Below are 113,420 nucleotides of genomic sequence, written 5' to 3' on the forward strand. Positions count from 1 at the left end.
AGAACCGATGCAGGTAATCCATGCCCAAAAGCGACTGGTGCAGCTCGCCCTCATTGATCCAGGCCGAGACGTTCCGGTCGGTGATCGGCCCCAGGGTCAGCGTATCCAACCGTACCGGCGCGGTTCGAACCTCACCATTGGCCGTCGCTGCGCGGCCGAAGAAGTTCAGTTGGTTCGGATCAATCCCCAGCCGCTCGGCGTCAGGCGAACTCAGGACAATCTGACTGGCTCCGGTATCGACCATGAAAGAGATCGGCTCGCCGTTCACCACGACAGGCAGGTAGTAGTGCCCGTCATATGACCGCGGCACTTCGATGGTCTCACCGGTGACGGTCATTTGCGGCGCAGGGCTGACCGTGGTGCGAATGTCCTCCCACAGGCCGACGACGGCGATGACCCCAACGAAGATAAACACCCAGGCCAGGGCCTGTTGCAGCGTTTTGTTCAGCGTTTCGCGGTTCTGCGACACAAACCACGCCACCACTGCGGCGCCAAGCAGCCCCAGATAGGTCAGTCGTGCAATGCTGTCGCCGTCCATGTCATTACCCTTACCAGAACATCTCTATGCTATATGGGTATTTATGCCGCAAAACCAAAGGCCTTGAGGCCGTCCAGAATGAACTGAACCGACAGCGCGGCCAACAGCATCCCCAACAGACGCGTCAGCACGTTCAGCCCGGTCTTGCCCAGCACACGCGCCACCGCGCCCGAGGTCAGATACATCACGAACACCATGGCCAGAACAACCAGCATGACGCCGATGACAACCGCCAGACCCTGAATGCCGGGTTGCTGACCGGCCAGCAGGATCATCGTGGCAATCGCCCCCGGACCTGCAATCAGCGGGATGCCAAGCGGAAACACAGACGGGTCTGCATGTTCCTCTTCTTCGGCGCTGCTTTCGCGCCGTTTGGTGCGGCGTTCAAACAGCATGTCGAGCGCAGTCAGGAACAACAGGACGCCGCCCGCGACCCGGAATGCCTCCATCGAGATGCCGATGAAGCCCAGAACCGCCTCGCCGAAGGCCGCGAACATCGCAAGTATCCCGCCTGCTGTCAGGCAGGCCCGGATCGCGATGGATCGCCGGGTGTTCCAGTCCATCCCCTGGGTCAGGGCCACAAAGATCGGCGTCTGGGCCGGTGGGTCGAGGACCACGAAAAGCGTCGTGAACGCGGTGATCAGGAATGCGCTGTCCATCACTCTTTGCTACTTTGTTGCAGGTGTTGCTGAATTTTCACGGCATCTTCAGCCAGTTCCGAAGGAACATATACATGATCGTGATAATAACCCGCGACCATGTTGGCTGGTATACCGGCCCGTGCCAATGCGCCCGAGACCGCAGCGGTCAGCCCCACGCCTTCCAGTGAAGAGTGAACTTGCAGCGTTATGCAGCGCATGGCGACCGCCTCTTGCGGCGCGTTTTCAATTGGAACGATCAGGGACAAACCCTCGGCCTCAATACAACTGGCGCGCGTTCCTTGGGGCCATGGCTCGTTTTCCGGCCAGACCGCAAAAGCGAATTCACCGGGCTGAACAACAGGGCACATGCCGGCAATCATCGCGTTGGTGTCCTTGACGGGTGCGCTCATGCCGTTTCCGCCTGTTCCAGCCGTTCAGCTGCAGCGACCCAAAGCGCCTCGGCCTTCTGCATGGCCTCGACCACCTCGGCAAACTTTCGGTTCCAGGTTTCCAGATCGTTGATCCTGTCGTCCTCGTAAAGCGCCGGGTCCGCCAGCTTGGCCGAGAGCTTTTCGTGCATGTCCGACAGTTTTTCGATCCGGTCCTCGCATTTGCGCAGGTCTGCGCGCAGGGCCAGCATAGTATCGCGCGAGGGGCGTCTGGGCTTGGCCGCAGGCTTTTCCCTGATCGGCTTGTCGCGAGCCAGCAGAAGGGCACGATAGGCCTCCAGATCACCCTCAAAGGGTTTCACGGTGCCGTCCGAAACCAGCCACAGCCGATCCGCCACCAGCGACAGCAGGTGCATGTCGTGGCTGACCAGAACGACCGCGCCGGAATAGGCTGTCAGCGCTTCGACCAGCGCCTCGCGGCTTTCGATATCCAGATGGTTGGTCGGCTCATCAAGAATCAGCATATGCGGCGCGTCTATGGTGGCGATCAGCAGCGACAGGCGCGCTTTCTGACCTCCGGACAAACGACCAACCAGCGTTTCCGCCTGATCCGCATTCATTCCGAACCCTGCCAGACGCGACCGCCACTTGCCCGGAGCCTCGTCCGGGCGCAGGCGGCGCAGATGATCCAGCGGCGTCTCGTCCACATGCAGCTCATCCACCTGATGCTGCGCGAAATATCCGATGCGCAGTTTGGAACTGCGGGTCATCTTGCCCGCCATCAGCGGCAGGCGGTCGGACAGAAGTTTGGACAGGGTCGATTTGCCCTGACCGTTCTTACCCAGCAGCGCGATGCGGTCGTCCTGATCGATACGCAGGTTCAAACGGCGCAGCACCTCGGTTTCACCATAGCCGGTCACACCACCTTCGATCTGGATGATCGGCGGCGACAGTTCCTCGGGCTTCGGGAAAGAGAAGGCGCGCAGGGCGGCCTCTTGCGGGGTTGAGACAAGCTGGATGCGTTCAATCATCTTCAGGCGGGACTGAGCCTGCACAGCCTTGGACGCCTTATAGCGGAACCGGTCCACAAAGCTTTGCAGATGTGCGATGCGGGCCTTGGCCCTGGCGTTTTCGGATTCCGCCTGCGCCAGCCGCTCGGCGCGGCGTTCTGCGAATTTGTCGTAAGGCACCGCGTAATAGGTCAGCTTGCGGTCTTCCAGATGCAGAATCGACCCAACGGCCCGGTTCAGCAGGCCCCGGTCGTGACTGATGATTATGACCGTGTGCGGGTATTTGGCCAGATAGCTTTCCAGCCACAGCGCGCCTTCCAGATCCAGATAGTTGGTCGGCTCATCCAGCAGCAGCAGATCAGGTTGCGAGAACAGCACCGCCGCCAGCGCAACGCGCATTCGCCAGCCGCCCGAGAAGTCCGAGCAGGGCTTCACCTGATCCTCATCGTCAAAGCCCAGACCTTTGAGGATCGAAGCCGCGCGCGCCTCGGCCGACCAGGCGTCGATATCGGCGAGACGGGTCTGAATCTCGGCGATCCGAGCGGGATCTGTGGCGCTGTCGGCCTCGGCCATCAGCGCGCTGCGCTCGGTATCGGCGGCCAGAACCGTATTGATCAGCGACACGTCGGACGAGGGCACCTCTTGCGCCACGCCCCCGATCCGCGCGCGTTTCGGCAGCACGATATTGCCAGATTCCAACGCCAGCTCGCCCCGGATCAGGCGGAACAAGGTGGTTTTGCCCGTGCCGTTGCGGCCCACCAGCCCAACCTTGTGCCCGTCGGGAATGGTTGCACTGGCCCCATCGAAAAGGGGGCGGCCTTCGACGGCATAAGTGATGTCTTCGATCCGTAGCATGCGCCGCTCTTAGCAGAGCGTGACAGGGGCCGCCAGCAGCTTGGCGTGTTCAATTGTTCGGGGATGTGCTAGCGCTGGTCCGGTTGGAATTCAGACGGTTTTCATTATGCGCGCGGCCCGAACGCCTCCTTCTTTGGTAACCCTGATATTTGCGACGGCGTTGTCTGTGCTGTCGCTGAATATGTTTCTGCCGTCTTTGGCGCGGATGGGGGCAGATTTTCAGGTCGACTATGCGTTGGTGAACCTTTCGGTGGCTGGATACCTGGCTGTTTCAGCGGTCCTGCAACTGATCATGGGGCCGCTGTCGGACCGCTATGGCCGCAGGCCCATCCTGCTGATCTGTATGGCGATTTTCGCCGTTGCGTCGCTGGGGTGCGTTCTGGCCGGATCAATCTGGGTCTTCCTTGGCTTCCGCCTGTTGCAGGCAGCAGTGGTGGCGGGGCCTGTGCTGTCCAGCGCGTCGATCCGGGACCGGTATCCGCCGAACGAGGCGGCCAGCAAGCTGGGCTATGTGGCGATGGCGATGGCGCTGGCCCCGATGCTGGGGCCGATGCTGGGCGGAGCGTTGGACATGTTGTTCGGCTGGCGCGCGGGGTTTGTCTTGTACGCTGCGTTGGGGGCAGGGATGCTGATGCTCTTGTGGGTGGATATGGGCGAGACAAACACCGAGCGGTCGTCGACCTTCGCTGCCCAGCTTCAGGAATACCCGCACCTGTTTCGGGCGCGACGGTTCTGGGGCTATGCCCTGTGTGCCGCATTCTCGATCGGCGGGTTCTTCAGCTTTATCACCGGTGCGCCGCTGGTTGCCGCAGCTTGGTTTGACCTGAGCCCGGCCACGCTGGGCCTGGGGATCGGGATCATCACGGGCGGGTTCATGGTGGGCAATTTCATCACCGGTCGCATAGCCGCTCGCACACGCCTGACGACGATGATCCTGAGCGGTCGTGTGATTGCCTCGATCGGTCCATTCATCGGCCTGCTGCTGTTTATGGCGGATCAGGGTTCCGTCTGGGTCTTTTTCGGCTCGGCCGTGGCCGTGGGCTTTGGTAATGGCCTGACAAACGCCAATGCCTCGGCCGGGCTGATGTCGGTGCGTCCAAAGCTGGCCGGCAGCGCCGCCGGATTGTCCGGTGCGATGGTCGTCGGGCTTGGCGCAGTTCTGACGTCGATGACGGGGGCTCTGGTCAGTCCGGAAAATGGCCCGTTCCTTGTACTTGGAATGATGTGCGCCAGCAGTTTCGCAGGCTTGCTGGCCATTCTCTACGTCCGTTGGGTTGACCGGCAAGAGCCGCTGCCTGACACAATCTGATCGGCAATTCTGCGCGGCGCCATCATTACGCTTTTCATGAGCCACAGACCATGTTAGGCGGCGCGCGATGGATTTCGGCGCAGGCTCTGCGCCCTATAGTAAGGAGAGGCCGACATGGCACTGGAACGCACATTTTCGATCATCAAACCCGATGCAACCCGCCGCAACCTGACTGGCAAGATCAACGCCAAGTTCGAAGAAGCCGGCTTGCGCATCGTTGCGCAAAAGCGCATCCACATGACCAAGGAACAAGCCGGCAAGTTCTACGAAGTACATGCCGAGCGTCCGTTCTATGACGAACTGTGCGAATTCATGTCGTCGGCTCCGGTCGTCGTTCAGGTTTTGGAAGGCGAAGGCGCCATTGCCAAGAACCGCGAAGTCATGGGCGCAACCAACCCCGCAGACGCAGCGCCCGGCACTATCCGCGCCGAGTTCGCTGAATCGGTTGGTGAAAACTCGGTCCACGGTTCGGACGCGCCGGAAACCGCTGCGGTTGAGATCGCATACTTCTTCTCGGGTATCGAACTGGTCGGATAAACCGTCGCCCAATCGACAAGATCAAACCGCATCCGGTTTCGGGTGCGGTTTTTTTGGTTCAGACCGGTTTCAGGTCTTTTGCGGAAACGCGCACGCCGATTGCATCCAGATCCGATACGATCTGTGTTTCAGGTGCGGCCGTAACGCCGGATTTAATCGCGTCAAACCTTTGACGCAGGGCCTTTTTCTCTTCACCCTTGCAGTCGTTCCAGGGCCGGCCCTGCAAACCCATGACCAGCACATAGTAGCCGATGAAATGCGGGCGCGTACCGGCCTTCAGCAAACGGGTATAAGCCGCATCGGCACCCATTTCGCGCAGTTGCTGCGCCGAGTGAATCCCTGCGCGCGCGCAGGCCTGTTCGTAGGCCGGGCCAAGATTGCGGATGGAAGAAACCGGATCGGACATGTCCGGGTTGTAGCCGGGTGTTTTGGCGCTGTCACCCGGTTGTTACAGTTCGGGCGGTAACGTAAGCAATCCGATTGTCATCCTCGTCTGATGAACTTGATCGCGATTTCATGACGTCATGCTGTCACAGGGACGCCGATGCCCAAAAGTATGGAATCCGGGGCGAAGTCCGGTAAGAGTAGGAAAAACACGTCGCTCAGATTGGACGGCAAAACTCTGAAGGCGCTGAAGATCAGAGCGATTGAAGAGGGGACCAGTGTGCAGAAAATCATCGAAAAGCTGGTAAACGAATACCTTGAAGCGCCGGGAAAAGGGCGCTCATGATGGCGCAGAACAGCAGCCTTTTCGTGATTTCAGGCGCATTCGATCTGGCGGCGTTTGCCAAGTCCCTGAAAGGGCTGACCCCGGTTTTCGATTTTCCCAAGGCGGCGCGGCCCTTTGATTTGTTGGATTGCCATGACCAGTCGCTCAGGGCGGGCGGGCAGCTATTGATCGAAACCGGCGGCGCGATGCGGTTGTTGCAGGGCGATGGCGGCACACGGGTTCAGAGGACGAGCGGCAAAGGCAGGTTCGTGCAGGATCTGCCGGACGGGGCTGTTCGCACGGCACTGGCCGGATTTCCCAAGCTGCGCGCATTGATGAGTATTCTGTCCGGCACGGCAGAAATCGGCGAGTTTGCTGTACTGGATGAACTGCAGAAAACGCAGGTTCGCGGCAGCGTTCTGAAACTGTCCTCGGCAAGCGGGCAGGCGACAATTCTGACGGTTCGGCCCCTGCGTGGATACGACCGCGCGTTTGAGGCCGTATGCGCCGCGCTGAACAAGACGGCAGATGTACCAAGCGGGTTTGACCCGGTGTACAACGCACTGGCCCCCGGGCATGTCCCATACAAGGCCAAACCCGATGTCGAACTTGGTACCAACGAGCCATCGATTGAAGTTGCCGCTGACATCATCCGTACATACCTGACCGTTGCCCGAAAGAACGAGGCGGGCGTGATCGCGGATATCGATACCGAGTTTCTGCACGACTATCGCGTTTCACTGCGGCGCATCCGATCCGTTCTTAGCCTGTTCAAGGGCGTCTTCGCGCCCGAGCAAACTGCCACGCTCAAACGTGTATTTTCCGAGTTGATGGAACCGACGGGGCGGGTTCGGGACTTGGATGCCTACCTTCTGGAAAAAGATATATACTTCAATCTAATACCAGAAAATCTTCATTCCGGTGTCGAGGCCATGTTCGCGCAGTTCGCGAAAGAACGCGCGCAGGCTTTGGCCGCGTTGTCTCGTCGATTCAAGGGCGCGGCATATGATCGGCACACGACTGAACTTGCGGTGTTGTTTGCGGATACCAAGGCGCTGGATCCCGGGCCGAATGCGGAACGCGGTGCCTATGATTACGCCTGCACACTGATCTGGAAGCGATACCGAAAGGTCTGCAAGCTGGCCCGGCGCATTACCCCTGACACCCCGGACGAAGCCGTTCATGAACTGCGGATTGACTGCAAGAAGCTGCGGTATCTTATGGAGTTCTTCGCCCCTCTGTTCGACAAGAACGCTTTCAGGACGGTTATCAAGCCCTTGAAAAGGCTACAGGACAATCTGGGTCTTTTTAACGACTATTCGGTTCAGCAAGAGGCATTGCAGAGCTTTGTGACCCAGCAAAGCAACTCCCAGGGTCGCGCCAATGCGCAGCTTGCCATGGCGGCGGGCGGGCTGATCGCGGTACTCAGCCAGCGGCAAAAGGCAGAACGCGATCGGGTGATCGCCAATTTCCGACATTTTGACAGCCCGGACATCCAACACCTGTTCCGCAGCTTGTTTCACGATACGGAGGACTGAGGATTGAAGATCATTGCCTGTTACAGCAACAAGGGCGGTGTCGGGAAAACTGCAACCTCGGTGAATCTGGCCTATGCCTATGCGCGGGCAGGGTATGCGGTGCTGCTCTGCGATCTCGATCCGCAGGGCGCGTCGGGGTTCTATTTCCGGGTGAAGCCGTCCAAAAAGCTGACAGACGCGCGGTTTTTCGAAGATGTGGAGCGGTTCACCAGATCGATCCGGGCAAGTGACTTTGACGGGCTGGACGTATTGCCCGCCAACCTGACCTTTCGCGATTTTGACGTGTTCCTGTCCCGAATGCGGAACAAACGGTCGCGGTTGAAAAAGGCACTGGCCACGGCAGGCAGTGATTACGACGTTATTATTCTGGATTGTCCGCCAAACTTTTCGACCCTGTCCGAAAATATCTTCAAGGCTGCGGATCAGATTGTCGTGCCTGTCATCCCGACCACCCTGTCCGAACGGACATTCGACCAGCTTGTCGGATTTTTTGAAAAACAGGGGCTGCCCAAGAAGAAGCTCAAGGCATTCTTTTCAATGGTGCAGCGGCGAAAAATTCTGCATCAGGACACGATGGAGAAAATGCGCAAACTGTACAAAAAGCGGTTCTTGCAGACGGAAATCCCCTTTGCCGCTGATATTGAGCGTATGGGGCAATATCGCGCCCCGGTCAGTATCTATGCCGGCCGCAGCGCCGCCAGCGCCGCTTACAGCGCGCTGTTTAACGAACTGGAACACGGAGTGGCTTCAACCAAATGAGCACCGAAATCGAACGCAAGTTTCTAGTCGCCGATCTGCCGGACCTGAGCGGCGCAGAAAAAGCCGTCGTGCGTCAGGGGTATCTGACCGCACCCGACGATTCCACTGAACTGCGCCTGCGGCAAAAGAACGACAGATATTTCCTGACCCTCAAGGGCAGCGGATCAATGGTGCGGGTCGAGCGCGAGGCCGAAATCTCGGCCGAGCAGTTCGAAACCTTCTGGCCGGAAACGGATGGGCGCCGGGTCGAAAAGGAACGCTTTACCGGCCAGTTGCCGGATGGGCGGGTCTTTGAACTGGATGTATTCCAGGGGGATCTTGCCCCGTTGCAACTGGTCGAAGTTGAATTTCAGACCGAAGCTGAGGCGCAGGGATATGTGCCGCCCGATTGGTTCGGGACGGACGTGACCGCAGATAAACGATATAAAAACAAGACGATGGCGATCAATGGCGTCCCGGGTTAGGGCTTGCGCGACAATCTGATCATCGCTTCCAGCCCGGGGTCGCAGTTGCGCGCCTTAAACGCACCGCCATGCATATGTGAGATGGCCGCAACAAGGGCCAGCCCCAGCCCGGCGTTGCGTTCTGTCCGCGCAGGATCAAGCGTGACAAACGGCATCTGCAGACGCGACAGGTCTTCTTGCGGCACGCCCGGACCCCGATCCCTGACACTCAGGCAGGTATGGGGGCCGTCTTCTCCAAGATGGATTGTAACGGCTGTGCCCTGCGGCGCATATCGCATCGCGTTTTCCAAGAGGTTTGACAATGCCTGAGAGAGCAGCGGGCGGTGTCCAAGAATAGGGTCCGCCGTGCCGGTAATTTCCAATCGGATACCCTGATCGGCTGCGACCGGGTCATAAAGCTCAGCCACATCCGCCACCAGCTGTTGCAGGTCTACTGGCTCGAACTGTTCGCGGCCAACCCCCGCTTCGGCGCGGGAAATCTCGGTCAACTGGCTCAGGACCCGCAGGACATGATCGATCTCTACCGTCGCGCGGGCGATGTCGATCTCGCGTTCCTGTTCGGTTTTTGTTGGATCGGACAATGCCTCGACCCGCTGTTTCAACCGTGACAGGGGCGAGCGCAGGTCGTGCGCGATCGAGTTTGAGGTGGTGCGCAGGTTGCTGACCAACTCTTCGATCCGGTCCAACATGGTGTTCAAAGTCCCGGCCACCTGATCGAATTCGTCACCGGTGCCCCGCATCGGCATCCGGCGGGACAGGTCCCCCGAAACGATATTCTCGGCGGTGCTGGCAATATCGGACAGGCGGGAAAAGACAAGCCGGGTAAACAGCCAGCCGGTCAGAACGCTTAGTGCCAAGGCAATCGCCAGGGCAATGCCGACGGACCGCAGCAATACCCGGTCGAATTGTTGCCGCGCCAGCGCGTCACGCCCGACCAGCAGACGCTCGCCACCGGGCAGGCGGACAGAAGCTGCGGAAATGGGGACCAACTGGTCATTGTCCGCGCGTCGCAGCTCAAGATCGACCCAGCCGCTGCCGGCGGCAATGTTCTCGGGCCATTGTTTCAGGTTCCCCGCCAGCTTGGCCCCGAACCGGTCGGTCAGAAGGTAAAGCGCATCACGCTCGGATGCGGTCGGTATGCGCCGTTCAATCGCCGTCATCAGCCCGATCAGGCCACGGCGTTCATATTCATCCGCCAGACCCGTCAACTCGGCCGATACCACAGACCGGGTTTCCCCCTCGATGCTGCGGTTGGCCGTCACATAGACCAGCGCCAGCACGGTAGCCGTCAGCAACGTGCTGAGAACCATGCTGGCCAGAACGAGACGGGTGCGCGAATTGTTGAACGATAGCCGCAGGTTATCCATCAGATATCATGTAACCGGCACCGCGAACGGTTTCAATCAACGGCGGCTCGCCGCCTTCGTCCAACTGGCGTCGCAGTTTCGAGATATGGACATCGACCACATTGGTATTCGGGTCGAAATGATAGTCCCAGACCCCTTCCAGCAACATGGTGCGCGACACCACGCGGTTTTTCCGGCGCAGGAAGAACTCAAGTATCTGGAATTCGCGCGGGGTGAGGGTGACCTCACGCCCGTTGCGGGTGACTTTTCGGGTCAGCAGGTCCATCTCAAGGTCCTTGCAGCTGAGGGTTGGGCTTTCCTCGGCTTCCTGCGGACGTCTCAGCAGCGCCTCGATCCGGGCGTGCAGTTCCTGAAACGAGAAGGGCTTGACCAGATAGTCATCGGCCCCGGCGCGCAGCCCCTTGACGCGTTCGTCAACGGCGCTCATCGCGGTCAGCATCAGAACCGGTGTTTTCAGCCCGGCGGCCCGCATGGATTTGATCAGCGACAGGCCGTCCAGCCCGGGCAGCATGCGATCGAGGACAACCGCATCAAAGCCGCCATCGGTGGCGTGATACAAACCCTCGCGGCCATCGGCGGCAAGCTCTACCACATAGCCTTCTTCACCAAATCCCTTGGCAATGAAGTCCCGGGTGTCTTCGTCATCTTCGACGATCAGCAAGCGGCGGCTCATTATCCGAGTTCCTTTCTACCGGGAGTTAAACACAAAATTCAGAAAAATCATATGGATTGAGTAGTCTACGTGCCGGGTGCGTCGCAGCGCACCCGGCAGCCCCGGCGGATTGCGGACAATTCAAAACCGCCAGGGAGGCGCCCGCCAGATTTCCCCATCATGTGGCGCGCGCAGGTGTCAGATCAGGCGATTTCCACCGCAACAAAGATCTGATTGCCACCGCGATTGATCAGCACAAGGGCCGGATCGGTCTTTTCGCTGTCAAGCGCGGCTTTCAACGCGTCCGGGGTCACGGTGTCCTGACTGCCCAGTTTGACGATCACATCGCCGCGTTGCAGGCCGGCTTTGGCCGCAGGGCTGTCGGGCTTCAGGTCTGTGACGACCACGCCGTCGATGTTCTTTCCGACACCCATTTCGGACCGGTTCAGATCGGTCAGCGGAGCGACGGTAACACCCAGAGCAGTACCGGAAACGCCTTCATCGACAGACTCGTCGATTTCCGCCGCGGCGCTTTGGTGTTGGCCGATGGTTAGCTCGATCTGTTGTTCCTTGCCGTCGCGCAGAACGGTCAGAACGCTGTCTGTGCCCACCTTGGTCGTGCCGACCAAAAGCGGCAGATCGCTACTGGAATCAACGGCTTCGTCGTTGAAGGTCAGGATGACATCGCCTTGCTGAAGCACACCTTCGGCGGGGCTGCCCTCGACAACATCCGACACCAGCGCGCCGGTCGCCGTATCGATACCCATGGCCGAGGCAAGTTCCGGGCTGACAGTCTGGATCGACACCCCAAGCCAGCCGCGGCTGACCTGGCCGTCGTCCCGCAGGTCAGCGGCGATATGGTCAACGATGTTCGATGTCACGGCAAAGCCCAGACCTACTGATCCGCCACTGGGCGAATAGATGGCCGAGTTCACGCCGACAACCTGGCCCTCCATGTTGAACAGCGGACCACCCGAGTTGCCCTTGTTGATGGCCGCGTCGGTCTGGATGAATTCAGCATACGGACCCTGCGAGATGTTGCGGCCCTTGGCCGAAACGATCCCGGTGGTCACGGTCGAATGCAGGCCGAACGGGTTGCCAATGGCCACAACGTCTTCGCCCACGCGGATCACGTCGCTATCGCCCAGTTCCACCGCCTGCAGGCTTTCACCGGCGTCGATCTTGAGAACCGCGATATCGGTCAGCGGGTCGGTGCCGATGACCTCGGCCTCAAAGCTGCGATTGTCGTTCAGGCGGACAGTGACGGTCGATGCGTTATCGACCACATGGTGATTGGTGACGATAAAGCCGTCCGCATCCAGCACGAACCCGGACCCAAGCCCCTGGGCCGGCCCGCGCTGCGGCGCGTTGAAGCCTTCGGGCGTACCAAAGCGTTTGAAGAACTCGCCAAACGGATGGTCATCGAAATTGAAATCCTGACCCTGAGCCGGAACCGGGGCGGCGTCCTGTTCAGCGATGATCGTGACCACCGAGGGCGACACACTTTCGACGAGATCGGCCAGTGCTTCGTCGGCCATCGAGGGCAGGGCGGTTGTCGCCAGCAATGCGGCGCTCAGGGCGCCAACGCCGACCCAACCGGACGTGGGGGGAAGAAGAAGAGAGGATTTGCGGATGCTCATATTTGTCTCCTGTTTATATCACGCGATTGCGGCCGCGCGTTGGATCAGGAGATGCGCCATCAGTCTGAGTGTTTCCTGATTGGCGGGTTAAGAAATCTTAATTTTGCCACAAACAGGATGTTCTGTGCCGCCAGAATACAGCCGGTGATCGGAGGATTTGTGCGAATCAGAAGTCGCGAATCGGTGGATTGTTGCCGATCTGGCGTTCAAAACAGAAAAAGAGTTGAATTGAATCGGATTCGTTAACAAATTATCGGGCGCATTTCTCTCAAAATTGTCGATCTTCTTTTGGTTGTGGCGATGCCTCAAGGCAACCTGCATTTTTTTCGACAACTGTCAGCATAACTGCCAGATTGCGAATTAGGTTTGTGCATAACGCAAAGTGACGCAACGTCCGCCAAAAATGGCACTCTCCTTAAAGTAGAATCCTCTTGTGGCTAATGTTGCGGAAAAACCATTCCGACCCCTGTAAAATTTACCGTTCTCTCCAATTTTACGTTGTTTGCAGACGTCGGATCGGTGACGATGGAGGTGCCCAAGCGAGGGGGAGCCGACGGCACTAGGGGGTGTCCAAGGCTTGTCACAGTCACTGGAAACGCTGAGCGGCATGTTAACGAGGGGGTCTTGTTTAGGTTCAGCAGCGGAATCGCCAGAATGCCAGTTAGGCAACTTTGGCCGCGTTTTCAGGATTGGTGAAAAGTGGTAGTCCTGTTTTGGGCAACCGGCCCGGTCGAAATCGACCGGGCCGCGTTCTTTTCAGCCCTTGCGTTTTGACTGCCAGTCGGCCCAGTCCCGGGGTGTGTCCAGATCCAGCAGCGCGTTTCGGCCAGGCAACGGGTGCAGGTGGACCTTGCTCGCAAACGTACGCACCACACTTTGTGCCCCTTCATCGCCTGTCAAACGCGCGAGGTGTTGAAACACGCTGCGGTCGAACACCACCGGATGACCGGGTTCGCCCGCTGCGGTTGCACCACGCCAGATCAGGTTGTCCGGATGAGTCTGGGTTGAGGCGGCGACACCCCGCAGATCCTCGGTCGTGATATCCGGCAAGTCGGCCAACAACACCATCGCGGCCGGGGCGTCTTCCGGCACATGCGCCAGGGCGCCGCGCAGGCTGGCATTCATCCCCTCGGTTGCATCCGGGATTTCTACCCTGTGCAAGTCCAGATCCTCCAATACCAAATATCGCGCATGTGGGGCTGGCGGCAGCGCCACAATGACAGGCGCCGCGTGCAGCGCGATCCGGGCAGACCGGCGCAAAAGCGGGATACCGTCGACGGGCTGCATAAGCTTGTCCGCACCGCCCATGCGACGAGACTGACCCGCGGCCAGCAGGATGATCGGTATCTGGTTCATATCGCCAACATGCCGTCGCAGGCCCGCGCTGTCATCCCCGCATCCGAGTTCCATCCGCGTCAAACAGCGGCTCAGAGATGACGCGCGCCGGGCGCATCTGGCCCAGAATTTCGATCTCGACTTGCAAACCGTCCGAAATGCGGTCCGTCGGCAGAAAGCCCATCGCGACCGACTTTTCCGCAAAATGCGAATACCCGCCCGAGGTGCAGAACCCGACGACCTGACCGTCCAGCCAGATCGGCTCATACGCGTTCACATCGGCGTCGTCGGCTTCAACCTCGAACGCGACAAGCTTGCGCGCTGTCCCGGCGGTCCGTTCAAGTTCGGCTGCGGACCGGCCGATGAAATCGACGTTCTTCGAAAACGAAATGAACCGGTCCAACCCCGTTTCGGCCGCTGTATAGTCGGGCGAGAATTCACGCATCCACGAGCCAAAGAACTTGTCCAGACGCAGGCTCATCATGGCGCGCATGCCAAAGGGAACCATGCCGTGGGGCTGTCCTGCTTGCCAAAGGGTCCACCACACCTGCCGCTGGGCCATTGGATCGCAGTAGATCTCAAACCCCAGATCGCCGGTATAGCTGACGCGCTGGACGATACAGTCTGTCATACCAATCGCCATTCGTCGCACATCGAGGAACCGAAAGTTCGAAATGTCCGCACGGGTGCAGGCGGCCAGAACTTGAGCCGCCTTTGGGCCTGCAACCTGAAATCCGTTGAGCCGGTCACTGAGGTTCTCGATCCCGACGCCATCGTCCTGATGCTGCAGGAACCAGCGCATGTGATAGGCTTGGCTGCCATAGGACGCGGTCAGGTGAAACTGCCCCTCAGCCAGACAGGAAACGGTGAAGTCACCGATCAGCTTGCCTTTGGGTGACAACATGGGTGTCAGTGAAACCCGCCCGGGCTTTGGAATGCGCCCCGCCATGATCCGGTCGAGCCAGGCGCGCGCGCCGGGTCCGGTGATGCGGTACTTGCCGAAATTATGGACTTCGTTGATGCCGACGCCGGATCGAACCGCGCGCACTTCGCGCCCGGTCGCACCAAACGCGTCAGAGCGGCGGAACGAGGGCGTCTCATAGCCCGGCTCATCGTCCTGCGCAAAATAGTTGGGAACTTCCAGCCCGAATTGCTGACCCCAGACCGCGCCCAGATCGGTGAAAATGTCGTACATCGGCGTCGTGCGGTTCGGGCGCGCGGCAGGCAATTCTTCGTTGGGGTAGGCGACGCTGAACCGTTTCTGGTAGTTCTCGATCACCTTCGGTCGGGTATAGCCGGGGCTAATCCAGTCGCCGAACCGGGCGACGTCCATGGCAAAGACGTCCCGCTCAGGTTCGCCCTCGATCATCCATTGCGCCAGCGTCAGACCAACGCCGCCGCCCTGGCTGAACCCGGCCATCACACCGCAGGCGGACCAATAGTTGCGCATCCCCGGCACCGGCCCGACCAGAGGGTTTCCGTCGGGCGCAAAGGTGAACGGCCCGTGGATCACCGATTTTACCCCGACCTCGGCCAGTGCCGGGAAGCGGCGATAGGCAAACTCGATCGAGTCGGTGATCTTGTCGTAGTCGTCGGGCAGCAATTCGTGCCCGAACTCCCACGGGGTTCCGTCCACCGCCCACGGCTTGCAGGGCTGTTCATAGAAGCCGATGCACAGACCGCGCCCTTCCTGCCGCAGATAGCTTTCACCGGCGGGGTCCATCACATGCGGATGTTCACCGCCGGCATCGATGATCGCTTCGATCTGGGGGATCGTATCGGTCACAAGATACTGGTGTTCCATCGGGTGCAGCGGGAAGTAAACGCCCGCCATCGCGCCGACTTCGCGCGCCCAGAGGCCACCGGCGTTGACCACGTGTTCGGCGTGGATAGTGCCCTTATCGGTGACCACATCCCAGGTGCCGTCCGGGCGCTGGTTGGTTTCGCGTACCATGCAATGGGTTTCGATTGTCGCGCCGCCCATCCGGGCCGCCTTGGCATAGGCGTGGGTGGTGCCCGACGGATCAAGATGCCCATCCAGCGGATCATAAAGCGCGCCGATGATTCCGTCGGTATTGGTGATCGGAGCGATCTTCTTGATCTCGTCCGGCCCGACGATCTCGGTCTCCAGCCCCATGAACCGGTGCTTGGCGCGTTCCGCCAGCAGCATGTCGAACCGGTCCTGATTGTCGGCCAGTGTCACGCCGCCCACATGGTGCAGGCCGCAGGACATGCCGGTAATCTCTTCCAGCTCTTTATAAAGGCGGATCGTATACCCTTGCAGAGCCGCCATGTTGGTGTCGCCGTTCAGCGTATGAAAGCCACCCGCCGCGTGCCATGTGGACCCGCTGGTCAACTCGGACCGTTCCAGCAGCATCACGTCCGACCAGCCCAGCTTGGTCAGGTGATAAAGAACCGAACATCCGACAACGCCCCCGCCGATCACTGCTACCTGAGTTGTGGTCTTCACGTCTCGCCTCCCTTGGGTTCAAGCCAAAACCTGCAAGCGCGGGGCAGGGTTTACTGTTCTGTTCACGACAAAACGTGTCGCTGGCCGTTGGCTATAGGGGGCGAATTTTCAATCCTGTGATCCGGTTCCCCTCACGCTCGGTGACTTCAAATCGGAATCCGTGGAAGGAAAAAACCTGCCCCACCGTTGGGATCATCTGAGCCTCGTGGATGACAAGCCCGGCCACGGTGTTGGCCTCTTCGTCAGGCAGCGACCAGTCCATCGCACGGTTTGCGTCGCGGATTGTCATGGCACCCTCGACCAGATACTGCCCGTCTTCGGTGCGGGTCACGGGCACATCTTCCTCGATGTCGAATTCGTCGGCGATCTCACCCACGATCTCTTCGAGAATATCCTCTAACGTGATCAGGCCGCGCAGCGAGCCGTATTCATCGACAACCAGCGCAAAATGGCTGTGCATGCGCAGAAATTCCCGCATCTGGTCGTCCAATGTGGTGGTTTCGGGTACAAAATAGGGGTCATTCGCCACCTTGGAGATGTCGAATTCCTTCAGACGGTTGGTGTCGCCCTCGCTGCTGCCGGCATGGGCATACATGGCGCGAAACAGGTCCTTCGCGTGAACAACGCCCACGATGTTTTCCGGCTCGTCCCGGAACACGGGCAGGCGGGTGTGCGGGCTTTTCAGACATTGCTGCAAGATCGCCTCGGGCGTGTCGTCCGCGTCGATCATTTCGATGTTCGACCGGTGCAGCATGATCTCTTCCACCGCGCGGTCCCCAAGATCCAGCGCACCCAGAATGCGGTCGCGGTCTTCCTTTTCGACCACGCCTTCGGAATGACCCAGCTGCAATGCTCCGGCGATTTCTTCGCGCACGGCCAGGATGTTGCTGTCGGGGTCGATCTGAACGCCGAACAGGCGCAGGACGCCACGAACCAGCAGGCGCACCGCTGCAACAATGGGCGAGAACACGGTGACCACCGCGCCGATGATGGGCGCCACCGCCGCAGCGGCCTTTTCAGCGTTTGTGATGGCGTAGGTTTTGGGTAGCACTTCAGCAAAGATCAGAACCAGCAGGGTCATCACCAGCGTTGCCAGCGCAACGCCGCTTTCCCCGAACAGGCGCGTGAACAGCGCGGTTGCCAGCGAGGCCGCCAGAATGTTCACGAGGTTGTTCCCCAGCAGGACGGAACCGATCAGGCGTTCGTTGTCGTCGGTGATGTCCAGCGCCTTTTGGGCCCCGCGCGAACCCTTGTCGGCCTGTGCCCGCAATTTCCCGCGCGAGGATGCCGTCAACGCGGTTTCAGAACCCGAGAAGAACCCCGAAAGGACCAGCAATAGCAAAATGGCGCCCGTGGTTATCCAGAATGCGCCGTCGATCAGAGAAGATGTGGGTTCCATCGGTCCTTGGTTGTTGGTGTTGCTGCATTTGTTATGGGCGTGCCGCCTCGGCGGATCAAGGGGTTAGCCCTTGTCGCCGGGGTCTTTCGCCAGCGGGTGATGCTCCAGCACAAGGTCCGCCAGCCGTTCGTCCAGCACATGAGTGTAAATCTCGGTGGTGGCGACATCCGCATGACCCAGCAATGTCTGGATTGACCGCAGATCAGCCCCGTTGGCCAGCAAATGCGTGGCGAAGGCGTGGCGCAAAGTGTGGGGCGTTACCTTTTCCGGCGGGACGCCGCCCTGAACGGCCAGTTCCTTGACCAGCAAAAAGAACATGTGACGAGTCAGGTGCCCCGACTTGCCACGTGACGGGAACAGGAACCGGGATCGCTGCCCGCCATCGGCCACCAGCTGGTCTTCGGCAGTGTCCCGAACCTTCAGCCATTCAGCCAGAGCGTCGCGGGCGGGCGGGGACAACGGAACCATACGTTCCTTGCCGCCTTTGCCCAGCACCAGTAGCATTCTCGGATCGCCACGGGCCGATGATACGGGCAGCGAGACCAGTTCGGTGACACGCATGCCGGTGGCGTACAGAACTTCCATCAGGCAGGTGTTGCGTATCCGGTCCGACGAGGTGCGGCCTGAATTGCGGGCTGCCTGCAACAATTTGTCAACCTCTGGAACATCAAGCGTTTTTGGCAGGCGCTTTTGCCGTCCGGGGCCCTTGATCTGAATGGCCGGGTTGCTCTCGCGCCAGCCTTCTTCAAACGCAAAGCGATAGATTTGCTTAATTGCCGACAATCGCCGTGCACGTGTGGACCGCGACAGCCCCTGTGCATCGCAAGCGATGAGATACGCCTCGATATGGTCGCGCTCCGCCGCCGCAAATCCGATTTTGCGCCGATCCAGCCAGGCGGAAAAGTCCTTCAGGTCGCGGCCATAGGCCAGCAAAGTGTTGGTGGCCGCGCCAAGCTCGGCCGCCTGCGCCTGCAGGAATGTGGAAATCCAAAGATCCTGAGTGGCGGGGGATACCATGATCAACTGTCCTGCAGGATCAGCAGGTTCAGGGCCGCGCGTCGGGCGGTGTCCTCCAGACCGACCCGGCGCAAAGTCGCAATGGCGGCCGTCAGGTCCACCAGATTGCCCCGCGCCCCATGGGCAAACCGCCCCATGGTTTCCAGTATCGCTTCGCCCAGTTGCCCGTTGGCCAGCATCGCTTCGATATCGGATGGGATTGGCGTTGCCCATGCGAAACCTTCGGCCACCGCATCCGCCAGAGGTGATGGAGAACGGGCGCGCCCCGGATCACCTTGAGCCAAAGCAGCCAGGAATTGCGTTTCCTCGGACTGATCCGGTGCGGAAAGGGCGGCGGTTTCATAAAGTTCAGACAGCAGAAGAATGCGCCAACGCAGCGCTTCGGCGGTGGGATCGGACAGGGTGACCTGCGACAACCGGCTGGCAAAAAGCTCGGCAAACGGAACTTCCAGCCCGACGCTGCTCATCTGAGTCCACACATTCGGCAGAGCCCTGGCGATGGATGCGGGGTCGCGCGATCCGAGCGCGCTTTCGAACTTTTGTATGGCCGCGACCCTGTCCCAAACCGCGCCGGACGCCGCCGGATCGCGTTCGGTGTAAAGACCCAGCAACTGGTTGGGTGTCAAAGCGCCGATCCGGGTCAGGCGTTCGGCGGCTTCAATCTGCGCTTTCCAGCCTGCCACGTCGCGCAGGTCGGCATTGGCGAAGACGCGCGGCAGAGGGGCAGAGGGCAACCGTTCGCCGATGGCTTCGAACAGGCGAAAACTCAGCGGATCGGGATCTTCCGGTTGCGGCAGGTATTCCGCGTCTTCGAAAAGCTCGGGGCTGAGAAACCGGTCCAGAACGTCAAGGTCTTCGATGGGAAGAACCTGCAGCGCGTGAGCGGCCTCCAGCGTCAGGGCGGCCGAGGCCCAGTCACCCCGGCGGGCCTTGCAGAAAATCTGTGCCGCGTAATCCCGGGACAAATGCGGCTGCGCAATCAGGGCGGTGCAGCTGCGATCTTCATCCCCGGTCAGCAGCGTGGCGTCGAACCAGCGCTGAAACCGGTCGCGGCTGTCGGTCGGGCCTGCAAGCTGCACCAGAGACTGCGCCGGGTCGGCCGCGCCCAATTGCATCAGCCGGTCGAGCCGCGCCAGAAGCAGGGTTTCCTCGGCATTTGGTCCTGACGGCGCGCGGGCCTCGGTCAGAAGCAGGGTGAACAGCAGGCGCTGCATGGCGGGGTTATACCTGACCGGGACGCGGGCGATCAGTTCGGCCAGCCGATCAGGGTCGCTGTTTTGCCATAGATCAACCGGCAGGCCAGTCACTGACGAAGACACAAGACCAAGCGGTTGCGACAACGCCTCAAGCGGTGTGACCTCGACATCCGGCTGAACGCCGCTCTGCGTGACAGGTGGTTCCAGCAGAACCGTACCCGGCAGGTTTTCGGGCGGGTTGCTCAACCATTCGATGACAGAGAGGGGTTCCTGTTGCGCCTGCGCCGATCCGGCCAGAAACAGCGCGAACACCGCGGCCTTATTCGACATTCAGGATTACCGGCTCACGAACCTCGTCCTGCGGGGCCGAGAAATCCGCACCGAAGAAGGGTCCCAGGTAGGCATATGCCACCAGCCCGATAAAACTCAGGCAAATCAGATATAACAGGAACTTGATCAGACGGCCCATTGCTCAACGCTGCCCCAATTTTCTCTTTTGTCCAAGTTATAACTGGCATTTTTCCTAAGATCACGTCATTCACGATGAAATGAGCGAAATTAAGCATAACACCCACACCTCTGACCCCGCTGCGGGCTATGCGCTGCACAAAACAGTGGTTCTTGTGGGGATGATGGGGGCGGGAAAGACCGCTGTGGGCCGGGCTTTGGCCGCCCGGCTGGGTGTTCCCTTCCTCGACAGCGATGCCGAGATCGAATCGGCGGCCAACATGACCATCCCCGAGATTTTCGAACGCGACGGTGAGCCGTTTTTTCGCGCCAAGGAAAGCCAGGTTATCGGGCGTCTGCTGGACGAGGAAAAAGGGATACTTTCGACCGGTGGCGGAGCCTTTCTGGCCGAGCAGAACCGCAAGATGATCACAGAGCGCGGCGTGTCTGTCTGGCTGCGTGCGGATCTGAACGTGTTGTGGAACCGGGTCAAACACAAGAACACGCGCCCGCTGCTTCGCACATCGGACCCCTTTGCGACTCTGCGCGCCTTGTATGAGGACCGCGTACCGGTTTATGCGCAGGCCGACCTGACGGCCAACTCCGACGGCGAAACCTCGATCGACAATATGGTGAACCGGGTACTGGCCGCTTTGGTCACGCGCCCAGATGTTTTGGAACCGAAATAATGCACCAAACCGTACATGTAGAACTGGGTGAACGATCCTACGACGTGGAAATCGGCCCCGATTTGCTGGCCCAGTCTGGTGCCCGGATTGCCCCGCTGTTGCACCGGTCCAGGGTTGCTGTTCTGACGGACGAAAACGTGGCGGATCTGCATCTGGACGCCTTGCGCGACGGGCTGGCGGCGGCCGGGATCGGGATGTCCTCGCTGGCTCTGCCCGCAGGCGAAGCCACCAAAAGCTGGCCGCAATTCGAACGCGCGGTCGAATGGCTCTTGGCTGAAAAGATCGAGCGTCGTGACGTCGTGGTGGCCCTCGGTGGCGGCGTCATCGGCGATCTGGCCGGATTCGCTGCGGCTGTGCTGCGGCGCGGGGTGCGGTTCGTTCAGATACCGACCTCGCTGCTGGCGCAGGTGGACAGTTCGGTGGGCGGCAAGACCGGGATCAATGCGCCGCAGGGCAAAAACCTGATCGGTGCCTTTCACCAGCCGTCTCTTGTTCTGGCCGATACCTCGGTTCTGGGTACGATGACCCGGCGCGACTTTCTGTCGGGCTACGGCGAGGTGGTGAAATACGGGCTGCTGGGTGATGCCGATTTCTTTGAATGGCTGGAAGCCAACGGACCGGATGTCTCGGTCGGAGATATGGCCGCGCGGGTGCGGGCTGTAACGCGTTCGGTTCAGATGAAGGCCGATATCGTCGCGCGCGACGAGACCGAGCAGGGCGACCGCGCATTGCTGAACCTTGGCCACACGTTCTGCCACGCGCTGGAAGCGGCAACCGGTTATTCCGACCGGCTGTTGCATGGTGAAGGCGTCGCCATTGGCTGCGCTCTGGCGTTCGAGTTGTCGTCGCGTCTGGGCCTGTGTTCGCAGGAAGACCCAAGCCGCGTGCGGGCGCATCTGCGCGCGATGGGGATGAAAACCGATCTGGCCGACATTCCCGGAGACCTGCCGGGTGCCGAGGCGCTGGTCGATCTCATGGCGCAGGACAAAAAAGTCATCGACGGCCAGTTGCGGTTCATTCTGGCCCGCGGAATCGGGCAGGCTTTTGTCACTTCAGACGTCCCGCGCGAGGCTGTTTTGTCGGTGCTCGAAGATGCGCTGGCAACGGTCTGATCACCGCCCGCGGATGACCATCAGTTCGCCGATATTTTCACGGGTGATATAGCCCACCATATGCCCGGCCCGCGTGCATACGGCAATGGCGGGGGCACCTTTGTGCAACCCGTCCAGCACTTTTTCCAACCCGCTGGTCAACGGTACTTGCGGGATATCGGTGACCATGATCGACGTTGCGGGGTCTGACCTCGGGTTCTCACCGGCCAGCGCCGCGAACAGCCGGTCGCGGGTGACGAAGCCCAGCAGTGCCCCGTCTGGACGCAACACCGGAAATTCGTGCTGCGTTGTATGAATGACGGCCTGAGCCGCGGTGGCGAGTGTGTCGTCGGGGGTCAGGGCGTGGAACTCGGTGATCATCGCGTCCCGCGCCAGAACGCGGCGGGCGACCGAACGCATGGCAACATCCTGACTTTCGGAACTGGCGGCAACAAAGACGAAAACGGCGATCAGAACCAGAATGGCATTACCGGTGCTCAATCCCCAGAAGCCGAAAGCCACGGCAACAGCCTGGCCGCTCATCGCAGCGACGCGTGTCGCCTTGACCCGATCCATTTTCAGGCAAAGCAGCGCGCGGAATACACGTCCGCCGTCCATGGGAAAGGCCGGGATCATATTGAAGGCGGCCAGCAACAGGTTCACATAGGCCAGGCGATTCAACAGGCTCGGTCCGGTGGAGTCGATCTGCGCCATCGTTTCCAGGGGCATCCCGGCCCCGAAGGCGACCAGAATGACCCAGATGACGATGTTGACGGCCGGTCCGGCCAGTGCCACCCAAACCTCCTGCATTGGTTTTTCCGGCATCCGTTCCAGCCGCGCCAGCCCGCCGATGGGTAAAAGGGTGATGTCGGGGGTTTTGATCCCGTAACGCCGCGCCATCAGCGCATGGCCGAACTCATGCGCGACAACGCAGGCGAACAGGGCCAGAACGAAGATCAGATTCTCGATCGCGGCGGGCAGCCCGCCACTGGAATAGGCGGCGAACCCGACCCAGGCCAGTAGCAGGAAAAAGGTGACATGGACCCTCAGTTCCGACCCCAATAGCCGGCCGAGTGAGAAGGACCATGTCATCATAAGTCTCCGTCTGGGTTAGAACGGAATCTCGTCGTCGTCGATTCCGCCGGATGCCGGGGCAGGGGCGCTGGACGAGCCGCCATAGGGGTCGCCGTAACCACCGCCGGCCTGACCGCCGCTGTAACCGCCCGACTGGCCGCCGCCATATCCGCCACCGCCGCCCTCGCCGCGGCTGTCCAGAAGCGTCAGCTCGCCCCGGTAGGGGCGTAGAACAACCTCGGTGGAGTACCGGTCTTGGCCGGACTGGTCCTGCCACTTGCGTGTCTCCAGCTGACCTTCGATGTAAACCTTGCTGCCCTTGCGCAGATATTGCTCGGCGATCCGCGCCAAAGGCTCCGAGAAGATCGCGACCGAGTGCCACTCGGTCCGCTCGCGACGCTCGCCGGTGTTGCGGTCTTTCCATGTCTCGGACGTGGCGATGCGCAGATTGCAAACCTTACCGCCGTTCTGGAACGACCGGACCTCGGGATCGCGGCCTAGATTTCCGACCAGAATGACCTTGTTGACTGAACCCGCCATGAATTTCCCCGTTATTGACTGACTTGAGTGCGCCCGAATCTGACGCTGTGTATCCATGCGACCCTATACGGCCTGCGTCATGGTTAAAACACAGTTGATGAATGCAACAGTGGGCAAGAAATCTCTCAGGTTCCGTTTACCAAGCTTTCATTATTAACTGAAATATTTATACTAAATCGGGTTCCTGAACGAGCGGGATTGGCATTAATGCGTTTTCTGGTTTGTTGTTTTTCTGTTCTGTGCTTTGTGCTGGTTTCGGTTCCCGTAACCGCCGACACGCTGTCCACAAAAAGCCGCAGGGACATTTTCCTCAAACAATCCAAGGTTTTGGATACGCGTGCAGCCACGCAGTATCGGGATTCCGAGCGGTTAAAACCCAAAACCTCTCAGCCCCAGTTCAGCAAACGCTATACCGGAAAGTACCGCGGGGAATATATGACACTGGCCCGTCAGGCGGCGCGCAAGCACAATGTGCCGGAGGAGTTGTTTCTGCGTCTGGTGCAACAGGAAAGCGGCTGGAATCCGCGCGCAAGGTCGCACAAAGGCGCCTTGGGACTGGCGCAGCTGATGCCCGGCACCGCCAGGCTATTGGGCGTGAACCCACATGACCCGAAGCAGAATCTGGAAGGCGGGGCCCGTTACCTGTCGTGGCAATACCGCAAGTTCAAATCCTGGCGTCTGGCACTAGCGGCCTACAACGCCGGACCGAAGGCGGTTGAAGAACATGGCGGCATCCCGCCTTACAAGGAAACTCAGAACTACGTCAAAGTGATCTGGGGCGGGTGAACCAGCGAGAGATCGAAAATAGAACCGGCGCTGAGGCCGGTTCTTTCTGACTGGATTTTACTCTGCCGCGATTTTGATCACCGGCTCCATCCGGGCCAGAATGTCCTCTGACAGATGGCACTTGATCTGATGCCCGTCCGCCAGCGTTTTCACTGGCGGAACGTCACGTTCACACAGCCCGCCGGGAACTTCGGATTTCCAGCGGCACCGCGTCTGGAACGGGCAGCCGGGCGGCGGGCTCATTGCGGACGGGATATCGCCTTCCAGAACAATGTGCTGCTTTTCGATGGACGTATCCGCGATGGGCACGGCGCTCAGCAAAGCTTCGGTATAGGGGTGATAGGGCGGCGCGAACACCTGATCCGTCGTCCCCAACTCGACCACGTGACCCAGATACATGACCATCACACGGTCGCTGAGATAGCGTACGATGGACAGGTCGTGGCTGATGAACAGCAGCGTCGTCTTATGTTCGCGCTGAATCTCCATCAGCAGATCAGTCACCGCCGCCTGCACCGACACGTCCAGCGCCGAGACCGGTTCATCCGCAACAACGATCCGCGCATCGCCGGCAAAGGCGCGCGCAATGCCGACACGCTGTTTCTGGCCCCCCGACAGTTGGCGCGGCATCCGCTCGGCAAAGGCGCGGGGCAGTTTCACCAGATCCAGCAGTTCCAGCATCCGCTTCTTGCGCTCGGCCTCGGAATTGCCGACGCCGAATATCTCAAGCGCCCGGATGATCTGGCGCCCCACGGTCATCGACGGATTCAGCGTGTCGAAGGGGTTCTGGAACACCATCTGAACCTCGCCAACCGTTTTGGCGTCGCGTTCTTCGATCGGCACCTGCTCGATATTCCGGTTGTCCAGAAGGATCTGCCCGTCAGTGGCCGTCTCCAGCCCCATCAAGACCTTGGCAAAGGTTGACTTGCCACAGCCGGATTCGCCCACAATGGCCAGCGTCTCGGATTCATGCGCCTCGAAACTTAGCGTTTCATTGGCTTTTACAACTTTCTTTTCGCCACCACCGAACAGGGCGTTCGCGGCCACTTCGTAATACTTCTTGAGGTTGTCCATCTTCAGAACGGTTCGTCCGATCTCGGCCTTGCCTTTCTGCTCGCCAACGGTGATCGGCGCGTTCCAGTCGATCTCCTTGAACTTCAGACAGCGCGTATGGTGCCGGTCATTGCCGGGGACGGCTTCCATCAGAATGTTCTGGGCATCACAGCGGCCTTCTTCGAAATAATCGCAGCGCGGGCCAAAATTACAGCCCGGTGGGCGCTCATGCGGCAAGGGGAAGTTGCCGGGAATGGCCACCAGCGGGCGCGCGTTCTTATCCGCACCAGGCAGGGGGATCGACCTGAACAAAGCCTGTGTATAGGGGTGCTGCATCTCGTCGAAGACATCATGGATCGAGCCGCGCTCGACCGCTTCGCCCGAATACATCACGCACAGCCGGTCGCATGTCTCAAGGACCAGACCCAGGTTATGCGAAATGAACAGCATCGAGGTGCCATACTTCTTGCCCAGATCCTTGACCAGTTCGACCACGGCGGCCTCAACCGTCACGTCCAGCGCGGTGGTCGGTTCATCCAGGATCAGCAAGGATGGCTTGGACATCAGCGCCATGGCAATCACGATGCGCTGCTGCTGGCCGCCCGACAATTGGTGCGGGAACGAATTCAGCATCCGCTCCGGGTCGGGCAGGCGTACATCGGTCACCACTTCCAGCGCGCGGGCATAGGCTTCTTCTGCGCCGACGCCTTCGTGGATCATCGGCACTTCCATCAGCTGTTTGCCGATCTTCATCGCCGGGTTCAGTGAGGCCATCGGCTCTTGATAGATCATCGCAATTTCGTTGCCGCGGATGTCGCGCAGCTCGTCCGAACTCATTTCGGACAGGTCGCGCCCCTTGAACTTGATGGTGCCGCCGACAATGCGGCCGTTCTTGCCAAGGTCCTGCATGACGCCAAGTGCAACGGTGGATTTGCCACACCCGGATTCACCCACCAGGCCGACCGCTTCGCCCGGCTGCACGCTGACCGAGAAATCCATCACGGCGGGAATTTCCCGCAGGCGGGTAAAGAATGAAATTGACAGCTTGTCGATCTCCAGGATCGGGCCATCATAATCCGCCAGTTTGTTCATCTTGCTTACTCCTCGCGAGAGTCAGGGGATCCCCTTCATCTGGCTAAAAATACCTCGGGGGTCCGGGGGCAGAGCCCCCGGCCTTGATCACATCAGTCCTTCAGACTTTCTTCGCGCAGACCATCCGCCAGCAGGTTCAGACCAAGAACCAGCGACAGCAGCGCCAGCGCGGGCGGAAGGGCGGGGTGCAGATAGATCGACAGCAGCTTGCGCCCCTCGTTGATCGTGGACCCCCAGTCCGGGCTTTCCGGCGGCAGGCCCAGCCCGAAGAAACCCAGGGTTCCCAGCAGGATCGTGGTATAGCCGATGCGCAGACAGAAATCGACGATCAGCGGACCGCGCGCATTGGGCAGAATCTCCCACAGCATGATATACCAGGGACCTTCGCCGCGGGTCTGCGCCGCCGCCACATAGTCGCGTGTTTTGATGTCCAGCGCCAGCCCCCGCACGATACGGAACACGGTGGGAGAGTTCACGAAGACCACCGAGACGAACACCACAAGGATACCGCCGGGAATATCGAACAGGTCCAGAAACGTGGGCAGACCCCAGATCCGGTAGGTATCGGTTTCGATGATGTAACCTCCGGTCGAGATCAGCGACAGATACAGCCACAGCGCGATGCCCAGAACCCCGATCAGCAGCGGTGTGCGGAAGCTCGGCCTTGTGTAAAAACGCGAGTTCAGCAGGACGCCCAGAAACAGGATCGGGAACACGAACAATACCGCCGCCATATAGTTCGGCACTCCGGTCGCCACGATTTCCGGCGTGACCAGCAGGTAGAACAGCAGGATCACGGGGAAGGCCAGGATCAGGTTCGCAAGGAAGGACAGGAACGTATCCAGGCGACCACCGTAATACCCGGCAGGCAGGCCCAGCGTAATGCCGACCATAAAGGCGAACATGGTTGCCAGCGGGGCGATCTGCACCACGATCCACGCGCCCTTGACCATCCGGCTGAACACGTCGCGGGCCAGGTTGTCGCCGCCCAGCAGGTACCAGGCATATTCGCCTTCTTCGATATTGGGAACGGGGGTTCCCGGCACCTTGTTCTTCATGCCCGAAATCTGGGACAGAGGATCATGGGTCACGATCAGGTCCAGTGCGCCAAAGATACCGGTGAACACCCAGAACATAACAAGGCCAAATCCGATCATGCCGATGGGGCTGTCGAAGAGTTTCCCGTACAGCCCCAGCTTGCGTTTGAACGCAATCGACATGGCGAACAGGATGATCAGCGACAGCCAGACAGGTAGGAACTGCTGCGCAACCGCGCCGATGATGCCGGCGCTGGTTCCAAGAAGGATGCCAAGCACCAGATAGGCCAACACAAGAGCGACACAGGCGAAAAAACTGTAGCGCAATGCCGTTTGCGTCAAACCGCGCAAGCCCGAGCCTGAGCTTATGGTGCCGTCCAGATTGACGCTCACCGGGGTTTCAGGCAGCAGGATGCTGCCAAGGATCCACACGATGATCGAAATTACCAGCGCCGCCAGCGCGATCATCAGCAGGGGGTTCAGTAAGGCGATAGAGCCGGTCCAGCTAAGAGGTTCCATGATCTATCTCCCTTACGAAATGCGGATGCGCGGGTTGAGGTAGACATAGCCGATATCCGAGATCAGCTGCGTCACCAGCACGACAAAGACCGACACGACCGAGATCGCCAGCAGCAGCTGGATGTCGTTGTTGCCCGCCGCCTGTACCAGCGCCCAGCCAAAGCCCTTGTAGTTGAACAGGGTCTCGACGATCACAACGCCGTTCAACAACCACGGGAATTGCAGCATGATGACGGTGAACGGTGCGATCAGCGCATTGCGCAGCGCGTGTTTCATCACAATGTTCGGGAACGAGACACCTTTCAGGCGCGCGGTTCGGATATATTGCGCGGTCATCACCTCGGTCATCGACGCGCGGGTCATGCGGGCGATATAGCCCATGCCATAAAGCGCGATGGTCAGGACCGGCAGAAAGAAGTTCTCGAATGTCGGGTTCTCCATCGCCTGGGTCGCGGTTCCCTTGAACCATTTGAGGCCCACGGCTGACGAGGTGAAGATGGCGATGAATATAACGCCCGACACATATTCCGGTGTCGCCGTCGTGGTGATTGCGAAGGTCGACAGGGTTCGGTCGGTGGCCGATCCCTCTTTCATGCCCGCCAGAATTCCAAGGATCAATGCCGAAGGGACCATCAGCAACATCACCCAGAACATCAGCCGCCCGGTCAGAGACAGCCGGTTGCCGACAACGGTCGAGACTTCTTCCTTGAAGACGGTGGAATAGCCCCAATAGCCCTGGAGAATGCCACAGAATCTGGGCGATTCCTCGGCTGTTTTGCCCGGCAGAATGCATCTGCCCTGAACAGTGCCGTCCTCGTTGGTATGCCGATAGGACGGCAGAACGCCCAGCCACTCGCCGTATTTGACCGGCGTCGGCTGCAGGTAACCGCCTTTTGCAAGGAAGCTTTCGACCTGCTCATCCGACATGCGGAAGTTGCCCTGCGTTTTGGCAAGCTTTTCGAGGTTTGGATAAAGATTGGTGAGGAAAAAGACCAAGAATGTCAGACACAATGCTGTCACGAGCATGATGCCGACACGCTTTAGTATGAATAGTCCCATGTTAGCCCCTGTTGGTAGGCTAGCGCGATTTCCATTCCGGTCCGCGCCTCGCTGTTTTTTGAATCGTCACGCATCGGACGAAAAAGCCGCACCCGGGGGCGCGGCTCTTGTTGGTTCAATTCAGGACAGGACGCCGAATTTGTAGATTTGCGGCAGGTCCGCGATGTGCTTTTCGACCCCCACCAGATTGTCGCGGTGGTGGCGCATGGCCGTACGCCAATACGGCTGAATGGTCACACCTTCGTCGATCATGATGGCCTGAAGCTTGGCCATCACTTCGCGACGCTTGTCGACATCCGCGATCGAGTTCGCTTCGGCCAGCAGAGCATCGAATTCGTCGTTGGCGAAACCGGACTCGTTCCATGCGACGCCCGACTTGTAGGCCAGTGCCAGAACCTGCGTACCCAGCGGCCGGTGGTTCCAGTTGGTCGACGAGAAGGCGTATTTGGTCCAGTCGTTCCAGAATGTCGATCCCGGCAGAACCGTGTGGCGGGCCTTGATGCCAGCGTCGTTCAGCTGGGCGACAACCGCCGCAGTGGTGTTCCGGCGCCAGTCATCGTCAATCGACTGAACTTCGTGCTCAAAATCACCCATTCCGGCCTCGTCCATCAGGGCTTTTGCGCCTGCCGGGTCATACGGAATGCGCGTCACGGCCGAGTCGAACTCGGGGTGCATCGGGCCGACATGGCAGTTTTCGGCAGGAATACCGTAACCGGACATGCCCAGCTCCAGGCAGACTTCGTTGTCGACGGCCATGGCAAGGGCCTGACGGACCTTCTTGTCGCCATAGATCTTGTTGCCGTCGGCATCTTCGGCCAGCTGGTTCGGGCGGATCACGATGGTGAACCCGGACGGGATTTCCGAACGGGTCAGGCCGATACCGTCGAAGATATCGACGAATTCGCCAACCGACTCCCAGTTCATGTCGATTTCTTCGGCCTCATACGCGGCCAGGAACGCCGCAGGATCGGTGCCGTAGTCAATGAATTCGATCCGGTCGACATAGCCGCCCTTGCCAGCGGCATAGCCCCACCACTCGTGGCCTTCGTTGCGCACCAGCACACCTTTGACGCCGACCTCGTGGCTTTCGGGCAGCATAAAGCCCGTGCCGATCGGATTGGCCAGCATATTGGCGGGGTCGTGGCTGCTGTGGACAATCGCGGCCGGATAGTCGGCCATGCCGGGGATGATGGTGATGTCCGGCGACTGGCATTTCAGCTTGACGGTGTGCGGGTCCACGACAGTGATCGCGCCATCAGCGGCTTTCTGGGTGTCGGCATCAACCAGCGACGTCATACGGGACGCCATCGAGTTGCCTTCGACCGTTGCATCACACCACATGGTGATGTTGCGCGCGACGTCCTCGGCGGTGAAATCGTCACCGTTGTTCCACTTGACCCCCTTGCGGACGTTCAGCGTGTGCTCGGTCGCGTCGGCGTTCGATTCCCAGCCTTCCAGCAGCATGGGCTTGAACGTACCGTCGTTGTTATATTCGACCAGATATTCCAGCCAGCCCGCGGTGAAGGTCGCGATCTGGGTCCAGTCATAGGTGCGTGGATCTTTCAGGGCGCGCACTTCCATCTGGTAACGGATGGTGCCGCCACGCGGTACTTCGTCGGCCTTTGCAGGTGACTGAAGACCGATCATTCCGTAGGCCGCGGGAACGGCCACGCCCAATGCGGTAGCGCGGGCAAGAAACTCGCGCCGGCTCAGTTTACCGTCCCGATACTCCTGAGCGTGCATCTCGGCAGCCCAGTGGATCGGTTTTCCGGTCATGGTTTGATTTTTCATTAATGTCTCTCCCTGTGACACAGTATTTTTTTGAAGAAGTTCTGAACTGCTCAGGCCGGCAGCGGCCCGGTTTGCAGGTTCACGGGTTTTCTTGTTTTGGATTCTGACATCCCCATGGGTTCATTCCGCCCCAGAAATCTGGTCAGGTCAATGTTCGAAATCGTCATTCATGATACAAAAACGACATATGCGGGCGGCGGCGCCCGATATCAGCCGGACAGATGAGGGGCGAGTTCCGTCTGTTACCACGCTTCCCGGTCCTGGATTCGCACCCCCGTGACCGGCTTGCGTAGCTGTGGGCACATTACTTGAGAAGCTTCAGGTATCATTTTGAGAAATCTATCCGAATCCAATTTTTCATCCGGGCGCGGAACCATGTGCGCTGTCGCTTGGCGAACTGGCGCGTTGCAATTGTCGCGCGCTCGGTGGCCTCGGCCAGCGTCATGCGCCCGTCGAGATAGGCCATCAATTCGGGAACACCGATGGCCTTGAAGGCCGGAAGCGACGGATCGAACAGATGGCACATGGCCTCGACCTCGTGCAATGCGCCGGTGTCCAACATCTGATCGAACCGCCGCGAGATACGATCCAGAAGCCACTGTTTATCCACGTCAAAGACAATCGGCACGGTGTCCGCCAGATCCAGAACCGGAGGAGGGGTCTCGGCCTGCCATTCGGTCAGGCTGCGCCCTGTGGCCACCTGAACCTCCCACGCGCGCTGAACGCGGGCACGGTTGTCGGTGTCGATCCGCTCAAGCGTGGCGGCATCCACCCCGTTAATCAGCGTGGGCAGGTCCAGCCGGTCGGCATCAGCACGGACATCGGGCGGCGTGGCGGGAATATCCGCCATCCCCTCGGTCAGGGCGGAAAAATACAGCCCCGTGCCACCGACGATGATCGGGCGCTGCCCGCCGGACAGCAGCGGCTTGACCTCGCGCAGCCAGTGACCGGTGGAAAAATCCTGATCAAAGGCAATGTGCCCATACAGAAGATGCGGCGCGCGGGCTTCTTCCTCGACCGACGGGCGGGCCGATATCACCCGCCAGCAATCGTAAACCTGGCTGGCATCCGCGTTGACGATGACACCGCCGAAACGTTCAGCGATCTCAAGGGCAAGCGCCGATTTGCCCGAGGCTGTCGGCCCGGCAATCAGAACGGGTTTGTTTTCGGGGATAGGGGGCAGTTGATCCCAGATTTGCGGTGATTTTGCGTTGGCCATCCAGGCGTGCCTTATTCCTTAGCATCCGCATTGAACCTGCGGAGTTTTTGCTTCATTTTGCGCCGGAAAATAAACCCGTGCCAGCCCGGAGCGCAACATGAGCCTTTCCCCGACAACAGACACCGCAGAAACCCCCAAGACCAAGTATAACCGCGTGATGCTGAAAATCTCAGGCGAGGCGCTGATGGGGGATCAGGGGTTCGGCCTGCACCCGCCCACCGTTCAGCGCATCGCGCAAGAGGTCAAGTCGGTGCACGATCTGGGCGTCGAGATCTGTATGGTCATCGGCGGCGGCAACATCTTTCGCGGCCTAAGCGGTTCGGCGCAGGGGATGGAGCGGACGACGGCAGACTATATGGGCATGCTGGCCACGGTCATGAACGCGCTGGGGATGCAGTCCGCCTTGGAAGAAATCGGGGTGTTCACCCGTGTGATTTCAGCCATTCGGATGGATGAGGTCTGCGAGCCCTATATCCGCCGCCGTGCGGTGCGCCACCTTGAAAAGAAACGGGTTTGCATCTTTGCCGCCGGAACCGGCAACCCGTATTTCACCACCGATACTGCCGCGACCCTGCGCGCCAACGAAATGGCCTGCGAAGCGATTTTCATGGGCAAGAACGGTGTGGACGGCGTTTATGACAAAGACCCGCAGGTCCATGCGGATGCGGTCCGCTACGACTCGGTCAGCTATGACGACGTGCTGGCCAAGCGCCTGCGGGTCATGGATGCGTCGGCCATTGCCCTGGCGCGCGACAACAATCTGCCCCTGATCGTGTTTGGACTGGACGAACCCGGCGGCTTCCGCGGTATTCTGGCGGGTGAGGGCACCTATACCAAGGTTCAGGGATAGGCGACCGAAACAAGGCGTCAAAAGCCGGGCCGCTGCGACCGGCTTTTTCATGTCTGGCCCGCTGCGATGCGCTTGACGCAGGCGCATGTGCTGGGCACTTTGGCCGGGTTCCTGCGCAGGCGCTGCGCAAGGGGCTGCGGGATTCGCCGAATACCCGCTGGGCTGGAAGACCTGCCATGGTTTCAGAGGGTTCCGAAATCATGCTCGGGCACCTCTTGGATTGACGAGCATGACGAAGGAGGCATATGCCATGAGCGCTCTGGATCTGAACTACGTACGGTCGCAATTTCCGGCCTTTGCCGAGCCCAGCCTGCAAGGTCAGGCATTTTTCGAAAACGCTGGCGGTTCATACACCTGCAAGCCCGTTCTGGATCGCCTGACGCGGTTCTACACCCAGCGCAAGGTTCAGCCCTATGGCCCCTATGACGCCAGCCGTCTGGGTGGTGAAGAGATGGACGAAGCGCGCGCCCGGATGGCCGGAATACTGGGCGTGGACGCCGATGAGTTGAGCTTTGGGCCATCGACCACGCAAAACACATATGTTTTGGCGCAGGCTTTTCGTCAGTGGATGAAGCCGGGCGAAGCGATTGTGGTCACCAATCAGGATCACGAGGCCAATTCCGGGCCCTGGCGGCGTCTGGCGGCGGACGGTATCGAAATCCGGGATTGGCAGATCGACCCGGAAACAGGTTCGCTGAACCCAATGGATCTGGAAAACATGTTGGACGAGAAGGTGCGTCTGGTTTGTTTTCCGCATTGCTCGAATGTGATCGGTGAAATCAACCCGGTGACCGAAATAACCGCGATTGCCCATGCAGCCGGGGCGTTTGTCTGTGTAGACGGCGTTTCCTATGCCCCGCACGGGTTTCCGAATGTGGGGCACCTGGGGCCGGATATCTATTTGTTTTCCGCATATAAGACCTATGGCCCGCATCAGGGCTGCATGGTGATCCGTCGGTCGCTTGGGGATTTGCTGCCGAACCAGGCGCATTATTTCAATGCCGAGTCTCTGTACAAGCGGTTCACCCCAGCCGGGCCGGACCACGCGCAGATCGCAGCCAGCGCCGGAATGGCAGACTATGTCGATGCGCTGTGCGATCATCACGGCGGGCCACAGACGGGCACGACAGAGCGCGGGGCGTTTGTTCATGATCTGATGCGCGGGCATGAGGTATCCTTGCTGCAGCCCGTGCTGGACGCGGTAAAGGATCGCAACGCGGTTCGTCTGATCGGCACGTCCGAGGCCGAGCGCCGCGCGCCAACCGTGGCTCTGGCTCTGAACAGGAATGCCGAAGCGGTCGCGGCTGAACTCGCCCCACATGGGATCATGGCGGGTGGCGGTGACTTTTACGCCGTTCGCCCATTACAGGCGATGGGCGTGGATCCGGAACATGGTGTATTGCGGGTCAGCTTCACGCATTACACATCGCAGCAGGAAATTGATCAGCTTTTGAACGCATTAGACGCCGTTTTGTGATCCGGTTTCCGCCCTGCTTCGTAAACCGAAGAAAACAGCAGGGCGATCATGGACAGCGAGCGGTCTCCAATCATTATGTGGTTCCGGCGGGATTTGCGCCTGTCGGACCACCCGGCCTTGTGCGCGGCGGCCGCAACTGGCCGGCCGGTTATTCCGGTCTTTATTCTGGATGACATTGCAGAGTCACTTGGTGCCGCACCAAAATGGCGTCTTGGACTTGGGATTGAGACATTTGCCAGTCAGCTGCGCCAGTCCGGCAGTCGCCTGACCCTGCGGCGCGGGAATGCATTGTCCGTGCTTCGGTCCCTGATCGCCGAAACCGGTGCAACCGCCGTTTACTGGTCTCGCGCTTATGATCCGGGGTCAATCGCCCGGGACACGCTGATCAAATCGGAACTGTCCCGTCAGGGCGTTCAGGTGCAGTCATATCCGGGTCATCTGCTGTTCGAACCCTGGACCGTCGCCACCAAATCGGATCAGCCCTTTCGCGTTTTCACGCCGATGTGGCGGGCTGTACAGGGCCGGGACGTTGGCACGCCTTTGGCCGATCCTCCGCGTATTGCGGCACCGGCTCAGTGGCCGCAGTCCGATGATCCTGACACATGGAAACTGGGGGCCGCGATGAACCGTGGTGCCGCCGTCGTTTCCCGCTATGTACGCCCGGGCGAGCCTGCGGCCTTTGACGCTCTGTATCAGTTTCTGGATCGCATCGACGACTACGCGGCCGACAAGGACCGGCTGGATCTGGATGGAACGTCGGAGCTTTCGGACTATCTGTCGTTGGGAGAGATCAGCCCGCGCAGCATTTGGCACGCGGTTCAGCGGGCGGCAATGAACGGATCCGAGGGGACCGGGGTGTATCTGCGTCAACTCGTCTGGCGCGAGTTTGCCTATCACCTCATGTACCACACGCCGCACCTGCTGAACGGCAACTGGAAGCCGGAATGGGATGCATTTCCGTGGAACGGGAACGCGGATCATCCGAATGTCCTTGCGTGGAAGCAGGCCAGAACCGGGGTTCCCGCAGTCGATGCCGGGCTGCGGCAGATGTATGTGACCGGGCGGATGCATAACCGGGCGCGCATGATTGTCGCGAGCTATCTGACCAAACACCTAGTGACCCACTGGAAAATCGGCATGGACTGGTTTGCCGATTGCCTGATTGATTGGGACCCTGCCGCAAACGCGATGGGCTGGCAGTGGGTCGCGGGGTCGGGGCCTGATGCCGCACCGTTCTTTCGCATTTTCAACCCGCAGACCCAGCAGGAGAAGTTCGATCCAAACTCGGATTACCTGAACCGATGGATCGCCGAAGGCCAGGCCGACCCAGCGCCGACGGCGCGGGCCTATTTCGACGCCGTACCGCGTTCATGGGGCCTGAACCGCCACGCGCCATACCCTGCGCCCGTGGTCGGCCTGGCCGCAGGAAGGGCGCGCGCACTGGCGGCTTATGAAAGCCGAAAAACCCAGTAAGGAACTGAAAACTTGCCAGAAACACAAACTCGTCCTAGCCTTAACCAACAGCCGCATAGGGGAGAGCGGATGATCCTGACGACGACAGAAGGGCAAAAAGACCTGCCCAGATACTTTGTTCAAGTCTTCAAGATGCTGAACCGGATGCAATCCGGCCGATTGGACATCGCACTGCCGGATGGCCGGGTGTTCCGGTCCGAAGGCGCCAGGCCGGGTCCAGTCGCCCGGGTCGATATTCACGACCCTGATGTCTTTGCGCGTCTGGTACGGGAAGGTGAATTGGGCTTCTCGGATGCTTATCTGGAAGGGGATTGGAGCACACCGGACCTGCGTTCCTTCATGGATCTGGTGCATTTGGGTACGGAAACCGTTTACGACGATTTCACCGGAAAGTTTCTGGTCCAGGCCTATGAAAGACTGCGGTTCTGGCTGCATCGCAACAACCGAAGGCAAGCCAAGAAAAACATCTCGTACCATTACGATTTAGGTAATGATTTCTATAGCTTGTGGCTGGACGATACGATGACCTACTCCAGCGCTTTGTTTAAAACCGGGCAGGAAAGTCTGGAAAAGGCGCAAACGGCGAAATATGCCAGCCTTGTCGACGAAATGGGTGCCAGACCGGGCGACCACATATTGGAGATCGGCTGTGGCTGGGGTGGTTTCGCAGAATATGCCGCGAAAGAGCGTGGCCTTCGGGTCACAGGTCTGACCATCAGTCGGGAGCAGTTGAACTTTGCCCGGCAGAGAATTGAAAAGGCAGGGCTTTCCGAAATGGTTGAGCTGAAGTTGCAGGATTACCGGGACGAGCAGGGACAGTATGACGGCATCGCCTCGATCGAGATGTTCGAGGCCGTCGGTCAGAAATACTGGCCGATCTATTTCGATACGGTCCGGGACCGCCTGAAACCCGGTGCGCAAGCCACGCTGCAAATCATCACCGTTGCCGACCACAGGTGGGACATTTACAAGAACGGCGTTGATTTCATTCAGAAATATATCTTCCCGGGCGGGATGTTACCTGCACCGTCGATCCTGAAACAGCAGGTCACGCAGGCGGGCTTGAAGGTTGTGAAATCAAGGGAATTCGGCAAAAGCTATGATCTGACGCTGCGCCGTTGGTACGAGACCTTCAACGACAAGTGGGACGAAATTTCCGAATTGGGCTTTGACGAGCGTTTCCGCCGCATGTGGAATTATTATTTGACCGCCTGCGGCGCAGCCTTTGACACCGGCAACTGCGATGTGACACAGATCACTGTAGCAAAACCCAGTTAACAAACGGAAATTTCGAATGCCCAGTGCCTCGCGTCTCGTTGCTGCTCTTTGTCTGGCGGTGGTGGCCTTTCTGGTCTCGAGCATGATCATCAACAACGGGGAAGAGGGCAAGGATTACGGCTGGTTCACCTATGTGAACATGTTGATTGCGGTTGCCTGCGGCTGGAAAATCATGGGCAAACGGGCTGGCCGCGGCTGGACCGCGGCCGTCAATAACGGTCTGACCGGTATCGCGTCGCTGGTGTTCTGGGCGCTGTTCGTGCAGGGCTGCTATGAGATGTTTCGTCTCGCCATGCGTCACCGCTATGACGGACCGTTCGAGGCGTTGCTGGCTATTTTTCAGATCAGCGTCGATTACGGCAGGCTGCTTCTGGTGCCGGAAATCCTGTGGACATTGGCAATCGGAGCACTTATCGCGGGCCTAGCCACTGAAGAAGCCAGTCGCCGCTGGCGGTAAACCCGGAAATCAATACGAGACCTCATTCCGTGTCCGATCTCTTTTTTTACGGCACGCTCAGGCATCAGCCGTTGCTGGAACTGGTGCTGGGCCGACCGTTTTCCCAACTGTCCGTTTCGCAGGCGTCTTTGCCGGATCATGCCGTCTATGGGGTAAAGGGGCAGGCCTTTCCCATGATTGTACAACAACCTGGGGGTTTGGCCGACGGATTGTTGGTGCGCTACCTTAGCGCGGAAGACCTTGAACGGCTGACCTATTATGAAGGTGGGTTCGATTATGACCTCAGCCCGCAATTGGTGGATCTGGCCGACGGTTCAAGGGCCAACGCGCGGGTGTTTTACCCCGAGCCGGGCTTGTGGACACCGGGCGCGCCCTGGTCGTTGCAGGAATGGGCCGACGCGTGGGGCGAATTGACGTTGCTGGCCGCGCAAGAAGTGATGGCCTATTTCGGCAAGGTTGATGTAGCGACGATCGCCCGCAGTTTTCCGTCGATCCGCACCCGGGCCTGGGCCAAGATTGCCGCGCGTCAACGCAGAACGGCGGAAGGCCGCGACGCAACCGGTGACGTCATCGTTCATCGTCACACACGCGCCTATATCGACTATTTCGGTATGGAAGAAATAGAATTGCAGCACCGTCGAAATGACGGTTCGATGGGGCCGGTTCTGAACCGCAACGGGTTGCTTCAGGGCAGCGCCGTGGTTGTCCTGCTTTATGATCCGGCACGCGATACGGTGTTGCTGGTCGAACAGTTCCGCCCGCCGGTGTTTCTGATCGAAGACCCCGAGCCCTGGATGTGGGAACCCGTGGCCGGCATGATCGACCCCGGTGAAACGCCGGAACAGGCCGCACGCCGCGAAACGCAGGAAGAGGCGCAGGTGGTGCTGGACGGGCTGGAATATGCGGGTGGCGCATATTCGTCCAGCGGGTCTTCGACCGAGTATGTTCACCTCTATGTCGGGCTGGCCGACCTGACCCACACCATCGACAATGGCGGGCTGGCGTCGGAGGGCGAGGACATCCGCACCCGCATTCTGCCCTTTCCGGAATTTATGGACAGGGTCGACAACCACCAGTTCAAGGATTTGCCGCTGTTGTCTCTGGCCCATTGGCTGGCCCGTCACCGCGAGCGACTGCGCGCATAGCTATCGCCGCTTGTGGTTGTCGCACGGCAACTGTAAATCTTCGTTGATATGTAATGAAATGAGGGCGCCATGCGCATTGCACGAGACCTTGCCGACGCAGTAGGAAAAACCCCGTTGATCCGGTTGCGCCGCATCAGTGAAGAGACCGGGTGCGAAATACTCGGCAAGGCCGAATTCATGAATCCGGGCCAGTCGGTCAAGGATCGCGCGGCGCTGTATATCATCCGTGACGCGGTCGCGCGCGGCGACCTCAAACCGGGCGGGACGATTGTCGAAGGCACTGCGGGCAACACCGGCATCGGTCTGGCGCTTGTGGGCGCGTCGATGGGGTTCAAGACGGTGATTGTGATCCCCGAAACCCAGTCCGAAGAGAAAAAGGACATGCTGCGTCTGGCAGGCGCGCAATTGGTGCAGGTTCCGGCCGCGCCGTACCGCAACCCCAACAATTTTGTGCATTATTCCCGCCGTCTGGCCGAGGAACTGGCGCAAACCGAACCAAATGGCGCGATCTGGGCCAACCAGTTCGACAATGTCGCCAACCGGCAGGCCCATGTCGAAACCACCGGTCCAGAGATCTGGGAACAGACCGGCGGCAAGGTCGACGGGTTCGTCAGCGCCGTAGGCTCGGGCGGCACACTGGCCGGTGTGGCCGATGCGCTGCAGCCCAAGGGCGTCAAGATCGCTCTGGTCGATCCGATGGGAGCGGGGCTTTATTCCTACTACACCACCGGCGAGATCGCGATGGAGGGCAGCTCGATCGCCGAAGGTATCGGGCAGGTGCGCATCACCAAGAACCTGGAAGGGTTCACGCCGGACTTTTCCTACCAGATGACCGATAACGAGGCGCTGCCCTATATCTTTGACCTGCTGCGCGACGAGGGGCTGGTGATGGGCGGTTCGACCGCGATCAACATGGCGGGCGCGGTGCGACTGGCCAAGGATTTGGGGCCGGGTCATACCATCGTGACGATCCTGTGCGACTATGGCACGCGCTATCAGTCCAAGCTGTTCAACCCGGAATTCCTGCGCGAAAAAGAATTGCCGGTGCCGGATTGGATGACCGAAGCCCCACGCAGCATTCCCGGCGTATTCGAGGACGTGTGATGCTGCGGCAGGTCCGCCTGTTCCTTGCCCTTGTCTCGGTTTGCCTCGCCATACTGGGCGGCCCCGCCGTTGCCCAGCTGACGGATCGGCAAAGCGAGTATTACCAGGGCTGGATCAAAACGGCGGACCGGGCCGAACAAGAGATTGAGGCCGACCGGACCTCGAACGCGGCCCTCGAAAACCTGCGATCCGAAATCCATAAGTACCGCGAAGATTTCAACAGGGCACGCTCGGCGAATACCGACCGTATCCAGACGCTAGATGCGCAGATCAAGGCATTGGGTCCGCCACCCGAAGGCGACGCGACCGAACCTGAAGAAATCGCGGATTTGCGTACGCATCTGGAGAAACAGCTCAACAGTCTGCAGGTTCCGCAAATTATCTCGGAAGAAGCCTTCAGCCGTGCCAACGGGCTGATCAGTGAGATTGACCAACTCCTGCGCGACCGGCAAACGAAAGAGCTGCTGGAGCGCGGACCTTCGCCGCTGAACCCGGTTTACTGGGGGCCTGCCTGGATCGACCTTGTCGATGCCGTGCGCGGGCTGTTCAGCGAAGCGTCGCAGAATCTGAAAGCAAACGTGGTTCAGACCCGCCTGCGCGATCGTGGTCTGGGTATCCTCTTTCTGACCTTCGCCGCGGGTGTGTTGCTGTTTTACGGGCGTTATTGGTCCGAAACAGCTGGCAATTACCTGCGAAATCTGGGCGGGCGGGGCAGCGGCGTATGGACGTTCCTTGTGTCGCTGCTGCGGATTCTTTTGCCATGGCTTGGCGTTTGGGCGCTGGTTCAGGCTATTGTCATGACCGGTCTTTTGGGCCTGCGCGGAACCTTGTTGATCCAGAACGTTCCCTACTGGGCCGCGCTGGTCCTGTATTACGACTGGATCGGGCGTCAAATTCAGGTCTCGCAGGCGGCGCAGGGCTATAACCGTATATCGCGCAAGAACATCACCAAGTTGCGGGTTTATCTCGATATCCTGGCGGCCTTCCTGATCGTGTACGAATTCGGTCTTCTGTTCGATCAGATTGAAAATCTTTCCGATGCCACCCGGGCCGTGATCAGCTTTCCGGTGGTCGTCGGGACTGCGTTTCTGTTGCTGCGCATCCGCAGGATAAGAGCCAATGAACCGGCGGCTGATGACGCGGAAGCAAACGGAACGCCGCGTGTTTCCGGCCTGACGCAAATTGTCGAATTCCTGCGCAAGGCGTTGTTCCTTTTGGGGATGATCAGCCCGGTTCTGGCGGCGGTCGGATTCACCAACGCGGCCGAGGCGATCGTATTTCCCGCCGTGAAAACGCTGGTCCTGTTTGCCGCTCTGGCAATCTTCCATCGCTTCATCACCTCGGTTTACGGCTGGATCAGCGGGCAGGGCGAAGCTGCACGGGATTCTCTGTTTTCCGTTCTGGCCGGGTTCGCCATTGCCATCCTGATGCTGCCGGTGCTGGCGCTGTACTGGGGCGCGCGCGAAACGGATTTGATGGAAGCCTGGTCGCGTCTGCTGCTGGGTTTCGATATTGGCGGAGTCACGATCTCGCCCAGCAATTTCATCACCTTCCTGATCGTGTTCGTGATCGGCTATGGCTTGACACGATTGCTGCAAAGTGGGTTGAGAAGTTCACTGTTGCCCAAGACCAGCATCGATCCCGGTGGGCAGAACGCCATCGTATCCGGGACCGGCTATGTCGGCATTTTCCTGGCCGCGCTGGTCGCGATCATGATCGCAGGTTTTGACCTGTCCTCGCTGGCGATTGTCGCGGGGGCACTGTCGGTCGGGATCGGGTTTGGCTTGCAGACAATCGTTTCGAATTTCGTTTCGGGGATCATCCTGCTGGTCGAACGTCCGATCTCAAAAGGGGACTGGATCGATGTGAACGGGATGATGGGCTATGTCCGCGACATCTCGGTCCGCTCGACGCGGATCGAGACTTTTGACCGGACCGACGTGATCGTTCCCAATTCGGACCTGATCAGCGGAGTGGTCACGAACTATACCCGCGGCAACACAATCGGGCGGGTCATCGTACCGGTGGGTGTGGCCTATGGAACCGACACCCGTGTGGTGGAGAAGATACTCGGCGAAGTCGCCAATGCGCACCCGATGGTTCTGGCAAATCCGGCGCCCAGCGTTGTGTTTCAGGGGTTCGGAGCGGATTCTCTGGATTTCGAGATTCGCGCCATCCTGCGCGATGTGAACTGGGCCCTGTCGGTCAAGTCCGACATGAATCACGAGATCAACCGCCGCTTTACCGAAGAGGGTATCGAAATCCCCTTCGCGCAGCGCGATATCTGGCTGCGTAACCCCGAAACCCTTCGGGGATCGCCCCCTGTGCCACCGTCGCCACCAAAGGCGGAAACTGAAACGCCTCCTGCAAAACGGTCAGAAACCAAGCCGGTCGACATGACCGAGGCGGACCTGTCCGATGGCGAAGCGGATGATATCTAGCCGCCCCTGCATCGCGGTGGCAGAAGGTTGAATTTTCGCCTTATTCGCCCCTTGCAAATCCTCCGGCGATGGTCCAAATATCGCCGGCACGGAGAGGTGGCCGAGTGGTCGAAGGCGCACGCCTGGAAAGTGTGTAGGCGGGAAACCGTCTCCAGGGTTCGAATCCCTGTCTCTCCGCCATCCATTCCCGGTTTCAGCAAGATGTTTGTTCGGGCACTGAGCCAGCCCGGCGCGGTCAAGTGTCGCGCGGGATTGTGACAGCCAAAGTGATGGCGTCCTTGCGGGCAATGCTCTGACCATCTGATCAATGCCGCAGGAAGGGCCAATTGCTGCCATATCCGGGGTGCAAAACTCTGGCCCAACGAAGTCGATCGGAACAAAGACCAGCTGTGGTGCCAATTGATGTGTCGCATGGGTAACTACCCCTCGAAAACTGGCGTTTGCCAATTAGCGAACACTGATTGTTGGGATATCAAGTTCTGCAACCAGACGTTAAACGAAAAACAACAGAAGCGTGTCCGCAAGGCCAGAACCCGGAGCGCTGAAAAATGAGCAGAAAAATCGCGTTCGGAGGTTCAATGTTACTGTCTGTGGTCGTCCCGTGCATGAACGAGGAGGAATCTATTCCTCTTCTTGTCGGGCGTCTGATTGCGGCGACCGAGGCCTGGCGCGACCAGTCCGAGATTATTCTGGTCGATGACGGCTCGACGGATGGAACGTGGGACGCGATCTGCAAGCAGTGCAACGAACATCCCGCGCTGCGTGGGTTGAAACTGTCGATGAACCGCGGCCATCAGGTGGCTCTGACAGCAGGGCTGATGGCGGCCAAAGGCAACCGCATTTTCATGCTGGACGCGGATTTGCAGGACCCGCCCGAACTGTTGTCGGACATGATGGCGATGATGGATCGTGGCTATGACGTGGTTTATGGGCGCCGCAGCGAACGGAAAGGTGAAAGCTGGTTCAAGAAGGTGACGGCGCATGGATTTTATCGCGTACTGAATCGCCTGTCCGATGTGCCCATCCCGAACGATACCGGCGACTTCCGTCTGGTCAGCCGGCGTGCGCTGGACGCGGTGCTGCAAATGCCAGAACGGGCGCGGTTTATCCGTGGCATGTTCGCCTGGGCGGGGTTCCGGCAGATTGGCATCGAATATATCCGGGATCCGCGCGTGGCGGGGGAAACGAAATACCCGCTGTCCAAAATGGTCCGGTTTGCGTTTGACGCGCTGGCCAGTTTTTCGATCAAACCGTTGCAGGTCGCCACGCGGCTGGCCTTTCTGACCCTGATCGTCGCGGCGCTGATGGCGGTTTATGTGTTCGGGTCGCTTATCCTTTACAACGCCGTGGCTGGTTGGGCGTCGACCGTCCTGATCATCAGCTTCTTTTCCGGAATACAGTTGCTGACGCTTGGCATCATTGGCGAATATCTCGGCCGGCTTTATGTCGAGGCCAAGGGCCGTCCGCTGTTCTATATCGACGAACAGGCCGGTCAGACGGTTGAAACAATCATAGAAGATCTGGCCGGGCAGCGATGAGCGAACGCCACCGTATATTCCGTTTTGCGGTCGTGGGCACCGGAGTGGCCGCCTATTATATGGTGGCATATCTGGGGCTGCTGCATCTGCTGTCCTCGCCCTGGATCGCCAATTTCCTGGCCTTTGGCTCGGCGATTCTGATCCAATATGTCGGCCAGACAACCTGGACCTTCGGCAAACCCCTTGTTGCGCCGGCGCAGTTCGGGCGGTTTCTTTGCATGATCGGGGTCGGGCTGGTCGTGTCGTCCATCATCACCGGGTACGCGGGGCCGAGGATGGGCTTGTCAGAGCCCCTGTCCGCCGCGCTGGTTGTTGTCGTCCTGCCCATCCTCAACTTTGTGATCCTTCGGCTTTGGGTCTATCGCGAGCGAAATTCAGTCTAGAGATCAGCCATGTCGCACATCTATTCCAACGAGTTTTTTGACTATATCGATCAGGGCGCTAGACGTTCCGCCAACAGTCTGATTCATTATGTCCAGTCCTGGATTCAACCCGAAAGCGTGGTGGATTTCGGCTGCGGTCGCGGTGTGTGGCTGTCCGAGTGGTCGGCGGCGGGCTGTACCGATATCGCGGGCGTGGACGGCGATTATGTCGATCGTGAACGGCTTGCCATACCGCGCGAAGCGTTTTTCGGCGAAAATCTCGTTCAGCCCATTGATCTGGGCCGCCGGTTTGATCTTGCCCAGTCGCTGGAGGTCGGGGAACACCTTCCGCATGAGGCTTCTGACAGTCTGGTGCAAAGTCTGACGACCCATGCCGACCTGATCCTGTTTTCGGCTGCGGTGCCTGGGCAGGGGGGTGAGTTTCACATCAACGAACAGCCGCTGTCCTTCTGGCAGGATCTGTTCGATCAGCGCGGCTATGCGGCTTATGACTGCCTGCGGCCGACCATGTTCGGCAATTCCATGATCGAACCCTGGTATCGCTACAACACCGTTCTTTACGCCAATGACGAAGGCGCGAAAAAGCTGCCGCCCGAGGTTCTGAAAACCAGAGTAGAAAGCGGCGCGCTGAAAGAGGTCGGAACCCTGGGTTGGAACCTGCGCAAAATGATTGTGCGCAGGTTGCCGCGAAAGACGGTCACGGCAATTGCACAGGCCCGCGCCTCGATGATCGCGCGTGCGCACAGGGGCAAGGAATGACCCCAAGACCTTTGGGGCACGAACTCGCCCGGTTGTCTTTGCTGTGCTTCGCTGCGCTGTTGTTGGTCTATCTTCCGCAGCTCATGGATCCGTTTGTTCGTCACGATGATTTGCCGACGCTGGTTGGCAGTTTTGACATGGCTTATGAAAAGGCTCTGGATGAAGGGCGATGGCTTAACTACTGGTGGCAGTTCCGACCAGTCCTGCTGCCGGCGCCGGTGCATTTCCTGATATACCTTGCGGGATGGTCGGTGTTTTCCGCATCAACCGCAGTGATCCTTTTGGGTCGCGAGGTCGGGGGCTGGTACAAGGGCTATTTCGCGCTTTTTGTTGCCCTGTCGATTCCCGCGTTCTTCATTTCATTCTGGTTCAACACGCTGGTTCCGGGCATGTTCGTTATCACTCTGTTTGCAGTGGCGACCGTGTTTTTGCCCCATTGGGTCGCCCGTGCTTTGTTGCTGGTGGCAGTGCCCTTGTCGTTCATGGCTTATACCACCTTCCCGTTCCTGCTGCTCACCCTTGTTCTGCTGTCCTGGAAAGCGCCCAAAACTTTCAAGAGCCTTGTGGTGACGCTGGGCTTCTTCTTCGTCAGCCTCGTTCTGGCTGTTCTGGTCGTCTATTCGCTCAACTACATCCATCACGGCATTTTTGGAATTCCTGTGGCCCAGTGGCGCAACCCCAACGAAGTCGAGACCGTGGCCGACCTGTGGGCAAATCTGGAAACGCAAAAGATCTACCTTCAGACCGCGCTTACGCAATTGGGCGGCGGGGTGGCCAATAACGGTGTGGGCCTGCTTGTGGTGTTCGCGGCCGCCTATGTCGCATTGTTCGTCCGGCAAAAATACCTAGCGTTTGTCATTCTGGTCGCAGCCGGGGCGGGGCTGGCGCCGCTTTTTGCCAAAGCGCTGATGTCCGGTGTGAACGTCCCTGTCCGTTCGCTGGGGTGGATATGGATTTTGATCGGCCTGACCCTGACATCGGTGGCAATCCAGCTGTCTGAATCATCGGCCAGATGGGGCAACATAGCCCGGATTACGCTGATGTGTGTGCTGCTGGTCAAGGTGCTGATGTTCGGCAAAACCACCTATCGGTTCTTCCCGCCGTGGCAGCAATCCACGCGCGAGATGACCGAGGCGATCCCGGAAGGTACAGAAACCATTTACGTCTACGGCAACTATTGGGGGCTGGAAGGCGCGCGCAGGGCGCATGTTCAGGCGTCGCGGGGACTACGGCTCAGGCTGAACTACCTGACCGGGGCCGAGGTGTTGATCTGTGATGAAACACCCGCAGAGTGCAAGACCGCCGCGCCCTCGTTCGATCCCGGAGACTGGGCCCACGTTCCGGTGATCGAGACAGCAGGTCAAAGTGCCTTTGTGTTGCTGCCCAACCCGGACATAGGTCCGTGACAAAGGGGCGGTTGCCCGTCGGCATCGCATGACCTTTGACACGTTCCTGTGAGCGTCGGCGATTTGCGTTATTCTTGGCGTAATGGTCGATTGTAACGGGTTTAAGAACGTTTTATGAAGGGTTCTCATTTTGAAACCCGTGCCCGGTTATGTGCACGCTGCCCGACAACTGGATCAAGCTGTCATGATTGACCTGAGCGATTTCAGCCCCTTGCGCGAAAGCCGCAATTACAAGATTTTCCAGCACCCTGAACTTGAGGGCGCGCTGCTGAAGGTGCGGGTGGACGAACCCGCCCGCAGCCATTTCATTCCGCGATATGCGGAATGGCGTTATGGCAATCTGCGGCAATGGAACCGTGAAGCCAACGAATACCTGGCCGCCCTGAACCGCGGTTGTCCCGAAATTGAGCGCCTGGCTCATTTCATGGGATACGCTCCGACCTCGCTGGGTCCCGCCATTGTGGTGGAAAAGCTGACGGGGCCGGATGGTGACCTTGCGCCGACCCTGCATTCGGAACGCGTGGCACTTGCCAAGGACCGGGACGGTCGAAAGCGGCTGCACGATGAGTTCATGGAGCTTCTGGACGACCTCGAAAAGGGACAAATCGTCGTGGGCGATCTGAGCTTTGAAAACATTGTCCGCGCGCAGGAGCGTGACGGCAAACTGGTGATCATTGACGGGTTGGGTGAGCGGGTGATGTTCCCACTGGCACTGTTCAGCAAATGGGCTTTCCACAAGTCGATCGAGCGTCGCCGGACACGTATGTCCAAAGGTTTTAGGCTGGGGGCGGGCTGACGCATTTGCGCCTATCCGGCGACCTTTAAGGGAATGGCGTTTCGGACTTCTTTGCCGATCTCCTCAATCAGCGCCATCGCCGCCGGATTGCGGCGTTTCAGATGCGTGCGGGCGACGTAGGCAATGCCGGGTGGCGTGGGAAACACGTCCTCGATCACTGCCATGTCCGGGGTGACGTGCAAGCCGTTCAACAGCGCAACGCCCAGACCGGACCGCACCGCAGACTGGATGCCCGCCGCGCTGGGGCATTCCAGAACGTTTTCGAACCGGTGTTCCGCGGTTCCTTGCCCCCATTTTCTGTAGAAGCACTGATTGTCAAAAGACAAAAACGGGACAGGCAGGGATGTATCGACCCGAAAATCCGGCGATTTGACCCAATGCAACGAATCCTCAAACAGGATCAGATCGTCCGGCTGCATATCGTCGCGAAAAACCTGCATGACAGCTACGTCCAGCTCGCCAGCTTTTAGCCAGGCTTGAACGTTGAGGCTCTGGCTGGTGCGCGTGCGCACTTGCACGCCGGGGTAAAGCCGGGTGAACCGCCCCAAAATCCGCGCGATACCGCTGGTTGTGGTGTCTTCGGTCATGCCCAGCCGCAATGTGCCGGACAGGGGCTTCCTACCCAAAGCTGCCAGAGCTTCGTCATGTAAGTCGGTGATACGTCTGGCATAATCACACAGGCGCTGGCCGGCATCGGTGAACAACGGGCCACCCGGGCGGCGGGCCAGTAAATCGCAATCCAGCGCCTGCTCCAGCCGCCGGATTTTGTGACTGACCGCCGATTGCGACAGCGCAAGATGTTCCGCCGCGCGGGTCACGCCGCCATGAGCTGCTATAGCCAGCAAAGCGCGCAGAGCATCAATTTCCAACCGTTCGTTCATTTGCTCGCCCATGACAAAAACAGATCGCCAGATGACAATCATTCATTTGTGTCACAACCTAGCGCCGGTCTACTTACAGGGAAAGAGATATTTTCGGAGCCCTCATGTCACATCTCGTCACCGATCATGCCGTGATCAATGGTACCCGCATTGCACACGGGACATATGGCACAGGCGAACCCGTGGTTCTGATCCACGGCACGCCGTCTTCTTCCTTTATCTGGCGCAACGTGCTGCCCCAACTGGTCGGGGCCGGTTACAAGGTCCATGTCTACGATCTGTTGGGGTTTGGACTGTCAGAGAGACCTTGGGACCCGGCCATCGACACGTCGGTCACGGGTCAGGTTCCGATATTCGAGGCTTTGCTGGAACGCTGGGGGCTGGAGGACCTGCACATCATTGCCCATGACATCGGCGGCGGTATCGCGCAGCGCTTTGCGATCCAGTCGCCGCAGCGGGTCCGCTCACTGACGATGATCGACGTGGTCAGCTTTGACAGCTGGCCGTCCCGGCGGACCCGGGAACAGATGCAGGCAGGGTTGGAGCAGTTGATCAGTGCCCCTGACGCGGATCACCGTGCCCATTTCCAGGAATGGTTGCTGTCAACCGTCCAAAACAAAGAGCGTCTGGCTGAAACTGCGCTGAACACATATCTGGATTTCATCAGCGGTCCAATCGGGCAGGGCAGCCTGTTTCAGCATCAGGTCCGGCACTACGCCGCGGAATACACAAACGATCTGGCCCCCCGGTATCATGAGCTCGGCGCGCTGCCACTGCAGTTGATCTGGGGCGCCGACGATGCGTGGCAGGTCGTGGATTGGGCGCACAAACTGCAGGCTGCCATTCCAGGTGCTGAACTGCATGTTCTGGAAGACTGCGGTCACTTTGCGATGGAGGATCAACCCGAGCGCGTCGCAGCCCTTTTGATTGATTTTCTGAAGCGGAAGGGGTGAGGCATGGCTAAGATGGACACCACGCGCCAGCGCGGTTTGACAACTGTCTTCGAAATCACCGGATCGGTGCTGGCCATGGCTTATGCCCTGCTGATTGCGTCGAATATCGGGGCCGAACTTTTGGGGTTCACCCTGTTGCTGCTGTCGGCGGGCCTGTTCGCTGCATGGGCCGTAATCGATCGTCGATGGACCTTTCTGCTGTTGCAGGTGTTCTATGCATCTTCGGCGGTGATCGGGCTGTTCCGCTGGGCGTAAACACCCCATAGGGGCAGCGCGGATTTCCTGCTAGGACAGGGCCATGCTGAAGGAAAACAGAATCGAGATCGGCTTTCTGCTGTTTGACGGGTTTCCCATGGCCTGCCTGACCTTGGTCATCGAACCGTTGCGGGCAGCCAATGAAATCGCCGGGCAACAGGCGTTCTGCTGGTCGTTGATTTCGGAACACGGGCAGAAGGTTCAATCCAGTGCCGGCGTCGGGTTCGAGGCAGAGCGATCCCTGGCCGAATGCAGGGATACGGACATCCTGTTTCTGCTCAGCAGCCCTACATCCGGGTTCGACAACCCAAAGACCGGCAACGGGGCGCTGCGTGGTCTTGCCCGACACGGAGTGGTTCTGGGCGGGATCAGCGGCGGTATCTTCCCGCTGGTTCGATCCGGGGTCATGAGCGGTCATCCCGTCTCGGTCCATTGGTGCTATGAAGCCGCGTTCGAGGCTGAATTTCCGGATTTGGACGCCCGCAGCGAAGTGATCGTCAGAACGGCAAGCCGGTACACTGCCGCCGGCGCGGCGGCGGGGTTTGATCTTGCCCTGCACCTGATACAGGACCGGCTGGGCGGCGACGTCGCGCATGAGGTCGCATGCTGGTTCCAGCACCCGATGATGCGGGGTGCAGGGGTGCGGCAACAGGTTCCCGACGCCGCAGTACCAGACACAGGCGACGGACTGCCGGCGCTGGTGTCGCGCTGTGTGGAGCTGTTCGCCGGTCATATGAGCCAGCCGATCTCAATTGCCGATGTCGCCGGTCGCACCGGCGTCACCCCGCGGCAGATCGAACGGGCGTTCAAACAGGCAACAGGTCAGAGCCCCAGCCACTACTATCGCGCCATGCGCATGAAGGCCGCGCGGCAAATGGTGGTGTATACCAAGGATCCGATCCCCGAGATTGCCGCCGCAATCGGCTATGGCTCGGTCGCGCCTCTGGTGACGCATTACCGGGCGGCCTTCGGGCTTAGCCCGAGCGAGGACAGGCGCCGTATCAACCGATTTCGGGTCGAGGACAACGCGCCCTTGCCGTCGGTCTGACCGTCGCTTTACAGCGCTGACCGCATGGCCGTGACAATGGCGTGGTGCAGCGACCCGGCCGAGGAACGCGGTCCATAGACGCTGAACGATCCGGGTGCCCGGCAGATCAGGAAACAGCCGATGTGATGTATGGCGCAGCGCGCGGCTGCGCCTTCGTCGATGCGGCGCAAATCAAGCTGGCACAACAATTCCAGTACCGCAGGAATACCTTCGCCGCTCAGGTCAAATCGCGTCCAGGCGTCGGTTTGTTCCGTCACCGAGGCGGTTGTGCCCATCGCTGACTTCACCTGACGAGCAATGTCCTCATATGTCTCAATCGGTGCTTCGATCATCCATTGTTCGGGGCCGGCCCAAAATGCGCTGACAGCCGTGCCCGCACATCTTCCGATGTCCGGGGTCGGCGCGTCGATCAGCGATGACAGGGCTTTCGCCGCCGGTCCTTCCTGACCCAGACGCGCCGCGACCGACGCCAGCGCGACACCTGGAACTTCGGTGCATGTGACCCCTCCGACAATGTCCACCAAAGGTTCGGTATGGCCCAGCGCGGTTATAGCAACAAGATCATGCACGAAGACGCTCTCCTTCGGGGTCAACGAAATGGGCCGAGACGATTTCAACCTCGACGGTCAGGTCGGTCAGGGGGGAAACTAGGCGCATTTTCTCGCCCTGTCTTTCTGAACCGTTCTTCAACAGACCCAGCCCGATATTTCTGTTGAGCATGGGGGAATAGGCGGCCGAGGTGACATAGCCCTGATCGTGGGCTGCATCGACCGGGCCCGTGGCCGCCATCAGATGTCCGCCAGCGATGACTTTATCGTCGGCATTCAGTGGCCTAATACCCACCAGCCTCAGCACGTCCGGCGCGTTCAGTGCCTCACGTTCCGACAGGGTCGAGCCGATGCTGTCCTTCTTCTTTGAAACCACTTTGCCCATGCCAAGGTTCAGCGCCGTGGTGGTGCCGTTCAATTCGTTCCCGGCGGCATGCCCTTTTTCGATCCGCATCACGCCCAGCGCCTCGGTGCCATAGGGTACGACATCAAACTCTTCGCCCTCGGCCATCAAGCGCCGCATCAACGCGTCGCCATAGCGGGACGGGACCGCGATCTCAAAGGCCAGCTCGCCTGAAAACGAAATCCGGAACAGCCGCGCCCGCAGCCCGCCGCAAACGGTGATGTTGCCGCAGGCCATGAACGGGAATGCCTCGTTCGAGATGTCGAATTCCGGGTCCACGATCTTTTGCAGCAGCATACGCGAATTGGGTCCGGCAACCGCAAACTGCGCCCAGGCTTCGGTGGTCGAGATCAGTTGGACATCCATATCCGGGTACAGGCACTGACGCACGAATTCCATGTGGCGAAAGACGCCGACGGCATTGGCCGTGGTTGTGGTGACGACGAAGTGATCTTCGGCCAGCCGCGCTGCTGTTCCGTCGTCCATTACCATGCCATCCTCGCGCAGCATCAGGCCATAGCGGGTTTTTCCGACGGCCAGCTTTGAAAACCCGTTGGCATAAACGCGGTTCAGAAACTCAGCCGCGTCGGTGCCCTGAACGTCGATTTTGCCCAGAGTCGTGCAGTCGCACACCCCGACCGAGGCGCGGGTCTGGCGCACTTCGCGGTCCACGGACTCGCGCCAGTGTGTTTCGCCCGGCAGGGGGAACCATTGCGCGCGCAGCCAGTTGCCGGCTTCGACAAACACCGCGCCGCGTTCCTTGGCCCAGAAATGCGATGGCGTCAGGCGGGTCGGATGAAAATCCTGCCCCTTCATCCGGCCCGCAAATGTAGCGATCGGAACGGGCGTGTAAGGCGGGCGAAAGATGGTTGTGCCGGTCTCGGGAATGGATTTTCCGGCCACTTCGGCCATGATCGCCAGCCCGCCGATGTTCGAGGTTTTGCCCTGGTCCGTAGCCATGCCCAGCGTGGTATAGCGTTTCAGGTGCTCGACCGAGCGGAACCCTTCCTGATAGCTCAGCTTGACGTCCTTGACGGTCACGTCGTTCTGCTGATCCAGCCAGGCGCGCTTGCAGCCCTGGACGTACCAGAACGGTTTCAGTGCAACCGGCGCATCCTCGGCCTCTGGCAGATCCGGCAGCGAACCGGTCAGATCCAGTGCGGTCGTAGCGCCTTCAGCGCCGGATCGCAGCGCGCCATGTGTCGACATCTCTCCATTTGCCGCACCCGCGACAGACAGGCCTACGGGCAGGTCAGGGCCGGGGACAAAGGCCGCCAAGGCCTCATTCCATTTGGGGCGACCGCGCTGATGGCAGGTCAGGTGCACATTCGGATTCCACCCGCCCGACACGCCCAGCGCGCCGCAATCCAGCGTGCGGGTCTCGCCATTCGGCAGGGCGACCTCGACAAAGCTCAACCCGCGGCGACCCTTGGTATCAACCACTTTGGCGCCCTTCAGAACCTCATAGTCATAGCTGGTGGGCGCATCTTCGCGCACATCGATAACAGCGGCAATCTTGACGCCCTTGGCATGCAAATCGGCGGCGGTGCGGTGGCCATCGTCATTGTTGGTAAAGATCGCAGCGCGCTGCGACGCCGTGACCGCGAAACGGTTGGCATAGGTTCGCAGGGCGCCAGCCATCATGATGCCCGGCCGGTCGTTGTTTTCGAAGGCAATCGGACGCTCGGTCGCCCCGGCGCAAAGCAGCGCCTTTTGCGTGTAGATGCGCCAGAGGATTTGGCGGGGTTTTCCGGCCGGCAAGGTCGGCAGGTGGTCTCCGGTCCGTTCGACAGCACCGTAGATGCCGTGGTCAAACGCGCCGATTACGGTTGTGCGCGGCATCAGGCGCACATTGGGCAAGGACGAAAGTTCGGCCACGGCCTGCGCCGCCCAATCACTGGCGCTTTGATCGCCCAGCGTGAACGTCTCGCTGTTCAGGCGGCCGCCTAGGGTGAAATCCTCGTCCGCCAGAATGACGTCCGCTCCGGCACGCCCGGCGGTCAGCGCGGCCATCAGACCGGCGGGACCCGCGCCGATGATCAACAGGTCACAATGTCGGAAACCCTTGTCATATTCATCGGGATCAGCCTCTGTCGACAGCGATCCCAGCCCGGCGGCGCGGCGGATCATCGGCTCGTATAGTTTTTCCCAGAACGCAGCGGGCCACATGAACGTTTTGTAGTAGAATCCAGCTGACAGGAAGTTCGAGAACAGATCATTCACCGCAAGCGCGTCGAATTTCAGGCTGGGCCAGCGGTTTTGCGATTGCGCTTCAAGCCCGTCGAACACCTCGATTGTTGTGGCGCGGGTGTTAGGCTCCTTACGGGCGCCCGCGCGCAATTCGATGATACCGTTGGGTTCTTCGGACCCGGCGGTCAGCAAGCCGCGCGGGCGGTGGTATTTGAACGACCTTCCGACCAACCGGACACCATTGGCCAGCAGCGCCGAGGCCAGCGTATCGCCGGGATGCGCAGTATAGCTGCGGTTGTCAAAGCGGAAGTTCAGGGTCGTGTTGCGGTCGATCTGACCGCCGTTCAGCCGGTTTTCCTGCGTCATTTGGATCGCCCCCTGGCGCGGGCCACGTCACGGGCCAGTTCCACCTTTGAAACCTCATGCGTCAGCGTGTTGCGTGTCACGACCAGCCACGACCGGTCGCCCGCCTCGTGAAACCACAACTCGCGATGTTCACCGGCAGGGTTGTCGCGCAGATAGGCGTATTCATAGAAAGCGTCGGCCGCGTTCTCGGCCTGCCAATCAGGCCGGTCGATCAATGAGGCATCGCCCAGATAGACGAATTCTGCCGCGTCGCGGGGGCCCAGCAAAGGGTGGTTGATGATCATATCCTTGGTCCCCTCAGTGCAGGTTGGGCTGGTTGCCCGCGCCTTTTTCGTCGATCATCCTGCCGGTGCGGAACCGGTCGAGGCGATAGGCGGTTGCGACCGGGTGTGGCTCGTCCTTCGCCAGCATATGTGCAAAGCAATAACCCGATGCCGGGGTCGCCTTGAACCCGCCGTAGCACCAGCCACCGTTAAAATAGAGCCCCTGAACCGGCGTGCGGTCGATGATGGGCGAGCCGTCCATCGACATGTCCATGACGCCGCCCCACATCCGCAACAAACGGGCGCGGCCGATCATCGGCATCAGGGCCATTCCGCCCTCGCAGACGTCCTCGACCACCGGCAGATTGCCGCGTTGGGCATAAGTGTTATAGCCGTCGATATCGCCGCCAAAAACCAGACCGCCCTTGTCGGACTGGCTGACATAGAAATGCCCTGCGCCAAAGGTGATGACGCTGGGCAGGACCGGCTTCAACCCCTCAGAGACAAAAGCCTGCAAGACGTGGCTTTCAATGGGCAGCCGCATCCCGGCCATCCCCATCACGCGGCCCGAATTCCCGGCCACTGCGCAGCCGACCTTGCCCGCCCCGATAAAACCTTTTGAGGTCTCGACGCCTAGGCACTTCCCGTCCTCAATCCGCAGGCCGGTGACTTCGCAGTTCTGGATGATGTCGACGCCGTGGCTGTCCGCCGAACGGGCATACCCCCAGGCCACGGCATCGTGCCGCACGGTACCGCCGCGCCGCTGAACAAGGCCGCCCTTGATCGGAAACCGGGCGTCGTCGAAATTCAGATAGGGGTGTTCCCGGCGCACCTGATCCGCATCCAGCAATTCGGCATCCGCACCGTTCAGGATCATCGCATTGCCGCGCCGTGTGTAAGCATCGCGCTGCGCGTCCGAATGGAACAGGTTGATGATCCCGCGCTGGCTGACCATCGCATTGTAATTCAGGTCCTGTTCCAGCCCTTCCCACAGTTTCAGCGAGAACTCGTAGAACGGCTCATTCCCGTCCAGCAGATAGTTCGAGCGGATGATCGTCGTGTTCCGCCCGACATTGCCGCCTCCGATCCAGCCCTTTTCGACCACGGCCACATTGCGCTGACCATAGACCTTGGACAGGTAATGCGCCGTGGCCAGCCCGTGACCACCGCCGCCGATTATGACGATGTCATAATGCGCCTTGGGTTCGGGATCGCGCCACACCGGTTTCCACCCCTTGTGGCCGGTAAGTGCCTCTTTGAAGACTCGGAAGCCTGAATATCGCATGAATCGGACCTTTTTTGCCAGAATTCACCATTATGCGGTGTTTGGATATCCTCAGATGCGACATCGACATGTCTGAATCAGACCCTATCGGATTGCGCGGTCGGCCAATGTCTGGGAAAACCAGTCCACAAACGCATCAACCTCGGGCGAGCTGCGCTGTACTGCCAGAAAATACCCCTCGCTTGCAGGGGCCGAGGCGTCTGCGGCAGGAATCACAAGGCCGGCTTTCAGCGCGTGATCCGCGACCAGAGCATTCACCAAGGCCACGCCGTTGCCCGTTGTGGCAAGTTGCAGGGCCAGGCCATAGGAATCCACGAAATAGGTCGGGCTGTGCACAGGGTGGCCCGTCGCCTCGGACCAGGATGCCCAGTTGTCCGAGGTGCCAACGGATTCGATCAGGGGCAAGTCCGGAAATTCCGCGCTCAGATGCGGTGACTTCACAGCTATCAGGGTGTTGGGCCGCAGCGGCGTGGCGTTCTTGCCGACCTGCTTTTCCGACCCGAACCGGATCTCAACATCTGCGCGCGAGGCCGCGTATTCGTCGGGCCAGATCGTGCTGACGAAGCGGACCGAAGTATCGGGGTGCTGGGCCTGAAACCGGGGCAGCGCTGGTGAAATCACCCATTCCAGAACGCTGACCGAGGCCGCGACGGTAATGTGCCTCGCGCGTTCTTCGGCGAGATAGGGCGAGGCGGCGGTTTGCAACATGTCCAGAGCGGCCTCGACCTGGGGCAACAACTTGCGCCCCTCGTCCGTCAGCGACAAGCCCCGCGCATGGCGGTGAAACAGCACCACGCCCAATCGGGTTTCCAGCGATCTGATCTGCTGGCTGATGGCGGATTGGGTCAGGCCGATTTCCTCGGCTGCGGCGGTCGAACTCAGCCGCCGGGCCGCGGCCTCGAACGATCTGAACCACGTAAGCGGCGGAAGGGATTTTGCCATCGGTAACCAACCTATTAGTGATAGTAATACCTAAGACCAAAGTTCTTTCGTTTGTCAAAGAGGGCGGCGGCCAGAGATAGTCTGCCAACCAAAAAACGGGAGACGGTCGTGGAGCCAAACATTCGGAAAATCGTGACATTCGACGAAGAAGTTCTGGTCGAGGGGTTTCGCAAGGCCGATCGCCCGTGGCGGATGTTTGCGGTTGCGGCTGTGGTGACCAACCCGTGGGCCGGGCGGTATGTCGAAGACCTGAGGCCCGAAATTCTGGCTTATGGCCCGATACTCGGAGAAGTGCTGACCAGCCGGATGATCGCGCTGGCCGGGAGCGGTGAGGCCATCGAAGCTTATGGCAAGGCGGCGGTCGTCGGGCTGGACGGAGAGGTCGAGCATGCCTCGGGGCTGATCCACACCCTGCATTTCGGCAATATCTTTCGTCAGGCCGTGGCCGCGAAATCTTATCTGTCCTTCACCAATACCCGTGGGTCGGCGAACGCGCCTATCATGGTGCCGCTGATGGACAAGAATGATGCCGGACGCCGGTCGCATTACCTGACACTGCAATTCGCGATCCCGGATGCGCCGCGCGCGGATGAAATCGTGGTCGTTCTGGGTGGGGCGACATCCGGCCGTCCGCATCACCGGATCGGAGACCGTTATCAGGACTTGAAGGATCTGGGTCATGACGTGGACAATCCGGCCTCGGTCTGATTTCGGCGGGTTGACCGCTGTTGATGAAGGCGACGGGCCCCTGATCGTCATGCTGCATGGCGTAGGTTTGCGAGCCGAGGCATGGGGCGCGCAATTTGAGCCGCTGGTCTCGGACGGATATCGTGTGGTTTGCCCGGATATGCCGGGGCATGGAGAGGCCGTGCTTTCGGCTCCGGAAGAACTGGCCAATCATGCGGAGACAGTAGCCGCCGCTTTGACCGAGCCCGCGGTGATTGTCGGGCACTCGATGGGTGCATTGCTGGCAGCGGAAATTGCGGCGGCGGATACCGGACAGGTTCGCGGCATCGCCGCGCTGAACGCGATCTATCGGCGGTCACCGCAGGCCCGGCAGGCTGTTCTGGCCAGAGCGCAAAGTTTGTCTGATCAGCAACCGAATGATCCAACGGTCACATTGCAGCGCTGGTTTGCGGACGCCGATGCCGAGGAACGCGCGGTTTGTGCGCGATGGCTGCGGGATGTCGAACCGTCCGCTTACAAGGCAGCCTATACGCTGTTTGCGGAAAGCGACGGGCCATCTGATGCGCAGCTGGCCGGCATCTCATGCCCAGCGCTGTTCCTGACGGGCGGGGATGAGCCGAACTCGACCCCCCGGATGTCGCGGGACATGGCCGGCCTGGCACCGCAGGGGCGGGCAGAGATCATACCAAACGCCGCCCATATGATGCCGATGACCCATGCGGATGAAGTCAACGGCATTCTGCTGCCCTTCATTCAGGAGTGCCTGTCATGACCGCTACGGACCCACGAGCCCTGCGCGACGCTTTTGGCAGCTTCATGACCGGCGTGACCGTGGTGACGACGCGCGACGGGTCCGGCGCGCCGGTTGGGTTCACGGCCAATTCCTTTTCCTCGGTTTCGCTGGATCCGCCGCTGCTGCTGGTTTGTCCGGGTAAGTTTCTGTCCAGCTACGATCTGTTCAGATCCTGCCGACATTTCGCAGTCAACATCCTTGCCGAAGGGCAGCAAGAGGTGTCCAACACCTTTGCAGGTTTCAAAGGCGACCGGTTTGCCAGGGTTGCGCATCGCAATGGCCCGAAGAACCTGCCGCTGATCGACGGCGCGCTGGCGCAGTTCTGCTGTGAAACCCATCAGGCTCTGCCCGCCGGGGATCACACGATTCTGATCGGGCGGGTGCTGAGCTTCTCTCATACCGGTGGCGACGGTCTGGGCTATGTCGGCGGATCGTATTTCAGTCTGGGTCTTGAGCGTGAGATCGACGCCAGGGTGCCCACCGTCTGCGGGGCAATTATCGAAGCTGGCGGTAAGGTTTTGATGGAGCGTCACAACGGCGCATTACAGCCGGTTCAGGTGGCCGGGGCCGAACCGGGCGGACAGCGGAACAGGCTGGCACAGGCGCTGTCGGCACGGGGCCTCAATGCGCGGATCGAACAGGTCTACTCCTCGTTCAGCGACGCGGATTCTGGGCAGCACTACACGTTTTTTCTGGCCTCGGCCCAGCCGGACGAACCGAAACAAGGGGCCGAATGGGTCAGGATCAATGATCTGCCGGACCAGACCTATACCACCCAAGGCATCCGCCACATGATAACCCGTTTTGCACGCGAGGCCCGGACCGGGGATTTTTCGCTGTATCTGGGCGACGCGGAACAGGGTGAGATTCACAGTTTTCACGACAGGAGCCAATGATGGATTTTTCGCTGTTTGCCCATATGGAACGTCTGACGCCCGATCAGCCTCATGACGTGCTTTACGACGAATTCGTGGGGCTTGTGAAAATGGCGGATGACGGCGGCATGCGCGCCGTCTGGACAGGTGAGCATCATGGGATGGAATTCACGATCGCGCCGAACCCGTTCCTGTCGCTGGTCGATCTGGCCCATCACACGCGCAATGTGCGGCTCGGCACTGGAACCGTTGTTGCGCCTTTCTGGCATCCGATCAAACTGGCGGGGGAGGCTGCTGCCGCAGATCAGATGACCAAGGGGCGCATCGAACTGGGGATCGCGCGGGGTGCCTATTCCTTTGAATATGAACGCCTGATGCCCGATATGGATGCGTGGGAGGCGGGGCAGAGGATGCGTGAATCCACGCCGCTGTTGCCGCAAATCTGGCAGGGGGATTGCGCGCATGAGGGCGAGTTCTACGCCTTTCCCGCAACGACATCGGCCCCGAAGCCACTGCAGGACGGCGGGCCACCGATCTGGATTGCGGCCCGGGACCCCAACAGCCATGAATTCGGCGTTCATAACGGGTTCAACATTCAGGTCACGCCGCTGTGGCAGGGGATGGAAGAGATCGAGACGCTGATGGGGCGGTTCAATGATGCCTGCGACAGTTACGCGGGGCCGCGCCCCAAGATCATGCTGCTGCACCATACCTATGTCGGCAAAGACGACGAGGACGTGGTGCAGGGTATCCGGGACCTTCGCCGCTATTACAACTATTTCGGCGCATGGTTCCTGAACAAACGTCCGATCCGCCAGGGTTTGATCGACCCGATATCCGAGGCTGAAATGGACGCGAACCCGATGTATACCTGTGAAAAGCTGGGGCGCGATCTGACCGTCGGTACCGCACAGCAGGTGATTGACCGGATCAAACGGTATGAGGATCTGGGCTATGATGAGTTTTCGTTCTGGGTCGACAGCGGCATGACCAACGAACGTAAGCGCGCCTCGCTGGCGCGGTTCATCGACGATGTTATGCCCGCCTTTCAGTGAGGATCACCATGGGAAACCTTCCGCATTTTCAGTTGTTCATCGACGGCGAATGGACCGAAGGGTCGGACGCGCAGGTGATGACCTCGCAAAACCCGGCAACCGGGCAGGGCTGGGCCACCTTTGCCTGTGCGTCAAAGGACGATGTCAACCGCGCCATATCCGCCGCCAAACGTGTGCTCGACGATCCCGTATGGCGGGATATGACACAGACCGCGCGGGGGAAGCTGCTGTACCGCCTCGCGGACCTGATTGCCGGGCACGCGCCGCGTCTGGGTGAGTTGGAGACGACGGACAGCGGCAAGCTGCTGGCAGAGACCTCGGCCCAGACCGGGTATGTCGCGGATTACTACCGTTATTACGCGGGGTTGGCCGATAAAGTTGAAGGTACGGTCCTGCCCATCGACAAGCCCGATATGCACGTTTTTACCACGCGCGAACCTATCGGTGTTGTCGCTGCGATCGTGCCGTGGAACGCGCAGATGTTCCTGACGGCCACCAAGCTTGGCCCGGCTCTGGCCGCAGGGTGTACGGTGGTTCTGAAGGCATCCGAAGTCGCCCCCGCGCCGATGCTGGAATTTGCCCGGCTGATTGAACAGGCGGGTTTTCCGCCCGGTGTCGTCTCGGTCATCACCGGGGACGCCGAAAACTGCGCCATACCGCTGACGCGCCACCCGGATGTGGACCGGATCGCCTTTACCGGCGGACCCGAAACCGCACGCCATGTGGTGCGAAATTCGGCCGAAAACTTCGCGGTCACCTCATTGGAACTGGGCGGGAAATCCCCGATCCTCGTGTTCGAGGATGCTGATCTGGACGGGGCTGCCAATGGCCTGATCGCGGGGAATTTCGGCGCGTCGGGCCAAAGCTGCGTGGCCGGGACGCGCGGCTTGGTGCACCGGTCGATCCTCAAACCTCTTATCGCGCGGATTACGGAAAAGGCCAGCGCCATCCGGTTGGGGGATCCATTGATGGCGGAAACGCATGTTGGTCCGCTTTGCACCGAAGCGCAGGTTCAAAAGATCGAGGACACTCTGGCCAAGGCACAGGGGCAGGGCGCGGTGATCCATTTCGGCGGAAAATCCGCCGACCGCCCGGGGAATTACATGAACCCAACCCTGGTCGAATGCGCATCACCGGACACCGAAACTCTGCGGATCGAGATGTTCGGCCCGGTGATGTCCCTGCTGCCCTTCGACACCGAGGAGGAAGCGATTACGTTGGCCAACAGCACGCCTTATGGGTTGGGATCGGGCGTGTTCACGCAAAACCTGGCCCGTGCGCATCGCGTTTCAAAACGGATCCGGGCTGGGATCTGCTGGGTAAACACCTATCGCGCGATTTCGCCGATTGCGCCCTTTGGCGGGTTCAACCAATCCGGCTATGGGCGCGAGGCCGGGGTCGAGGCCATCCTGGACTACACCAGAACCAAAACCACCTGGATCAGCACCGCACAAGAGCCGATGGCGAACCCGTTCGTAATGCGCTAAGCCTGTGCGTAACCAGGGATGGGAGTGCGTTCATGAAGCTTGCAAAACCGAATTTCGTGCCGCCTGCGGATGCGGATGATCGCAAGACTATCCCTCCCGTCATTTGCTATCCGCCGGATACGCTGCCGCAGCCGGACCTGACGGCTCTGACCCGTCTGCGGCAAGGCGCGACCAAGACGGCCGAGGTGACGGCCGCCCCGCGCGATGCGGCTTGTATCGACGTACCGGCAGGCGCATTTGTTCGCGTGGTATCCGTTGATGGGCCGCAGGTCGGCGACCTGAACATGTGGAACAGGCACGATCTGACCGAGCGTTTCTATTCCGGCAAAACCCGCGCTTTGCACGGCACGCACCTGTCGACCGGAGACCGCATGTGGTCGAGTTTTCCCAACATGCGCCCCATGGCGACTATCGTGGGCGATACGCTGGACTGGTACGGCTTTGATGCCTATGGTGGCTCGGTTCATGACGTGATCGGGACGCGCTGTGACCCTTATACAGGGCGGTTGTTGTCGGGGGATGATTATCATTATTGCTGTCATTCCAACCTGACCCGCGCGCTGGCCAGCCATTGCAACCTGCCGCTGCACGAGGCGGAACTGCATGTGCATGACGTGCTGAACGTCTTCATGTGCACCGGCTTCACCCGCAACACCGGCCAGTACTTTATGAAGGCCAGCCCCGTACGTCCTGGCGATTACCTGGAATTCTACGCTGAGATTGACCTGATCGTCGGCCTGTCCGCCTGTCCCGGCGGGGATTGTTCGGCCGAGCATTCGTCGGATGTGGCCGCATGTTACCCGCTGCTGATCGAGGTCTTTGACCCCGGTGAAAGCGCGCGCGCTGCACATGTCCAACCCGCGCGGTCTGCCTATGACCGCACGCACGGAACCGGTTAAGCGGTCAGACGCCGGCCCAGCCGGTCCAGCATTTTGCAACACAGGCCAAGCTGATCGATCTCAAGGTACTCGTCGGCCTTATGTGCCTGCGCAATTGAGCCCGGCCCGCAGACGATGGCATGAACGCCCAGTTGCTGAAACAGCCCTGCCTCAGTGGCGAAGGAAACCACGCCGGTACCGTTGGCCCCGGTCAGTTCCGCAACCAGATCGCGGGCCGCGTTGTGCTCCATCGGTTCCAGCCCCTCGACCTCGGCTATGGCTTGCTGGGTGATGTCAGCGCCGCTGAATACCGCCTGCATTTCGGGCAGCAGGGTATGATTGACGTAGTCGGTCATGGTTTTCTTGACCAGCTCGGCATCGCCGGATTGAACGGGGCGCATTTCCCATGCGATTTCAGCTTTGCTGGCGATGACGTTATGCGCGACGCCCCCAGAGATACGCCCGACATTCAGGGTGGTCCAGGGTGGTTCGAACCTGCTGTTGGGTGGGGCGCGGGATTTCAGGATATGGCGCAGTTCCAGCAACTTGCCGATGTAACGCGCCGCATATTCGACGGCGTTGACACCATCATCGGGGGCCGAGCTGTGACCTTCGAGCCCTGCGAACCGGGTGGTGTATTCGAAACACCCCTTGTGCCCTTCGATCACCCGCATCTCGGTCGGCTCGCCGATAATGGCGATGTCCGGAACAATGCCGCGGTCCGACAGGTCATCAACAAGGTTCTGCGCGCCAAGACAGCCAGTTTCCTCGTCATAGGTAAAGGCAAAGTGCAGCGGCTGGACCAGTTTGTCGGTGTTCAGGGTTTCCGCGAAAGCCAGCGCCGCAGCGATGAAACCCTTCATGTCGCAAGTGCCGCGACCGTAAAGCCTGCCGTCCTTTTCGGTCATCTTGAACGGGTCCGATGTCCAGTCCTGATCCGCCACCGGAACCACGTCCGTATGCCCGGACAGAAGAATGCCGCCGGGTTTGTCCGGTCCCAGCGTGGCAAAAACGTTGGCCTTGGTGCCCGTTTCATCGCGGGTTTCGATGCAGCGCGCGCCCAGAGCATTAAGCCGCTCGGTCAGATAACCGATCATATCCAGGTTCGAGTCCGCCGACACCGTTTCAAAGGTAATCAGATCGGACAAAATGTCGATGGATCTTTGCAATGTCATGGCTTTACGAACAGTTTTCTGGGCCGGTCGCAAAAGCATTCGGCCGGTCCGGTTTCGGTAATCAGGATCGACTCGGTTATTTCCAGACCCCAGTCGTCCATCCACAGGCCGGGCATGAAGTGAAAAGTCATGCCGGGTTCCAGCACAGTCTCGTCTTCGGCGCGCAGGGATATCGTGCGTTCACCCCAATCCGGCGGATAGCTGAGGCCAATCGGGTAGCCGCAGCGCGCCCCGCGCTCGATGCCGGCCCGTTCCAGCGGCGCGGCCAGCGCCAGCGCGATGTCGCGCGCCTGATTGCCGGCGCGGGCGGCATCAAGCCCGGCTTCCAGCCCCTCGACCAATGCGGCCTCGGCCCGGCGCAGATGGTCCGGCGGCTGTCCCAGAAAGACCGAGCGGCATAGCGGTGCGTGATACCGGCGATAGCAACCGGAGAGTTCGAAAAACGTGCACTCACCGGTCTTGAAGGGTTCACCATCCCAGGTCAGATGCGGGGCCGCAGCGTCAGGGCCGGATGGCAGCAGCGGCACGATGGCGGCGTAATCCCCCCAATCCCCGTCAACGCCCGATATTGCGTCATGGTAAATCTGTGCGACCAGCGCGTTCTTGTTCAGACCCGGCTCGACCCGTTCCAGTACGCCATCTATGATGTGCTCTGATATCCGCGCAGCCTTGCGCATCAGCGCAATTTCTTCGTCCGACTTCACGGCACGCTGCCAGTTCACCAGACCGTTTGCATCGGTCAGATCTGCATCGGGCAGTTCGGCCATCAAAGTCAGATGCGCCTTGGCCGAGTAGTAATAGTTGTCCAGTTCAACACCGATCCGGCCGGTTCCGAGGCTATTGTCCCTCATCAGCGCGGCGAGGTCCTGCATCGGATGCCGGACGGTCGATTGCACGTATTCGTCGGCATAGCCGAACACCCGATCATCTTGCATCCATACCGTGCGCCGCGCGCCATTGGCGTCCTGATTGCGGCCCCACCAGATCGGATCGCCGTCGTGCAGGACCAGAACGCCCTGATGCACGTAGAATGACCAGCCCTCATACCCTGTCAGCCAGGCCATGTTCGAAGGATCTTCGACAAATAGCGCGTCCAGCCCAGCCGCCGCCATGGCGGTGCGGGTTTTGGCCAGCCTGCGGTCATATTCGGCCCGGCTGAAGGCGGGGTTGGGGTGGACCATGGATTGCTCCTGCGCTGACCGAGTTTTGTTGACAGAACTTGAGGAATGGGATCACGTCAATGGGCAACTCAGGAAAGACACTCAATTGAAAATCATATCCAACCCCCATCGCGGCGGCCAGAAACTGATCGAGGCCGCGCCGTACCCGTCCACTGACGCGGGCCGTGTGGCCGATCTGCTGAGCCAATGCCCCGCCGCTGCCGAAACGCCGCTGGTCCAGGTTGACGGATTGGCGGATGTCGCGGGTCTTTGGATCAAAGATGAACGTGGGCGCATGAATCTGGGGTCGTTCAAAGCTCTTGGGGCGGCCTATGTGATTGCACGCCACGCGGCCGAGGTTGCACCGACACCTGATGCGTCAGCTTTGTCCGGGCGCACTTATGTCACCGCCAGCGCAGGCAATCACGGGATGAGTGTTGCTGCCGGTGCCCGCATCTTTGGTGCCGAGGCCGTCGTCTATATCGCCGAAACGGTACCCGAGGGTTTTGCCGACCGGTTGCGGGCCCAAAACGCGCGCGTGGTGCGGCACGGTGCGGACTACGCCGCCAGTATGGAAGGTGCCAGCCAGGCCGCGAAGGAGAACGGTTGGACCCTGCTGTCAGACAGTTCGTGGGACGGATACTATGAGTTGCCGCACATTCTGATGGAAGGTTACCTTCAGATGGCCGCCGAAGCGGCGCGGCAATGCCCGGAACCGCCGACCCACATCATGCTTCAGGCCGGAGTCGGCGGGCTGGCCGGTGCCGTGGCGGCCTCTGCGCGCAAAGTCTGGGGTGATGCGCCGCAAATCATCGTCGTTGAGCCCGACGCAGCCCCGGCGCTGCAAGCCAGTATTCAGGCGGGAACCTGCGTCTTTGCGGACGGCCCGGACAGCGTGATGGGGCGGCTGGACTGCAAAGAACCGTCGCAGATCGCCCTAAACGGGCTGGCGCGCGATGCGGACCGGTTTCTGACCCTGACGGATCAGGAGGTAACGGATCACCTGCCGGCGATGGCGACCGCGGGGGTTGAAACCACGGCATCGGGCGGGGCGGGGATTGCAGCGGCCATGAATACCGATGTGCAGGATGCACTGGGTATCGGTCGCGACGCCCGTGTCCTGTGCTTTTTGTCCGAGATCGCCGAATGACGGTCTTTGACATCTCTGAATACGAGGCGCGGACCAGCCGCGCGCAACGACGGATGGCGGAAGCGGGGATATCCGCGCTGTTGCTGACGACCGAGCCCGAAGTTCGCTATTTCACCGGTTACCTGACCCGGTTTTGGGAAAGTCCGACGCGCCCGTGGTTCCTGATCGTTCCGGCGACAAGGAAGCCGATCGCCGTCATACCTTCGATCGGTGCCGCGCTTATGGCGGGAACCTGGGTGGATGACATCCGTACCTGGAGCGCGCCGGACCTTACCGATGACGGTATCAGCCTTTTGGCCGAAGCTCTGGCCGAGGTCACGCCCGCAGATGCGCGTATCGGGCTGCCGGACGGGCATGAAACCCATATCCGCATGCCCTGGGCCGATCTTCAACGTCTGCAAATCCTGATTGGCGGTCGGGAATTGGGCGGTGATGGCGGAATTCTGCGGGCATTGCGGATGGTCAAATCCAACGCCGAAATTTCCCGGATCGAAACCGCCTGCGGCATTGCCGGGCGTGCCTTTCATCGGGTTCCCGAGATTGCCCGCGCGGGCGTTGCGCTGGACGAGGTGTTTCGACGATTCCAGATGCTGTGTCTGGAAGAGGGTGCCGACTGGGTTCCCTACCTTGCCGGCGGCGCTGAGCAGGGCGGTTATGCCGACGTAATCTCACCGGCTGAGCCTACGGCTTTGCGGCCGGGTGATGTCTTGATGCTGGATACCGGGCTGGTTCGGGACGGCTATTTCTGCGATTTCGACCGGAACTGGTCGGTTGGCCCGGCAACGCCAGAGGTGAAGGATGCCTATACTACGCTGATCGAAGCTTCGGATGCCGCGTTCGATATCGCGCGCCCCGGGGTCACAGCGGCCGATCTTTACCATGCCATGAACCGGGTCCTGTCCCGTTCCAGTGGGGAAACCGGGGCAGGGCGCTTGGGGCACGGTTTGGGTATGTCCCTGACCGAATGGCCGTCGCTTATCCCAACGGATAACACTGTGCTGGAGCCGGGCATGGTCCTGACGCTTGAACCGGGCATCGCCGTGGGCGACAAAATACTGGTTCACGAAGAAAACATCGTCATCACCGAAGGGGCTCCACGCTTTATCAGCCCTCGGGCCGGCGCGGAGTTGCCAGAGATATGAGCTATCTGCCCTACACCCTGGACAAGGACGACCCTGACTCAGTGCCGATGGGTCTGATCGTTCTGCAGACAGATGAAACGATCGAACCAGAATTCAGCGCCTATTTCCCGGACCGCTCCTGTCCGATTTATGTTTCGAGAATTCCAAGCGGCGTGAATGTGACCACGGACACGCTGGCGGACATGGAAAGGGCCTTGCCCGCGGCGGCGGATCTCTTGCCGAAAATTCGCCCTTATCGCGTGGTCGGGTACGGGTGTACGTCCGCCAGTTCGGTCATCGGATCGGATCAGGTCGAACGGATGGTGCAACAAACTTGCGACGTCGCGGTTGTTACAAATCCGCTGCGCGCTGCCTCTGCCTGCGCCGCAGATTTGGGGGTTTCCAGATGTGCGCTGCTGTCCCCGTATATCGAAGAAGTGAACGAACCGCTGAGGCAGGCTTTTGCCCGAAATGGCGTTTCGATGGACGTTTTCGGCTCGTTCGGGCAGGCCGAGGAATCAAAGGTCGTGCGCATTTCCCGGCGATCCGTTGTCGATGCTGCGGTGAAGCTTGGCGCTGATTCGTCGGTTGAGGCTGTTTTTATAAGCTGTACAAATCTAAGAACTTTTGACGCCATACCCGAGATTCAGGAGCGGCTGAAAAAGCCGGTTTTGTCCAGCAATCAAAGCCTTGCGTGGCATATGCGGCAACTGAACTCTGCCTGCGCGGTCTGAATTGTCATTCCATTGAAACATTTATGGTTGCGTGGTGCGTCCCGCATGTCCTTAAATGGGGCGGATAGGTCTTTGAGACCCGGATAAACCGGGCGGCCAACAGACCACACAGGGAGCCAAGTCGGTATATGTCCAATGACGCAGCGTTCGTCGAGTTTCAACGTGTCCAAAAATCTTACGACGGCGAGATACTTGTCGTAAAAGACCTAAACCTCTCAATGCCAAAAGGTGAGTTTCTGACAATGCTGGGCCCGTCTGGTTCCGGCAAGACAACTTGCCTGATGATGCTGGCCGGTTTTGAAACCGCGACTCATGGCGAGATCATGTTGGACGGGCGTCCGATCAACAACATCCCGCCGCATAAACGTGGTATCGGGATGGTGTTCCAGAACTACGCCCTGTTCCCGCACATGACTGTGGCCGAAAATCTGTCCTTCCCGCTGGAAGTGCGGAATATGGGCAAGGAAGCGCGTGAGGAAAAAGTCAAACGCGCGCTCGACATGGTGCAGATGGGCGCCTTTGGCAGTCGCCGTCCGGCGCAATTGTCCGGCGGGCAGCAACAGCGGATTGCCCTGGCCCGAGCGCTGGTGTTCGAGCCCGAACTGGTCCTGATGGACGAACCGCTGGGCGCGCTGGACAAGCAACTGCGCGAGCATATGCAGTTCGAAATCACTCGCCTGGCGCATGAGTTGGGGATCACTACGGTTTACGTGACACACGACCAGACCGAAGCACTGACGATGTCGGATCGCGTCGCCGTGTTCGACGACGGGCGCATTCAGCAACTGGCGCCGCCGGATCTGCTGTATGAGGAGCCCGAGAACAGCTTTGTTGCTCAGTTTATAGGTGAAAACAACACGTTGGAAGGTGTTGTTAAATCAATCGACGGCGATGCTTGCGTCGTGACTCTGGATGACGGGTCCGAGATTGACGCCAAGCCGGTCAACGTGCACGCCGCCGGCGAGCGGACCAAGGTTTCGATCCGGCCCGAGCGGGTGGAGTTCAACAAGGACCGGCTGCATGCCGATGCGCATACCCTGAAGGCGACGGTGAAAGAGTTCATTTATATGGGCGATGTATTCCGGTTCCGCCTGTCTGTGGCGGGGAATGACGATTTCATCATCAAGACCCGGAACGCGCCGGATGCGGTCAGGCTGTCTCCGGGGCAGGAAGTCGAAATCGGCTGGCTGGCCCATGATTGCCGGGCGCTGGACGCCTGACGAAGGAATCCCCCACGGCGGCCCGCCCGGGTGCGTGGGAAAAGAGGATCGGGTTGCCCCGTGATCCGGTCTTCGAGGTAAAATTTAACGGGTATAACAGGGAGTTAACTATGAAAGTAACCAAAACCACTCTGATGGCAAGCGCGATTGCGGTTGTCGCCGGCGGGGCCATGGCCCAAGAGATGACCATCGTCTCATGGGGCGGCGCGTACTCCAAATCGCAGCTGAAAGCGTATCACGAGCCCTATTCGGAAAAGACCGGCGTCACCATTCTGAACGATGACAGCTCGGCCGAAGCGGTCGCCAAGCTGCGCGCCATGAACGAAGCGGGCAACATCACCTGGGATGTGGTGGATGTTGTGGCCGCTGACGCGATCCGTCTGTGCGACGAGGGTCTGGCTCTGGAAATCGATCCGGATACGCAGCTTGCGCCCGCACCGGACGGCACTCCGGCGTCCGAAGATTTCGGTGATCTGCTGGTCAGCGAATGCTTTATCCCGCAGATCGTGTACTCGACGACCTTTGGCTATCGCACCGACCTTGTGGGCGACACGCCGCCGACAGATGTCTGCGCGGTGTTTGACCTGGAAACCTATCCGGGTAAGCGTTCGCTGGAAAAGCGTCCGATCAACAACATGGAATGGGCGCTGATCTGTGATGGCGTGTCCAAGGACGACGTCTATGATGTACTGGCAACCCCGGAAGGGCAGGATCAGGCGCTGGCCAAACTGGGCACCATCAAGGACAACGTTGTCTGGTGGTCTGCCGGTGCCGACACACCGCAGTTGCTGGCCGATGGCGAAGTTGTCATGGGTTCGACCTATAATGGCCGCCTGTTCAGCGTGATCGAAGAGCAGAAGCAACCCGTTGCCATGCTGTGGGACGCGCAGGTGTTCGATCTGGACGGCTGGATCATCCCCGCCGGTCTGAGCGAGGAACGCCAGCAGCGCGCGCTGGACTACATCATGTTCGCCACCGACACGCAGCGGTTGGCGGATCAGGCCAAGTACATCTCGTATGGTCCGGCCCGGGCATCCTCGGCTCCGCTGGTGGGTCAGCACGCCGATCTGGGCATCGACATGGCACCGCACATGCCGACCGATCCGGAAAATGCCAAGAACACGTTCCTGTATAACTACGAGTTCTGGGCGGACTATCGCGACGATATCGACGCCAAGTTCCAGGCGTGGCTGGCGCAATAAGCTGGTTTAGAAAGCCTCGGTCGGGGCTGCTTTTGGCCCCGACTTACCAAAGACCAAGGGACGCAGATGACTGACGCAACTCAATCCGGTCCGATGCTGGCTGCGGATGGCACGCCACTCAAGAAATCTCTGGCGCGTTCCCTGCGCCGCCGCAAGCTTCGGGCTCTGGCGCTGATTGCACCCTTGCTGTTGTTCGTGCTGCTGTCCTTTGTGATCCCGATTGTTTCGATGCTGTTCCGTTCGGTTGAGAACAGCATTGTGGCCGAAACGCTCCCCCTGACAGTGGTTGAGCTGCGGAACTGGGACGCCGAAAGCGGAGAGCTGCCGGACGAGGCGCTGTACGCGGCGTTTACCAAAGACATGATCGCGGCGATTGACGCGAAAGAGCATACAAAGCTGGGCACGCGTCTGAACTATGAACAGACGGGCATGTCGTCCATGTTTCGCCAATCCGGGCGCAAGATCAAACGGTTGGACGTCGAAGCGGATGCACCATTCAAGGAAAAACTGATCGAAATTCACGATGGCTGGGGCGACGTTGATACCTGGCGCGTGATCAAGACCCATGCGGTTCCGATCACCAACGGGTATTTTCTGAACGCCATCGACATGCGCCGGACACCCGAAGGGGCTCAGTCACAGCCGGAAGACAAGCAGATCCTGATCAAGCTGTTCGGGCGCACGTTGTTCATGTCGCTGATCATTACAGGTTCTTGCATATTGCTGGCCTATCCGATCTCATACCTGCTGGCCAATCTGCCGATGCGGATTTCCAACTTGCTGATGATCCTTGTGCTGTTGCCGTTCTGGACGTCGCTGCTGGTGCGGACTTCGGCGTGGAAGGTGATGCTGCAACAGCAGGGGGTGATCAACGAAACGCTGGTCTGGCTGGGGCTGGTCGCGGATGACGCGAGGCTGGTGATCATCAACAACCAGTTCGGCACGATCATTGCGATGACGCATATCCTGCTGCCGTTCATGATCCTGCCGATGTATTCGGTCATGCAGACGATCCCGCCATCCTATACCCGTGCGGCGAAATCCATGGGTGCCACGAACTGGACCACCTTCTGGCGGATTTATTTCCCCCAATCCATTCCCGGCATCGGCGCGGGCTCGATCCTCGTGTTCATTCTGGCGATCGGTTACTACATTACGCCCGAGATCGTCGGCGGAACCAAGGGTGTCTTCATCTCGAACCGGATTGCCTACCACATCTCGTCCTCGCTGAACTGGGGGCTTGCGGCAGCGCTGGGGACGATCCTGCTTGCGGTCGTGCTTCTACTCTACTGGGTCTACGACAAGATCGTGGGCATCGATAACGTCAAGCTGGGATAAAGATCATGGCAGCACTTACACCAATCTCCCGCAAACCTTTGTCGGTGGTTCTGCCATCCGTGGCCATCGCCGGCGGGTTCGTCGGAATGTTCGTCGGCGCCGGTCAGGGCAACGTTTTTCTGGGCATCGTTGTTGGCGCCGCGCTGATGGCGTTGCTGGCATGGATCTATTTCGCGGTGCTGGACAACGAGCGGGCCGCGCGATGGATCACGATATTGGGGCTTGGGGCAACCGGCCTGTTTTTCGCAGGTCTGACCGGGCTGATCGTTGGGCTGCTGGTCGGTTGGTTCTTTGCCTTCTTCATCTTCTGGCTGTACGAGGGGCGGTATCGGCGCAAGCTGTTGCCGTACCTGACCGGCCAGCAGGTGTTCTATCACTACCTGTTCCGTGTGATCTGCGGTGCGATCTTTGTGTTCCTGATCACTCCGATCCTTGTGGTGCTGCCGCTGTCATTCAACGCGCAGGACTTCTTTACCTTCACGCCCGAGATGCTGCGGCTGGACCCCGAAGGCTATTCGCTGAAGCATTACCAGGACTTCTTCACGAATAATGAATGGCAGCGCAGCTTCAAGAACTCGCTGATTATCGCGCCTATCGCGACCTTCATTTCGGTGACGTTGGGCACGCTGGCGGCCATCGGGCTTAGCCAGTCTCATGTGCCCGGACGGCGGGCGATCATGGGGGTTCTGATCTCGCCGATGATCGTGCCGCTGATCATCTCGGCCACGGGTATGTTCTTTTTCTACAGCGACATAGGCCGCTTCCTTGAGGGCACGTTGGGCATGAACAAGAACTTCGTGGGCTATGTGAAGGTCATTCTGGCGCACGCCGTTTTGGGGATTCCCTTCGTGATCATCACGGTGACGGCGACGTTGGTCGGGTTCGACCAATCGCTGACACGGGCGGCGGCGAATATGGGCGCGGGTCCGGTGCGGACATTCTTCAAGATCCAGATGCCGCTGATCCTGCCAGGTGTGATCTCGGGCGGCCTGTTCGCCTTCATCACCTCATTCGACGAGGTTGTTGTGGTGCTGTTCGTCGGTTCTGCAAGCCAGAAAACTTTGCCGTGGCAGATGTTCACCGGCCTGCGCGAACAGATCAGCCCGACCATTTTGGCGGTTGCGACCATCCTTGTGGTGATCTCAATCGCGCTGCTGACCACGGTCGAGCTGTTGCGGCGGCGGTCCGAACGGCTGCGCGGTCTCAGCCCGGCTTGACGCGACTCGAAAGCTGATTTAGCGATTTCCCTGTGCATCCCGGTCACGATGGCGTCGTGACGTAACTTGGGATGCATGGCTCTCGGTTCCCGAGGCCGCTTGTCCTGAACGCCGGGACTTGTGGCCGGGCCTTGCCTGTCCGGCATTGAGGAGAGACCATATGAAAGACCTGGAAAATCGCCCCGAGTTCTTCACCAGCCATAACGGTGACAAAGCGCCGTTGCCCTTCAGCAAGGCAGAATACGCACGGCGTCTGACCAGCCTGCGCGCGACGATGGCCGCGCGCGATATCCCGGCGGTTCTGCTGACGTCGATGCACAACATCGCCTATTACTCGGGTTTTCTGTATTGCGCCTTTGGCCGACCCTATGGCTGCGTTGTGACGCAGGATGCGTGCACGACGGTTTCGGCGAATATCGATGCCGGTCAACCCTGGCGGCGTTCGGTCGACGAAAACGTGATCTATACCGACTGGCAGCGAAACAACTACTGGCGCGCGGTGGCCAGCCTGATCGGTTCCGTCGGACGGATTGGGATTGAGGGCGATCACATGACGCTGGCGATGCGCGACACGGCGCTGGATATGCTGGGCGGTCCGGAACTGGTGGATATCGCACCGGATACAATGGCCGCACGCATGGTCAAATCGGCCGAAGAGATCGCGCTGATCAAGGGCGGCGCGCGCACTGCGGACGTTGGCGGCGCCGCCATTCACGCAGCGATCCGCGAGGGCGCGACCGAGATCGAGATTGCCATGGCAGGCCGCGACGCGATGGAGGCCGAAATCGCACGCGCCTATCCGGAGGCCGAGTACCGCGACACCTGGGTCTGGTTCCAGTCCGGGTTAAACACGGACGGCGCGCATAACCCGGTCACCAAGCGCGCGCTGCAAAAGGGCGATATCCTGTCGTTGAACACGTTTCCGATGATCTCAGGCTATTATACCGCGCTGGAACGTACTCTGTTTCTGGGCGAACCCGATGCGGAAAGCCTGCGCATCTGGATGGCCAACGTTGCCGCGCACGAGTTGGGACTGAGCCTGATCAAACCCGGTGCGACCTGTTCCGGCATCTGTGATGAGATCAACCGGTTCTTCGCTGATGAAGGGCTGCTGCAATACCGTTCGTTCGGCTATGGCCATTCCTTTGGCATTCTCAGCCACTACTACGGGCGCGAAGCCGGGCTGGAACTGCGCGAAGACATCGATACGGTCCTTGAACCCGGTATGGTCGTGTCCATCGAGCCGATGCTTTGGATCCCCGAAGGCCAGAAGGGTGCGGGCGGATATCGCGAGCATGACATTCTGGTTGTTGAGGAATCCGGTGCCGAAAACATCACCGGCTTCCCTTACGGGCCCGAGCACAACACGATCAGCGCCTGATCGGATCGGCGGGAAGGGCGATCAGCCCTTCCTGCCTTTTTCATGATAGATGAACCCGATGAAGTTCAGCAGCACCTGGGCTGCCAGAATCTGGGTGCTTTCGGTGGGGTCGTAATTTGGGGCGACTTCGACAAGGTCGATGCCCACGACATCGCCGCGCTTTGCCAGCCCCTGCAAAATCTCCAGCACGTCGTAATAAAGGAACCCGCCGTGACTGGGCGTTCCGGTGCCTGACGCGATAGAGGGGCAGAAAGCGTCGATGTCTATCGTCACGTAGTACCGTGCATCTTCCGGTATCCTCGCCAAAACGCCTTCGGTGCCCAGTTGGCGCACCTGCCGAACGGACAGGATATCTGATCCACGGGCACGGGCGTCTTCATATCCTTCCTTGGCGGTAGAGGAGACGTTGCGAATGCCCAGTTGGGTCATGCCAGAAACATAAGGCTTTTCAATCGCCCGGCGCATCGGGTTGCCGTGGCCAGCGGTCACGCCGTGCCGCTCGTCCACGAAATCCAGATGCGCGTCGATCTGAACTACGTGGATCGGACCGTTTTGCGCGCAGTCGCTTTCGAACGCGTTGATGCAGGGGATATTGACCGAGTGGTCGCCACCGATCGTGACGGGCAGGGCGCCCGCCTCAAGCATTCTTTCGACACCGAACTGAATGTTGGCGTGGCTTTCATCCGTTTTGGTGTGAATGATGTCGGCGTCGCCAATATCGACCATACGCACAGAGGCATCCAGATAGGTCGCGTCATCCTCATGGTCGTAGGCACCGGCGTGCCCAAAACTGAACAGGGTCGATGCCTCACGCACGGCGCGCGGTCCGAACCGCGCACCGGACCGCCATTGGGTTCCGAAATCAAAAGGCGCGCCCATGACGGCCACGTCTGCATCGATCTGATCCCAATCTTCGACATAGGGCGATTTGCCAAAGGTCGAAATGCCCACGAACGGCAAGTTCAGGCGACCGCTTGAATACCCATGAGATGACATTGCGTGATTCCTGTTTCTTGTTCTTCCCGGGCAGCTTAGGCAGGATACGCGCACCTGAACAGTTCGCGCAGCGACATCAGGTGTCGTTGCGTGGGGTTGATTGTCCGGTTCAGCGGCGTGTATCTGACGCAAGCGTTGGAAAGGAATTGCCTTGGGACATCACGAGCTGCCATCAGGAACGGGTGTCTACTATATAAATCTGGACCGGGTGCCCGAGCGAAAGGCATTCATGGAAAGCCAATTCGCCCATGCAGGACTGTTCGGTGCCCAGCGGTTCAGCGCGACCGACGCGCAGCAATCCGGCGCTTTGGACGGCAACGGTTATGTTCCCGGAACCGGCAGCCGGTGGGGGTTGAAGCAAAGTGAGATCGCCTGTTTCGAAAGCCACCGCGCCGTCTGGCAGACGGCGATCGACCGCGGCCACAAGGCGGTGGCTGTTTTCGAGGATGACGTCGAAATGTCAGCCCGGGCTGGTGAGGTCATTACGGCCCTGCTGGGCCGCGCTGCGGGTTTCGATTTCGTCAAGCTCGACTATTCGCCCCGCGCCCTGCGGTTCGGTCCCGAAACCGAGATTGGCGGCGTTCCGGTTCGACCGATGCTGGAAATGGCCCCAAGCGCGGCGGCTTATGTCCTGTCGCAGGGGGCGTGCCGCAAATTGTTGTCGTGGTCCGAACAATACTCGGACCACCTTGACGACTTCGTCTCGATCCCACGTCCCGACTGGCGCATGTACCAGTGCTTCCCGGCCGTCGGGGTGCAGATGATCTGGTCGAAACAGCAGGATCAGACATTGGAAACCGTCAAGGTCAGTGAACGCTCGCAGGACAAGAAAACCAACAGCGGTCTGGACAAGGGCCCGCTTTGGTTCCGCATCAGACGGGAAGTGCAGGCCACCCGCCGCAAGCTGTACTGGCGCCGTGGTGGACAGGCGCGGTTGTTGGCGCAGGGCGGGTTTGTCGGCTTTATTCCCTGTGCGGATGATCTGAGCGTTTAGCCCCGTCCGAGCGCCTTAATACCACACCCTGTCAGGGCAGGTTGGCGCTTGCCCCTTATAAGCGTTAACAAAACTATCGATTTGATATAGTCTTGCAGTGTTGTTTGTTGTTAGCGCTTGGGTGTGTGGTGTGGGTCAGACAATTTATGAACGATATGGCGGGTTTAAGACGATCAGCCGGATTGTGATGACATTCTATGAAATGGCCCTGGATTCCGAACAGATCGGGGGTCATTTCGAAGATATCGACATGCCACGCCTCATAGATCATCAAACGAAATTCGTATCCTCTCTGGTCGGTGGTCCCGCATCCTTCAGCGATGAAAGAATTGAGGCCGTGCACCGGCACCTCAACATAACTCATGCGGATTTTGATGAGATGGCCGAGCTTTTCGGCGAGGCGCTGGCGATGCATGGGATGGAGGACAGCCACATCAAGATCGCGCTGCAAGCCATCGAATCCAAACGCGCCATCATTGTCGCGCGTGACGCCGCATGAGCATTCTGGCCATCAACGAGCAACTTCTGCGCGCGATTGGTGTCGGCGTGGCGGTGGTGCGGGCCTCGGACCTCACCTTTGTGTTCCACAATGGTCCTTTCGCCGAGTGGTTCGGCGAACCGACGCAAGAGCAGACCTTGTTGGACCTCATACCATCTCTTGATCAACGTGAACTGGATGACGTGAAACAGTCCGGTCTGCGCTATTCGGTCGAGTTGCAGATCAAACCCAAACGCAGAACGCTGATCTTCGCGACGGCGGTTTCGCTGGCGAACGGATTGACCGAACAGGTGCTGGTTGTCGAATGCCAGAACATCACCCGTATTCGCGAACTTGAAAGCATGATCGACAGCTATTCGACCATGGTCGAGCGCAATACCCGGGAACTGGAGCGTGAGAAGGAGCGCGTCGAACGGTTGTTGCTGAACCTGATGCCGCGCGCGGTCTACGAAGAGTTCAAGAGCTTCGGCGTGGTAACGCCGCAGCTTTACGATCAGGTCTCGGTGGTCATGCTGGATTTCGTCGGCTTCACCGATTTTGCCGCCAAGACGGACCCGACCGTCACGCTGAGCGAGTTGAACGACATCTTCACGGCGTTCGACCGGATTGTTGAGCAGTTCGGATGCGAGCGGATCAAGACAATCGGTGACGCCTATCTGGCGGTTTCGGGAATGCCCGATCCAACGCCGGACCACGCAACGGCAGTGGCGCATTGCGCGGTCAGGTTCCTGCGATACCTGGAACGGCGCAATGAAAGTCATCCGCACAAATGGCAGGCCCGCATCGGCCTTGGCATGGGGGCCGCAGTGGGTTCGGTCGTGGGTATTCAGAAATACGTCTACGATGTGTTCGGCCCTGCGGTGAACATTGCTTCCCGCCTGCAAGTCTTTGCAAACCCTATGAATATCGTAGCGCCGGAGGAGATGAAATACGCCCTGATCGACGAATTTCAGGTCGCAGACATTGGGCGTGTGGACATCAAGGGGATGGGCGAGATGGAACTGATCAATGTCACTTCGGGCCTCAGCGCGCCGCAGCCCCGGGTTAAGTTCTGACGCAAACTTATTCGTCCTGCGGCACCAACCCCAGACCGCGTAAATAGATGCCAATGCCGCTTTCCAGCAGGTCTTCGGGCGGAAACGGCGAACTGGCACCGGTGTTGCGCGCATAGAGCTCCACGACGCCATGGCTCATGGCCCAGATATGGGCGCTGAACATCGACGCCGGTGGTCGTTTATCCGGCGGGATGTGCTGAGAGAGATCGGCCGCCGCTTTTTCCAGCACGCTCTTGGCGCGGTTTGCAGCCATCGCCAACTCGGGCGTCCGGTTGACCGAAATCCCGCTTTCGAACATGGCGATGTAGTGGCCGGGGTGCTTGCGCGCAAACGCCAGATAGGCGCGTCCGGTCGCCTCGAACGCGGCCAGAGCGGATGGCTGACCCTTGTCATATGCGTATTGCATAAGGTCGGCGAACATCTCGAACCCTTGCCGGGCGGCTTCGGCAATCAGGTCTTCGCGGCCGTGAAAATGCCTGTAGACGGCGGCGGGCGTCACACCTGCGGTTTTTGCAGCCTCGGACAAGGTAAAGCCGGTCGGACCCTTTTCTTCGATCAGGGACAGGGCGGCCTCGATCAAAGCCTGCTTCAGGTTCCCGTGGTGATACCCGCGTTTTGTCATCCCTGTATCAGGCACCTTTTTGTTTAAGCCTCTGGAATCCAGGACATAGCCCCTGAGCGCATCCACGTCCAACCCCGGTCACACCGGATGCCCCGCAAAATCCATCACGCGTCCCAGATTTCCGGCCCACCGCAAATCTTGGGATCGTTGGGACCGATGGCGTCGTTGTCCTTTTCGTCATAGGGCAGGGCGTGCAGAACGGTCCGAATGGCTGCCAGCCGCGCCCTTTTCTTGTCGTCCGACCGAATGATCGTCCAGGGGCAATTATCTGAATGGCTGCGCGTCAGGGTTTCGGAAATGGACTGGCTGTATTCCTTCCATTTGTTCAATCCCGCGACGTCTATCGGGCTGAGCTTCCATTGCTTCAGCGGGTCTGTTTCGCGGGCCAGAAACCGGCTCAGCTGCTCTGCGCGCCCGACGTTCAGCCAGAACTTGAAAAGTGTAATCCCGTCATTGACCAGACCTGTTTCCAGCGGCAGAACCTGACGGAAGAAACGCTCGCGCTCTTCATTGGTGCAGAACCCGAAAACATTCTCGACCACGCCCCGGTTGTACCAGCTGCGGTCAAAGAACACGATCTCTCCGGCAGACGGCAAGTGCTGGATGTATCGCTGAAAATACCACTGGCTGCGTTCCATGTCCGAAGGCTTGCTGAGCGCAACGTTCCGCGCGCCGCGTGGGTTCAGGTTCTCCCGGAACCGCTTGATTGTGCCGCCTTTTCCGGCCGCATCGCGACCTTCGAAAATTAGCGCAACCCGATGATCCGTTTCCTTGATCCAGGATTGCATCTTGACCAGTTCGATCTGCAGCTTTTCCATTTCCTTCTCGTAGTCCTTGCGCTTCATGCGTTCGGAATACGGGTAGGTGGGGTTCAGGATGTCGCCTTTTTCCGCGGATTCGATTGCCTTCCGCACCTCTTTGGGCGCGTCATGTCGAAAGTACTTTTCGATGGAACCTCTTTCGGAACGGGCCATGGCCTACCTCAGCATAAAATCCATATCCTACTATGGATTAGCTGCGGGCTTAACGCAAACCCGCGCGTTGTGCTGCACGGTCTATCGCGGCGGCGACTTCGGGGGCGGCGACGACCTGGGGCATGTGTCCGATGCCGGGCAGTTCGATCAGTTCGGCACCGGGGATCTGTTCGACCAGACGCTCGGAATGCCAGCCCAGACCTACCGTCGTGTCGGCCGTTCCATGGACGATCTCGGTCGGCACGGAAATTTCGCTGTACTTTGGTTGCAGCGAACGGACTTCGTCAAGAAGGTTGGCGCGCTGTTTGGCGTTTGCGTGCATCGAGGCCCGTCGCATCGTCAGGCCCGGGCCAAAGTGTTCGGCGTACCCTTCGGGCGCGGATTGCGGAGCAAAGACCTGATCAAGCGCTTTTTCGACATACCATTGCGGCACAAAAGCACTGATCAGCGGCAGGGCCAGCGCGTTACCCGCCGGGGTGGATGCCAGTTGGTTGAACCCGTCCAGGGGTGTCTCCCACGGGATTGCGGCGGGGGCGATCAGAACCAGCGCCGAGATACTGTCGGGCCGGGTCACCGCCCAGGCAAGCGATACAGAGCCGCCATAGCTTTGACCGGCGACGATGGGTTTATCCGCGCCCAGCTGCGCGGCGGCCTTTTGCAGTATTGCGGCCTGTTCTTCGATTGTCTCACCTTCCGGGTTAAAGCTGGCGCTGTAACCCAGGCCGGGGCGGTCAAACACGATGACCCGGAAGTGTTCCGCCAATATCGGAGCGAGTGCAAAGGTCATGTCGCGGGTATTGCCGCTGGACCCGTGGATCAAAACCACATCCGGACCCTGGCCCATGGTCACCGCATGTACCGCGATGCCGTCGACCATGACGATCTGACCTTCGGGCGGAAAGGCGGCTTCGGCGCGAGCCTCGTTCCGTGCGGCGCGCCATGTGGTGACGACCGTCATGGCCACAAGGAACAGGCCGAAGGTTATGAACGCCTTAGTCGCCAATTTTTTCCAGATCGAACGGGGTGGATTGATAAATCTCGTTGATCCAGTTGCCATAGAGCAGATGCGCATGGCTGCGCCAACGGTTCTGTGGCGGCTGAGCCGGATCGTCGTCAGGGTAGTAGTTCATCGGCACGTTGATCGGCGTGCCATTGGCGACGTCGCGATCATATTCCTGTTTCAGCGTATCGCTGTCATATTCGAAATGGTTGAAGATATAAATCGCCCGATGCGCGCGGTCTTCCACCAGACAGGGCCCGACTTCGTCACTGCCCAAAAGCGTGTCCAGACCGGGCGCACCGTCGATTTCGTGCTGTTTCATCTCGGTCCAGCGGCTGACGGGGATCACGCAATCGTCGGAGAACCCGCGCAGGAACGGCGAGGCCGGGGCCAGATTGCGGTGACGAAAGCAGCCAAACGCTTTGGCGTCCAGCATGTGTTTGCGCACACCGTGGAAATGATTGATCATCGCCATTCCGCCCCAGCAGACACCGAATGTCGAATGAACGTTGGTCTGGGTCCAGTCAAACACTTCGGCCATTTCGTCCCAATAGGTGACGTCATCGAACTCCAGATGCTCGATCGGAGCGCCGGTGATGATAAGACCGTCAAACCGTTCGCCCTTTACCTCCTGAAAGGGGCGATAGAACTCGGCCATATGTTCGGCGGCGGTGTTCTTGGTCCGGTGTTCGGTCATGCGGATCAGCGACAGATCGATCTGCAGCGGGGTCGCACCGATCAGGCGGGCAAACTGGTTCTCGGTCTGGATTTTCTTGGGCATCAGGTTCAGCAACCCGATCCGCAGGGGGCGGATGTCCTGACGCATCGCCTGATCCTCGGCCATGACCATGACACCCTCTTGGGTGAGAACGTCAAATGCAGGAAGGTCGGAAGGAATCTTGATCGGCATCAGGTGCAAGCCTTTGGAGAAACAGTGTAGATGCGGTAATTAAGCGCGGTTCGCGCGGGTCTCAAGGGTGCGTTCGATCAACTCATCGAAATCGGCGGCGTCGCGGACCTTGTGCATGTCGTCCGCGGTGACCGAAACACCCCAGTTGGCAGCCATCGCCTGATAGCGCGGCTGACGGTGGGCCAGAGCCTTTGCGTATGTCCAGCGGATAAAGGCATCAGGGTCGACATCCTCGGCCCGGCACCCGTTTTGCGACAGGTAATCATTCCAGACGCGGGTCAGAAACTCGGGCTGGTAGGACATCGGCTTTGGTGCCTTGTCAAAGCGCCGGATCAGCTCGGCGGTGTGATCCTCGTCCCCCTGGATCCAGATCATCAGGGTCTGGCGGGACAGTTCCGACAAAAGGTGATCGGCCGGATCGCTGGGGTCCACCCATTCACAGATCGACCCGCCGGTGTCGCAGATAAAATGCGGGTAATGGTACAGCCGCTGCGCCCGGTCGATGAAGTACTCGGTGTCCAGAAGCGCGTGAATTTCAGCCTGACGGAACTGCTCTTGCCGGCGGCGGTATTCCGGCAGTTCCAGCCCCCCCAGCGCAGGATTTCCGGGTTTGCCCAGATATGCCGCCACCGGGGTCAGGTTTTCGAACGAAATGTTCGAGCCGATGAAGATCGAATCCGACAAAAGCATGTCGCGTAAAAACGGCACTTTCATCGCCTCGGCCTTGGCGTTGTCGGTGATGTATTCGCCCATGTACCGGGTGCCGATCCGGTAATCGATCGAATAGTGGAACCAGTCCCCTGAATCTCGCAGGACATTGGAGACAAAGGTTTTACCCAAGCCCGACATGCCGAAAAACAGCACTTTCTTGCGTGCGGCATCACGCCAGTCTTTTGCCGAGCCGTAGATCATCGTCCGCTGTCCCTTTTTCCGACCTAGCTAAAACGGGCAGGGGGCGGCGTCAATCATCAGTGCGGGACCGGTTGAGGATCAAAAGCCCGGCGGCAAGGATGGCAAATCCCAGATAGGCCTGCGGCGGCAGCGCCTCGTCACGCAGAACCGCTCCCAGAACGATGGCAACAGGCGGAATGATCAGCGTCACAAGCATCAGGTTTCCCGCGCCTGCCATCGCCAGCACCCGGTAATAGAGCAAATAGGCACCGGCCGTGGCAATCAAAGCATAATAGGCGATGGCGCTCCAGGTTATCAGCGGCAGATCCAGTGTCGGCACGCCGTCCACCATCAGGGTTACGGGCAGGATCAAAATTGTTGATCCCGTCAGCATACCCGCCGCGGCAATGATCGGGGGCAGGTCGGACAACGTAACCCGGGCCCAGGCCCCGGCCAGAGCGTAAGAGATCGTGCCTGCGATGATCGCCAGTTGCGCGACGCTTTGCAGGCTGAAACCGGCGAAGTTCTGTAGACCGATCGCGACGGTCACGCCCAGAAAGCCAAGTCCCACACCCAGCGCTCGCGTGCGCGTCAGCCGTTCGTCCCGGAAAAACAGTGCCGCTGTCAGCACGCCGAACACCGCTGTTGCCGCGTTCAGGATCGAGGTCAGGCCGGTCTCGATGTAAAGCTGCCCCCAGGCCATCAGCGAAAACGGTATTGCATTGTTAAGCAGGCCCATGACCAGGAACGCGCCCCAAATTCTGGGGCTGCGCGGAACTGACAGACGCCTGAGCCGTACAACCAGCCACAGTGCGAGCATCGCCCAGAAGACACGGTGCAGCACGGATGTCATGACCGGAACGGTGTCCAGCGCAATCCGAATCGCCACAAACGAGGCGCCCCAGATCAGCCCGAGCAGCAACAGCTCGGACCAGGCACGCGGAGAGAGATGTCTTTGAGTTTCCATGTGCCCAATTACGCCCGACAAGTTCGGCAAGGCGACCCGAAACTTGCGAAAAAAAAACCCCGCTGAATCAGCGGGGTCCGTATTGGTGGTTTTGGCCGGATTAGTTCAGGGCGTAGGTGACCTGAAGACCAACACTCCAGGCGCTGTTGCCGCTGAAGTCCGCACCTTGATTGGTGGTGGCGTCGCCGATGTCGGTGTAACGGACACCGCCGGAAATCTGAGCGTTTTCAAGCGAGTATGTTCCGCCCACGCCGATGCTCCAGAAACCGTCGGTCGGGCCGAGGTCCGAAACAGTGGCATCGGTCGAGGTCTCATATCCGACGGTCACAGCACCCGAGAACTCTTCGGAGAACTGGTAGCCCATGCCAAGCGTGTAGGTGAAGGTATCGTCGTCATAGTCCAGCAGGTTGCTGCCGGTGATGCCAACGTAAACCGGCGGTGCGTAGACCGACTGCGGCCAGTCCACCCATCGGATCGAACCGAACAACAGGGTCTTCGGTGCAACGCCTGTCTGGAAGTCCAGGTTGACGGATTGCGGTGTCACAACCTCGGTCTCGGTGTCGGCGGTGAACACGCCCGCAGGAATCGGCGGAACGATGTTGTTGGATTCGGTCTGCGACAGGTTATGCGTGATCTTCGAGTTGTAGGTCAGCGAGACCCGGGCCGCAATTTCCGGCTTTTCCCAGGCGACGCCAACGACATAGCCAAAGTCGACTTCCGCGTCGATGTCGACCTCATAACCGGCCGCGGCAGGGACCGCCACGTTACCAGTCAGGCGCTGAGCCCGCACACCACCGATGGCGCTGAACCCGCCGTCGAACTTATAGCGGAACAAAGCGGTAATGGTGTCTGTGTCTGCTTCGGCGCGCAGAACGTCGGTGCGGCCGCCAAACGGAGCGGTCGGGTTCTGCGACAGGGGGTAGTTCGATGAGTATTCGACGTCGGCGCCGAACGGCTGATCGTAGATCAGGGCAAAATCCAGATTCTCGGTCAGCGACGTCTTGTAACCCAGATGCGGGGTGAAGAAGTCATTGGCGACGTTGCCCGAGTCAACTCCGCCGAGTGTGCCGGATACGTCGGGGTTGGTGTAACCAAGGCGAAACTGCACGACAGAGTTTTCTTCGAAGATCAGGTTGATCCCCTGGCCGCTGCGATCGAGGCCGCCTGCATATGCCCCCGTCGCTCCAACGCAAACTGCGCACGCCTGAAGAAGCGCTTTTTTCATTATGTCCTCCCTTAAGGTGTCCTGGTGGTCAGTGCCGGTTGACGATCGGTGCTGCCTGACCCGCTGTGTGGTGCTCGATACTTTCTAAAGCTGCATTCTACCGTCAACTGGTGACGGTGCGTTACTTCTGGCGAGTGTTATGCAGCACTGTTGCCAAACTGTTACGATTTTCGGCGTGAACGTTCAGAAAGATACCTGAGAAGATCACCGCCGCCCCAAGCAGGGTCCAGTGATCCAGCGGTTCGCGATACAGAATCATGCCGACAATCGCGATGGTCGGCAGCCGGGCAAAGTCGAACGGAACCACCACTGTTGCCGGTGCGATGGCCAGCGCGTTGGTGATGCAGTAGTGCGCCAACAGCCCCGCCAGCCCAACCAGAAGCAGATACGGCGCGGTGCTGGCTGTGGGCATCGCAATCTGCCCGTCGAAGCCCGCAGCGATCAGGCCAAGTACGGCCTGCATGACCGTCAGCCAGAACATGATGCATCCGATGCTGGCAAAACGAGTGAGCTTTTTGGTGGAGATCGTTGTCAGCGCAAAGAACACAGCGGACAGTGCCGCCGTCAGCACTCCGGCGCTCAGGGGTACCGCGCCCGGTCGGGCGACGATGAGGATTCCGGCGAAACCGATCAGCGCGGACATCACACGCACCGTTGTCAGGCGCTCGCGCAACAAAAGCGGGGACAAAAGGATCACCCAGATGGGCTGCGTAAACTCAAGCGCGAAGACCTGCGCCAGAGGAATAACCGTGACGGCGTAGAACCACAGGTTCTGGCCAGTGAAGTGCAAAAGGTTGCGGAGACCGTGCAACCCAAGCCTGTATGTGGAAACCTGATGCCATTTCTTCGACCACGTCAGAACCAGTGCGACCACACAGATCCCGACGAGGCTGCGGAAGAACATGATCTCGAACGTGTCATGCGTGGCGCTCAACTCGCGGCCGGCGACCGCCATGGAGGAAAAGGACGCAATCGCCCCCGTCATCCAAAGCGCGGCTTTGCCGATTTGCGGTTTGGTGGTTTCCATGCCCCTGCCTGAGAGTCTGGTAAGTTACGCGACTGAAATATATTGTTTTTCGCGCGATCCCAATCAACAAAAAAGCCGGAACACCGCCCGGCTTTTGGTTATTCCCACTCGATGGTTCCCGGAGGTTTCGAGGTGATGTCATAGGTGCATCGGTTGATGCCCTTGACCTCGTTTATTATGCGCGTAGCGGTTTCACCGAGGAATTCGTGACTGAACGGATAGTAGTCTGCGGTCATACCGTCCACTGACGTCACCGCACGCAGCGCGCAGGCATAGTCATAGGTGCGGCCGTCGCCCATCACGCCAACGGTGCGGACGGGCAATATGGCGACAAAAGCCTGCCAGATATCGTCATACAGCCCGTGCTTGTGAATCTGATCGATGTACACAGCGTCCGCTTCGCGGAGGATTTCCAGCTTTTCGCGCGTAATCTCGCCGGGGCAGCGAATGGCCAGACCCGGCCCGGGGAAGGGGTGGCGGCCGATAAAGCTGGACGGCAGTCCCAGTTCGCGACCCAGGGCGCGCACCTCGTCCTTGAACAGTTCGCGCAGGGGTTCAACCAGTTTCAGGCCCATTTTTTCTGGCAGGCCGCCGACATTGTGGTGCGACTTGATCGTGACCGAAGGGCCACCAGAGAAGGAAACCGATTCAATCACGTCCGGATACAGCGTGCCCTGCGCCAGAAACTCGGCGCCGTCGATAGTGTCGGCGTGTTTCTGGAACACGTCGATGAACAGCTTGCCGATGATCTTGCGTTTGGTTTCCGGATCGCTCTGGCCTTCCAGCTTGCCCAGGAACAGCTCGCTTTCATCCGCGTGGATCAGCTGAATGTTGTAATTGTCGCGGAACATGCCGACGACCTCTTGCGCCTCGTTCTTGCGCAGCAGCCCGTGGTCAACAAAGACGCAGGTCAGTTGGTCGCCGATCGCCTCGTGGATCAGGATCGCCGCCACTGAACTGTCGACACCGCCAGAGAGGCCGCAGATGACCTTTTTGTCGCCGACCTGCTCGCGGATCTTTTCGATCATCTGTTCGCGATAGGCACCCATGGTCCAATCGCCCTGGAACCCGGCTAGTTTGACGAAGTTTTCGTATAGCTTTGCGCCTTTGGGCGTGTGGTGCACCTCGGGGTGGAATTGCACTGCATAGAAGTGGCGCGCGGGGTCTGCCGTGATTGCGTAGGGCGCGTTGGGCGAGGTGCCGTAGACCTCAAAACCCGGGGCGATTTCGCTGACATGGTCGCCGTGGCTCATCCAGACCTGTTCGTCACCTTCGGCAAACCAGCCATCAAGAATGTCTAGCTGGTCCTTCGGAGTGACAAAGGCACGACCGAACTCGGCCGTGCCATGGCCGCTTTCGACCTTGCCGCCAAGCTGGTGCATCATCACCTGCTGGCCATAGCAAATGCCAAGGATCGGCACGCCGTAGTCAAAGATTTCCTGCGGTGCCCGCGGCGACCCATCGCGCGTCACGCTGTCCGGACCGCCCGAGAAAATAACGGCTTTTGGTGCCATTTCCCGCACGAACTCCATCGTGACATTCTGATATGGGTGAATTTCGCAATAGACATTCAGTTCGCGCAGGCGGCGGGCAATAAGCTGCGTTACCTGGCTGCCGAAGTCGATGATCAGAAGGCGGTCATGGGTGTCTTGGGTCATGCTTGGCTATTAGGTCGCAAGCCTTGCATGTGCAAGCGATATGACGTCAATTGTGCAAATCTGCCCCGGGAATTGGAAGGAAGCGCCTGTGATGTCAGAAATCCGGTTCAGGGCAGCGGTTCCCGCCGACGCCGACGCGGTGCGGACCTGTATCGAACTGGCCTATGCGGACGCCAGGCGTGATATTGCGGATTTGCCGGATGTCGCGGGTGGCGTTTCCGAGGAAATTGACCGGCACGTCGCCATGGTGGCCGAGATCGAGTCTCAGATCGTTGGTGCCATCTTTTTCGGCCTCGTTGATGATGCGGTCATGATCTTCAACCTGGCCGTTTCCCCTGCCGCGCAGGGCCGGGGGCTGGCGCGGCAACTTATGGGGTTCGCGGAACGTTTTGCCGCGGAGAAAGGATGTAAGCGTCTGAAACTGCGAACGCACCGCAAGATGCACGGAACCATCGCCATGTACCGCCACATGGGCTGGAAAGAAGTTGAGCAGGGCGGCAACGGCATCGCAATGCAGAAACCTGTAAACGCGGGTTAAGAACCAAACCAGAGGCCGCTTGTGGTCGCCAATGTCGCTTTTCCCCCCAGAGCGCCGTAAAACAGATGCTGGCGGTTGATGCGGTCCTGTAACAGAATGACCAAATCAACCATTCAGACGGGATTTTCTCATGTCAGAGGCAAACACCCGGCGCAGGGCGAGAGGTGGCGGTGGCGCTGCCCGCCGGGCCGAACGCACCGCAGTTCGTATCGAGACCGCGAAATACATCGAAAGGAACATTCCGAATTTCGAGATCCTCAACGAAGAAGCGCTGGAGATCATCGAAACCAACGCGGAAACCGTTCTGGCCGAGGTCGGCGTCAATTTCGTCGATAATCCGGGCGCGCTGCAGCGCTGGAAAGACGCCGGTGCCGATGTCGACGGTGAGCGTGTGCGCATTCCGCGTGGGCTGGCGCGTGAGTTGATCAAGACCGCACCAAGCCAATTTACCCAGCACGCCCGCAACCCCGAGAAATCCGTTGTCATCGGCGGCCGCAATCTGGTTCTGGCCCCGGTCTACGGCCCGCCTTTCGTGCGCGATGCGCAAGGTGGCCGTCGCTATGCGACGATGGACGATTTCAATAAGTTCGTGAAACTGGCCTATATGTCCAAGTGGCTGCACCACTCGGGCGGCACGGTGTGCGAACCGACCGACGTGCCGGTGAACAAGCGTCACCTGGACATGCTGATGGCGCATATAACTCTGTCAGACAAGCCGTTCATGGGGTCAGTCACCGATCCCAGCCGGGCGCAGGATTCGGTCGAGATGTGCGAGATTCTGTTCGGCAAAGAGTTCGTGCAGGAAAACACCGTCATGACCTCGCTGACCAATATCAACTCGCCGATGACCTTCGACGACGTGATGATGGGCGCGCTTGAGGTTTATGCGCGCAACAATCAGGCCTGCATCATTTCGCCGTTTATCGTCGGCGGTGCGATGGCGCCCGTTTCTGTTGCAGGAACGCTGACCCAGGTGCTGGCCGAAGTCATGGCCGGCGTGGCTTACAGCCAGCTCATCCGACCGGGTGCGCCCGCGATCTTCGGTGCCTTCGTTTCGTCGATTGACATGAATTCAGGTGCGCCGACCTTTGGGACGCCAGAGGCGTCGCTGGTCACCTATGGCGCCGGGCAACTGGCGCGGCGGCTTGGCCTGCCGTTCCGTTCCGCGGGTTCGTTCTGCGGCTCAAAGCTGCCGGACGCTCAGGCGGCGTACGAAACCGCCAACTCGCTGAACATGGGTCTGATGGCCGGCGTAAACTTCATGCTGCATTCCTGCGGCTGGCTGGAAGGCGGTCTGGTCGCGGACTTTGAAAAGTTTGTCATGGACGCTGACCAGTTGGGCGTTCTTCACGGTCTGGCCAAAGGCGTTGCCTATGACGAAAACGCGCAGGCCATGGACGCCATCCAAGAAGTTGGCCCCGGTGGCCACTATTTGGGCTGCGCCCACACGCAGGCCAACTTCAAGGAAGCGTTCTGGAAATCGGAAATGCTGGACTACAAGCCTTATGAGACCTGGGAAGACGAGGGCGCGCGCGATACGCGGCAACTGGCCTCGGCGCGGGTCGAGCATCTGCTTGCCAACTACCAGCAGCCGCAACTCGACCCGGCAATCAACGCCGCGTTGAATGAATATGTGGCGGAAAAGAAAGCATCCATGCCGGACGCGTTCACTTGATCATTGATATTGTGCGGCGCGGCTGGCCTGAAACAGCTGCGCCTCACCCAACAGCGCAATCAGCAGGTCCAGATGACGGACCAGGGAATAGGCGGTATCCTCGGCCAGCCGTTGCGCGTTAACTTCTCGTTCCAATTCCAACAATCGGACAAGTGCGGCACCCGTACCGGGCAGCGCGCCGTAGCCCAGCAGTCGATGCAGATGCCTGTCCCGATCGTAATCCTGCGCCCCGAATTTTGCAGCCCGCGCCAACAGACGGGGGCGGCGGAGGGCGGTAATCATGGTCATCAGGTCCTGCATTCGGGGGTTCCTTTATCTGAACGAAAGTCCCCCTTTTTGTGACACAACCTAAGCGGGTGTTGCCTTGATCAAGTTCCCTCCGAACTCTGACTTCATGACTGTTTATTTTTTTGACTCAAATCTGGTTCTTGTCTCGGCCGGTTAACGAACGAGTAACGAAAGCGGCTCTAGTTAGAATTGGTTAACAATTCACCGGGGGCGACAGATAGCAGATCGTATTGTCGAAGAGGGCAAGTAACTATGCAGAACAACATGGCTTTCACCATTCCGGCCTGGGTACCTGAGGGGGCGCAACGATATCTGGCCCACACGGAAACCGGGCAGTCGATCCGCGATATCGCGCGATCGGCAGGATGCCATGCTTCGACCATACTCAGACAAATCCGACGCATTGAAATGCGCCGGGATGACCCGCTTGTGGACGCCGCCCTGCAATCCCTGGCAGAAACACATTTTTCTGATCCGGGCGATCAGGGGCCGCACGCGGGCAATGGCGTTATAACAGTCGCGCCGGAGGATGCAGCGGCGGCAGAGGATGAAGAATTCGCCCGCGAAGCCCTTCGGATACTTCGCCGGCTGTGCGAAACGGGCTCGGTTCTGGCCGTTGCCGAAGAGATGGACAAGGCCGTTGTTGTGCGCGATTCCGGGGAAGGCGGGGCGACCAGAACTGCGGTTGTCGAGTGCAGGATTGCGCAGGCTTTGGCGCTAAAAGACTGGATCTCATGCGACAATCCGGGGCGGATTTCCCGATACCGGATCTCGTCTTCGGGACGGACGGCGCTGAGCCGCTTGGTGGCGGAAGCCGAAAACAAGGCACGGGCCCGGAATGAATTTGGCATGGCCGAGGCGCAGACACCGTTCCATTCACATTTGAACCGGGGGCAGGGGGCTGCCAAGTCCGATCGGCCAAGGCGCATTCGCTATAGCGCGGCGGAAAGCCCGCTGATTGCGCTGGCGCGCAGACGAGACCGGGACGGAAAGCCGTTTCTTGACGAGGAGCTGGTCAGCGCTGGCGAACGTTTGCGGGAAGACTTCGAACTGGCGCAGATCGGACCCACGGTTGCCCAGAACTGGGATCACTTTCTGACTGCGGGCGGGCGCGGCAGTTTCAACAGCGAGGCCCATGGCGGACGAGGCTCGTCGGATGCGCGGGACCGCGTGGCGCGCGCCTTGTCGGATCTTGGGCCGGGCCTGAGTGATGTCGCCCTGCGGTGCTGTTGCTATTTGGAAGGGCTGGAACTTGCGGAAAAGCGCATGGGGTGGTCAGCGCGGTCTGGCAAGATCGTGCTGCGGATCGCCTTGCAACGGCTCAAGCGGCATTACGAAACACAGGCAGAGCGCAATCGCATGATCGGATAGGGCACTGCCATATGCCCGGCTTGCGATTTACCCCCTGAATGATAATCAGGGGTTATGAATTTTACCCTCAGACAATTACAGTATTTCTGTGCCGTGGCGGAACAACGGAACTTTGGCCGCGCGGCACAGGCGTGCAATGTTTCTCAACCCGCTCTGTCAGTGCAGGTCAAGGCGTTGGAGGAAACGCTGGGCGGCCCATTGTTCGAACGTCAGGCCCGCGACATTCTTCTGACGCCTCTGGGGCGGGATGTGCTGGATTACGCGCGTCAGGTTCTTGGGGCCGCGGATCGGTTGGATCAGTTCGCCAAGGATCATTCCGGCGGCCACAGGTCCCTGTCCATCGGAATAATCCCAACGATTGCGCCGTACCTTCTGCCCGGTGTTCTGGCAGGGTTGCGTAGCTCTGACGTGTCGTTGCGCGTGCAGGTCCGGGAGGCCAGAACCGACCGCCTGCTGGCGATGTTGCGGGCAGGGGAAATTGATGCCGGAGTTGTGGCCTTACCGGCCGGGGGCAGCGCATTGATCGAATTGCCCTTGTTCGAAGACCGCTTTCTGCTGGCAGGCAGCGCCTCGCGTATTCAGGGCATGGCTCGCGACCCCGAAGCGCTGAGGCCACTGGACCTGCAGACCGCGCAGTTGATGCTGCTGGATGATGGTCACTGTCTGACGGATCAGGCGCTGGAGGTGTGTGGTCAGGACCGCAGCAGCGGGTTGATCAATATGGGGGCGTCTTCGCTTGCGACCCTGTCGCGTCTGGTTGCCGAGGGGTTTGGATTGACCCTGATGCCCGAACTTGCCGCGCGTGCCGAGGTGGATGCCGTACCGGGGCTGAAGCTGATGCGGTTTACCGGACCTCAGCCGGCCCGGACCGTGGGGCTGGTGCGTCGCGCCTCAACCGGTGGTGAAGAATGGTTCAACGGGTTGGCGGATGTCATCCGGCAGGTCGGTGAAGGGATCGTCTCGGCCACCCGCGCCTGACCAATGAAAAAGCCCGCCAGAGGCGGGCTTTTCACGAATTCTTTGGACCTCAGGCCAGTGCCGGTTCCTTGGCCTCGTCCAGATGCTTTTTCAGGTTTTCCGGAGACGAAACCCCATAGGGGTCTTCCGGGCAGTTGTCCATCAGGCCGGGCTCTTCGAACCAGGCCTCGACGACATTGTCATTCACGATGGCCGCATAGCGCCAGGACCGCATGCCAAAACCCAGATTGTCCTTGTCGACCAGCATACCCATCTTCCGGGTAAACTCGCCCGAGCCGTCCGGGATGACCTTGACGTTCTCAAGGCCCTGGTCCTGCGCCCATTTGTTCATGACAAAGCTGTCATTCACCGACATGCAATAGATTTCGTCGATGCCCCCGGCCTTGAAATCCGCATAACCGTTTTCGAATCCCGGCAGTTGGTAGGTCGAACATGTGGGCGTGAACGCACCGGGGAGCGAGAACAGAATGACGCGCTTGCCAGCGAAATAGTCAGCGGTTGTTTTGTCTTCCCAGCGGAACGGGTTTGGTCCCTCGACCGCTTCGTCACGCACGCGCGTGTGGAAGGTGACGTCCGGCAATTTGGCGCCAGTTTTCATACTCAAGCTCCTGTGAATCAGATGTGAACTGAGAGGGATTTAAAACAGTTCTAAATCGGCTTCAACGCAATACTTGCCGCAATCGCGAATTCGATGTCAGATTGGTATACCACTGATAAAGATAACTTTTTATGCGCAAAAAAGACACACTGTTCTGCGAATGCATGGTGCGCTGTCATGGCCGGTATGCATGGGTGGTGTAGTTCCCCGGCACGGTTTATGTTAGGCAAAAGCAAATTGACCCAAAGTCAGGAAAGCCGACCGTGCGTGATCTGAAGATCCCCGAACAACGTCACCCAGAAAAAGCGCATCGTCAGGACAATGCGCAGCCGAAAAAGCCCAAATGGATTCGTGTAAAAGCGCCCGGCGGCAAGGGCTATGCCGAAACGCACAAGATCATGCGCGAGAACAATCTGGTCACCGTCTGCGAAGAGGCCGGGTGCCCGAATGTCGGTGAATGCTGGAGCCAGGGGCACGCGACCATGATGATCATGGGCGAAATCTGCACCCGCGGCTGTACCTTCTGCAATATCGCCACGGGCCGCCCGGATGCGCTGGACCTGTTTGAACCCGGGCGCGTTGCGCATGCGGTCGAAAAGCTGGGTCTGAACCATGTGGTCATCACCTCGGTCGACCGCGATGACCTTGAAGACGGGGGCGCGGACCATTTTGCGCAGACCATCCGCGCGGTCCGGCATCGCTCCCCCTCGACAACGATCGAGATTCTGACGCCGGACTTTCTGAAATGCGATCCTTCGGTGTTGGAATCCGTGGTTGCGGCGAAACCGGATGTGTTCAACCACAATCTTGAAACCGTTCCCGGCCTGTACCCCGAAGTGCGCCCCGGCGCGCGCTATTTCCATTCACTGCGCCTGTTGCAGCGCGTCAAGGAAATGGACCCGTCGATCTTTACCAAATCCGGTATCATGGTTGGTCTGGGCGAGGATGAACAACAGGTCCGGCAGGTCATGGATGACATGCGCGCCGCCGATATCGACTTTCTGACCATCGGCCAATACCTGCAGCCGACGCCCAAGCACCATGGCGTCGATCGCTTCGTCACCCCAGAGGAATTCGCATCCTACGAAAAAGCGGCCTTTGGCAAGGGGTTCCTGATGGTGTCCGCCACACCTCTGACCCGGTCGTCTTACCATGCGGGGGATGATTTCGCGCGATTGCGGGAAGCGCGGCAAAAGAAGCTGGAGCAAGGGTGACACCTGACGCGCTAACGCGGCTGATCAGTCTGCGGCACGACCTTCACCAGCGCCCCGAACTCTCGGGTGAGGAAATAGAAACAGCCGCGCGTGTGGCAGAGCTACTGCGTGAGTTTGGCGCCGATCAGGTGTTGACCGGGATCGGGGGCCACGGCGTTGCCGCGGTGTTTTCCGGTGATCAACCGGGGCCGACCACAGCCATTCGATGCGAACTTGACGGCTTGCCCATTCACGAACTTTCAGGTGCGCCCTATGCATCGCGCGTGCCGGGCAAGGGGCATCTGTGCGGACATGACGGCCATATGGCCATGGTTTTGGGTGTGGCAGAGCACCTTGGCCGCAACCGGCCTCAAAAAGGGCGGGTAATTCTGATGTTTCAGCCCGCCGAGGAAACCGGGCAGGGCGCCATCGCCTTTCGGGCAGACGCAGCATTCGCGGAAATCTCACCTGACTATGTGTTCTCGTTACACAACCTGCCGGGATTGGCATTGGGTGAGGCGGAACTGTGCGTAGGTCCCGCGAATTGCGCGTCGCGCGGGATGAAAATAACGCTGACCGGCAAGACCTCGCACGCCGCCGCCCCGCAGGACGGGCTGTCGCCGGCCGGCGCGTTGTCATCCCTGATGCCGCAATTGGCGGGGCTCGGCCGGGGCGGCGCGCTGAATTCTGATTTCGCGCTGACAACCGTGACCCATGCCAGCCTGGGTGAGCCGACTTTCGGTGTGGCTCCGGGGCGGGCTGAACTTTGGGTGACCCTGCGAACGGTTGCGGATGAGCGTATGCAGCAACTGATTGCAGACGCTGAAGCACTGGTGGAAAATGCCGCCGTCGCGCATGGGTTGACGTTCAGTATCGCGTATGACGACGTGTTCCAGGCCTGCGTGAACAACCCAGATGCCGTCGAAATATTGATGAAATCCTTTGAAATGGCGGGTGTTCCCTGTCGCAAGACCCGCTTGCCGCAGAGGTTTTCCGAGGATTTCGGACAGTTTGGGAAAGATGCCAAATCCGCCATGTTCTGGCTGGGTGCCGGGTTGGACCACCCGCAGTTACACAATCCGGACTATGATTTCCCGGATGAACTGATCCCCATCGGCACGGGTGTGTTTCTGGCGGCGATCAAGCAGGTGCTGGGCGAAGTCAGGGTCTGAAACGCGCCCATTCGAGCTTGGCCCAGTCTGGCCACCAGCCAAGGTAGTCCGCTCCGCCGATCAGCAGGCACAGGATCACCACCCCGAACACCAGTTTCACCCGCCTTTCCGAGGGCGGATTGCGGGCCCATTTGGCCATGCGCAGCAGGTATCTGGGGTTCATCGGTGCCTCGGTCAATCCTCGGTAAAACGCACTTTTCCGATGAAGGGCAAGTTGCGATTGCGCTGCGCATAGTCGATGCCGTAGCCCACGACAAACTCGTCGGGGATTTCAAAGCCGATCCAGTCCGAGCGGAAATCAACTTCGCGCCGGCTGGGCTTGTCCAGCAGCGCAATAGACTTCAACCGCGCGGGCTTGCGGCTGCTCAGCAGCTTGGTCACGTGGTTCAGCGTATGGCCGGTGTCGACAATATCTTCGACAACCAGAACGTCGCGCCCTTCAATTGCGCCGCGCAGGTCCTTGAGGATGCGAACTTCGCGGCTGCTTTCCATCGAGTCGCCGTAAGACGAAGCCTCCAGAAAATCGACCTCGATCGGCAGGTCCAGTTCTCGCACCAGATCGGCAATAAAGACAAAACTGCCGCGCAGCAGCCCAACGACCACCAGCTTGTCCGTGCCGACGAATTCGGCCGTGATTTCGCGGCACAGCTCCTCGATCCGCGCGGCGATTGCCTTGGCCGAGATCATCTCATCTATCACATATGCGCGGTCGCTCATCGCTGCCCCCTTGATCTTTGGCGCGCAACATACGACATGACGCGCCATTGTCACCTGCAAATACCGGACGCCATGCCTACTCATTCGGAAACCCGCCACCTGCCTTACACTGCTCAGCAGATGTACGACCTGGTTGCCGATGTTGCGAAATATCCCGAGTTCCTGCCATGGTGTGCAGCCGCCCGTATCCGCCGAACCTATGCTGCCGGCGAAGGCCAGGTGATGGAGGCGGATCTTGTCATTTCGTTCAAAGTGTTCCGCGAACGGTTCGGCAGCCGCGTGACCCTGTTCGCCGATCAAAAGAAAATTGACACCGAATATCTGGACGGCCCGTTCAAATACATGAAGTCCGACTGGCAATTCCAGGATGCGCCAGACGGGGGTTGCGATATCTCCTTCCATGTCGACTTCGAGTTCAAGAATGCCATCCTGCAGGGGATCATCGGGGTCGTTTTCAACGAAGCCATGCACAGGATCGTTCAGGCGTTCGAGGCCCGCGCGGCGGATTTGTACACCTAAGTCTTTACCGGCGCTTGCTGGGCGCTAGACTGCGCCCATGACCGACTTTACCGCTTCTTTGGCCGGGTTTGCCGCAGGCCCGATTTCGACGTCCCTGCAAACCCGGGTCGTCACTTCTCTGTCCGTTCTCGACTGGATCGCCGTGGGGCGTGCCGGGGCTGGTGAACCAGTGTCTCAATCCATACGCGATCTTGTTCTGGGTGAAGAAGGGGCCGGGCAGGCGCATCTGTTTGGCGGCGGCGCCGCGCCGTTGCGGGGTGCCGCGTTGGTCAACGGTACTGTGTCCCATGCGTTGGACTATGATGACACGCATTTTGCCCATATCGGTCACCCGTCGGTGGCGATCCTGCCGGCTGCACTGGCGCTTGGCGATTGGGACGACCGCATTCTTGTCGACTTCCTCGAAGCCGCATTGGTCGGGATGGAGCTTTCGATCCGCATAGGGTTGTGGCTGGGCCGCGATCATTACCAGGCCGGTTTTCACCAGACCGCCACGGCTGGTGCATTCGGTGCGGCGGTGGCTGTCGGTCGGCTGCTCGGGTTCGATGCTGATCAGATGAAAAGGGTTCTTGGCCTGACCGCAACCCGGGCGGCGGGCCTGAAGGCGCAGTTCGGGACAATGGGAAAACCTTACAACGCGGGGCTTGCAGCCTCTGCCGGGGTCGAGTCCGCCTTGCTTATCGCCAAGGGGTTTGAACCCGGCGTCGACGCGCTGGACGGGCCTTACGGTTTCGGTGCAACTCATCAGGGTCAGGGGGACAGCGATACCGCGCTGGACGGGCTGGGCGATGAATGGCTGTTCGAAAGTGTCAGCCATAAGTTCCACGCCTGCTGTCACGGCCTGCATGCGGCGCTTGAGGCCGCGCGCGATCTGGATATTGCCGAGCCCGAAGTGGCCGAAATCAGGATCAAAACCCATCCGCGGTGGATGAGTGTGTGCAACCAGACCGCGCCGACCACCGGGCTGGGGGCCAAATTCTCCTACCGGACCGTCATTGCGATGCAGGCGCTGGGTTACGACACGGCCTTGCCGGGTAGCTATTCGGAAAAGACCTGCGCGGACCCGCGTCTGATCTCTTTGCGGGATCGTGTGTCGGTCGAGGCTGACGAGTCGCTCTCCGAAACTCAGGCACGTCTGACATTGCTGCGCCGTGACGGCGCCCGCCGCGAAGCCACCCATGATCTGCTAACACCGTTGACGCTGTCGGATCGCGAAGACCGGGTTCGGGGCAAAGCGGCCAAACTGATCGGGGCCGAGGACGCGGACGCGATCTGGTCGATGCTGCGCACCGGCGGCCGCGCCCGGGATCTGGCCAGTCTGCAGGCGGGTTAAACCACGCGCCAATGCAGTGGAAAGCCCGGATCGAAAACCGTCACCGGGCCGTCGCCGGTGTCGATCTTGTCTGGGTATTCCACCGGATCGCCTTTGGTCAGGGTGATGGTGGCCGCATTCACAGGAAGTCCGTAAAAGGCCGGCCCGTGCAGCGATACAAACCCTTCCAGCTTGTCCAGCGCATTTTCACGGTCGAACATCTCGGCGACCAGAGACATTGTGTTCGTGGCGGTGAAGCACCCGGCGCATCCACAGGCCATTTCCTTGTTGGCATCCGTATGCGGCGCACTGTCGGTGCCCAGGAAGTACCTCGCATCGCCCGAGGTCGCTGCGGCCAGCAAGGCCAGTCGGTGTTCCTCGCGTTTGGCAACGGGAAGGCAGTAGTAATGCGGTTTGATCCCGCCGACCAGAATGTGGTTTCGGTTGATGATCAGATGGTGCGCCGTGATGGTTGCGCCCAGATCGGCGTCATTGGCCTTGACGTAATCCACGCCATTGGCGGTCGTGATATGTTCCATCACTACGCGCAGGCCGGGTGTCGCCTTGCGGATCGGGTCCAGTACCCGGTCGATGAACACAGCCTCACGGTCAAAAATGTCGATCTCGGAATCGGTGACTTCGCCATGCACGCACAGGGGCAGGCCGATTTCGGCCATGCGTTCCAGCACCGGTCGTACCTTGTCGAAATTCCGCACCCCCGAGGCCGAGTTGGTGGTGGCCCCCGCCGGATACAGCTTGACCGCCTTGACCAGACCGCTGGCATGGGCGGCGGCCACATCCGCAGGGTCGGTCTCTTCGGTCAGATACAGCGTCATCAGCGGCTCGAACGTCATATCGGCAGGCAGGGCGGCCAGAATACGGTCGCGATAAGCGGCCGCCTGATCGCCGCGCACGACCGGCGGCACCAGGTTCGGCATGATGATCGCGCGGGCAAAATGGCGCGCGGTTTCGGGCAGAACGGCCTGCAACATCGCGCCGTCGCGCAGATGCAGATGCCAGTCGTCGGGGCGGCGGATTGTGATGCGATCTGTCATGCCGCCTCCGCTAGCACAGAGCCCGCCGCCGGAAAAGACCTTGCCATCCGACCTTTTTGCCGTAAGTCCCGGAAAGACCACGGTCTTGACGCGCGCGTGCTGCCATGACCTGTTGTGCCGAGGGAGAGACTTGCAGATGACACAACCGGATTCCATCGACGCCGTTCAAACCATACTGGGTTCGCAGGGCTATGTCTGCGGGCGGGCGCTGGCCACGGTCGTGTTCCTGTCGCTGAAACTGGGCCGTCCGCTGTTTCTGGAAGGTGAGGCCGGTGTTGGCAAAACCGAGATCGCCAAGGCGCTGGCAGCCGGGCTGAACCGACGGCTGATCCGGTTGCAATGTTACGAAGGGCTGGACGCGTCTTCGGCGGTATATGAATGGAATTTTCCGGCGCAGATGGTGGCCATCCGTACGGCGGAGGCCGCGGGTGGCGCCGATCGGGGCGCACTGCAATCTGAACTATTCTCGGACGACTATCTGATCGAGCGCCCCTTGCTGCAGGCGATGCGCCCGGACGAAAACGGCGCGCCCGTTCTGCTGATTGATGAACTGGACCGCACCGATGAGCCGTTTGAGGCGTTCCTGCTGGAGGCGCTCAGCGATTTTCAGGTCACAATCCCTGAACTGGGCACCGTGAAAGCCCCGCAACCGCCCATCGTGATCGTCACCTCGAACCGCACGCGCGAAGTGCACGATGCGCTGAAGCGCCGCTGTCTGTATCATTGGGTCGATTATCCCGATTTCGAACGCGAGATCGAAATTCTGCACGCCCGCGCGCCCGAGGCCGCCGAGGCGCTCAGCCGTGAGGTGGTTGCCTTCGTCCAGCACCTGCGCACCGAGGATCTGTTCAAGAAACCCGGCGTGGCCGAGACCATAGACTGGGCCAAGTGCCTGCTGGCGCTGGACGTGATCAACCTCAGCCCCGAGGTGATTGGCGACACGCTGGGCGCGATCCTGAAATATCAGGATGATATCCAGAAATTGCAGGGGTCCGAAGCAAAGCGGATTCTGGATGAGGCAAAGGCGACGTTGGAGCCTGCCTGATGCTTCTTCTGTTCAAGAATACGTCGGGGGTATGGGGGCAGAGCCCCCGTGAAAGGTAATGGCAGAACACCTCACACTCGATATCCCGAATGACCCGAAACTGGCGCAGAACATCACGCATTTCGCACGTGCCTTGCGCAAAGCAGGGTTGCCCATTGGGACGGGACGGGTCGTTGATGCCATCCGGGCTGTGCAGGCCGCCGGGTTCACCGAAAAGCGGGATTTCTACTGGACGCTGCACGCCTGTTTCGTGAACCGCCCCGAACATCGCACAGTGTTCGCGCAGGTCTTCCGCATGTACTGGCGCGATCCGCGTTACATGGAACACATGATGGCCATGATGCTGCCCGCCATTCGTGGCGTGCAAGAAGAACGCAAGGCCGACCCTGCCGAAAAACGCGCGGCTGAGGCGTTGTTGGACGGGATGGAGCGCGATCTGCCCGAGGCGGACGAGCAGGAAGAAGAGACCGAGCTGGAGATAGACGCCTCTCAAACCGCGTCCTCCGAGGAACGTCTGCGCAATCTGGACTTCGAACAGATGAGCACGGCCGAGATCGCTCAGGCCAAACGTATGCTGGCGCGGCTGACCCTTCCGGTCAAACCTATCGAATCCCGGCGTGGTCAGGCCAGCCATCTGGGGCATCGGATCGACCGCGCCCGAACCTTGCGCGCGGCAATGCGGCAGGGCGGAGAGTTGCGCAATATCGCGCGCCTGAAGCCAAGGCCCCGCTGGCCCAACCTTGTGGTGCTTTGCGATATTTCGGGCTCGATGAGCCAGTACAGCCGGATCATCCTGCATTTCCTGCATTCGGTTTCCAACGCCAAAGGCGCAGGTTGGGCGCGGGTCCACGCATTCACCTTCGGCACGCGTCTGACCAATATCACCCGCCACCTGCAACAACGTGACGTCGATGCAGCGCTGGCCGCCGCCGGGGCCGAGGCGCAGGATTGGGAAGGCGGCACACGGATCGGCGACTGTTTGCACGCGTTCAACCGCGACTGGTCGCGGCGGGTAATGGGGCAGGGCGCGGTGGTGCTTTTGATCTCGGACGGGCTGGATCGCGGCGAACCCGATGCGCTGGCGAAAGAGATGGAGCGTCTGCATTTGTCGGCGCGCCGCCTCATCTGGCTCAATCCGCTGTTGCGCTGGGATGGGTTTGCGCCGCGTGCTCAGGGTGTGGCAGCCATGCTGCCGCATGTCGACAGTTTCCGCGCGGGTCATTCGATTGCGTCACTGGAAGACCTGGCCGCCGTCATCTCGAAACCTGACGACATGGGAGAGAAAGCGCGGTTGATGACCGCGCTTTCGGGCTGAATATCAGCTCAGCTGTTCTTGGTTGCACTTGCGCGCCATTTCCATGGCCTTGAAAGTGCCGGTCAGATCAACGGTGAATGCGAATTCCTTTTCCGGGAACACGACCATGACTTTCTGCTTGGCAATGTCATCCGCAAATTGCGGATCATCAGACAGGACATACCCACCGGAATACCCCTTGGTGATGTTGCCTTTCATGCCCGTGGCTTCGCCGACATAGATGTTGTCGCCCAGCAGGATCGCCACACCCTCTTTCTCACCGCGTTTGATGTCGGTCTTCGCCTTAGTGAAAACACCGACATACCCGACGCCGCGGTCTTCGGTCAGCCCCATCTGCACGACGTTTTCTGAATCATCGACCGCCTCGATCAGACAGGATTTCTTGTCCTGGTCGATGAAAACCTTCCAGCCTTCAACTTCGCCATAACGCAGGAACGTATCTGCGGCCACGCCGGTCGAGGTCAGCAGGCCAATTGCCATTCCGAGTGTAAAAATGCGTTTCAACTCTCTGTCTCCGTTGTGAAATATAATATGCGCATACAGGAATACCTACGCGCGCCTGCAGGCTAGGATTTGGAATTCGGTCAATCAATCCCTTTCACCAAGCACAGGAAACCGGGCTGGTTTGTGCCGATCCATGTTCGTTTGCCCGTCGTACTAACCACTTGAGGGCACGCCTTCCTTTTCATCGCGCCAAACCTCCCTATGTTGGATCAGAACACGCCGGGAGGGTGCAATGGACAGATTCGACAACAGCCCCGAGACCGCCCTGGAATGGTTTCGCGACGGCCAGCCAACGGCACTGGCCACGGTCGTCGAGACCTGGGGCAGCGCGCCGCGCCGGGTCGGGGCGCAACTGGTGATCGCAGGGGACGGTCGCATCGAGGGGTCCGTCTCGGGCGGGTGTGTCGAAGGCGCGGTTGTGGTCGAGGCACTGGAGGCCATCGACGAGGGCGAAGCTCGGCTATTGGAATTTGGCGTCAGTGACGAGGACGCCTTTGCCGTCGGCCTGGCGTGCGGCGGGACGATCCGCGTTCTGGTCGAACCTGTGGGAAAGGTCCTGTCGGAAGACCTGCTTAAGGATCTAGTGGATGCCCGGTCCCGCCGCGAACCGGTGGCTTATGAGGTGAATATCGAAACCGGGCGCAGAGCATTGCGCCGGAACGCATATCCCGACCGGTTGCGCATGGATCGGTCCGGGTTCGAAGAAGACGGTCAGACATTTGTCGCGGTTCACAATCCACCGCTGAGGCTGATCGTGGTCGGCGCGGTTCACATTGCACAGGCGCTTGTGCCGATGGCGCGGATCGCCGGTTACGATCCGGCCATCATCGACCCGCGCGAAGCCTTCGCCTCGAACGCGCGCTTTCCCGGTGAGACGATCCTGACGGACTGGCCGGATGAGGCCATAGCCAAGCTGGGAATGGACACGCGCACGGCGGTGGTATTACTCACCCATGACCCCAAGCTGGACGACCCGGCGCTGGAGGCCGCATTGCAGGCCGGCGTGTTTTATATCGGCGCGTTAGGGTCCAAGCGAACCCATGCCAAACGGGTGGCCCGCATGCAAGAAGCCGGGTTTGCTCAGGCGCAAATCGACCGAATTCACGGTCCGATCGGATTGGATATCGGCGCAGCAGACCCGTCGGAAATCGCAGTGGCTGTTCTGGCGCAAATGACGGCCGTCTTGCGGGGCAAAGCGTGAAATTCGGCCCGGTTCCCGTCGCGGATGTCGTCGGCACCGTTCTGGCCCATTCCGTTCAGGTGGGCGGTTCCAAGCTGCGCAAAGGGGTCCGGCTGACAGCCGAACATCAGGCGCAACTTGTTGCCGCCGGCTTCGGCAGTATAACGGTGGCCCGGATTGATCCGGACGATTGTCACGAGGACGAGGCCGCCCGTCTGCTGGCAGCGGCATTGGCACCTGATCCCGAGGTCGCAGCCCTGCGGGTCACGCAGCCATTTACCGGGCGCGTGAACCTGCTTGCCGACGGGCCGGGCGTTGCCGTGCTGGATGTCGATGCGCTTGAGGCGTTCAATCTGGTCAACCCGATGATCACTGTCGCAACCGTTCCGCAGTATCAGCAGATGGGCGCAGGCGGGATGGTCGCAACGATCAAGGTCATCTCATACGCGGTGCCGCGCGCTGACGTTGACGAGGCATCCCGGCTGGCGCAGTCATCCATACAATTGGCCCGCCCGGTCTATCGCAGGGCAGGGCTGGTCGTGACTGATATTCCCGGTGGTCCGCCGAACGAAAAGGGTATCGCCGCGATACAGGGCCGGGTCGAGGCCCTGGGCATGGAACTGGGCGATGTGCGAATTGTGCCCCACAAAACCGACGCTCTGGCTGCGGCGATGAAGGAAACGCAGGGCGATTTGGTCATGATCCTGACCGGGTCCGCGACCTCGGATGTGTCGGACGTCGCCCCCGAGGCGGTGCGCGCCGCAGGGGGGCATGTAGATCGGTTTGGTATGCCCGTCGACCCCGGCAACCTGTTGTTTCTCGGGTCCCTCGGGGACCGCCCGGTGATCGGCTTGCCCGGATGCGCGCGGTCGCCGGCCCTGAACGGCGCGGACTGGGTGCTGTCCCGTGTCGCCTGCGGGATCGCGACTTCGGCAGGTGATATCGCCGGAATGGGGGTTGGCGGGTTGCTCAAGGAAATACCCACGCGACCTCAACCGCGCGCGTCCCGCAAAAAAGTGACGTAACGGCAATTTGTTTCCCTGAAACACCGGGTTAGCTCATGAGAGATGGGCGATTCTCTGGCTGAAAAAGCTGGCAAAGATTTTTGTTCTCAAACGAAAATTCCCGTGTTTAACTCGGGGCAAGCAAAAACACGAAATGGGAGGAACTTATGACACAGGTCTCAATGACCGTGAACGGAAAGTCCGTGAGCGGTGATGTCGAAGGCCGGACGTTGCTGTCCAGCTTTCTGCGCGACCACCTTTCGCTGACCGGTACGCATGTGGGCTGCGACACGGCGCAATGTGGCGCGTGCGTCGTGCATGTGAATGGCGAGGCGGTCAAATCCTGCAACATGCTGGCGCTTGAGGCCGACGGGGCCGACGTGGGCACCATCGAGGGGCAGGCCAATGCAGATGGCTCTTTGAACGTCATTCAGCAGGCGTTTCAGGATCATCACGGTTTGCAATGCGGGTTCTGCACCCCCGGCATGGTGATGAGCGCCGCGGCGCTGCTCAAAGAGAACCCGCGCCCGACAGAAAGTGAAATCCGCAAGTATCTGGAAGGCAACCTGTGCCGGTGCACCGGCTATCACAACATCGTCAAGGCGATCATGGCCGCATCCGGCCAGGACGTAAGCAACATCGCTGCCGAGTGACGCGGCCATAAAGAATTTTCGACGAAAATTCTTTTTCAGGGAGGAGAACAAGCAATGCCCAAAGACAGTGGCATCGGAGCCAGTTCCAAGCGGCGCGAGGACGTACGCTTTCTGACCGGAGCAGGCAATTACACCGACGACATCAACGCACATGGCCAGGCCTATGTGCATTTTCTGCGGTCCGACATCGCACATGGCCGGATCAAGTCCATCGACACTTCGGCGGCCGAAGCCATGCCGGGCGTGGTCAAGGTCTTCACCGGCAAGGATTTTGAAGGCGTGGGCGGCATGCCCTGCGGCTGGGAAGTGACCGACAAGCACGGCGCACCGATGCAGGAGCCGCCGCACCCGATCCTGGCGCAGGGCAAGGTGCGCCATGTGGGCGATCCCATTGCCGCCGTGGTGGCCGACAGTCTGGAACAGGCGCGCGACGCAGCCGAGGCGATTGATCTGGACATCGAAGAACTGCCTGCGGTTCTCGACATGAAGGCCGCCGCGCAGGATGGCGCGACGCTGGTCCATGACGATCTGAAGAACAACATCTGCTATGACTGGCAACTGGGTGAGGCCGACGACGCCAAGGTCAACGAAGTCTTTGCGAATGCCGCTCACGTGACCACTCTGGATCTGGTCAACAACCGTCTGGTTGCCAACCCGATGGAGCCGCGCGTGGCCGTGGCCGAATACAGCCGGGCGACCGAGGAATATACGCTCTACACAACTTCGCAGAACCCGCATGTGATCCGGCTGCTGATGTGCGCCTTTGTGCTGGGCCTGCCCGAGCACAAGGTCCGCGTGGTCGCGCCGGATGTTGGCGGTGGATTCGGCACCAAGATCTTCCATTATGCCGAAGAAGCGTTCTGCACCTTCGCTGCCAAGGCCTGTGGCCGCCCGGTTAAGTGGTCGTCCAGCCGGTCCGAGGCGTTCATGTCGGATGCCCATGGCCGCGACCATGTCAGCACGATTGAACTGGCGCTGGATGCCGACAACAACTTTGTCGGGTTGCGCACCAACACCTATGCCAATCTGGGCGCGTATCTGTCGACCTTCTCCAGCTCGGTTCCGACCTGGCTGCACGGGACGCTGATGGCGGGCAACTACAAGACGCCGGTCATTCAGGTGAACGTGAAGGCGATGTTCACCAACACGGTGCCCGTGGATGCCTATCGCGGCGCGGGTCGTCCCGAGGCGACGTTCCAGTTGGAGCGGGTCGTGGACAAAGCCGCGCGCGAGCTTGGGGTCGATCCGATTGCGCTGCGTCGTCAAAACTTCATCACGCAGTTCCCCTATGACACGCCGGTGGCGCTGACCTATGACACCGGCAACTACAACGGCACGATGGACAAGCTGGTGGCCGCCGCCGATCTGGCAGGTTTTGCCGCAAGGCGTGCGGACAGCGAGGCCAAGGGCAAACTGCGCGGGCTGGGCGTCAACTGCTATATCGAAGCCTGCGGCATCGCACCGTCGAACATCGTCGGTATGTTGGGCGCCCGAGCGGGTCTGTATGATGCAGCTACCGTGCGGGTGAATGCCACTGGCTCGATCAGCGTCATGGTTGGGGCGCACAGCCACGGGCAGGGGCATGAGACCGCCTTCCCGCAGGTTGTCGCGGACATGATCGGAATCGACGAGTCGATGGTTGAGATCGTGCATGGTGATACCTCAAAGATCCCCTTTGGCATGGGCACCTATGGCTCGCGCTCGTTGGCGGTCTGTGGTTCGGCCATGGTCAAGGCGACCGAGAAGGTGATCGACAAGGCCAAGAAGATCGCCGCCCACCTGTTGGAAGCATCCGAGGCCGATATCGAGTTGAAGGACGGGCAGTTCAGCGTGGCCGGTACCGACAAATCGGTGGCCTGGGGTGATGTGACCCTGACGGCCTATGTGCCGCATAACTACCCGCTGGAGGTCGAGCCGGGGCTGGAGGAAACCGCGTTTTATGATCCGGCCAACTTTACGTTTCCGGCGGGCGCCTATGCCTGTGAGGTCGAGGTTGATCCGGATACCGGTCAGGTCACGATCGAAGCCTTCACGGCCGCAGACGACTTCGGTAATATCGTCAATCCGATGATCGTTGACGGGCAGGTACATGGCGGCATCGGTCAGGGCATCGGTCAGGCGCTGCTGGAGAACTGCACTTATGACGAGAACGGTCAGTTGCTGAGTGCGTCCTTCATGGACTACGCGATGCCGCGTGCGGATGACGTGCCGTTCTATGGTGTCGATCACTCCAGCCAGACGCCGTGCACGCACAATCCGTTGGGCGTGAAGGGCTGCGGTGAGGCCGGAGCCATCGGCTCACCGCCTGCGGTGGTCAACGCGGTGCTGGATGCGCTGAACTCGGGCGGAAAGGCGGTTGATCACATCGACATGCCGGTGAGCCCGTCGCGCGTTTGGGCGGCGATGAACAGCTGAGAGATTGGGGAGGCTGGGGGCTCTGCCCCCAGACCCCCGAGGTATTTATAGCCAGATGAAGGGCGGATCCGCGCCTTTCGGAAAGGAAGACGAAATGTACAGTTTCGAATTTGAGAAGCCCTCGACCATTGCGGACGCGGTGGCCGCGCTTGGGTCCGAGGACGCGCAGGCGCTGGGGGGCGGTCAGACGCTGATCCCGACGCTGAAGCAACGGTTGGCAGCCCCTTCGGCGCTGGTGTCGCTGAGCGGGATTGCCGAAATGCAGGGGGTCTGTATCGAGGATGACGGCTCGGTCGCGATAGGTGGAGCGACGACCCATGCCGCGGTGGCGCGCGAGGCTGCGGGGCACTATCCGGCGCTTGCAGCGCTGGCCGGTCAGATCGGTGACCCGGCTGTGCGCAACCGCGGCACCATCGGTGGTTCGCTTGCAAATAACGATCCGGCGGCCTGCTATCCGGCCGGTGCGCTGGGGTCCGGTGCGACGATCATCACCAACAGCCGCCGGATCGAGGCGGATGAGTTCTTCGAGGGGATGTTCACCACGGCCCTGGACGAAGGCGAGATCATTACCAGCGTTCGGTTTCCGGTGCCGCAGGCGGCGAGCTATCAGAAGTTCCTGCAGCCGGCCTCACGATTTGCGCTGGTCGGTGTCTATCTGGCGCGGTTTTCCGACGGCGTGCGCGTTGCGGTGACCGGGGCCAGCGAAGATGGAGTGTTCCGTTGGTCCGAAGCTGAGGAGGCGCTGAACAAAGAGTTTCGGGCGGATGCCCTGATGGGTCTTGGCATCAATCCGGCAAACATGATCGGCGATTTGCATGGCAGTAAGGAATACCGGGCGCATCTGGTCGGTGTAATGACCAAACGCGCTGTTGAAGCCTGCGTGTAGGCCGCACAGGATTGGTAGGTCCCAGCCGAGCGCCGGGGCCGTCTATTTTCGCCGAAGTCTGGGTGGTTTGGCCGGTTGCCAATAGGCGCCGGTGTCCTCGCGCGCCTTTTGATACGCGTCAATCCGTTGGCGGGCCGCGGTGCCGCCGGCGTCAAAAAGATGACCCAGCAGGCATTCCAGTACAGCCATCGCGCCTGTGTAGCAGGAAAACTGGTGCAGTGCCCGGGTGCTGACCGTAAACGCAATGTCCGGTTCGACACCGGGCGCGATCACGTCGCTGTCGGAGATCAGAATGAGGCGCAGACCCTTGCGTTTTGCAAAGCGCATCGACTGGATCGTTTCCGCGGAGTAAGGGTGCACGGTGATGGCGATCAGGCAATCCTGACGGTCAGCATCCAGCAGATCATCCGCGGCTGATCCGACATGCCTGGGGATCAGTTGGATACCTGGATGCGCCATGCGCCCGGCGTATGAGAAGTAATAAGCCAGCGCGTAGCTTGCGCGCGTCGCGGTTACAAAGCACCGGCGCGCGGATGTGATGTAGTCAACCGCTTTGCGGGTGCTTTCAGGTTTCATCAGACGCAAAGACCGGGTCACAACGTTTTGTTCGTTCTGTACAAACCCGGCTTGCTTTTTGCCGAAATCGTCTTCGGTCTGCAGTGTGGTCAGCCAGCCCTGATCAAGATCGGCTTCTCGGTCGGTGACCAGAGCATTGCGGAACGGGTCGCGGAATGCCTCGAACCCGTCAAAGCCCATGCGTTGCGCCAGACGGACCAGTACGTTTGAGCTGACGCCGATTTTCGCTGCTGTAACCCGGATCGGGTCCAGACCGAAATCCCCGGGATGGTCGATGATGTATTTTGCGGCCGCCTGAAGACCTGCGGGCATCTGCGCGATATCCTGACGCAAGCGATCGGTCAGCTGGTTTGGCGTGACTGTCATGGTGGAAAAAGAACATATGTTTTTAAATTAGCAAGTAGAAAACAACATGCACCAGATTAGATGGGGTGAGCAATCCAGAGGAAAGCAGATGTCAGACACGCGATCACAAGACGATCCCTCTCGGTTTCCCTATGTTCTGGTGGCTCCGAACGGCGCAAGGCGGGAGGCGGCGGATCATGCGGAGCTTCCGGTTTCCAAGGATCAGATTCTGGAGACCGCGCTGGCCTGTCACACTGCAGGGGCTGATGGGCTTCACCTGCACATTCGCGATGCGCGCGGGCGACACTCGCTGGATGCAGGCCAGTATATTGAAACCATCACCGAGTTGCGTCGGGTTGTTCCCAACATGGACGTTCAGATTACGACAGAAGCGGCAGGTGTTTTTGACGTGCCTGCGCAACTGGAATGTTTGCGACAGGTTCAGCCGGAATGGGCGTCCATTTCCGTTCGCGAAGTTGCGCGGGAGCCTGATCTGGCGGCCCGGATTTTTGACCTGTGTGCCGAACAGGGAACCCGGGTGCAACACATCCTGTACGACGCGGAAGACGCCGCGCTTTTGACGCGATGGCAGAAGGCGGGGATTGTGAAGGCCGGGCAGGTGGATCGCCTGCTGGTACTGGGCCGGTATACCGACGGTCAGGTTTCCACGCCCGGCGATATTGACCGGTTTCCGACTGAGGCGTCCCCCTGGATGGTGTGCGCCTTCGGGGCGCAGGAACATGCGTGTCTGGAGGAAGCCGCGCGTCGCGGGGGCGACGTCCGGGTCGGATTTGAGAACAGTCTGACGGATCGAGACGGAACACGCTGGGCAGATAACGCGGCGTCGGTATCGGCGCTTGTCACCAAGTTGGAAAGGGCATTCAAATGAGTCACGTTTTTCCACGCCATACGAAATCTCAGCTGCCTGTCGCCGCCGGCGGCGATGGTTGTTACCTGATCGATGCCGAGGGACGACGCTATCTGGATTGCGGTGACGCCGCGGTGTCTTGTCTGGGCCATTCCAACCCGGCGGTGATCCGGGCGGTGCAGGATCAGGTTCAGCAGATCGCCTTTGCGCATACCGGTTTCATGACGTCCGAGCCGGCCGAAGAACTGGCGGACCTGCTGATCCGGCACGCGCCGGGTGATCTGGACCGGGTGTATTTCGTCTCGGGCGGGTCCGAGGCGACCGAAGCCGCGATCAAGCTGGCGCGGCAATACTATCTTGAGATTGGGCAACCTGATCGCCGGCATGTCATTGCGCGGCGTCAGAGCTACCACGGTAATACGCTGGGTGCTCTGTCAGCGGGCGGTAATGTGTGGCGACGCGCGCAGTTCGCGCCAATGTTGATCGAGATGACACATATTTCACCCTGCTATGAGTATGCTGAAAAGGCGGATGAGGAGAGCAGTTTCGACTATGGGCAGCGGGTGGCCAACGAGCTTGAGGCCGAAATCCTGCTCTTGGGTCCTGAAACGGTCATGGCCTTCATGGCCGAACCTGTCGTGGGTGCAACATTGGGTGCGGTGCCAGCGGTCGAAGGATATTTCAAACGCATTCGCGAGATCTGCGATCAATACGGAGTATTGCTGATTCTGGATGAAGTCATGTGCGGCATGGGGCGCACGGGGCATCTGTTCGCCTGCGATCATGATGGCGTGGCACCGGACATTCTTTGCATAGCCAAGGGGTTAGGAGCCGGTTATCAACCGATCGGAGCCATGATCTGTACCGCTCAAATCTATGATGCGATCCGGGACGGGTCGGGGTTTTTTCAGCACGGCCATACTTATATTGGCCATCCGGTCGCCACGGCTGCGGCACTGGCCGTCGTAAGGGAACTGACGGAAAACGATCTGCCGACGCGCGCGGGTCAAATGGGTGCGCAACTGCATTCGGCATTACAGGCGGCGTTTGGTCAGCATCCGCATGTCGGTGACATTCGTGGGCGCGGGCTATTTCGCGGCATCGAACTGGTTGCCGACCGGAACAGTAAGGCACCGTTTGACCCGGCCAAAGGCGTCGCAGGCCGGATCAAAAAGGCGGCTCTGGCCGAAGGGCTGATCTGCTATCCGATGTCCGGCACGCGGGACGGGAAAAACGGTGACCACATCCTGCTGGCGCCGCCCTTTATCATCGAGGACGGGCAAATCGACGAACTTGTGACCAAGCTAAAGCGCGCCTTTGATGCGGTGATCTGAAAAAAGGGCTCCGGCCAATTGGCGGAGCCCTTCTTTCGGCTATTTGCGTCGGTTTACTTCTGCGGCAGCGGACCGATCATCATGATCATCTGACGACCTTCCATCTTGGGCATGTTTTCAATCTTGCCCAAATCCTTGACGTCTTCGGCGACACGCTCCAGCAGCTCGCGCCCGAGGTTCTGGTGTGCCATCTCGCGGCCACGGAAACGCAGGGTGACTTTGACTTTGTCGCCGTTTTCAAGAAACTTGAACACGTTCCGCATTTTGACGTCATAGTCATGGGTGTCGGTGTTGGGCCGGAACTTGACCTCTTTCACCTCGATGATCTTTTGTTTTTTGCGGGCTTCGCTTTCGCGCTTCTGCTGCTCATATTTGAACTTGCCAAAGTCCATGATCTTGCAGACCGGCGGGTTCGCGTTGGGCGAAATCTCGACCAGATCAAGTCCGGCATCTGCGGCCATCTGCATGGCCTTTGCGGGATGAACCACCCCGACGTTTTCACCTTCGGCGCCAATCAGGCGAATTTCGGGGGCACGGATCTTATCATTGACGCGCGGGCCGGTATCGCGTTGCGGCGGCGCGTTGTGAGGTCTGCGGGCTATGGGTTCATTCCTTTGATGATTGCAGAATTTCGAGCCCGGAATTTAGACTGACGCGCGGGTTGTTTCAAGCGTGATCCGCGCCGAAAAGCTGAAATCCACAGGATTTCCAGCGGGTTTATGCGCGGGCCCCGGTCTTTGCCGCTGCCCGCGCAATCCGATCAGCCGACAAAGGCCTTTTCAATCACAAATTCCTTGGGCTCGGAATTGGCGCCTTCGCGCAGGCCGAATTCTTCCAGGATTTCCTTGATGTCCAGGTTAAAGGCCAGCGACCCGCACACCATCGCCCGGTCGGTTTCGGGCTTGATGCCACCTTCAATGCCCAAATCGGCAAAGACGGTCCCGTCTTTCAGCAGCTCGGTGATGCGGCCCATCTTGGGGCTCTGTTCCCGCGTGGTGGTCGGGAAATAGCGGATCTTGTCAGCAAAGCCTTCGCCAATCAGTTCGGCCAGCAGTTCATCCTGACGGATGTCCTCGATCAGCTGACGGCCATATTCCAGCTCCGCCACCTCGCGGCAGGTATGGGTGATGATGACCTCGTCATAATCCTCATAGGTCTGCGGCTCGCGCAGCAGCGACGCAAACGGCGCAAAGCCGGTGCCGGTGGCAAAGAACCACAGACGCTTGCCGGGCAGCAGCGCATCGTGAACCAGCGTGCCGACGGGCTTGGGCCGCAGGATGATCTGGTCGCCAGGCTGGATATGCTGCAGTTTCGAGGTCAAGGGACCGTCCTGCACTTTGATCGAGTAAAATTCCAGCTCTTCATCCCAGGACGGCGATGCGATGGAATAGGCGCGCAGCAGCGGTTTGCCGTTGTCGCCCAGCAAGCCGATCATCACGAACTCACCCGAGCGGAACCGCAACGAGGCCGGGCGCGACACCTTGAACGAGAACAGGCGGTCGGTCCAGTGCTTGACCTCGGTCACAGTCTGGGCGTCGGGCAAAACGGGGGCCTTAACGGCGGTTGCTTCGGTCACGGGTCTCATCTCTGTCATCGTTTCACTATCGGTCTGCTTAACCGACATCTCCGTTTAATCTTTGATCCAGGTCAGGAAAAGGGGGCAGTTGCCCCCACGTCCTGTCATTGGCCGGTATTTGGCGGGGATTACCCGCGCAGACGGGCCTGATAATTGTTGTCCTGCCAGTTTGAACGGGCCAGCCACTGGTCCTCTGGCTGACGCGCCGCAAGATTGTGGTCGATCTCGACCTCATCAAATCCGCTGCGGCGTGCCATAGCGTATTGATCGGCCAGCACGTGCCCCTTAGCGCGCAGACGGCCGGTATAGCCCTTCAGGCGCAGAGTGCGCGCGATGGTAAAGCCGCGCCCATCCGCGAAAGACGGAAAGTCTACGCGCACCATTTGCGCGCCGCCCAGCCGTTCAAACAACTCGTCCGGGTCGGTGTCCGACCCCACGTCCAGCGATACGACATCGTTTGCCGCGTCTTCCAGTGTGACATAGCCGTCGGTCCAGTCGTCGGGGGCAAAGCCCTCATCAGTCACGATTACATTCATGTTTTCTCTCCGGCGCGCACCATTCTGCCATCGACAAAATGGATGCCGCATTCTTCCTTGTTCTGATCGCGCCAGCGCCCGGCGCGGGGGTCTTCGCCCTCTTGGACCGGCGAGGTGCAGGGCGCACAACCGATCGAAGGGTATCCTTTGGCCACCAGCGGATGCCGGGGCAGGTTGTTTTCGTCCATATAGGTGCGCACGTCCTCGGGCGCCCAATGGGCCAGCGGGTTGACCTTGATCCGGCCGGTGCCATCCTCGACCTCGAAGAATTCAAGCGCGGCCCGCGTCCCGGACTGAAACCGCTTGCGCCCGGTAATCCAGCCGTCATAGCCTGCCAATGCGCGCTGCAACGGAAAGGTCTTGCGCAGGTTGCAGCACGCATCCGCATCGCGCAGGCGCAGCGCGCCATAGGGGTCTTCGCGCTGCAATTCTTCTTCCTCGGCCCGGATGATATGAACGTTTCTCAATCCCAGCCGTTCGCTGACCTCCTGCTGATATTCCAGCGTTTCCGTAAACAGCATCTGGGTGTCCACGAACAGCACAGGCGTCGCCTTGTCGACCACCGCAGCCATATGCAGCAACACCACCGATTCCGCCCCGAAGCTGGAGACCAAGGCAAGCTCTTGGATCTCATCCAGTGCGCCGTGCATGACGTCATGGGCGCTGTGGTGGCGGAACCGGTCGTTGAGTGCATTGACCCGCTCGGTCAACTCCTGACGATCACGACCCAGTTCCGTCTGGATCAGGTCAAGCGGCATTTGCCTTCACCTCGGGGTAGAGGGCCGCCTTGAACGGGGCCATGCCAACCCGACGGTATGTCTGCAGGAATGTCTCCTCTGCGCTTTTGCGTTGCTCCAGGTAGGTATCAACGATGCGTTCTACGGCGGGCACGATTTCGTCATAGGCGAAACCTGGGCCGGTACGGTCGCCAACAGCAGCCGTCTCGGTCGCATCGCCACCCAGCGTGATCTGGTAGTTCTCGACGCCTGCGCGATCCAGGCCCAGAATGCCGA

General features: G+C 59.8%; 110 protein-coding genes and 1 tRNA gene (2 of these 111 cut by a window edge). 60 read left to right on the forward strand and 51 right to left on the reverse strand.

Annotated features, from left to right (window positions below):
* The 4 genes in view from ACR0D8_RS04675 to ACR0D8_RS04690 are tightly spaced (at most 41 nt apart) and all read right to left on the reverse strand, a layout consistent with a single transcriptional unit that may run on beyond the window.
* Window positions 1-538, reverse strand: the 5' portion of a protein-coding gene (locus ACR0D8_RS04675; RefSeq protein ID WP_475160098.1) for a retropepsin-like aspartic protease family protein. The gene continues 44 nt to the left of window position 1, outside the view; only the first 538 of its 582 coding nucleotides appear in the window; it begins with the start codon at window positions 536-538; its stop codon lies off the left edge, out of view.
* 41 nt (window positions 539-579) lie between these two features.
* Window positions 580-1,200 (reverse strand): MarC family protein, encoded by a 621-nt coding sequence (locus tag ACR0D8_RS04680; RefSeq protein WP_475160102.1) that lies wholly within the window; start codon window positions 1,198-1,200, stop codon window positions 580-582.
* Window positions 1,197-1,589, reverse strand: coding sequence for an ACT domain-containing protein (locus ACR0D8_RS04685; protein ID WP_480644907.1), 393 nt, complete (start codon window positions 1,587-1,589; stop codon window positions 1,197-1,199). The genes ACR0D8_RS04680 and ACR0D8_RS04685 overlap by 4 nt, the downstream gene beginning before the upstream one ends.
* The gene (locus ACR0D8_RS04690) at window positions 1,586-3,433 is read right to left on the reverse strand and encodes an ABC-F family ATP-binding cassette domain-containing protein (RefSeq protein WP_480644908.1); all 1,848 of its coding nucleotides are present in this window, start codon (window positions 3,431-3,433) and stop codon (window positions 1,586-1,588) included. The genes ACR0D8_RS04685 and ACR0D8_RS04690 overlap by 4 nt, the downstream gene beginning before the upstream one ends.
* Before the next feature lie 106 nt (window positions 3,434-3,539).
* Between ACR0D8_RS04690 and ACR0D8_RS04695 the strand changes: the two genes are divergently transcribed.
* Complete coding sequence (locus ACR0D8_RS04695; protein WP_480644910.1) at window positions 3,540-4,742, forward strand: multidrug effflux MFS transporter; 1,203 nt, start codon at window positions 3,540-3,542, stop codon at window positions 4,740-4,742.
* Between the two features lie 114 nt (window positions 4,743-4,856).
* The gene (gene ndk / locus ACR0D8_RS04700) at window positions 4,857-5,279 is read left to right on the forward strand and encodes a nucleoside-diphosphate kinase (protein WP_068334875.1); all 423 of its coding nucleotides are present in this window, start codon (window positions 4,857-4,859) and stop codon (window positions 5,277-5,279) included.
* 58 nt (window positions 5,280-5,337) lie between these two features.
* Here the strand turns inward: ndk and ACR0D8_RS04705 are convergent, their stop codons facing one another.
* Window positions 5,338-5,685: a TfoX/Sxy family protein gene (locus ACR0D8_RS04705; RefSeq protein WP_480644911.1), complete on the reverse strand. Its 348-nt coding sequence runs from the start codon at window positions 5,683-5,685 to the stop codon at window positions 5,338-5,340.
* A 138-nt stretch (window positions 5,686-5,823) separates the two neighbouring features.
* Here ACR0D8_RS04705 and ACR0D8_RS04710 point away from each other — a divergent pair, with 138 nt between their 5' ends.
* Genes ACR0D8_RS04710 through ACR0D8_RS04725 form a run of 4 tightly spaced genes read left to right on the forward strand, consistent with a single transcriptional unit; the run spans window position 5,824 to window position 8,749 of the window.
* Complete coding sequence (locus tag ACR0D8_RS04710; RefSeq protein WP_475160116.1) at window positions 5,824-6,009, forward strand: ribbon-helix-helix protein, CopG family; 186 nt, start codon at window positions 5,824-5,826, stop codon at window positions 6,007-6,009.
* A complete protein-coding gene (locus tag ACR0D8_RS04715; protein WP_480644912.1) occupies window positions 6,009-7,526 on the forward strand; it encodes a CHAD domain-containing protein in 1,518 nt (505 codons plus the stop codon). The genes ACR0D8_RS04710 and ACR0D8_RS04715 overlap by 1 nt, the downstream gene beginning before the upstream one ends.
* Before the next feature lie 3 nt (window positions 7,527-7,529).
* On the forward strand, window positions 7,530-8,285 hold the full coding sequence (locus ACR0D8_RS04720; RefSeq protein WP_480644914.1) for a ParA family protein: 756 nt from the start codon (window positions 7,530-7,532) through the stop codon (window positions 8,283-8,285).
* Complete coding sequence (locus ACR0D8_RS04725; protein ID WP_480644915.1) at window positions 8,282-8,749, forward strand: CYTH domain-containing protein; 468 nt, start codon at window positions 8,282-8,284, stop codon at window positions 8,747-8,749. The genes ACR0D8_RS04720 and ACR0D8_RS04725 overlap by 4 nt, the downstream gene beginning before the upstream one ends.
* On the opposite strand, the gene ACR0D8_RS04730 is transcribed toward ACR0D8_RS04725, so the two are convergent.
* From ACR0D8_RS04730 to ACR0D8_RS04770, 9 genes are all read right to left on the reverse strand, one after another.
* Complete coding sequence (locus tag ACR0D8_RS04730) at window positions 8,746-10,116, reverse strand: ATP-binding protein (protein WP_480644917.1); 1,371 nt, start codon at window positions 10,114-10,116, stop codon at window positions 8,746-8,748. The two genes, ACR0D8_RS04725 and ACR0D8_RS04730, sit on opposite strands and share 4 nt — an antisense overlap.
* Complete coding sequence (locus ACR0D8_RS04735) at window positions 10,109-10,789, reverse strand: response regulator transcription factor (protein WP_475160125.1); 681 nt, start codon at window positions 10,787-10,789, stop codon at window positions 10,109-10,111. Before ACR0D8_RS04735 ends, ACR0D8_RS04730 begins: the two co-directional genes overlap by 8 nt.
* Window positions 10,790-10,971: 182 nt before the next feature.
* Window positions 10,972-12,408: a Do family serine endopeptidase gene (locus tag ACR0D8_RS04740; RefSeq protein WP_480644920.1), complete on the reverse strand. Its 1,437-nt coding sequence runs from the start codon at window positions 12,406-12,408 to the stop codon at window positions 10,972-10,974.
* 756 nt (window positions 12,409-13,164) lie between these two features.
* Entirely contained in the window at window positions 13,165-13,764 is a 600-nt protein-coding gene (locus tag ACR0D8_RS04745; protein ID WP_480644921.1) for a nucleotidyltransferase family protein, read from the reverse strand.
* Between the two features lie 31 nt (window positions 13,765-13,795).
* On the reverse strand, window positions 13,796-16,213 hold the full coding sequence (locus tag ACR0D8_RS04750) for a GcvT family protein (RefSeq protein ID WP_480644922.1): 2,418 nt from the start codon (window positions 16,211-16,213) through the stop codon (window positions 13,796-13,798).
* A 91-nt stretch (window positions 16,214-16,304) separates the two neighbouring features.
* A complete protein-coding gene (locus tag ACR0D8_RS04755) occupies window positions 16,305-17,612 on the reverse strand; it encodes an HlyC/CorC family transporter (RefSeq protein WP_480644923.1) in 1,308 nt (435 codons plus the stop codon).
* A 63-nt stretch (window positions 17,613-17,675) separates the two neighbouring features.
* Window positions 17,676-18,629: a tyrosine recombinase gene (locus ACR0D8_RS04760; RefSeq protein ID WP_480644924.1), complete on the reverse strand. Its 954-nt coding sequence runs from the start codon at window positions 18,627-18,629 to the stop codon at window positions 17,676-17,678.
* A gap of 2 nt (window positions 18,630-18,631) precedes the next feature.
* On the reverse strand, window positions 18,632-20,155 hold the full coding sequence (locus tag ACR0D8_RS04765; protein ID WP_480644926.1) for a hypothetical protein: 1,524 nt from the start codon (window positions 20,153-20,155) through the stop codon (window positions 18,632-18,634).
* Window positions 20,145-20,294 carry a hypothetical protein gene (locus tag ACR0D8_RS04770; protein WP_475160138.1) on the reverse strand — a complete coding sequence of 50 codons (150 nt, stop codon included), beginning with the start codon at window positions 20,292-20,294 and terminating at the stop codon, window positions 20,145-20,147. The genes ACR0D8_RS04765 and ACR0D8_RS04770 overlap by 11 nt, the downstream gene beginning before the upstream one ends.
* A gap of 79 nt (window positions 20,295-20,373) precedes the next feature.
* Between ACR0D8_RS04770 and ACR0D8_RS04775 the strand changes: the two genes are divergently transcribed.
* Both ACR0D8_RS04775 and aroB read left to right on the forward strand, forming a co-directional pair.
* On the forward strand, window positions 20,374-20,961 hold the full coding sequence (locus ACR0D8_RS04775) for a shikimate kinase (protein ID WP_480644927.1): 588 nt from the start codon (window positions 20,374-20,376) through the stop codon (window positions 20,959-20,961).
* Window positions 20,961-22,073, forward strand: coding sequence for a 3-dehydroquinate synthase (gene aroB, locus ACR0D8_RS04780; protein WP_480644929.1), 1,113 nt, complete (start codon window positions 20,961-20,963; stop codon window positions 22,071-22,073). The genes ACR0D8_RS04775 and aroB overlap by 1 nt, the downstream gene beginning before the upstream one ends.
* Here aroB and ACR0D8_RS04785 read toward each other — a convergent pair whose 3' ends face one another.
* Window positions 22,074-23,144: a site-2 protease family protein gene (locus tag ACR0D8_RS04785; protein ID WP_480644931.1), complete on the reverse strand. Its 1,071-nt coding sequence runs from the start codon at window positions 23,142-23,144 to the stop codon at window positions 22,074-22,076.
* 18 nt (window positions 23,145-23,162) lie between these two features.
* Entirely contained in the window at window positions 23,163-23,666 is a 504-nt protein-coding gene (gene ssb / locus ACR0D8_RS04790) for a single-stranded DNA-binding protein (protein ID WP_480644932.1), read from the reverse strand.
* A gap of 207 nt (window positions 23,667-23,873) precedes the next feature.
* Here ssb and ACR0D8_RS04795 point away from each other — a divergent pair, with 207 nt between their 5' ends.
* Complete coding sequence (locus ACR0D8_RS04795) at window positions 23,874-24,452, forward strand: lytic transglycosylase domain-containing protein (protein WP_475160163.1); 579 nt, start codon at window positions 23,874-23,876, stop codon at window positions 24,450-24,452.
* 57 nt (window positions 24,453-24,509) lie between these two features.
* On the opposite strand, the gene ACR0D8_RS04800 is transcribed toward ACR0D8_RS04795, so the two are convergent.
* From ACR0D8_RS04800 to miaA, 5 genes are all read right to left on the reverse strand, one after another.
* Entirely contained in the window at window positions 24,510-26,597 is a 2,088-nt protein-coding gene (locus ACR0D8_RS04800) for a dipeptide ABC transporter ATP-binding protein (RefSeq protein ID WP_480644933.1), read from the reverse strand.
* Between the two features lie 92 nt (window positions 26,598-26,689).
* Window positions 26,690-28,153, reverse strand: coding sequence for an ABC transporter permease (locus ACR0D8_RS04805; protein WP_480644934.1), 1,464 nt, complete (start codon window positions 28,151-28,153; stop codon window positions 26,690-26,692).
* Window positions 28,154-28,165: 12 nt separating this feature from the next.
* On the reverse strand, window positions 28,166-29,212 hold the full coding sequence (locus ACR0D8_RS04810) for an ABC transporter permease (protein WP_480644936.1): 1,047 nt from the start codon (window positions 29,210-29,212) through the stop codon (window positions 28,166-28,168).
* 120 nt (window positions 29,213-29,332) lie between these two features.
* A complete protein-coding gene (locus ACR0D8_RS04815) occupies window positions 29,333-31,003 on the reverse strand; it encodes an ABC transporter substrate-binding protein (RefSeq protein WP_480644938.1) in 1,671 nt (556 codons plus the stop codon).
* A gap of 325 nt (window positions 31,004-31,328) precedes the next feature.
* On the reverse strand, window positions 31,329-32,222 hold the full coding sequence (miaA, locus tag ACR0D8_RS04820; RefSeq protein ID WP_480644939.1) for a tRNA (adenosine(37)-N6)-dimethylallyltransferase MiaA: 894 nt from the start codon (window positions 32,220-32,222) through the stop codon (window positions 31,329-31,331).
* Between the two features lie 97 nt (window positions 32,223-32,319).
* Between miaA and pyrH the strand changes: the two genes are divergently transcribed.
* From pyrH to ACR0D8_RS04890, 14 genes are all read left to right on the forward strand, one after another.
* Complete coding sequence (pyrH, locus tag ACR0D8_RS04825) at window positions 32,320-33,072, forward strand: UMP kinase (RefSeq protein ID WP_475160171.1); 753 nt, start codon at window positions 32,320-32,322, stop codon at window positions 33,070-33,072.
* A gap of 250 nt (window positions 33,073-33,322) precedes the next feature.
* A complete protein-coding gene (locus ACR0D8_RS04830) occupies window positions 33,323-34,549 on the forward strand; it encodes an aminotransferase class V-fold PLP-dependent enzyme (RefSeq protein WP_480644940.1) in 1,227 nt (408 codons plus the stop codon).
* A 48-nt stretch (window positions 34,550-34,597) separates the two neighbouring features.
* Window positions 34,598-36,022, forward strand: coding sequence for a cryptochrome/photolyase family protein (locus ACR0D8_RS04835; protein ID WP_480644942.1), 1,425 nt, complete (start codon window positions 34,598-34,600; stop codon window positions 36,020-36,022).
* 69 nt (window positions 36,023-36,091) lie between these two features.
* Complete coding sequence (locus tag ACR0D8_RS04840) at window positions 36,092-37,300, forward strand: class I SAM-dependent methyltransferase (protein ID WP_480644944.1); 1,209 nt, start codon at window positions 36,092-36,094, stop codon at window positions 37,298-37,300.
* 16 nt (window positions 37,301-37,316) lie between these two features.
* On the forward strand, window positions 37,317-37,757 hold the full coding sequence (locus tag ACR0D8_RS04845) for a TrgA family protein (RefSeq protein WP_475160180.1): 441 nt from the start codon (window positions 37,317-37,319) through the stop codon (window positions 37,755-37,757).
* A 29-nt stretch (window positions 37,758-37,786) separates the two neighbouring features.
* The gene (locus ACR0D8_RS04850; RefSeq protein WP_480644945.1) at window positions 37,787-38,902 is read left to right on the forward strand and encodes an NUDIX domain-containing protein; all 1,116 of its coding nucleotides are present in this window, start codon (window positions 37,787-37,789) and stop codon (window positions 38,900-38,902) included.
* Window positions 38,903-38,971: 69 nt separating this feature from the next.
* Complete coding sequence (locus ACR0D8_RS04855) at window positions 38,972-40,006, forward strand: cysteine synthase A (RefSeq protein WP_480644946.1); 1,035 nt, start codon at window positions 38,972-38,974, stop codon at window positions 40,004-40,006.
* A complete protein-coding gene (locus ACR0D8_RS04860) occupies window positions 40,006-42,447 on the forward strand; it encodes a DUF3772 domain-containing protein (RefSeq protein WP_480644947.1) in 2,442 nt (813 codons plus the stop codon). Before ACR0D8_RS04855 ends, ACR0D8_RS04860 begins: the two co-directional genes overlap by 1 nt.
* Window positions 42,448-42,537: 90 nt before the next feature.
* A tRNA-Ser gene (locus ACR0D8_RS04865) sits at window positions 42,538-42,627 on the forward strand.
* A 398-nt stretch (window positions 42,628-43,025) separates the two neighbouring features.
* On the forward strand, window positions 43,026-43,985 hold the full coding sequence (locus ACR0D8_RS04870; RefSeq protein WP_480644949.1) for a glycosyltransferase family 2 protein: 960 nt from the start codon (window positions 43,026-43,028) through the stop codon (window positions 43,983-43,985).
* Complete coding sequence (locus ACR0D8_RS04875) at window positions 43,982-44,368, forward strand: GtrA family protein (protein ID WP_480644950.1); 387 nt, start codon at window positions 43,982-43,984, stop codon at window positions 44,366-44,368. Before ACR0D8_RS04870 ends, ACR0D8_RS04875 begins: the two co-directional genes overlap by 4 nt.
* Window positions 44,369-44,377: 9 nt before the next feature.
* Window positions 44,378-45,127 (forward strand): methyltransferase domain-containing protein, encoded by a 750-nt coding sequence (locus tag ACR0D8_RS04880; protein WP_480644951.1) that lies wholly within the window; start codon window positions 44,378-44,380, stop codon window positions 45,125-45,127.
* Window positions 45,124-46,533, forward strand: a complete 1,410-nt coding sequence (locus ACR0D8_RS04885; protein ID WP_480644952.1) for a hypothetical protein — start codon at window positions 45,124-45,126, stop codon at window positions 46,531-46,533. The genes ACR0D8_RS04880 and ACR0D8_RS04885 overlap by 4 nt, the downstream gene beginning before the upstream one ends.
* A gap of 184 nt (window positions 46,534-46,717) precedes the next feature.
* Window positions 46,718-47,329: a YrbL family protein gene (locus ACR0D8_RS04890; RefSeq protein ID WP_480644954.1), complete on the forward strand. Its 612-nt coding sequence runs from the start codon at window positions 46,718-46,720 to the stop codon at window positions 47,327-47,329.
* An 11-nt stretch (window positions 47,330-47,340) separates the two neighbouring features.
* On the opposite strand, the gene ACR0D8_RS04895 is transcribed toward ACR0D8_RS04890, so the two are convergent.
* Complete coding sequence (locus ACR0D8_RS04895) at window positions 47,341-48,252, reverse strand: LysR family transcriptional regulator (protein WP_480644956.1); 912 nt, start codon at window positions 48,250-48,252, stop codon at window positions 47,341-47,343.
* Window positions 48,253-48,314: 62 nt separating this feature from the next.
* Between ACR0D8_RS04895 and ACR0D8_RS04900 the strand changes: the two genes are divergently transcribed.
* The 3 genes from ACR0D8_RS04900 to ACR0D8_RS04910 are packed head-to-tail and all read left to right on the forward strand — an operon-like array spanning window position 48,315 to window position 50,466.
* Window positions 48,315-49,163, forward strand: a complete 849-nt coding sequence (locus ACR0D8_RS04900) for an alpha/beta fold hydrolase (protein WP_480644957.1) — start codon at window positions 48,315-48,317, stop codon at window positions 49,161-49,163.
* A gap of 3 nt (window positions 49,164-49,166) precedes the next feature.
* Window positions 49,167-49,418 carry a hypothetical protein gene (locus ACR0D8_RS04905; RefSeq protein WP_475160204.1) on the forward strand — a complete coding sequence of 84 codons (252 nt, stop codon included), beginning with the start codon at window positions 49,167-49,169 and terminating at the stop codon, window positions 49,416-49,418.
* Between the two features lie 43 nt (window positions 49,419-49,461).
* Entirely contained in the window at window positions 49,462-50,466 is a 1,005-nt protein-coding gene (locus ACR0D8_RS04910) for a GlxA family transcriptional regulator (RefSeq protein WP_480644958.1), read from the forward strand.
* Between the two features lie 8 nt (window positions 50,467-50,474).
* Here the strand turns inward: ACR0D8_RS04910 and ACR0D8_RS04915 are convergent, their stop codons facing one another.
* The 5 genes from ACR0D8_RS04915 to ACR0D8_RS04935 all read right to left on the reverse strand — a co-directional run bounded on the left by ACR0D8_RS04915 (window position 50,475) and on the right by ACR0D8_RS04935 (window position 56,463).
* The gene (locus ACR0D8_RS04915) at window positions 50,475-51,035 is read right to left on the reverse strand and encodes a sarcosine oxidase subunit gamma (RefSeq protein WP_480644959.1); all 561 of its coding nucleotides are present in this window, start codon (window positions 51,033-51,035) and stop codon (window positions 50,475-50,477) included.
* Window positions 51,028-53,973: a sarcosine oxidase subunit alpha family protein gene (locus tag ACR0D8_RS04920; RefSeq protein WP_480644960.1), complete on the reverse strand. Its 2,946-nt coding sequence runs from the start codon at window positions 53,971-53,973 to the stop codon at window positions 51,028-51,030. Before ACR0D8_RS04920 ends, ACR0D8_RS04915 begins: the two co-directional genes overlap by 8 nt.
* The gene (locus tag ACR0D8_RS04925; RefSeq protein WP_480644961.1) at window positions 53,970-54,257 is read right to left on the reverse strand and encodes a sarcosine oxidase subunit delta; all 288 of its coding nucleotides are present in this window, start codon (window positions 54,255-54,257) and stop codon (window positions 53,970-53,972) included. The genes ACR0D8_RS04920 and ACR0D8_RS04925 overlap by 4 nt, the downstream gene beginning before the upstream one ends.
* 13 nt (window positions 54,258-54,270) lie before the next feature.
* Complete coding sequence (locus tag ACR0D8_RS04930) at window positions 54,271-55,521, reverse strand: sarcosine oxidase subunit beta family protein (protein WP_480644963.1); 1,251 nt, start codon at window positions 55,519-55,521, stop codon at window positions 54,271-54,273.
* A gap of 84 nt (window positions 55,522-55,605) precedes the next feature.
* Window positions 55,606-56,463, reverse strand: a complete 858-nt coding sequence (locus ACR0D8_RS04935) for a LysR family transcriptional regulator (protein WP_480644964.1) — start codon at window positions 56,461-56,463, stop codon at window positions 55,606-55,608.
* A gap of 108 nt (window positions 56,464-56,571) precedes the next feature.
* On the opposite strand from ACR0D8_RS04935, the gene ACR0D8_RS04940 reads away from it, so the two are divergent.
* Genes ACR0D8_RS04940 through ACR0D8_RS04965 form a run of 6 tightly spaced genes read left to right on the forward strand, consistent with a single transcriptional unit; the run spans window position 56,572 to window position 62,259 of the window.
* Entirely contained in the window at window positions 56,572-57,171 is a 600-nt protein-coding gene (locus ACR0D8_RS04940) for an amino acid synthesis family protein (protein ID WP_480644966.1), read from the forward strand.
* Entirely contained in the window at window positions 57,143-57,922 is a 780-nt protein-coding gene (locus ACR0D8_RS04945; protein WP_480644968.1) for an alpha/beta fold hydrolase, read from the forward strand. The genes ACR0D8_RS04940 and ACR0D8_RS04945 overlap by 29 nt, the downstream gene beginning before the upstream one ends.
* The gene (locus ACR0D8_RS04950) at window positions 57,919-58,839 is read left to right on the forward strand and encodes a flavin reductase (protein WP_480644969.1); all 921 of its coding nucleotides are present in this window, start codon (window positions 57,919-57,921) and stop codon (window positions 58,837-58,839) included. Before ACR0D8_RS04945 ends, ACR0D8_RS04950 begins: the two co-directional genes overlap by 4 nt.
* A complete protein-coding gene (locus ACR0D8_RS04955) occupies window positions 58,839-59,873 on the forward strand; it encodes an LLM class flavin-dependent oxidoreductase (RefSeq protein ID WP_480644970.1) in 1,035 nt (344 codons plus the stop codon). Before ACR0D8_RS04950 ends, ACR0D8_RS04955 begins: the two co-directional genes overlap by 1 nt.
* A gap of 8 nt (window positions 59,874-59,881) precedes the next feature.
* The gene (locus ACR0D8_RS04960; protein ID WP_480644971.1) at window positions 59,882-61,360 is read left to right on the forward strand and encodes an aldehyde dehydrogenase; all 1,479 of its coding nucleotides are present in this window, start codon (window positions 59,882-59,884) and stop codon (window positions 61,358-61,360) included.
* Between the two features lie 32 nt (window positions 61,361-61,392).
* A complete protein-coding gene (locus ACR0D8_RS04965; protein ID WP_480644973.1) occupies window positions 61,393-62,259 on the forward strand; it encodes an urea carboxylase-associated family protein in 867 nt (288 codons plus the stop codon).
* Here ACR0D8_RS04965 and argE read toward each other — a convergent pair.
* Together argE and ACR0D8_RS04975 are read right to left on the reverse strand one after the other, a co-directional pair.
* Window positions 62,256-63,413 carry an acetylornithine deacetylase gene (gene argE, locus ACR0D8_RS04970; protein ID WP_480644975.1) on the reverse strand — a complete coding sequence of 386 codons (1,158 nt, stop codon included), beginning with the start codon at window positions 63,411-63,413 and terminating at the stop codon, window positions 62,256-62,258. The two genes, ACR0D8_RS04965 and argE, sit on opposite strands and share 4 nt — an antisense overlap.
* Window positions 63,410-64,594, reverse strand: a complete 1,185-nt coding sequence (locus tag ACR0D8_RS04975) for a M24 family metallopeptidase (protein WP_480644977.1) — start codon at window positions 64,592-64,594, stop codon at window positions 63,410-63,412. The genes argE and ACR0D8_RS04975 overlap by 4 nt, the downstream gene beginning before the upstream one ends.
* An 85-nt stretch (window positions 64,595-64,679) precedes the next feature.
* On the opposite strand from ACR0D8_RS04975, the gene ACR0D8_RS04980 reads away from it, so the two are divergent.
* The 8 genes from ACR0D8_RS04980 (at window position 64,680) to ACR0D8_RS05015 (ending at window position 73,936) form a co-directional block, all read left to right on the forward strand.
* A complete protein-coding gene (locus tag ACR0D8_RS04980) occupies window positions 64,680-65,723 on the forward strand; it encodes a pyridoxal-phosphate dependent enzyme (protein WP_480644979.1) in 1,044 nt (347 codons plus the stop codon).
* Window positions 65,720-66,865 carry a M24 family metallopeptidase gene (locus ACR0D8_RS04985; protein ID WP_480644981.1) on the forward strand — a complete coding sequence of 382 codons (1,146 nt, stop codon included), beginning with the start codon at window positions 65,720-65,722 and terminating at the stop codon, window positions 66,863-66,865. Before ACR0D8_RS04980 ends, ACR0D8_RS04985 begins: the two co-directional genes overlap by 4 nt.
* Window positions 66,862-67,578, forward strand: coding sequence for a maleate cis-trans isomerase family protein (locus tag ACR0D8_RS04990; protein ID WP_480644983.1), 717 nt, complete (start codon window positions 66,862-66,864; stop codon window positions 67,576-67,578). Before ACR0D8_RS04985 ends, ACR0D8_RS04990 begins: the two co-directional genes overlap by 4 nt.
* Before the next feature lie 128 nt (window positions 67,579-67,706).
* Entirely contained in the window at window positions 67,707-68,798 is a 1,092-nt protein-coding gene (locus tag ACR0D8_RS04995; protein WP_475160257.1) for an ABC transporter ATP-binding protein, read from the forward strand.
* A gap of 110 nt (window positions 68,799-68,908) precedes the next feature.
* Window positions 68,909-70,000: an extracellular solute-binding protein gene (locus tag ACR0D8_RS05000; RefSeq protein WP_480644985.1), complete on the forward strand. Its 1,092-nt coding sequence runs from the start codon at window positions 68,909-68,911 to the stop codon at window positions 69,998-70,000.
* A 66-nt stretch (window positions 70,001-70,066) separates the two neighbouring features.
* A complete protein-coding gene (locus ACR0D8_RS05005) occupies window positions 70,067-71,338 on the forward strand; it encodes an ABC transporter permease (RefSeq protein ID WP_475160260.1) in 1,272 nt (423 codons plus the stop codon).
* A 5-nt stretch (window positions 71,339-71,343) separates the two neighbouring features.
* The gene (locus tag ACR0D8_RS05010) at window positions 71,344-72,555 is read left to right on the forward strand and encodes an ABC transporter permease (protein ID WP_480644987.1); all 1,212 of its coding nucleotides are present in this window, start codon (window positions 71,344-71,346) and stop codon (window positions 72,553-72,555) included.
* Window positions 72,556-72,715: 160 nt separating this feature from the next.
* Window positions 72,716-73,936 carry an aminopeptidase P family protein gene (locus ACR0D8_RS05015; RefSeq protein WP_480644989.1) on the forward strand — a complete coding sequence of 407 codons (1,221 nt, stop codon included), beginning with the start codon at window positions 72,716-72,718 and terminating at the stop codon, window positions 73,934-73,936.
* A gap of 21 nt (window positions 73,937-73,957) precedes the next feature.
* Here ACR0D8_RS05015 and speB read toward each other — a convergent pair whose 3' ends face one another.
* Window positions 73,958-74,932 carry an agmatinase gene (gene speB, locus ACR0D8_RS05020; protein WP_480644990.1) on the reverse strand — a complete coding sequence of 325 codons (975 nt, stop codon included), beginning with the start codon at window positions 74,930-74,932 and terminating at the stop codon, window positions 73,958-73,960.
* 151 nt (window positions 74,933-75,083) lie between these two features.
* On the opposite strand from speB, the gene ACR0D8_RS05025 reads away from it, so the two are divergent.
* The 3 genes from ACR0D8_RS05025 (at window position 75,084) to ACR0D8_RS05035 (ending at window position 77,480) form a co-directional block, all read left to right on the forward strand.
* Window positions 75,084-75,926, forward strand: a complete 843-nt coding sequence (locus ACR0D8_RS05025) for a glycosyltransferase family 25 protein (protein WP_480644992.1) — start codon at window positions 75,084-75,086, stop codon at window positions 75,924-75,926.
* Between the two features lie 130 nt (window positions 75,927-76,056).
* A complete protein-coding gene (locus ACR0D8_RS05030) occupies window positions 76,057-76,425 on the forward strand; it encodes a group I truncated hemoglobin (RefSeq protein WP_475160271.1) in 369 nt (122 codons plus the stop codon).
* Entirely contained in the window at window positions 76,422-77,480 is a 1,059-nt protein-coding gene (locus ACR0D8_RS05035) for an adenylate/guanylate cyclase domain-containing protein (RefSeq protein WP_475160275.1), read from the forward strand. The genes ACR0D8_RS05030 and ACR0D8_RS05035 overlap by 4 nt, the downstream gene beginning before the upstream one ends.
* Window positions 77,481-77,487: 7 nt before the next feature.
* On the opposite strand, the gene ACR0D8_RS05040 is transcribed toward ACR0D8_RS05035, so the two are convergent.
* From ACR0D8_RS05040 to guaA, 9 genes are all read right to left on the reverse strand, one after another.
* On the reverse strand, window positions 77,488-78,102 hold the full coding sequence (locus tag ACR0D8_RS05040) for a TetR/AcrR family transcriptional regulator (RefSeq protein ID WP_480644995.1): 615 nt from the start codon (window positions 78,100-78,102) through the stop codon (window positions 77,488-77,490).
* A gap of 104 nt (window positions 78,103-78,206) precedes the next feature.
* Window positions 78,207-79,076 (reverse strand): polyphosphate kinase 2, encoded by an 870-nt coding sequence (gene ppk2 / locus ACR0D8_RS05045; protein ID WP_480644997.1) that lies wholly within the window; start codon window positions 79,074-79,076, stop codon window positions 78,207-78,209.
* A 49-nt stretch (window positions 79,077-79,125) separates the two neighbouring features.
* The gene (locus ACR0D8_RS05050; RefSeq protein ID WP_480644999.1) at window positions 79,126-80,079 is read right to left on the reverse strand and encodes an alpha/beta fold hydrolase; all 954 of its coding nucleotides are present in this window, start codon (window positions 80,077-80,079) and stop codon (window positions 79,126-79,128) included.
* Window positions 80,069-80,986 (reverse strand): homoserine O-acetyltransferase MetA, encoded by a 918-nt coding sequence (gene metA / locus ACR0D8_RS05055; protein WP_480645001.1) that lies wholly within the window; start codon window positions 80,984-80,986, stop codon window positions 80,069-80,071. The genes ACR0D8_RS05050 and metA overlap by 11 nt, the downstream gene beginning before the upstream one ends.
* Window positions 80,987-81,025: 39 nt before the next feature.
* On the reverse strand, window positions 81,026-81,898 hold the full coding sequence (locus tag ACR0D8_RS05060) for an ATPase (RefSeq protein ID WP_480645003.1): 873 nt from the start codon (window positions 81,896-81,898) through the stop codon (window positions 81,026-81,028).
* A 49-nt stretch (window positions 81,899-81,947) separates the two neighbouring features.
* Complete coding sequence (locus tag ACR0D8_RS05065; protein WP_480645004.1) at window positions 81,948-82,844, reverse strand: DMT family transporter; 897 nt, start codon at window positions 82,842-82,844, stop codon at window positions 81,948-81,950.
* Between the two features lie 100 nt (window positions 82,845-82,944).
* The gene (locus ACR0D8_RS05070) at window positions 82,945-84,069 is read right to left on the reverse strand and encodes an OmpP1/FadL family transporter (protein ID WP_480645005.1); all 1,125 of its coding nucleotides are present in this window, start codon (window positions 84,067-84,069) and stop codon (window positions 82,945-82,947) included.
* A gap of 121 nt (window positions 84,070-84,190) precedes the next feature.
* Entirely contained in the window at window positions 84,191-85,096 is a 906-nt protein-coding gene (locus ACR0D8_RS05075) for a DMT family transporter (RefSeq protein ID WP_480645007.1), read from the reverse strand.
* A 98-nt stretch (window positions 85,097-85,194) separates the two neighbouring features.
* The gene (guaA, locus tag ACR0D8_RS05080) at window positions 85,195-86,754 is read right to left on the reverse strand and encodes a glutamine-hydrolyzing GMP synthase (protein WP_480645008.1); all 1,560 of its coding nucleotides are present in this window, start codon (window positions 86,752-86,754) and stop codon (window positions 85,195-85,197) included.
* A gap of 91 nt (window positions 86,755-86,845) precedes the next feature.
* Between guaA and ACR0D8_RS05085 the strand changes: the two genes are divergently transcribed.
* Window positions 86,846-87,292, forward strand: a complete 447-nt coding sequence (locus ACR0D8_RS05085; protein WP_480645009.1) for a GNAT family N-acetyltransferase — start codon at window positions 86,846-86,848, stop codon at window positions 87,290-87,292.
* Window positions 87,293-87,422: 130 nt separating this feature from the next.
* Window positions 87,423-88,967 (forward strand): trimethylamine methyltransferase family protein, encoded by a 1,545-nt coding sequence (locus ACR0D8_RS05090; protein ID WP_480645011.1) that lies wholly within the window; start codon window positions 87,423-87,425, stop codon window positions 88,965-88,967.
* Here the strand turns inward: ACR0D8_RS05090 and ACR0D8_RS05095 are convergent, their stop codons facing one another.
* Window positions 88,968-89,267 carry a DUF6477 family protein gene (locus ACR0D8_RS05095; RefSeq protein WP_480645012.1) on the reverse strand — a complete coding sequence of 100 codons (300 nt, stop codon included), beginning with the start codon at window positions 89,265-89,267 and terminating at the stop codon, window positions 88,968-88,970.
* A gap of 240 nt (window positions 89,268-89,507) precedes the next feature.
* Here ACR0D8_RS05095 and ACR0D8_RS05100 point away from each other — a divergent pair, with 240 nt between their 5' ends.
* A complete protein-coding gene (locus ACR0D8_RS05100) occupies window positions 89,508-90,626 on the forward strand; it encodes a DUF6456 domain-containing protein (RefSeq protein WP_480645013.1) in 1,119 nt (372 codons plus the stop codon).
* A gap of 54 nt (window positions 90,627-90,680) precedes the next feature.
* Window positions 90,681-91,604, forward strand: a complete 924-nt coding sequence (locus tag ACR0D8_RS05105; RefSeq protein WP_480645015.1) for a hydrogen peroxide-inducible genes activator — start codon at window positions 90,681-90,683, stop codon at window positions 91,602-91,604.
* 49 nt (window positions 91,605-91,653) lie between these two features.
* Here ACR0D8_RS05105 and ACR0D8_RS05110 read toward each other — a convergent pair whose 3' ends face one another.
* Entirely contained in the window at window positions 91,654-92,202 is a 549-nt protein-coding gene (locus ACR0D8_RS05110) for a redoxin family protein (protein WP_480645016.1), read from the reverse strand.
* A gap of 263 nt (window positions 92,203-92,465) precedes the next feature.
* Here ACR0D8_RS05110 and lipA point away from each other — a divergent pair, with 263 nt between their 5' ends.
* On the forward strand, window positions 92,466-93,416 hold the full coding sequence (gene lipA, locus ACR0D8_RS05115) for a lipoyl synthase (RefSeq protein ID WP_480645018.1): 951 nt from the start codon (window positions 92,466-92,468) through the stop codon (window positions 93,414-93,416).
* Window positions 93,413-94,567 (forward strand): amidohydrolase, encoded by a 1,155-nt coding sequence (locus ACR0D8_RS05120; RefSeq protein ID WP_480645020.1) that lies wholly within the window; start codon window positions 93,413-93,415, stop codon window positions 94,565-94,567. Before lipA ends, ACR0D8_RS05120 begins: the two co-directional genes overlap by 4 nt.
* Here the strand turns inward: ACR0D8_RS05120 and ACR0D8_RS05125 are convergent.
* Window positions 94,557-94,730, reverse strand: a complete 174-nt coding sequence (locus ACR0D8_RS05125; protein ID WP_480645021.1) for a hypothetical protein — start codon at window positions 94,728-94,730, stop codon at window positions 94,557-94,559. The genes ACR0D8_RS05120 and ACR0D8_RS05125 overlap by 11 nt on opposite strands.
* A gap of 11 nt (window positions 94,731-94,741) precedes the next feature.
* Window positions 94,742-95,284: a hypoxanthine phosphoribosyltransferase gene (gene hpt / locus ACR0D8_RS05130; RefSeq protein WP_475160321.1), complete on the reverse strand. Its 543-nt coding sequence runs from the start codon at window positions 95,282-95,284 to the stop codon at window positions 94,742-94,744.
* A gap of 72 nt (window positions 95,285-95,356) precedes the next feature.
* Between hpt and ACR0D8_RS05135 the strand changes: the two genes are divergently transcribed.
* Together ACR0D8_RS05135 and ACR0D8_RS05140 are read left to right on the forward strand one after the other, a co-directional pair.
* Window positions 95,357-95,803: a type II toxin-antitoxin system RatA family toxin gene (locus tag ACR0D8_RS05135; protein WP_475160322.1), complete on the forward strand. Its 447-nt coding sequence runs from the start codon at window positions 95,357-95,359 to the stop codon at window positions 95,801-95,803.
* Window positions 95,804-95,840: 37 nt separating this feature from the next.
* Window positions 95,841-97,136: an MmgE/PrpD family protein gene (locus ACR0D8_RS05140; RefSeq protein WP_480645024.1), complete on the forward strand. Its 1,296-nt coding sequence runs from the start codon at window positions 95,841-95,843 to the stop codon at window positions 97,134-97,136.
* Here the strand turns inward: ACR0D8_RS05140 and pyrC are convergent.
* Complete coding sequence (gene pyrC / locus ACR0D8_RS05145; protein WP_480645026.1) at window positions 97,133-98,170, reverse strand: dihydroorotase; 1,038 nt, start codon at window positions 98,168-98,170, stop codon at window positions 97,133-97,135. The two genes, ACR0D8_RS05140 and pyrC, sit on opposite strands and share 4 nt — an antisense overlap.
* A gap of 136 nt (window positions 98,171-98,306) precedes the next feature.
* Between pyrC and ACR0D8_RS05150 the strand changes: the two genes are divergently transcribed.
* Both ACR0D8_RS05150 and ACR0D8_RS05155 read left to right on the forward strand, forming a co-directional pair.
* Complete coding sequence (locus ACR0D8_RS05150) at window positions 98,307-99,215, forward strand: AAA family ATPase (protein ID WP_480645028.1); 909 nt, start codon at window positions 98,307-98,309, stop codon at window positions 99,213-99,215.
* A gap of 58 nt (window positions 99,216-99,273) precedes the next feature.
* Window positions 99,274-100,530, forward strand: coding sequence for a vWA domain-containing protein (locus ACR0D8_RS05155; protein WP_480645029.1), 1,257 nt, complete (start codon window positions 99,274-99,276; stop codon window positions 100,528-100,530).
* 3 nt (window positions 100,531-100,533) lie between these two features.
* Here the strand turns inward: ACR0D8_RS05155 and ACR0D8_RS05160 are convergent, their stop codons facing one another.
* Window positions 100,534-101,034, reverse strand: a complete 501-nt coding sequence (locus ACR0D8_RS05160) for a hypothetical protein (protein ID WP_480645031.1) — start codon at window positions 101,032-101,034, stop codon at window positions 100,534-100,536.
* A 232-nt stretch (window positions 101,035-101,266) separates the two neighbouring features.
* On the opposite strand from ACR0D8_RS05160, the gene ACR0D8_RS05165 reads away from it, so the two are divergent.
* From ACR0D8_RS05165 to ACR0D8_RS05185, 5 genes are all read left to right on the forward strand, one after another.
* Window positions 101,267-102,235: an XdhC family protein gene (locus ACR0D8_RS05165; RefSeq protein WP_480645033.1), complete on the forward strand. Its 969-nt coding sequence runs from the start codon at window positions 101,267-101,269 to the stop codon at window positions 102,233-102,235.
* Window positions 102,232-103,239 (forward strand): molybdopterin-binding protein, encoded by a 1,008-nt coding sequence (locus tag ACR0D8_RS05170; protein WP_480645034.1) that lies wholly within the window; start codon window positions 102,232-102,234, stop codon window positions 103,237-103,239. Before ACR0D8_RS05165 ends, ACR0D8_RS05170 begins: the two co-directional genes overlap by 4 nt.
* Window positions 103,240-103,385: 146 nt before the next feature.
* A complete protein-coding gene (locus ACR0D8_RS05175) occupies window positions 103,386-103,871 on the forward strand; it encodes a (2Fe-2S)-binding protein (RefSeq protein WP_480645036.1) in 486 nt (161 codons plus the stop codon).
* A gap of 54 nt (window positions 103,872-103,925) precedes the next feature.
* Window positions 103,926-106,286: a xanthine dehydrogenase family protein molybdopterin-binding subunit gene (locus ACR0D8_RS05180; protein ID WP_480645037.1), complete on the forward strand. Its 2,361-nt coding sequence runs from the start codon at window positions 103,926-103,928 to the stop codon at window positions 106,284-106,286.
* A 94-nt stretch (window positions 106,287-106,380) separates the two neighbouring features.
* Entirely contained in the window at window positions 106,381-107,172 is a 792-nt protein-coding gene (locus ACR0D8_RS05185) for an FAD binding domain-containing protein (RefSeq protein ID WP_480645038.1), read from the forward strand.
* A gap of 42 nt (window positions 107,173-107,214) precedes the next feature.
* Here the strand turns inward: ACR0D8_RS05185 and ACR0D8_RS05190 are convergent, their stop codons facing one another.
* The gene (locus ACR0D8_RS05190; RefSeq protein ID WP_480645039.1) at window positions 107,215-108,114 is read right to left on the reverse strand and encodes a MurR/RpiR family transcriptional regulator; all 900 of its coding nucleotides are present in this window, start codon (window positions 108,112-108,114) and stop codon (window positions 107,215-107,217) included.
* An 88-nt stretch (window positions 108,115-108,202) separates the two neighbouring features.
* Here ACR0D8_RS05190 and ACR0D8_RS05195 point away from each other — a divergent pair, with 88 nt between their 5' ends.
* On the forward strand, window positions 108,203-108,982 hold the full coding sequence (locus ACR0D8_RS05195; RefSeq protein WP_480645040.1) for a beta-keto acid cleavage family enzyme: 780 nt from the start codon (window positions 108,203-108,205) through the stop codon (window positions 108,980-108,982).
* On the forward strand, window positions 108,979-110,295 hold the full coding sequence (locus tag ACR0D8_RS05200; protein ID WP_480645042.1) for an aspartate aminotransferase family protein: 1,317 nt from the start codon (window positions 108,979-108,981) through the stop codon (window positions 110,293-110,295). Before ACR0D8_RS05195 ends, ACR0D8_RS05200 begins: the two co-directional genes overlap by 4 nt.
* A 53-nt stretch (window positions 110,296-110,348) precedes the next feature.
* Here the strand turns inward: ACR0D8_RS05200 and infC are convergent, their stop codons facing one another.
* The 5 genes from infC to ACR0D8_RS05225 form a co-directional block, all read right to left on the reverse strand.
* Window positions 110,349-110,939: a translation initiation factor IF-3 gene (infC, locus tag ACR0D8_RS05205; protein WP_480646359.1), complete on the reverse strand. Its 591-nt coding sequence runs from the start codon at window positions 110,937-110,939 to the stop codon at window positions 110,349-110,351.
* Between the two features lie 116 nt (window positions 110,940-111,055).
* Complete coding sequence (locus ACR0D8_RS05210; protein ID WP_480645044.1) at window positions 111,056-111,889, reverse strand: ferredoxin--NADP reductase; 834 nt, start codon at window positions 111,887-111,889, stop codon at window positions 111,056-111,058.
* 110 nt (window positions 111,890-111,999) lie between these two features.
* Window positions 112,000-112,407, reverse strand: a complete 408-nt coding sequence (locus ACR0D8_RS05215) for a DUF934 domain-containing protein (RefSeq protein WP_475160357.1) — start codon at window positions 112,405-112,407, stop codon at window positions 112,000-112,002.
* A complete protein-coding gene (locus ACR0D8_RS05220; RefSeq protein WP_480645046.1) occupies window positions 112,404-113,165 on the reverse strand; it encodes a phosphoadenylyl-sulfate reductase in 762 nt (253 codons plus the stop codon). Before ACR0D8_RS05220 ends, ACR0D8_RS05215 begins: the two co-directional genes overlap by 4 nt.
* A protein-coding gene (locus ACR0D8_RS05225; protein ID WP_480645048.1) for a nitrite/sulfite reductase crosses the window boundary here: on the reverse strand, window positions 113,155-113,420 show its end. Its footprint extends 1,399 nt past the window's final position; the window shows 266 of its 1,665 coding nt (coding positions 1,400-1,665); its start codon lies off the right edge, out of view; its stop codon occupies window positions 113,155-113,157. Before ACR0D8_RS05225 ends, ACR0D8_RS05220 begins: the two co-directional genes overlap by 11 nt.

The sequence above is a fragment of the Ruegeria sp. BG10 genome (assembly GCF_056538575.1).

Excerpts from the sequence above, each read along its gene's own strand:
- ACR0D8_RS04725 (WP_480644915.1), top strand. The coding sequence starts at position 8,282 with ATGAGCACCGAAATCGAACGCAAGTTTCTAGTCGCCGATCTGCCGGAC.
- ACR0D8_RS04695 (WP_480644910.1), top strand. The coding sequence starts at position 3,540 with ATGCGCGCGGCCCGAACGCCTCCTTCTTTGGTAACCCTGATATTTGCG.
- ACR0D8_RS04855 (WP_480644946.1), top strand. The coding sequence starts at position 38,972 with ATGCGCATTGCACGAGACCTTGCCGACGCAGTAGGAAAAACCCCGTTG.
- ACR0D8_RS04770 (WP_475160138.1), bottom strand. The coding sequence starts at position 20,294 with ATGGGCCGTCTGATCAAGTTCCTGTTATATCTGATTTGCCTGAGTTTT.
- ACR0D8_RS04925 (WP_480644961.1), bottom strand. The coding sequence starts at position 54,257 with ATGATCATCAACCACCCTTTGCTGGGCCCCCGCGACGCGGCAGAATTC.
- ACR0D8_RS05060 (WP_480645003.1), bottom strand. The coding sequence starts at position 81,898 with ATGATCTACGGCTCGGCAAAAGACTGGCGTGATGCCGCACGCAAGAAA.
- ACR0D8_RS05180 (WP_480645037.1), top strand. The coding sequence starts at position 103,926 with ATGCCCAAAGACAGTGGCATCGGAGCCAGTTCCAAGCGGCGCGAGGAC.
- ACR0D8_RS04905 (WP_475160204.1), top strand. The coding sequence starts at position 49,167 with ATGGCTAAGATGGACACCACGCGCCAGCGCGGTTTGACAACTGTCTTC.
- ACR0D8_RS04710 (WP_475160116.1), top strand. The coding sequence starts at position 5,824 with ATGCCCAAAAGTATGGAATCCGGGGCGAAGTCCGGTAAGAGTAGGAAA.
- miaA (WP_480644939.1), bottom strand. The coding sequence starts at position 32,222 with ATGGCCAACGCAAAATCACCGCAAATCTGGGATCAACTGCCCCCTATC.
- ACR0D8_RS04835 (WP_480644942.1), top strand. The coding sequence starts at position 34,598 with ATGGACAGCGAGCGGTCTCCAATCATTATGTGGTTCCGGCGGGATTTG.
- ACR0D8_RS05040 (WP_480644995.1), bottom strand. The coding sequence starts at position 78,102 with ATGACAAAACGCGGGTATCACCACGGGAACCTGAAGCAGGCTTTGATC.
- ppk2 (WP_480644997.1), bottom strand. The coding sequence starts at position 79,076 with ATGGCCCGTTCCGAAAGAGGTTCCATCGAAAAGTACTTTCGACATGAC.
- ACR0D8_RS04965 (WP_480644973.1), top strand. The coding sequence starts at position 61,393 with ATGAAGCTTGCAAAACCGAATTTCGTGCCGCCTGCGGATGCGGATGAT.
- ACR0D8_RS04860 (WP_480644947.1), top strand. The coding sequence starts at position 40,006 with ATGCTGCGGCAGGTCCGCCTGTTCCTTGCCCTTGTCTCGGTTTGCCTC.
- ACR0D8_RS04740 (WP_480644920.1), bottom strand. The coding sequence starts at position 12,408 with ATGAGCATCCGCAAATCCTCTCTTCTTCTTCCCCCCACGTCCGGTTGG.
- ACR0D8_RS04995 (WP_475160257.1), top strand. The coding sequence starts at position 67,707 with ATGTCCAATGACGCAGCGTTCGTCGAGTTTCAACGTGTCCAAAAATCT.
- ACR0D8_RS05125 (WP_480645021.1), bottom strand. The coding sequence starts at position 94,730 with ATGAACCCCAGATACCTGCTGCGCATGGCCAAATGGGCCCGCAATCCG.
- ACR0D8_RS05010 (WP_480644987.1), top strand. The coding sequence starts at position 71,344 with ATGGCAGCACTTACACCAATCTCCCGCAAACCTTTGTCGGTGGTTCTG.
- aroB (WP_480644929.1), top strand. The coding sequence starts at position 20,961 with ATGCACCAAACCGTACATGTAGAACTGGGTGAACGATCCTACGACGTG.
- speB (WP_480644990.1), bottom strand. The coding sequence starts at position 74,932 with ATGTCATCTCATGGGTATTCAAGCGGTCGCCTGAACTTGCCGTTCGTG.
- ACR0D8_RS04845 (WP_475160180.1), top strand. The coding sequence starts at position 37,317 with ATGCCCAGTGCCTCGCGTCTCGTTGCTGCTCTTTGTCTGGCGGTGGTG.
- ACR0D8_RS05135 (WP_475160322.1), top strand. The coding sequence starts at position 95,357 with ATGCCTACTCATTCGGAAACCCGCCACCTGCCTTACACTGCTCAGCAG.
- ACR0D8_RS05105 (WP_480645015.1), top strand. The coding sequence starts at position 90,681 with ATGAATTTTACCCTCAGACAATTACAGTATTTCTGTGCCGTGGCGGAA.
- hpt (WP_475160321.1), bottom strand. The coding sequence starts at position 95,284 with ATGAGCGACCGCGCATATGTGATAGATGAGATGATCTCGGCCAAGGCA.
- ACR0D8_RS04715 (WP_480644912.1), top strand. The coding sequence starts at position 6,009 with ATGGCGCAGAACAGCAGCCTTTTCGTGATTTCAGGCGCATTCGATCTG.
- metA (WP_480645001.1), bottom strand. The coding sequence starts at position 80,986 with ATGCCGATCAAGATTCCTTCCGACCTTCCTGCATTTGACGTTCTCACC.
- ACR0D8_RS05215 (WP_475160357.1), bottom strand. The coding sequence starts at position 112,407 with ATGAATGTAATCGTGACTGATGAGGGCTTTGCCCCCGACGACTGGACC.
- ACR0D8_RS04760 (WP_480644924.1), bottom strand. The coding sequence starts at position 18,629 with ATGGTATCCCCCGCCACTCAGGATCTTTGGATTTCCACATTCCTGCAG.
- ACR0D8_RS05210 (WP_480645044.1), bottom strand. The coding sequence starts at position 111,889 with ATGACAGAGATGAGACCCGTGACCGAAGCAACCGCCGTTAAGGCCCCC.
- ACR0D8_RS05005 (WP_475160260.1), top strand. The coding sequence starts at position 70,067 with ATGACTGACGCAACTCAATCCGGTCCGATGCTGGCTGCGGATGGCACG.
- ACR0D8_RS05140 (WP_480645024.1), top strand. The coding sequence starts at position 95,841 with ATGACCGACTTTACCGCTTCTTTGGCCGGGTTTGCCGCAGGCCCGATT.
- ACR0D8_RS04690 (WP_480644908.1), bottom strand. The coding sequence starts at position 3,433 with ATGCTACGGATCGAAGACATCACTTATGCCGTCGAAGGCCGCCCCCTT.
- ACR0D8_RS05075 (WP_480645007.1), bottom strand. The coding sequence starts at position 85,096 with ATGGAAACCACCAAACCGCAAATCGGCAAAGCCGCGCTTTGGATGACG.
- ACR0D8_RS04930 (WP_480644963.1), bottom strand. The coding sequence starts at position 55,521 with ATGCGATATTCAGGCTTCCGAGTCTTCAAAGAGGCACTTACCGGCCAC.
- ACR0D8_RS04910 (WP_480644958.1), top strand. The coding sequence starts at position 49,462 with ATGCTGAAGGAAAACAGAATCGAGATCGGCTTTCTGCTGTTTGACGGG.
- ACR0D8_RS05155 (WP_480645029.1), top strand. The coding sequence starts at position 99,274 with ATGGCAGAACACCTCACACTCGATATCCCGAATGACCCGAAACTGGCG.
- argE (WP_480644975.1), bottom strand. The coding sequence starts at position 63,413 with ATGACATTGCAAAGATCCATCGACATTTTGTCCGATCTGATTACCTTT.
- ACR0D8_RS05095 (WP_480645012.1), bottom strand. The coding sequence starts at position 89,267 with ATGCAGGACCTGATGACCATGATTACCGCCCTCCGCCGCCCCCGTCTG.
- ACR0D8_RS04895 (WP_480644956.1), bottom strand. The coding sequence starts at position 48,252 with ATGATTGTCATCTGGCGATCTGTTTTTGTCATGGGCGAGCAAATGAAC.
- ACR0D8_RS05220 (WP_480645046.1), bottom strand. The coding sequence starts at position 113,165 with ATGCCGCTTGACCTGATCCAGACGGAACTGGGTCGTGATCGTCAGGAG.
- ACR0D8_RS05000 (WP_480644985.1), top strand. The coding sequence starts at position 68,909 with ATGAAAGTAACCAAAACCACTCTGATGGCAAGCGCGATTGCGGTTGTC.
- ACR0D8_RS04705 (WP_480644911.1), bottom strand. The coding sequence starts at position 5,685 with ATGTCCGATCCGGTTTCTTCCATCCGCAATCTTGGCCCGGCCTACGAA.
- ACR0D8_RS04975 (WP_480644977.1), bottom strand. The coding sequence starts at position 64,594 with ATGGTCCACCCCAACCCCGCCTTCAGCCGGGCCGAATATGACCGCAGG.
- ACR0D8_RS04775 (WP_480644927.1), top strand. The coding sequence starts at position 20,374 with ATGAGCGAAATTAAGCATAACACCCACACCTCTGACCCCGCTGCGGGC.
- ACR0D8_RS04935 (WP_480644964.1), bottom strand. The coding sequence starts at position 56,463 with ATGGCAAAATCCCTTCCGCCGCTTACGTGGTTCAGATCGTTCGAGGCC.
- ACR0D8_RS04945 (WP_480644968.1), top strand. The coding sequence starts at position 57,143 with ATGACGTGGACAATCCGGCCTCGGTCTGATTTCGGCGGGTTGACCGCT.
- ACR0D8_RS05100 (WP_480645013.1), top strand. The coding sequence starts at position 89,508 with ATGCAGAACAACATGGCTTTCACCATTCCGGCCTGGGTACCTGAGGGG.
- ACR0D8_RS05085 (WP_480645009.1), top strand. The coding sequence starts at position 86,846 with ATGTCAGAAATCCGGTTCAGGGCAGCGGTTCCCGCCGACGCCGACGCG.
- ssb (WP_480644932.1), bottom strand. The coding sequence starts at position 23,666 with ATGGCGGGTTCAGTCAACAAGGTCATTCTGGTCGGAAATCTAGGCCGC.
- ACR0D8_RS04745 (WP_480644921.1), bottom strand. The coding sequence starts at position 13,764 with ATGAACCAGATACCGATCATCCTGCTGGCCGCGGGTCAGTCTCGTCGC.
- ACR0D8_RS04815 (WP_480644938.1), bottom strand. The coding sequence starts at position 31,003 with ATGAAAAATCAAACCATGACCGGAAAACCGATCCACTGGGCTGCCGAG.
- ACR0D8_RS05035 (WP_475160275.1), top strand. The coding sequence starts at position 76,422 with ATGAGCATTCTGGCCATCAACGAGCAACTTCTGCGCGCGATTGGTGTC.
- ACR0D8_RS04730 (WP_480644917.1), bottom strand. The coding sequence starts at position 10,116 with ATGGATAACCTGCGGCTATCGTTCAACAATTCGCGCACCCGTCTCGTT.
- ACR0D8_RS04890 (WP_480644954.1), top strand. The coding sequence starts at position 46,718 with ATGATTGACCTGAGCGATTTCAGCCCCTTGCGCGAAAGCCGCAATTAC.
- ACR0D8_RS04840 (WP_480644944.1), top strand. The coding sequence starts at position 36,092 with ATGATCCTGACGACGACAGAAGGGCAAAAAGACCTGCCCAGATACTTT.
- ACR0D8_RS04870 (WP_480644949.1), top strand. The coding sequence starts at position 43,026 with ATGTTACTGTCTGTGGTCGTCCCGTGCATGAACGAGGAGGAATCTATT.
- ACR0D8_RS05175 (WP_480645036.1), top strand. The coding sequence starts at position 103,386 with ATGACACAGGTCTCAATGACCGTGAACGGAAAGTCCGTGAGCGGTGAT.
- ACR0D8_RS04900 (WP_480644957.1), top strand. The coding sequence starts at position 48,315 with ATGTCACATCTCGTCACCGATCATGCCGTGATCAATGGTACCCGCATT.
- ACR0D8_RS04990 (WP_480644983.1), top strand. The coding sequence starts at position 66,862 with ATGAGCTATCTGCCCTACACCCTGGACAAGGACGACCCTGACTCAGTG.
- guaA (WP_480645008.1), bottom strand. The coding sequence starts at position 86,754 with ATGACCCAAGACACCCATGACCGCCTTCTGATCATCGACTTCGGCAGC.
- ACR0D8_RS04685 (WP_480644907.1), bottom strand. The coding sequence starts at position 1,589 with ATGAGCGCACCCGTCAAGGACACCAACGCGATGATTGCCGGCATGTGC.
- ACR0D8_RS05200 (WP_480645042.1), top strand. The coding sequence starts at position 108,979 with ATGAGTCACGTTTTTCCACGCCATACGAAATCTCAGCTGCCTGTCGCC.
- ACR0D8_RS04810 (WP_480644936.1), bottom strand. The coding sequence starts at position 29,212 with ATGGGACTATTCATACTAAAGCGTGTCGGCATCATGCTCGTGACAGCA.
- pyrH (WP_475160171.1), top strand. The coding sequence starts at position 32,320 with ATGAGCCTTTCCCCGACAACAGACACCGCAGAAACCCCCAAGACCAAG.
- ACR0D8_RS04755 (WP_480644923.1), bottom strand. The coding sequence starts at position 17,612 with ATGGAACCCACATCTTCTCTGATCGACGGCGCATTCTGGATAACCACG.
- ACR0D8_RS04875 (WP_480644950.1), top strand. The coding sequence starts at position 43,982 with ATGAGCGAACGCCACCGTATATTCCGTTTTGCGGTCGTGGGCACCGGA.
- ACR0D8_RS05015 (WP_480644989.1), top strand. The coding sequence starts at position 72,716 with ATGAAAGACCTGGAAAATCGCCCCGAGTTCTTCACCAGCCATAACGGT.
- ACR0D8_RS04985 (WP_480644981.1), top strand. The coding sequence starts at position 65,720 with ATGACGGTCTTTGACATCTCTGAATACGAGGCGCGGACCAGCCGCGCG.
- ACR0D8_RS04960 (WP_480644971.1), top strand. The coding sequence starts at position 59,882 with ATGGGAAACCTTCCGCATTTTCAGTTGTTCATCGACGGCGAATGGACC.
- ACR0D8_RS04805 (WP_480644934.1), bottom strand. The coding sequence starts at position 28,153 with ATGGAACCTCTTAGCTGGACCGGCTCTATCGCCTTACTGAACCCCCTG.
- pyrC (WP_480645026.1), bottom strand. The coding sequence starts at position 98,170 with ATGACAGATCGCATCACAATCCGCCGCCCCGACGACTGGCATCTGCAT.
- ACR0D8_RS05070 (WP_480645005.1), bottom strand. The coding sequence starts at position 84,069 with ATGAAAAAAGCGCTTCTTCAGGCGTGCGCAGTTTGCGTTGGAGCGACG.
- ACR0D8_RS04795 (WP_475160163.1), top strand. The coding sequence starts at position 23,874 with ATGCGTTTTCTGGTTTGTTGTTTTTCTGTTCTGTGCTTTGTGCTGGTT.
- ACR0D8_RS04830 (WP_480644940.1), top strand. The coding sequence starts at position 33,323 with ATGAGCGCTCTGGATCTGAACTACGTACGGTCGCAATTTCCGGCCTTT.
- ACR0D8_RS04785 (WP_480644931.1), bottom strand. The coding sequence starts at position 23,144 with ATGACATGGTCCTTCTCACTCGGCCGGCTATTGGGGTCGGAACTGAGG.
- ACR0D8_RS04735 (WP_475160125.1), bottom strand. The coding sequence starts at position 10,789 with ATGAGCCGCCGCTTGCTGATCGTCGAAGATGACGAAGACACCCGGGAC.
- ACR0D8_RS04920 (WP_480644960.1), bottom strand. The coding sequence starts at position 53,973 with ATGACGCAGGAAAACCGGCTGAACGGCGGTCAGATCGACCGCAACACG.
- ACR0D8_RS05190 (WP_480645039.1), bottom strand. The coding sequence starts at position 108,114 with ATGACAGTCACGCCAAACCAGCTGACCGATCGCTTGCGTCAGGATATC.
- ACR0D8_RS04955 (WP_480644970.1), top strand. The coding sequence starts at position 58,839 with ATGGATTTTTCGCTGTTTGCCCATATGGAACGTCTGACGCCCGATCAG.
- ACR0D8_RS05195 (WP_480645040.1), top strand. The coding sequence starts at position 108,203 with ATGTCAGACACGCGATCACAAGACGATCCCTCTCGGTTTCCCTATGTT.
- ndk (WP_068334875.1), top strand. The coding sequence starts at position 4,857 with ATGGCACTGGAACGCACATTTTCGATCATCAAACCCGATGCAACCCGC.
- ACR0D8_RS05150 (WP_480645028.1), top strand. The coding sequence starts at position 98,307 with ATGACACAACCGGATTCCATCGACGCCGTTCAAACCATACTGGGTTCG.
- ACR0D8_RS04800 (WP_480644933.1), bottom strand. The coding sequence starts at position 26,597 with ATGAACAAACTGGCGGATTATGATGGCCCGATCCTGGAGATCGACAAG.
- ACR0D8_RS05065 (WP_480645004.1), bottom strand. The coding sequence starts at position 82,844 with ATGGAAACTCAAAGACATCTCTCTCCGCGTGCCTGGTCCGAGCTGTTG.
- ACR0D8_RS05090 (WP_480645011.1), top strand. The coding sequence starts at position 87,423 with ATGTCAGAGGCAAACACCCGGCGCAGGGCGAGAGGTGGCGGTGGCGCT.
- ACR0D8_RS04950 (WP_480644969.1), top strand. The coding sequence starts at position 57,919 with ATGACCGCTACGGACCCACGAGCCCTGCGCGACGCTTTTGGCAGCTTC.
- ACR0D8_RS04880 (WP_480644951.1), top strand. The coding sequence starts at position 44,378 with ATGTCGCACATCTATTCCAACGAGTTTTTTGACTATATCGATCAGGGC.
- ACR0D8_RS04765 (WP_480644926.1), bottom strand. The coding sequence starts at position 20,155 with ATGTCGAATAAGGCCGCGGTGTTCGCGCTGTTTCTGGCCGGATCGGCG.
- ACR0D8_RS05185 (WP_480645038.1), top strand. The coding sequence starts at position 106,381 with ATGTACAGTTTCGAATTTGAGAAGCCCTCGACCATTGCGGACGCGGTG.
- ACR0D8_RS05165 (WP_480645033.1), top strand. The coding sequence starts at position 101,267 with ATGGACAGATTCGACAACAGCCCCGAGACCGCCCTGGAATGGTTTCGC.
- ACR0D8_RS04885 (WP_480644952.1), top strand. The coding sequence starts at position 45,124 with ATGACCCCAAGACCTTTGGGGCACGAACTCGCCCGGTTGTCTTTGCTG.
- ACR0D8_RS05110 (WP_480645016.1), bottom strand. The coding sequence starts at position 92,202 with ATGAAAACTGGCGCCAAATTGCCGGACGTCACCTTCCACACGCGCGTG.